95 protein-coding genes and 1 pseudogene (1 of these 96 cut by a window edge) are annotated in these 113,311 nt (G+C 62.3%); 43 read left to right on the top strand and 53 right to left on the bottom strand.

The window, feature by feature from the left end; all coding sequences use genetic code 11:
- Positions 1–187: 187 nt before the first annotated feature.
- Positions 188–865, bottom strand: a complete 678-nt coding sequence (locus AC0L2D_RS05295; protein WP_013530368.1) for an MIP family channel protein — start codon at positions 863–865, stop codon at positions 188–190.
- A gap of 181 nt (positions 866–1,046) precedes the next feature.
- Between AC0L2D_RS05295 and AC0L2D_RS05290 the strand changes: the two genes are divergently transcribed.
- The 5 genes from AC0L2D_RS05290 (at position 1,047) to AC0L2D_RS05270 (ending at position 6,927) form a co-directional block, all read left to right on the top strand.
- Positions 1,047–2,336 (top strand): RsmB/NOP family class I SAM-dependent RNA methyltransferase, encoded by a 1,290-nt coding sequence (locus AC0L2D_RS05290; protein WP_473540531.1) that lies wholly within the window; start codon positions 1,047–1,049, stop codon positions 2,334–2,336.
- 140 nt (positions 2,337–2,476) lie between these two features.
- The gene (locus AC0L2D_RS05285) at positions 2,477–2,935 is read left to right on the top strand and encodes a PaaI family thioesterase (RefSeq protein WP_013530371.1); all 459 of its coding nucleotides are present in this window, start codon (positions 2,477–2,479) and stop codon (positions 2,933–2,935) included.
- A gap of 141 nt (positions 2,936–3,076) precedes the next feature.
- Entirely contained in the window at positions 3,077–3,745 is a 669-nt protein-coding gene (locus AC0L2D_RS05280; protein WP_127366780.1) for a 5'-methylthioadenosine/S-adenosylhomocysteine nucleosidase, read from the top strand.
- Positions 3,746–3,793: 48 nt separating this feature from the next.
- On the top strand, positions 3,794–5,356 hold the full coding sequence (guaA, locus tag AC0L2D_RS05275; protein WP_473540530.1) for a glutamine-hydrolyzing GMP synthase: 1,563 nt from the start codon (positions 3,794–3,796) through the stop codon (positions 5,354–5,356).
- Between the two features lie 317 nt (positions 5,357–5,673).
- Entirely contained in the window at positions 5,674–6,927 is a 1,254-nt protein-coding gene (locus AC0L2D_RS05270) for a tyrosine-type recombinase/integrase (RefSeq protein WP_473540529.1), read from the top strand.
- Here AC0L2D_RS05270 and AC0L2D_RS05265 read toward each other — a convergent pair.
- Entirely contained in the window at positions 6,908–7,270 is a 363-nt protein-coding gene (locus tag AC0L2D_RS05265; RefSeq protein WP_473540584.1) for a helix-turn-helix transcriptional regulator, read from the bottom strand. The two genes, AC0L2D_RS05270 and AC0L2D_RS05265, sit on opposite strands and share 20 nt — an antisense overlap.
- Positions 7,271–7,565: 295 nt before the next feature.
- Here AC0L2D_RS05265 and AC0L2D_RS05260 point away from each other — a divergent pair, with 295 nt between their 5' ends.
- A complete protein-coding gene (locus AC0L2D_RS05260; RefSeq protein WP_473540528.1) occupies positions 7,566–7,763 on the top strand; it encodes a hypothetical protein in 198 nt (65 codons plus the stop codon).
- 396 nt (positions 7,764–8,159) lie between these two features.
- Here AC0L2D_RS05260 and AC0L2D_RS05255 read toward each other — a convergent pair.
- A pseudogene (locus AC0L2D_RS05255) lies at positions 8,160–8,952 on the bottom strand (YggS family pyridoxal phosphate-dependent enzyme).
- A 971-nt stretch (positions 8,953–9,923) separates the two neighbouring features.
- Here AC0L2D_RS05255 and AC0L2D_RS05250 point away from each other — a divergent pair.
- The 5 genes from AC0L2D_RS05250 to AC0L2D_RS05230 all read left to right on the top strand — a co-directional run bounded on the left by AC0L2D_RS05250 (position 9,924) and on the right by AC0L2D_RS05230 (position 18,555).
- Complete coding sequence (locus tag AC0L2D_RS05250; protein ID WP_473540527.1) at positions 9,924–12,434, top strand: ABC-three component system protein; 2,511 nt, start codon at positions 9,924–9,926, stop codon at positions 12,432–12,434.
- A complete protein-coding gene (locus tag AC0L2D_RS05245; protein WP_473540526.1) occupies positions 12,431–13,123 on the top strand; it encodes an ABC-three component system middle component 1 in 693 nt (230 codons plus the stop codon). The genes AC0L2D_RS05250 and AC0L2D_RS05245 overlap by 4 nt, the downstream gene beginning before the upstream one ends.
- On the top strand, positions 13,120–16,251 hold the full coding sequence (locus AC0L2D_RS05240; protein WP_473540525.1) for an AAA family ATPase: 3,132 nt from the start codon (positions 13,120–13,122) through the stop codon (positions 16,249–16,251). Before AC0L2D_RS05245 ends, AC0L2D_RS05240 begins: the two co-directional genes overlap by 4 nt.
- Positions 16,252–16,612: 361 nt before the next feature.
- Positions 16,613–17,101, top strand: a complete 489-nt coding sequence (locus AC0L2D_RS05235; RefSeq protein ID WP_473540524.1) for a hypothetical protein — start codon at positions 16,613–16,615, stop codon at positions 17,099–17,101.
- A complete protein-coding gene (locus AC0L2D_RS05230) occupies positions 17,098–18,555 on the top strand; it encodes a Cap15 family cyclic dinucleotide receptor domain-containing protein (RefSeq protein ID WP_473540523.1) in 1,458 nt (485 codons plus the stop codon). Before AC0L2D_RS05235 ends, AC0L2D_RS05230 begins: the two co-directional genes overlap by 4 nt.
- Positions 18,556–18,852: 297 nt before the next feature.
- Here AC0L2D_RS05230 and AC0L2D_RS05225 read toward each other — a convergent pair whose 3' ends face one another.
- A complete protein-coding gene (locus AC0L2D_RS05225; RefSeq protein WP_473540522.1) occupies positions 18,853–19,740 on the bottom strand; it encodes a bacteriophage abortive infection AbiH family protein in 888 nt (295 codons plus the stop codon).
- Positions 19,741–20,351: 611 nt separating this feature from the next.
- Here AC0L2D_RS05225 and AC0L2D_RS05220 point away from each other — a divergent pair.
- On the top strand, positions 20,352–20,717 hold the full coding sequence (locus AC0L2D_RS05220) for a hypothetical protein (RefSeq protein WP_473540521.1): 366 nt from the start codon (positions 20,352–20,354) through the stop codon (positions 20,715–20,717).
- Positions 20,718–20,810: 93 nt separating this feature from the next.
- Here AC0L2D_RS05220 and AC0L2D_RS05215 read toward each other — a convergent pair whose 3' ends face one another.
- The 18 genes from AC0L2D_RS05215 to AC0L2D_RS05130 form a co-directional block, all read right to left on the bottom strand.
- Positions 20,811–21,623 (bottom strand): NAD-dependent epimerase/dehydratase family protein, encoded by an 813-nt coding sequence (locus AC0L2D_RS05215; RefSeq protein ID WP_473540520.1) that lies wholly within the window; start codon positions 21,621–21,623, stop codon positions 20,811–20,813.
- A gap of 3 nt (positions 21,624–21,626) precedes the next feature.
- Positions 21,627–22,829 carry a pyridoxal phosphate-dependent aminotransferase gene (locus tag AC0L2D_RS05210; protein WP_473540519.1) on the bottom strand — a complete coding sequence of 401 codons (1,203 nt, stop codon included), beginning with the start codon at positions 22,827–22,829 and terminating at the stop codon, positions 21,627–21,629.
- A complete protein-coding gene (locus AC0L2D_RS05205) occupies positions 22,826–24,445 on the bottom strand; it encodes a hydantoinase B/oxoprolinase family protein (RefSeq protein ID WP_473540518.1) in 1,620 nt (539 codons plus the stop codon). The genes AC0L2D_RS05210 and AC0L2D_RS05205 overlap by 4 nt, the downstream gene beginning before the upstream one ends.
- Complete coding sequence (locus AC0L2D_RS05200; protein WP_473540517.1) at positions 24,442–26,538, bottom strand: hydantoinase/oxoprolinase family protein; 2,097 nt, start codon at positions 26,536–26,538, stop codon at positions 24,442–24,444. The genes AC0L2D_RS05205 and AC0L2D_RS05200 overlap by 4 nt, the downstream gene beginning before the upstream one ends.
- On the bottom strand, positions 26,535–28,205 hold the full coding sequence (locus AC0L2D_RS05195; RefSeq protein WP_473540516.1) for a thiamine pyrophosphate-dependent enzyme: 1,671 nt from the start codon (positions 28,203–28,205) through the stop codon (positions 26,535–26,537). The genes AC0L2D_RS05200 and AC0L2D_RS05195 overlap by 4 nt, the downstream gene beginning before the upstream one ends.
- A 98-nt stretch (positions 28,206–28,303) precedes the next feature.
- A complete protein-coding gene (locus AC0L2D_RS05190) occupies positions 28,304–29,728 on the bottom strand; it encodes an FAD-binding oxidoreductase (RefSeq protein WP_064992568.1) in 1,425 nt (474 codons plus the stop codon).
- Between the two features lie 60 nt (positions 29,729–29,788).
- On the bottom strand, positions 29,789–30,547 hold the full coding sequence (locus AC0L2D_RS05185) for an amino acid ABC transporter ATP-binding protein (protein WP_473540515.1): 759 nt from the start codon (positions 30,545–30,547) through the stop codon (positions 29,789–29,791).
- A 12-nt stretch (positions 30,548–30,559) separates the two neighbouring features.
- Positions 30,560–31,639 carry an amino acid ABC transporter permease gene (locus tag AC0L2D_RS05180; protein WP_063168725.1) on the bottom strand — a complete coding sequence of 360 codons (1,080 nt, stop codon included), beginning with the start codon at positions 31,637–31,639 and terminating at the stop codon, positions 30,560–30,562.
- Positions 31,640–31,642: 3 nt separating this feature from the next.
- Positions 31,643–32,806, bottom strand: coding sequence for an ABC transporter permease subunit (locus AC0L2D_RS05175; protein ID WP_013530399.1), 1,164 nt, complete (start codon positions 32,804–32,806; stop codon positions 31,643–31,645).
- Between the two features lie 79 nt (positions 32,807–32,885).
- Positions 32,886–33,920, bottom strand: a complete 1,035-nt coding sequence (locus AC0L2D_RS05170; protein ID WP_013530400.1) for an amino acid ABC transporter substrate-binding protein — start codon at positions 33,918–33,920, stop codon at positions 32,886–32,888.
- A gap of 86 nt (positions 33,921–34,006) precedes the next feature.
- Positions 34,007–34,957: a LysR substrate-binding domain-containing protein gene (locus AC0L2D_RS05165; protein ID WP_013530401.1), complete on the bottom strand. Its 951-nt coding sequence runs from the start codon at positions 34,955–34,957 to the stop codon at positions 34,007–34,009.
- Between the two features lie 69 nt (positions 34,958–35,026).
- On the bottom strand, positions 35,027–35,776 hold the full coding sequence (locus tag AC0L2D_RS05160) for an SDR family NAD(P)-dependent oxidoreductase (protein WP_063168723.1): 750 nt from the start codon (positions 35,774–35,776) through the stop codon (positions 35,027–35,029).
- Between the two features lie 12 nt (positions 35,777–35,788).
- Positions 35,789–36,499, bottom strand: coding sequence for an SDR family oxidoreductase (locus AC0L2D_RS05155; protein ID WP_013530403.1), 711 nt, complete (start codon positions 36,497–36,499; stop codon positions 35,789–35,791).
- Positions 36,500–36,785: 286 nt separating this feature from the next.
- A complete protein-coding gene (locus AC0L2D_RS05150) occupies positions 36,786–37,574 on the bottom strand; it encodes a FadR/GntR family transcriptional regulator (RefSeq protein WP_164753459.1) in 789 nt (262 codons plus the stop codon).
- Positions 37,575–37,624: 50 nt separating this feature from the next.
- Positions 37,625–37,972, bottom strand: a complete 348-nt coding sequence (locus AC0L2D_RS05145) for a RidA family protein (protein WP_473540514.1) — start codon at positions 37,970–37,972, stop codon at positions 37,625–37,627.
- Between the two features lie 68 nt (positions 37,973–38,040).
- Positions 38,041–38,847, bottom strand: coding sequence for an SDR family NAD(P)-dependent oxidoreductase (locus tag AC0L2D_RS05140; protein ID WP_473540513.1), 807 nt, complete (start codon positions 38,845–38,847; stop codon positions 38,041–38,043).
- Positions 38,840–39,652 carry a shikimate dehydrogenase family protein gene (locus tag AC0L2D_RS05135; protein ID WP_024503254.1) on the bottom strand — a complete coding sequence of 271 codons (813 nt, stop codon included), beginning with the start codon at positions 39,650–39,652 and terminating at the stop codon, positions 38,840–38,842. The genes AC0L2D_RS05140 and AC0L2D_RS05135 overlap by 8 nt, the downstream gene beginning before the upstream one ends.
- A 5-nt stretch (positions 39,653–39,657) precedes the next feature.
- On the bottom strand, positions 39,658–40,548 hold the full coding sequence (locus AC0L2D_RS05130) for a 2-hydroxy-3-oxopropionate reductase (protein ID WP_473540512.1): 891 nt from the start codon (positions 40,546–40,548) through the stop codon (positions 39,658–39,660).
- 117 nt (positions 40,549–40,665) lie between these two features.
- Here AC0L2D_RS05130 and AC0L2D_RS05125 point away from each other — a divergent pair, with 117 nt between their 5' ends.
- On the top strand, positions 40,666–41,430 hold the full coding sequence (locus AC0L2D_RS05125) for an HpcH/HpaI aldolase family protein (protein ID WP_473540511.1): 765 nt from the start codon (positions 40,666–40,668) through the stop codon (positions 41,428–41,430).
- A gap of 15 nt (positions 41,431–41,445) precedes the next feature.
- Positions 41,446–42,663 (top strand): NAD(P)/FAD-dependent oxidoreductase, encoded by a 1,218-nt coding sequence (locus AC0L2D_RS05120; RefSeq protein WP_024503251.1) that lies wholly within the window; start codon positions 41,446–41,448, stop codon positions 42,661–42,663.
- A 113-nt stretch (positions 42,664–42,776) separates the two neighbouring features.
- Here the strand turns inward: AC0L2D_RS05120 and AC0L2D_RS05115 are convergent, their stop codons facing one another.
- The 8 genes from AC0L2D_RS05115 to AC0L2D_RS05080 all read right to left on the bottom strand — a co-directional run bounded on the left by AC0L2D_RS05115 (position 42,777) and on the right by AC0L2D_RS05080 (position 52,051).
- Positions 42,777–43,508, bottom strand: a complete 732-nt coding sequence (locus AC0L2D_RS05115; RefSeq protein WP_063173765.1) for an ABC transporter permease — start codon at positions 43,506–43,508, stop codon at positions 42,777–42,779.
- A gap of 5 nt (positions 43,509–43,513) precedes the next feature.
- Positions 43,514–44,221: an ABC transporter permease gene (locus tag AC0L2D_RS05110; RefSeq protein ID WP_063168719.1), complete on the bottom strand. Its 708-nt coding sequence runs from the start codon at positions 44,219–44,221 to the stop codon at positions 43,514–43,516.
- A 77-nt stretch (positions 44,222–44,298) separates the two neighbouring features.
- Complete coding sequence (locus tag AC0L2D_RS05105; protein ID WP_473540510.1) at positions 44,299–45,096, bottom strand: transporter substrate-binding domain-containing protein; 798 nt, start codon at positions 45,094–45,096, stop codon at positions 44,299–44,301.
- A 71-nt stretch (positions 45,097–45,167) separates the two neighbouring features.
- The gene (locus tag AC0L2D_RS05100) at positions 45,168–47,132 is read right to left on the bottom strand and encodes a DUF2817 domain-containing protein (protein ID WP_473540583.1); all 1,965 of its coding nucleotides are present in this window, start codon (positions 47,130–47,132) and stop codon (positions 45,168–45,170) included.
- A gap of 67 nt (positions 47,133–47,199) precedes the next feature.
- Positions 47,200–48,726 carry an FAD-binding oxidoreductase gene (locus AC0L2D_RS05095; protein ID WP_473540509.1) on the bottom strand — a complete coding sequence of 509 codons (1,527 nt, stop codon included), beginning with the start codon at positions 48,724–48,726 and terminating at the stop codon, positions 47,200–47,202.
- Positions 48,723–49,844, bottom strand: a complete 1,122-nt coding sequence (locus tag AC0L2D_RS05090) for an aminotransferase class I/II-fold pyridoxal phosphate-dependent enzyme (protein WP_013530416.1) — start codon at positions 49,842–49,844, stop codon at positions 48,723–48,725. The genes AC0L2D_RS05095 and AC0L2D_RS05090 overlap by 4 nt, the downstream gene beginning before the upstream one ends.
- Before the next feature lie 42 nt (positions 49,845–49,886).
- A complete protein-coding gene (locus tag AC0L2D_RS05085; RefSeq protein WP_473540508.1) occupies positions 49,887–51,014 on the bottom strand; it encodes a 2Fe-2S iron-sulfur cluster-binding protein in 1,128 nt (375 codons plus the stop codon).
- A complete protein-coding gene (locus tag AC0L2D_RS05080) occupies positions 51,011–52,051 on the bottom strand; it encodes an aromatic ring-hydroxylating dioxygenase subunit alpha (protein ID WP_224674942.1) in 1,041 nt (346 codons plus the stop codon). The genes AC0L2D_RS05085 and AC0L2D_RS05080 overlap by 4 nt, the downstream gene beginning before the upstream one ends.
- A 122-nt stretch (positions 52,052–52,173) precedes the next feature.
- On the opposite strand from AC0L2D_RS05080, the gene AC0L2D_RS05075 reads away from it, so the two are divergent.
- Positions 52,174–53,091 (top strand): LysR substrate-binding domain-containing protein, encoded by a 918-nt coding sequence (locus AC0L2D_RS05075; protein ID WP_013530419.1) that lies wholly within the window; start codon positions 52,174–52,176, stop codon positions 53,089–53,091.
- Between the two features lie 400 nt (positions 53,092–53,491).
- Here the strand turns inward: AC0L2D_RS05075 and AC0L2D_RS05070 are convergent, their stop codons facing one another.
- Positions 53,492–54,889 carry a YcaO-like family protein gene (locus AC0L2D_RS05070; RefSeq protein ID WP_224674943.1) on the bottom strand — a complete coding sequence of 466 codons (1,398 nt, stop codon included), beginning with the start codon at positions 54,887–54,889 and terminating at the stop codon, positions 53,492–53,494.
- A 165-nt stretch (positions 54,890–55,054) separates the two neighbouring features.
- On the opposite strand from AC0L2D_RS05070, the gene AC0L2D_RS05065 reads away from it, so the two are divergent.
- The gene (locus tag AC0L2D_RS05065) at positions 55,055–56,965 is read left to right on the top strand and encodes a hypothetical protein (protein ID WP_473540507.1); all 1,911 of its coding nucleotides are present in this window, start codon (positions 55,055–55,057) and stop codon (positions 56,963–56,965) included.
- Positions 56,966–57,000: 35 nt separating this feature from the next.
- Here the strand turns inward: AC0L2D_RS05065 and AC0L2D_RS05060 are convergent, their stop codons facing one another.
- The 5 genes from AC0L2D_RS05060 to AC0L2D_RS05040 all read right to left on the bottom strand — a co-directional run bounded on the left by AC0L2D_RS05060 (position 57,001) and on the right by AC0L2D_RS05040 (position 61,782).
- Positions 57,001–57,402: a hypothetical protein gene (locus tag AC0L2D_RS05060; RefSeq protein WP_013530422.1), complete on the bottom strand. Its 402-nt coding sequence runs from the start codon at positions 57,400–57,402 to the stop codon at positions 57,001–57,003.
- Positions 57,403–57,456: 54 nt separating this feature from the next.
- Positions 57,457–59,124 (bottom strand): peroxidase family protein, encoded by a 1,668-nt coding sequence (locus AC0L2D_RS05055; protein ID WP_473540506.1) that lies wholly within the window; start codon positions 59,122–59,124, stop codon positions 57,457–57,459.
- A gap of 136 nt (positions 59,125–59,260) precedes the next feature.
- Positions 59,261–60,136 carry a DMT family transporter gene (locus tag AC0L2D_RS05050; protein WP_473540505.1) on the bottom strand — a complete coding sequence of 292 codons (876 nt, stop codon included), beginning with the start codon at positions 60,134–60,136 and terminating at the stop codon, positions 59,261–59,263.
- Positions 60,137–60,274: 138 nt separating this feature from the next.
- The gene (locus AC0L2D_RS05045; protein WP_013530425.1) at positions 60,275–60,973 is read right to left on the bottom strand and encodes an LOG family protein; all 699 of its coding nucleotides are present in this window, start codon (positions 60,971–60,973) and stop codon (positions 60,275–60,277) included.
- A 38-nt stretch (positions 60,974–61,011) separates the two neighbouring features.
- Entirely contained in the window at positions 61,012–61,782 is a 771-nt protein-coding gene (locus tag AC0L2D_RS05040) for a hypothetical protein (protein ID WP_473540504.1), read from the bottom strand.
- An 849-nt stretch (positions 61,783–62,631) separates the two neighbouring features.
- On the opposite strand from AC0L2D_RS05040, the gene AC0L2D_RS05035 reads away from it, so the two are divergent.
- Positions 62,632–62,829 (top strand): hypothetical protein, encoded by a 198-nt coding sequence (locus AC0L2D_RS05035; protein WP_473540503.1) that lies wholly within the window; start codon positions 62,632–62,634, stop codon positions 62,827–62,829.
- A gap of 145 nt (positions 62,830–62,974) precedes the next feature.
- Here the strand turns inward: AC0L2D_RS05035 and AC0L2D_RS05030 are convergent, their stop codons facing one another.
- Positions 62,975–63,493: a YciE/YciF ferroxidase family protein gene (locus AC0L2D_RS05030; RefSeq protein ID WP_013530428.1), complete on the bottom strand. Its 519-nt coding sequence runs from the start codon at positions 63,491–63,493 to the stop codon at positions 62,975–62,977.
- Between the two features lie 442 nt (positions 63,494–63,935).
- On the opposite strand from AC0L2D_RS05030, the gene AC0L2D_RS05025 reads away from it, so the two are divergent.
- Positions 63,936–65,498 carry a GMC family oxidoreductase gene (locus tag AC0L2D_RS05025; protein WP_473540502.1) on the top strand — a complete coding sequence of 521 codons (1,563 nt, stop codon included), beginning with the start codon at positions 63,936–63,938 and terminating at the stop codon, positions 65,496–65,498.
- 37 nt (positions 65,499–65,535) lie between these two features.
- Here the strand turns inward: AC0L2D_RS05025 and AC0L2D_RS05020 are convergent, their stop codons facing one another.
- The 8 genes from AC0L2D_RS05020 to AC0L2D_RS04985 form a co-directional block, all read right to left on the bottom strand.
- On the bottom strand, positions 65,536–67,062 hold the full coding sequence (locus AC0L2D_RS05020; RefSeq protein ID WP_473540501.1) for an aldehyde dehydrogenase family protein: 1,527 nt from the start codon (positions 67,060–67,062) through the stop codon (positions 65,536–65,538).
- On the bottom strand, positions 67,062–67,868 hold the full coding sequence (locus AC0L2D_RS05015; protein WP_013530431.1) for a creatininase family protein: 807 nt from the start codon (positions 67,866–67,868) through the stop codon (positions 67,062–67,064). Before AC0L2D_RS05015 ends, AC0L2D_RS05020 begins: the two co-directional genes overlap by 1 nt.
- Complete coding sequence (locus AC0L2D_RS05010; protein ID WP_024503985.1) at positions 67,865–68,839, bottom strand: ABC transporter permease; 975 nt, start codon at positions 68,837–68,839, stop codon at positions 67,865–67,867. Before AC0L2D_RS05010 ends, AC0L2D_RS05015 begins: the two co-directional genes overlap by 4 nt.
- 10 nt (positions 68,840–68,849) lie before the next feature.
- On the bottom strand, positions 68,850–69,872 hold the full coding sequence (locus AC0L2D_RS05005; RefSeq protein WP_013530433.1) for a Gfo/Idh/MocA family protein: 1,023 nt from the start codon (positions 69,870–69,872) through the stop codon (positions 68,850–68,852).
- A 10-nt stretch (positions 69,873–69,882) separates the two neighbouring features.
- Positions 69,883–72,426 carry an ATP-binding cassette domain-containing protein gene (locus AC0L2D_RS05000; protein ID WP_473540500.1) on the bottom strand — a complete coding sequence of 848 codons (2,544 nt, stop codon included), beginning with the start codon at positions 72,424–72,426 and terminating at the stop codon, positions 69,883–69,885.
- A 115-nt stretch (positions 72,427–72,541) separates the two neighbouring features.
- Positions 72,542–73,561 carry a sugar ABC transporter substrate-binding protein gene (locus AC0L2D_RS04995; protein WP_473540499.1) on the bottom strand — a complete coding sequence of 340 codons (1,020 nt, stop codon included), beginning with the start codon at positions 73,559–73,561 and terminating at the stop codon, positions 72,542–72,544.
- Positions 73,562–73,719: 158 nt separating this feature from the next.
- Positions 73,720–74,658 (bottom strand): threonine ammonia-lyase, encoded by a 939-nt coding sequence (locus AC0L2D_RS04990; RefSeq protein WP_013530436.1) that lies wholly within the window; start codon positions 74,656–74,658, stop codon positions 73,720–73,722.
- Positions 74,648–75,715, bottom strand: a complete 1,068-nt coding sequence (locus AC0L2D_RS04985; RefSeq protein ID WP_013530437.1) for a succinylglutamate desuccinylase/aspartoacylase family protein — start codon at positions 75,713–75,715, stop codon at positions 74,648–74,650. Before AC0L2D_RS04985 ends, AC0L2D_RS04990 begins: the two co-directional genes overlap by 11 nt.
- Before the next feature lie 130 nt (positions 75,716–75,845).
- Here AC0L2D_RS04985 and AC0L2D_RS04980 point away from each other — a divergent pair, with 130 nt between their 5' ends.
- The 15 genes from AC0L2D_RS04980 to AC0L2D_RS04910 all read left to right on the top strand — a co-directional run bounded on the left by AC0L2D_RS04980 (position 75,846) and on the right by AC0L2D_RS04910 (position 92,399).
- Positions 75,846–76,631: an IclR family transcriptional regulator gene (locus AC0L2D_RS04980; protein WP_024503981.1), complete on the top strand. Its 786-nt coding sequence runs from the start codon at positions 75,846–75,848 to the stop codon at positions 76,629–76,631.
- A 130-nt stretch (positions 76,632–76,761) separates the two neighbouring features.
- Positions 76,762–77,511, top strand: a complete 750-nt coding sequence (locus AC0L2D_RS04975; RefSeq protein ID WP_473540498.1) for a GntR family transcriptional regulator — start codon at positions 76,762–76,764, stop codon at positions 77,509–77,511.
- Between the two features lie 68 nt (positions 77,512–77,579).
- On the top strand, positions 77,580–79,112 hold the full coding sequence (locus tag AC0L2D_RS04970; RefSeq protein WP_473540497.1) for a putative N-acetylmannosamine-6-phosphate 2-epimerase: 1,533 nt from the start codon (positions 77,580–77,582) through the stop codon (positions 79,110–79,112).
- 82 nt (positions 79,113–79,194) lie between these two features.
- Complete coding sequence (locus AC0L2D_RS04965) at positions 79,195–80,490, top strand: ABC transporter substrate-binding protein (protein WP_245267541.1); 1,296 nt, start codon at positions 79,195–79,197, stop codon at positions 80,488–80,490.
- A 55-nt stretch (positions 80,491–80,545) separates the two neighbouring features.
- Positions 80,546–81,412, top strand: a complete 867-nt coding sequence (locus tag AC0L2D_RS04960) for a carbohydrate ABC transporter permease (RefSeq protein WP_473540496.1) — start codon at positions 80,546–80,548, stop codon at positions 81,410–81,412.
- A 2-nt stretch (positions 81,413–81,414) separates the two neighbouring features.
- The gene (locus AC0L2D_RS04955) at positions 81,415–82,236 is read left to right on the top strand and encodes a carbohydrate ABC transporter permease (RefSeq protein ID WP_473540495.1); all 822 of its coding nucleotides are present in this window, start codon (positions 81,415–81,417) and stop codon (positions 82,234–82,236) included.
- Between the two features lie 458 nt (positions 82,237–82,694).
- Positions 82,695–83,684 carry an ABC transporter substrate-binding protein gene (locus AC0L2D_RS04950; protein ID WP_473540494.1) on the top strand — a complete coding sequence of 330 codons (990 nt, stop codon included), beginning with the start codon at positions 82,695–82,697 and terminating at the stop codon, positions 83,682–83,684.
- A gap of 172 nt (positions 83,685–83,856) precedes the next feature.
- Positions 83,857–84,681: an ABC transporter permease gene (locus AC0L2D_RS04945; RefSeq protein ID WP_245322057.1), complete on the top strand. Its 825-nt coding sequence runs from the start codon at positions 83,857–83,859 to the stop codon at positions 84,679–84,681.
- Positions 84,682–84,694: 13 nt separating this feature from the next.
- Positions 84,695–85,498 (top strand): ABC transporter ATP-binding protein, encoded by an 804-nt coding sequence (locus AC0L2D_RS04940; protein ID WP_013530446.1) that lies wholly within the window; start codon positions 84,695–84,697, stop codon positions 85,496–85,498.
- A 95-nt stretch (positions 85,499–85,593) separates the two neighbouring features.
- Entirely contained in the window at positions 85,594–87,198 is a 1,605-nt protein-coding gene (locus AC0L2D_RS04935; RefSeq protein WP_024503973.1) for a GMC family oxidoreductase, read from the top strand.
- A 153-nt stretch (positions 87,199–87,351) separates the two neighbouring features.
- Positions 87,352–88,626 carry a flavin-containing monooxygenase gene (locus AC0L2D_RS04930; protein ID WP_473540493.1) on the top strand — a complete coding sequence of 425 codons (1,275 nt, stop codon included), beginning with the start codon at positions 87,352–87,354 and terminating at the stop codon, positions 88,624–88,626.
- Positions 88,627–88,682: 56 nt separating this feature from the next.
- Positions 88,683–89,099: a RidA family protein gene (locus AC0L2D_RS04925; protein ID WP_337121563.1), complete on the top strand. Its 417-nt coding sequence runs from the start codon at positions 88,683–88,685 to the stop codon at positions 89,097–89,099.
- Positions 89,100–89,104: 5 nt separating this feature from the next.
- Entirely contained in the window at positions 89,105–89,779 is a 675-nt protein-coding gene (locus AC0L2D_RS04920) for a DUF1028 domain-containing protein (protein ID WP_064992548.1), read from the top strand.
- Between the two features lie 21 nt (positions 89,780–89,800).
- Positions 89,801–91,291 carry an aldehyde dehydrogenase gene (locus AC0L2D_RS04915; RefSeq protein ID WP_473540492.1) on the top strand — a complete coding sequence of 497 codons (1,491 nt, stop codon included), beginning with the start codon at positions 89,801–89,803 and terminating at the stop codon, positions 91,289–91,291.
- Between the two features lie 151 nt (positions 91,292–91,442).
- Complete coding sequence (locus AC0L2D_RS04910) at positions 91,443–92,399, top strand: LysR family transcriptional regulator (protein WP_473540491.1); 957 nt, start codon at positions 91,443–91,445, stop codon at positions 92,397–92,399.
- Between the two features lie 7 nt (positions 92,400–92,406).
- On the opposite strand, the gene argE is transcribed toward AC0L2D_RS04910, so the two are convergent.
- Positions 92,407–93,567: an acetylornithine deacetylase gene (gene argE, locus AC0L2D_RS04905; protein WP_473540490.1), complete on the bottom strand. Its 1,161-nt coding sequence runs from the start codon at positions 93,565–93,567 to the stop codon at positions 92,407–92,409.
- A 276-nt stretch (positions 93,568–93,843) separates the two neighbouring features.
- On the opposite strand from argE, the gene AC0L2D_RS04900 reads away from it, so the two are divergent.
- The 10 genes from AC0L2D_RS04900 (at position 93,844) to AC0L2D_RS04855 (ending at position 107,303) form a co-directional block, all read left to right on the top strand.
- Positions 93,844–95,913 carry an oxidoreductase gene (locus AC0L2D_RS04900; RefSeq protein ID WP_473540489.1) on the top strand — a complete coding sequence of 690 codons (2,070 nt, stop codon included), beginning with the start codon at positions 93,844–93,846 and terminating at the stop codon, positions 95,911–95,913.
- A gap of 83 nt (positions 95,914–95,996) precedes the next feature.
- Positions 95,997–96,599: an ANTAR domain-containing response regulator gene (locus AC0L2D_RS04895; RefSeq protein ID WP_013530455.1), complete on the top strand. Its 603-nt coding sequence runs from the start codon at positions 95,997–95,999 to the stop codon at positions 96,597–96,599.
- A gap of 2 nt (positions 96,600–96,601) precedes the next feature.
- Positions 96,602–97,834: a CmpA/NrtA family ABC transporter substrate-binding protein gene (locus AC0L2D_RS04890; RefSeq protein WP_473540582.1), complete on the top strand. Its 1,233-nt coding sequence runs from the start codon at positions 96,602–96,604 to the stop codon at positions 97,832–97,834.
- 362 nt (positions 97,835–98,196) lie between these two features.
- On the top strand, positions 98,197–99,513 hold the full coding sequence (locus tag AC0L2D_RS04885; protein WP_473540488.1) for a CmpA/NrtA family ABC transporter substrate-binding protein: 1,317 nt from the start codon (positions 98,197–98,199) through the stop codon (positions 99,511–99,513).
- Positions 99,514–99,581: 68 nt separating this feature from the next.
- Entirely contained in the window at positions 99,582–100,472 is an 891-nt protein-coding gene (ntrB, locus tag AC0L2D_RS04880; protein ID WP_013530458.1) for a nitrate ABC transporter permease, read from the top strand.
- Between the two features lie 11 nt (positions 100,473–100,483).
- The gene (locus AC0L2D_RS04875; RefSeq protein WP_013530459.1) at positions 100,484–101,281 is read left to right on the top strand and encodes an ABC transporter ATP-binding protein; all 798 of its coding nucleotides are present in this window, start codon (positions 100,484–100,486) and stop codon (positions 101,279–101,281) included.
- 4 nt (positions 101,282–101,285) lie between these two features.
- On the top strand, positions 101,286–103,736 hold the full coding sequence (gene nirB / locus AC0L2D_RS04870; RefSeq protein WP_473540487.1) for a nitrite reductase large subunit NirB: 2,451 nt from the start codon (positions 101,286–101,288) through the stop codon (positions 103,734–103,736).
- A gap of 5 nt (positions 103,737–103,741) precedes the next feature.
- On the top strand, positions 103,742–104,071 hold the full coding sequence (nirD, locus tag AC0L2D_RS04865) for a nitrite reductase small subunit NirD (protein ID WP_024503964.1): 330 nt from the start codon (positions 103,742–103,744) through the stop codon (positions 104,069–104,071).
- A gap of 4 nt (positions 104,072–104,075) precedes the next feature.
- A complete protein-coding gene (locus tag AC0L2D_RS04860) occupies positions 104,076–106,937 on the top strand; it encodes a nitrate reductase (protein ID WP_473540486.1) in 2,862 nt (953 codons plus the stop codon).
- Between the two features lie 99 nt (positions 106,938–107,036).
- Entirely contained in the window at positions 107,037–107,303 is a 267-nt protein-coding gene (locus AC0L2D_RS04855) for a BrnA antitoxin family protein (RefSeq protein WP_275952521.1), read from the top strand.
- Between the two features lie 17 nt (positions 107,304–107,320).
- Here the strand turns inward: AC0L2D_RS04855 and AC0L2D_RS04850 are convergent, their stop codons facing one another.
- The 7 genes in view from AC0L2D_RS04850 to AC0L2D_RS04820 are tightly spaced (at most 28 nt apart) and all read right to left on the bottom strand, a layout consistent with a single transcriptional unit that may run on beyond the window.
- Positions 107,321–107,677: a cupin domain-containing protein gene (locus AC0L2D_RS04850; protein ID WP_013530464.1), complete on the bottom strand. Its 357-nt coding sequence runs from the start codon at positions 107,675–107,677 to the stop codon at positions 107,321–107,323.
- Between the two features lie 9 nt (positions 107,678–107,686).
- Entirely contained in the window at positions 107,687–109,069 is a 1,383-nt protein-coding gene (locus AC0L2D_RS04845; protein ID WP_473540485.1) for an NAD(P)/FAD-dependent oxidoreductase, read from the bottom strand.
- A gap of 28 nt (positions 109,070–109,097) precedes the next feature.
- Positions 109,098–110,207: an ABC transporter ATP-binding protein gene (locus AC0L2D_RS04840; protein WP_473540484.1), complete on the bottom strand. Its 1,110-nt coding sequence runs from the start codon at positions 110,205–110,207 to the stop codon at positions 109,098–109,100.
- A 1-nt stretch (position 110,208) separates the two neighbouring features.
- Positions 110,209–110,997, bottom strand: a complete 789-nt coding sequence (locus AC0L2D_RS04835; protein ID WP_027160917.1) for an ABC transporter permease — start codon at positions 110,995–110,997, stop codon at positions 110,209–110,211.
- Positions 110,994–111,902: an ABC transporter permease gene (locus AC0L2D_RS04830; protein ID WP_473540483.1), complete on the bottom strand. Its 909-nt coding sequence runs from the start codon at positions 111,900–111,902 to the stop codon at positions 110,994–110,996. Before AC0L2D_RS04830 ends, AC0L2D_RS04835 begins: the two co-directional genes overlap by 4 nt.
- 24 nt (positions 111,903–111,926) lie before the next feature.
- The gene (locus AC0L2D_RS04825) at positions 111,927–113,006 is read right to left on the bottom strand and encodes an extracellular solute-binding protein (protein ID WP_275952525.1); all 1,080 of its coding nucleotides are present in this window, start codon (positions 113,004–113,006) and stop codon (positions 111,927–111,929) included.
- Between the two features lie 3 nt (positions 113,007–113,009).
- Positions 113,010–113,311, bottom strand: partial view of a helix-turn-helix domain-containing protein gene (locus AC0L2D_RS04820; protein ID WP_024503956.1) — the 3' end only. It continues 391 nt past the right edge of the window; the window shows 302 of its 693 coding nt (coding positions 392–693); its start codon lies beyond the right edge, outside the window — the gene reads right to left on this strand; it ends in the stop codon at positions 113,010–113,012.

The following is a 113,311-nucleotide window of genomic DNA, read 5'->3' as shown; positions in this document are numbered from 1 at the left end:
TGCTTCAGGACGTGGCGGACCCACGGGATGTCGGTTCGCTGCCGGCGGTGGCGCCCACCCGGCGCGGCCGCCCCCAGCGCGCCCGGAACGCGAGCCGCGCGGCGCGCGGGGGCGCCGGCGGCGAATACCGCGGCAGCTCCGGGGGGGCCCGGGCCCGCGCCTTCGCATATTCAGCCTTCCAAAGAGCTCAGTCCTTCTCGAAGATGCGCGCCTTGGCGACGACGCCGGCAATGGCGCCGCCGATCAACGGTGCCACGATGAACAGCCAGAGCTGGCCGATCGCCGCAGTTCCCGAAAACAGTGCCGGACCGATCGAGCGGGCCGGGTTGAGCGACGTGCCGGTCACCGGGATGATGGCGAAGTGCAGCCCTGCCAGCGTCAGGCCGATGACCAGTCCGGCGAACGCCGTCGAGTGCTTTTCGGCCGTGACGCCAAGGATCACGGTGACGAAGGTGAAGGTGCCGATCACTTCCCACAGGAAGGCCGAACTGACACCCCATTTCGTCACATCCCAGCCATTGGCGCCGAAGCCGGTGGTGTGTCCGCCAACCTGGCCGGAGACGATGATCCACAACGCCAGTGAAGCAAGGACGCCGCCGATGACCTGCGCGATCCAGTAGGGGATGACGTCCTTGGCCGGCAGCCGGCCGGCAAGGAAGACGCCGAGCGTCACCGCCGGGTTGAGATGCGCGCCCGAAATGGGGCCGATCGCATAGGCCGCGGCGATGAGGCCGATGCCGAACGCCAGACCGATGCCTTCCTGGCCAAGCGGCAGCGCGCCGCCGAAGCCGCCCGTCACCACAGAAGCCGTACCGATGAACACCAATAGAAATGTGCCTAGAACTTCCGCCAGATAAGTCTTCATTGCCCTCTCCTCGTGTCGATCCGCCGGTTCACCTTTTCGCGCCGCGAATCACAATCGGAAGAGTATTCGCAACCAGAAAAGTTGGAAAGCAGAGCGGTTGTGCCGGCCGACCTGCTTGTGCGCGCCGGTTGCGCGCTCTAGAGCAGGGCCGGAATAATTTTCTGCGTGACGGAACAAGACAATGCGACTGGGCGGAAGGCTGGCTGCGGCCATCGAAGTGCTGGAAGACATCGGCCGGCGCCACCGGCCGGTGGCGGACGCGCTGAAGGATTGGGGCCTGTCGCATCGCTTCGCCGGCGGCGGCGACCGTGCGGCCATCGGCAACATCGTCTATGACGCCTTGCGCCACAAGCGTTCCGCGGGCTGGCTGCTGGGGCAGGACACGCCGCGCGCCATTGGCTTCGGCGCCCTGCTGCTCGAATGGGGGCAGACGGCCCAGTCGCTCAACGAGGCGCTGGATGGTGACAAGTTCGCACCGCCGCTGCTGACCGCCGCCGAGCTTCAGGCCATCGCCGACGGTCGGCTCGCCGATGCGCCGGACGCGGTGCGGGCGGATGTTCCCGACTGGTGCGCGCCGCTTTTCGAGCGAGCCTTCGGCCCGAGTTGGGCCGACGAGGGCGCCGCGCTGGCGACGCGCCCGCCGCTCGACCTCAGGGTCAACACCTTGCAGGCCAACCGCGACAAGGTGCTGGCCGAACTGACGGGAACCGGCGCCAAACCCGCGGCAATCGCCCCGCACGGCATCCGCATTCCGCCGATCGACGGCGATGGCCGGCACCCGAATGTGCAGGCCGAACCGGCCTTCCAGAAGGGCTGGTTCGAGGTCCAGGACGAAGGCTCGCAGATCGCGGCCGCCCTTGCCGGGGCCGAAGCCGGCATGCAGGTGCTGGATTTCTGCGCCGGCGCCGGCGGCAAGACGCTGGCACTGTCGGCTTCGATGGAAAATCGTGGCCAGATCTTTGCCCACGATGCGGAGAAAGCACGGCTGGCGCCGATCTTCGACCGCATCCGTCGTTCGGAAAACCGCAATGTGCAGGTGGTCACCAAGCCCACGGAACTCGCGCCGCTCGGCAACCACATGGACATCGTGCTGGTCGACGCGCCCTGCACCGGCAGCGGCACCTGGCGGCGCCGCCCCGACGCCAAATGGCGGCTGACGCAGAGGCAGCTCGATACCCGCAAGGGCGAACAGTCGGCGATCCTCGATGCGGCCAAAGCCTATGTCAAACCGGGCGGCCTGCTGGTCTACATCACCTGCTCGGTGTTTGATGAGGAGAATGGCGAGCAGATCGCGGCCTTTCGGGACCGTAACAGCGGCTTTGTTCCCGTCGACCACCGCCAGCTCTGGGACAGCCGTTTTCCCGGCCATCAGGCAGCCGCGCGTATCGGCATCAAAGGCGATATCTCGCTGTCGCCGGCGCTGAGCGGCACCGACGGGTTTTACTTCTGTGCATTGCGCAGGTCGGCCTGAATCCGATCGGATGTCGCCAATTCCTGGCGGATGCGTGGCGCCAGCCGGCAGGCCAGGCCGATTGTGCAGTGCAGCAAAAGCATTTGCCTGCCGTCCATGCCTCTGCAATAAGCTTATCCGCATAAAGGAAGGCAGCGGCCATGGCAGCAAAGATCGTACCCGCCCCGGACTATGAGGATCGCGTCAGGACCTCCTTCGCGCGCCAGAAGGCGATGGCCACGATCGGCGCCGAACTGACGCTGGTGACGCCCGGCATCATCGAGATCGAGATGCCTTATTCGGCGGCACTCACCCAACAGCACGGCTTCCTCCATGCCGGCGTCATTTCGACGGCGCTGGACTCGGCCTGCGGCTATGCCGCTTTTTCGCTGATGCCGGAAAATTCCGGCGTGCTGACCATCGAGTTCAAGGTCAACCTGCTGGCGCCGGGCAGGGGCGAGCGCTTCCTGTTCCGCGGCTCGGTGACCAAGCCAGGCCGCACCATCATCGTCGCCGACGGCCAGGCCTACGCCTTTGCCGCCGACGGCGAGGCCAAGCTGATCGCCACCATGACCGGAACGATGATGACGGTGGTCGGGCGTGATGGCATAGAAGGGTGAGTGGCCGGTTCGCCGCAGGCGAATTCATCGTGCCGGTGGCACGATGAAAGGCCACGGACGCCGGGAGCTGCCGCAGGCAGCGGGTCCCGGCGAGCGGCGGCGCAGATAAGCAGGTGATCGGGCGGAGAGGAGCAAATCATCATGACCGATAAAATTCGCCGCCTGTCGGGCAAGGACGTCCTCTTCGTCATGGCGGCGCAGGCCGAATACGGTCCGCATCTCAAGCAGTTGTTCACGCCATTGATGACAGGTGTCGGTCCGGTCGAGGCCGGCGTCAGGCTAGGCGCTGAACTCTCCTGGCTGAAGTCGCAAAAAACCCTGCCCGACCTCGTCGTGTCGCTCGGCTCAGCCGGCAGCCGGACGCTGGAGCAGACGGGAATCTACCAGGCGGTTTCGGTCAGCTACCGTGACATCGACGCTTCGCCGCTCGGCTTCGAGAAGGGTGCCACACCCTTCCTCGACCTGCCGGTGACCGTACCATTGCCCTTCAAGATACCTGATATCAAGCAGGCGACGCTATCGACCGGCGGCGCGATCATCACCGGGGCGGCCTATGATGCTGTCAACGCCGACATGGTCGACATGGAGACCTTCGCCTGCCTGCGCGCCTGCCAGTTGTTCGACATTCCGCTGATCGGGCTGCGCGGCATTTCCGACGGGGCGGCGGATCTCAGGCATGTCGGCGACTGGACCGAATATCTTGAAGTCATCGATGAGAAGCTGGCGGAGGCCGTCATGCGGCTCGAACAGGCCATCGGTTTGGGCACGCTTCTGAAAGATTCGCCGCATGAAGACGCCAGACCGCTCTGAAACTCGCAACCCATTGCGTCGACTCATTTCTTTCTCTAAACGCTCGCCATGAAAACAGCCAATCATCCCGACACCGTCCTGATTGTCGATTTCGGCAGCCAGTTCACCCAGCTCATCGCCCGCCGCATCCGCGAGGCCGGCGTGTTTTCCGAGATCGTGCCGTTCCAGTCGGCCGAAGCGGCATTCAAGCGCATCAATCCGAAAGCCGTGATCCTGTCCGGCGGCCCGGCTTCGACCGGCGATATAGGCAGTCCGCGCGCGCCGCAGATCGTCTTCGACGCCGGCGTGCCGGTGCTCGGCATCTGTTATGGCCAGATGGCCATGTGCGTGCAGATGGGCGGCGTCGCCGAAAGCTCCGACCATCGCGAATTCGGCCGCGCCTTCGTCGAGATCCAGAAGGACAGCCCGCTGTTCGAGGGCCTGTGGGCGCCCGGCCAGCGCCACCAGGTGTGGATGAGCCATGGCGACCGCGTCATCTCCTTGCCCAACGGCTTCGAGGTGTTCGGCAAATCGGAGGGCTCGCCCTTCGCCATCTTCGGCAACATCGAGCGCAAGATGTACGGCATCATGTTCCACCCCGAGGTGGTGCATACGCCCGACGGTGCCCGGCTGCTCAGGAACTTCGTCCACAACATCGCCGGCATCGAGGGCGACTGGACCATGCGCGCCTACCGCGAGCACGCGGTCGAGGCGATCCGCAAGCAGGTCGGCAAGGGCAAGGTCATCTGCGCGCTGTCGGGCGGCGTCGATTCCTCCGTTGCCGCGCTGTTGATCCACGAAGCGGTCGGCGACCAGCTGACCTGCATCCTTGTCGACCACGGCCTGATGCGCAAGGACGAGGCCGCGGGCGTGGTGGCGATGTTCCGTGAGCACTACAATTTGCCGCTCATTCTGGTCAACGCGTCGGACCGTTTCATCGACGCCCTCGAGGACGAGTCGGATCCGGAGAAAAAACGCAAGACCATAGGCCGGCTGTTCATCGAGGTGTTCGAGGAAGAGGCCAAGAAACTCGGCGGCGCCGAATTCCTGGCGCAAGGCACGCTCTATCCCGACGTGATCGAAAGCGTCTCCTTCACCGGCGGCCCGTCGGTGACGATCAAGTCGCACCACAATGTCGGCGGCCTGCCGGCGCGCATGAACATGCAACTGGTCGAGCCGCTGCGCGAACTGTTCAAGGACGAGGTCAGGGCGCTAGGCAAGGAGCTTGGCCTGCCCGAAAGCTTCATCGGCCGGCACCCGTTCCCAGGTCCGGGTCTTGCCATCCGCTGCCCCGGCGGCATCACCCGCGAAAAGCTGGAGATCCTGCGCGAAGCCGACGCCATCTATCTCGACGAGATCCGCAAGGCCGGCCTCTACGATGCCATCTGGCAGGCATTCGCCGTGCTGCTGCCGGTGCAGACGGTCGGCGTGATGGGCGACGGCCGCACCTACGAGTTCGTCTGCGCGCTGCGCGCCGTCACCTCGGTCGACGGCATGACGGCGGATTTCTACCACTACGACATGGCCTTCCTGGGGGCTGCTGCCACCCGCATCATCAACGAAGTCCGCGGCATCAACCGCGTCGTCTACGACGTGACGTCGAAGCCGCCTGGAACAATCGAGTGGGAATAAAGCTCGGTCGTTCGCCAGCATTCGGCGACTATCGAGGAAACCTCATTAAGCGTCTGAATTTTATCTGCTTTCGTCTCTACGTCTATCGCTGACTATTGCCCCTAAGCAGAATCATTTGGCGGTAGATTTGACGGCATTCCGTTTCGCGTCATCTTCGTTGCAGACTGATGCCGTCACTGCGCCGGACTCAAAGCAGTTTGGTATCATTCGAGGTAAGGCATTGAATTCAATGGGCTCTCACACAGCCTTGACGGTAAAACGAATGACGGTAAAATTAGGCATTGAACAACCCTAGATGCGCCCCACCGTCTCCTTCTATGCTCACCGACATCGCACTTAAGAAGCTGAAACCAAAAGATAAAATATACAAAGTCACCGATCGTGACGGTATGTATGCGACCGTGGCTCTCACAGGGCAGATATCGTTCCGATACGACTACCGATTGAATGGTCGGCGAGAGACAGTGACGCTGGGCCGCTATGGTGAGGGAGGCATCTCGCTAGCAGAGGCGCGGGACCGCTGTCTTGCCGCGCGAAAAATGGTTGCAGCCGGAAAATCCCCAGCCCAGGAAAAACAGCGTGACAAGCGGCGCCTGTCTGGGACGGCCACGTTCGGCGATGCTGGCAGAGGATGGTTTAAAGAGGCGAAGATGGCGGACAGCACGCGCTCGATGCGCAAGGCCGTCTTCGATCGAGACATCTTGCCGATTTGGGACAAAAGGCTCCTCACAGAAATAACATCGGACGATTTGCGGGCGCTGTGCGCAAAGGTGAGGAACCGTGGCGCACCAGCAACGGCAATTCATGTCCGGGATATCGTTAAGCAGGTCTATGGTTATGCCATTCTGCACGGCGAGAAGATCGCCAATCCGGCGGACGAAGTAGGGCCAGCTTCCATAGCCACCTTTGAGGCGAAAGACCGGGCGTTGTCACCCGTAGAAATTCGACTCATGCTGAAAGAGTTGGAAAACGTGCCGACGGTGCCGACCATTCGGCTGGGCCTAAAGCTGATCCTGCTCACGATGGTTCGGAAAAGTGAGCTTCTGGACGCGACGTGGGATGAGGTAGACTTCGAGAACGCGGTATGGAGCATTCCCAAAGAGCGAATGAAGCGGAAGAAGCCCCACAACGTTTACCTGTCCCGCCAGTCCCTCGACATCATGATTGCACTCAAGACTTGCGCTGCAAACTCTCGATACGTGCTTCCATCTCGCTACGACGCCGACGAGCCTATGTCGCGCGCGACTTTCAATCGGATTACCATGGCGATTGTGGACCGCGCAAAACAACAAGACCTGCCGCTTGCTCCCTTTACGGTGCACGATCTACGGCGGACCGGCTCCACGCTCCTAAACGAGATCGGATTCAATCGCGACTGGATCGAAAAATGCCTTGCCCACGAAGACAGTCGCTCCTCCCGCGGCGTCTATAACAAGGCTGAATACGAACCGCAGCGGCGCCACATGCTGCAGGAATGGGCCGACATGATTGAAGCGTGGGCGGCTGGTAATAAACACGCACCCACACTGCAGCCGATTTCCGGGGCGGCCGTCATCCTCGATCCGATTTGACGGGTCTCGTCTTCCGCGACCGCACGTCTGGTCCCGGGGCCAGTTCGAGCGAACCAGCAGAGGACGCGTTCCGCCGTTCCTGAATCCAGGCTTCGACTTCTCCCAGGTCCCAAACGACGCAGCGGGGGGTCAGATTGAACCGTTGGGGGAACTCGCCTCGTTGTTCCATTTCATAAATGGTCGTGTCCGATAGCGGGACGATTTCTCGCAATTGCGATCGGCGAACAGTTCGCACGACCTGTCGCGCCTCAATGTGCGGTAGAACCGGAAGGGGGCCATCCGCTGGCGCGGCCTCTATGCCCTGGCAGCTTTCGCGTTGAGTTTGCTTCTGCCGTTTGACCATTTGCATACCGAAGGGCTCCTTCGGGCCAATGATCGCGCATCTGCTCCAATCTGAGTATAGCTCTCAACTACGACCACATCGTCTCCTTTTGACCAACCGGCGAGCTTTGCGATGGTCGGCAAGCCTAGGTCTTGCTCACGAGCACACCGACTTCGCGACTGCGTCTCGAAGGCCTTCTGCCTCTTGGGCTGTTTGGACCTGTCCTCTTCGCTCACGGTTAACCCTTTGCATGGCTCCACGTCGGGTGAATTCATGTAGTCCCGGAATCCAGGTCCTCATCGCTCGGATTCTCGGCTTGCCGAATGAACGTGATCGTCTCGGCGAAGTGCGGCGCGTGACGGTCCCGATGATCGGGCCGACGTTGCTCATCTCATACTGCCTCGCCGTGTTCGAGGACGGGATGGAGGACCAGGCCATCCATTGGGTCTTGGATCACGCGCTCGTAGAGCTGGGCCAGGTTCACCTGAAATATCCGAGGGACTTGCTCACCTAGGACGGCCATGGCGTTCGCCAGCTCCAGAGCGGAAACCAGAATCGTTCCAGCAGAGTGCGGCGACATCCATCACGGTGATTGAGCGGACGGCGAACACGCCCTGGACATCGGCGGCGTGCTGTGCTCCGATGGAATTTGAGACCAGCTTGCCCTGATCCTCAATGCAGGTCGTACCATAGGTGCGCGGCGGCCATGTCGAAATCCGCCCAAGTGACTATAAGCTTGCGCGGGACGCTCAGAAAGTCGCTTGCGTCGCACGATTGCGTGGGCTGGCAGACCGCGGGAAGCGACCTCAGCCGCGATCAGCCGGCTGACTCGTTCCCTGACGCGTAAATCTCGACGGCCGGAACGATCGGCTGGGGTAATCGAAAGAGCAGACAGGCCGTTTGCGAAAAATCATGGTTCAATTCCTCGATCGGTGGGGGCGACACCCGGCCAGTAGTGGCCGTCAGGCGTCGGCCGCTTGCCGAAGATGGCCTGACCAACGCGCACGACAGTGGCGCCTTCCTCTATGGCTTCCTCGAAGTCTCCGGTCATGCCCATGGATAGCCCGGTCAGCGCGGCGTTATGCTTCACGGCTTTGTCCCGCAGCCGGCGCAACAGAATGAAGCAAGGCCGCACCTTGGAACAGCGCAAGTGTCATCAACCCGCATGGACGGAGACGGGGAAGCTGATCGAGAGACTTCACGAAGGGCAGCAGTGCGTTCGGATGGAGGCCGAACTTGCTGTGCTCGCCAGACGTGTTGACCGGCACATAGACGTCGAGGAAGCGATCTTCGCGCTCCAGCCGCGTGTTCAGAAGGTCGGCGAGCTGTAGGCTGTCGAGCGCATGAAACTCACGCGCGAAGCGGGGCAGATATTTGGCTTTGTTGGTCTGCAGATGTCCGACGATGCTCCAGTCGATGGCGAGATCGTGAAGCGCCTCGCATTTTGACATTGCCTCCTGGATCTTGTTCTCGCCGAAGGTGCTGATGCCGACGTCGAAGGCATATCGCAGGATTTGGGCCGGCACCGTCTTGGTGATCGGCAGCAACCGCACGGAGGCTCGGTCGCGCCCGACCCGTGCGCAAGCAAGCGTGATGCGCTCTTCAACCAACGCCAGATTGGTGCGGAAGCTGGTAAGGGGATCAGGCCCGAAGCGTTCGACGTCCTCGGGCGAAAGCGGTGCCCATTGTGATCTGCCCTTCACCGCACGGTGACCAGATAGCCGCCGGCTTGCGTGTCCGCACGCGCGCAAAGGCCCAGGATTCGAAGACAATCAAGGTGCGCTGCCGTCCGTAGGCGACCGACCAGTGTCATCATTGGTCAGTATCAAGCCACATTGAAAGACTGAGCACTCCTGCTGACTTTGTCATTTGGCGTTCTCACCAGATGCTACAGTTCCAACAAATTTATGTTTGCTTACCATTCCCAGCGGTTCGGGGGTGCTAAGAGCCAATGAATTTCTTTGAAGAATCTGTTGCAACGCCTGCACGCGGATTGGCGGAGTGCTGATCAGGCAGCGAGACTTGCGAACTGCTTGGGCCAGGAGGTATTCGGACTGGAAGCGTATCTCGATTGTAGCGGCTAGTGCCGTGCCAGAAATTCCCAGCTCCGGGGCGACCTTACTGAGCGGCCTGTCGCAGACCCGTTTATAAGGCTCAAGACGTGTCAGATGCATTATGGAATGGTCTTAATTCAATCGCAGCCGTGTCGCACTGCCGGGAAATGGCAAACAACGCGCTTCCGACGGCAATCTCTGATTATCGCCAGTTTGAAGAGTTTTTAAGAAGCAGCCGGCCGTCACATGCATGCAAGGCCAAACGTGCTCTGCTCGACGACGGCACCCCTCACCGCACGACTGCTTTGCGCCCGAAATCGGAGCTAGTTCCCGAACGCAGTCATTTGAGTTCGGGCGGGCGGCTCGCTTGCGCCAAACGACATCGCGAGCATCGATACGGCGTTGCCTTGGCGTATTTGTTCATGACCGCTTGTAAACTGTTACTAAATCTATAGTTAGCTTGCGTTAGCAAAGCTAAGCTCAATGCAAACAGCGCGAAATGATTGCGTAGCGCGCAGCTTGCGCGCATAGACCGGGGGGCAGATCGTTGGAATTGCAGGGTCGCCGAAGGGGCGTAGCACCAAGGCGCGCGTGGTTGAGTCCCAATATGGCGCTGCAGGTTGGTTGAGCCGTTGCTTCCTCAAGACATCCTCGCCGGTGCAGCTGTTCGCGACAGACCGAACCTGTTCGTGATCGGCTGTTTCGACCGGCGAATAACCTTTTACTCGCAGCAGGTCCGCGCCTTGTCGTTGATCCATGCACTCAAGGAGCAGGGATACCTAAACAGTAACCCAAGAATTGCAGTCATCGGAGGAGGAGCTGCGGGCGTCGCGGCGGCCTCAGCGGCGGCCTTGGTATCATCATCCAGCGTTGTCCTGTTCGAAAGTGCCGCCGAGCTTATGCCGCTTCAGTCGACGACCGGGCGACGACGCCTCGATCCACACATCTATGACTGGCCTGCGCCTGATACCAGCGACCCGATAGCTGACCTCCCAATCCTGGACTGGGAGTCTGGATCCTGCCGCGCGGTTCGCGACGATGTGCTGCTTGGCTTCGAGGATATTGCCGTTCGAATGGGTGGACGCCTCACAAGACGACTCCGGCACGATGTAAAGTCCATCGCCGTTACCGCTGATGGCTATGAGCTCGTCTTCACCAATCTGGATGCACCAATACCTCCTGCCGGCGCCGAGCCTCGCGAGCGCTTCAACATGGTGCTCCTGGCAGTCGGTTTCGGGCTAGAGCCACGAGAAACTATCCCGGGCATCCAGAGCGCCAGCTACTGGTCAGATGCTGGGGTGCCGGTCGCGGAGTTCGAGGGCAGGCCGGCCCCTCGGTTTTTCATAAGCGGCAATGGCGATGGCGGCTTGATCGACTTCGTGGCCGCCGGCGCCGCCAACTTCGATCATGCAGCCATGATCCGGATGATCACGGAACATCCTGGCGCCGCAGAGCTGGGCGATGCTCTTGCAGCGATTGACGCACGCGCACGCGCGGCCGACGCAGCCGGCGAGCGCTTTGACTTCATCGACGCTTATGACAATGAGCTGTTGGCCAAAATGACAGAAAGCGGCCTGATCGCTGCCGTGGCGCAGCAGCTGCGGCTAGGCGTGAAGTTGACGCTACAGACACGGCATCCGGAAATGTTCGAGGTTTCTACCTCCGCGCTCAATCGGCTCGCAGCCTATGCAACCATCAGGGCCTGCGTGGCTGACGTGCAACGCTCCTTCAGACATCTGCAATGTGCGGCTCTGACCCGAACGGAGGCGCCAGATCCTGGCGCGGAGCACGCCGATTTCTGGCTCGATTGCGCTGGGGAGGCCGTCGCGGCAGACGCGGTGATCATCAGGCGTGGACCTCTACGCGCAGTTGTCAGAGGACCATTTGCCGCTCATCTTGCGACCTACGAAGCAACTCACGAGGAGTGGCTAGATCGCCACGGCGATGCCACGATCGTACCAAAGCTGTCTCGGTCGGCCCGGAAGCTGTTTTCGGATGCAGCCCGCAAAGCCGAAATCCCGCACTCGCCGCGGCTGCAGCGCCTGGCGGCCCACCAGTTTCCCATTTCGGTCCAAGTTCGGCGCGAAGCGGACCGAGTTCGGTGGTCTGGCGCCGTTTCCGCACAGCAATTGGTCAGTGCCTGGCGCAATGATCAAGCATTTGAGATCATTTTACCCGACGCGCCGGATGCGCTCGGTGCAGTTACGGACGCAATCCTCCGTGTTGCATGCCATAGTAGGAACGTTCGCCTCCATGCCATGCCAGCGGTTTGGAGCCCATACGTTCGCGCCCTGAGTATCGATTCCCTTCATGCCGAAGGCATGCAGATGCCAGCGATCATCGCCGGCAACCCGGGAGGCGCGGCACAGGATCCGATAGCGTTGGATCCCGCAATCCTTGCCCGGCGAATTCATCGCTCGCTCGATGCATACCTGCTTGAGAAGCTCGATGCCCATCTGCAACCGTATTTTGCCAATCGTGCAGACCCCGGCCGATTGATCGGCCTCGCGATTGCGGACGACCTGCGTGCCGCCATGGCGCAGACTTGGGCCGATTGGCGGGCCACTTTCACTGATGATCTGGAACTGCTCAACCGTTTCTTCCGACTCATGGTCTGCGCCGTCGATGATCCGAACGAACACGACGCTGCGCAGGTGCTGGTTGGACCATTAAAGTGGCCGGCCATCGTTCGCGGCACTGCGGTGGCAGTCGCTATAGCGGCGGCCTGGCAGACGACTGTCCCCAGAGCGAACGGTCCGGGTAATCTCGCCCGCCAACGCGGGGGCGACCCGGAGTGGACCGGTCATGGGTGCGCTGCAGATCTCATCAACGGCAGCGACATGTCGGTGTCTGCAGCCAGCTTCATGTGGCGCACGCACTTCGTCGTTCTGATCGTCAAGGGCCCTGTCGAGGTCGCTAAGATCGCCGAGCGCGCCTTCGCGCAGACCGAAACGGACCAGCCCTCGCTCAGTGAGACAGACGGCGGGGGTCCTGTGCTACTGTCAATCAGCCGCGAGTTCTCGGAGACCGTGGCCGTTGGAATTGCACAGCTGAGGACACTGTTGGCGGCCGTTGAAGCCAAGCACTTTGAGGACTTGAACAGGGCGATCGAGAAGGGCGCGGCGGCATGACTGAAGGATTGACGCTATCACCAGCACTGCAGGATTTTGCTGGCCGACTGCGAAAGGCCGCGGCGGCGCTCAATCTTGAAGTCGAAGATCGGGCCTCGTTGGCGGGCACATCCTTCCAGGGTGGTTCATCGGCGTCGACTTCGTTGAGTCCGACCGACCTGCCGACCGAAAGCCATGCGATCCGGATCGATCGGTTCAACATCATCATGGGCGTATTGCCCGATGTGCCAACTTTGGAATCCGTCCGCGAAACCTTGCGACGGTATCGCAATCAATGCGTCGTGGCGCGCTCCTTCCTTGGCACAAATGAGACGCTCGACCTTCAGTTGATGCTTCTGGGGCCGCGTTCGAGCGAACGGCAGGACGCCTGGCGCGCATTGGCTTTGATGGTCGAGCGGGATGATCGCGTGGCGCGGAAGCTCGCCTGGCTCAGGCCGGAGGATCCGCAACGCGATGACGAGAGCTTCTCGGATTTCTTGAAGCGAACATTCCTCGCGCGCCCCTGGATTCATGACGAAGACGAGTTCGAAGATGCTGCTCTCGATGCCCTGAGCAGTGGCGCAACAACCCCGGGTCTGCCGCGATCGACTGCCGACGGATGGGAGCGCATCGCGCTGGACGAAAGGAAGAGTCCTGACGAGATCGTGGCGGCGCTCGTCAAGACTTGGGAGCGGAGGGGACAGGCATGAAAGAGATCTTCCTTTCGCGGATCACCATCCATGATTTTCGTACCTTTGGCGATTTCGAGGTGGACATCCCCGCAGCCCCGGGCCTTGTGCTGCTGACCGGCACGAACGGCCTTGGAAAGAGCAGTTTCTTCGACGCGATTGAGTGGGGGCTCACCGGCAAGATCCGTCGATTTGAGCCCTACTTGCAAAAGGGCCGGAGGAAACTCACCGAAAAAGACTATTTGACACGTCGCGGCGCTGAGCCGGGAGCGCACCACGTTTCTCTAACCTTCTCAGATGGTAAGCCCATAGTGCGGGGCGCTGCGAGCGCAACATCTATGACTGACATCCTCGCTCAGTTGGCACGGCCTGACCGGCGAGCGATCGACGATCTTGGAGCTTACCTCGCCCTGACCCACTTCTTGGGCCAAGCAGCCCAGCAGCGCTTCACGAGCCGGGATTCGCATGAGCAGTGGGATGCGCTCAAAGGACCAAGCGGCATCGAGCGTCTCGAACGCATCCGCGCCGGTCTGCGCGGAAGAGCCACCGTTTCGGCTTTTACTCGCCGTATTGAAAGCGAACAGGGCGCCATTACGCAACTCGAACGTCAGATCGCGGATTGGCAAGGTTGGATGGGGCGTCTTGAGCGCCTGCTGTCAGGCGCCCGCGCCACCGGTGTGCTGACGTCCGCCGAAATCGCCGAGCGGATAGATGGACTGGAGGCGGACCTCAAGCGGCTTGCAATCGATCCTAGCCAAGTGCTTTCCGGAGAAGAGGTGGGCAGCCGCTTGGCAGGCCTCGCCGATCACATCGGCGAGGCACTGCGTTCGACGGTCGATCGGAAATCTGTTCTGGAGGCGATGGCCTCGCTACCCGCACAGTTTGCCGTGACCAACGGTGACGCACAGTCCGATCATCCCACGCTTGTCCGCCTTCGCAATGACGTGACCGGCGCGCAAGAACGACTGGATCGAGCCATGCCGCTCGCAGAGGCCGCCAGAAAGGTCGTCTCAGCCCAGACCGCTGCCCTCGCGTCGATTGAACAAACCATTGCAACATTTGAGGCGGCTTTAACGGATCTGTCGCGTCGTGCGCAGTTGGCAGAACTCATCGCTACTGCATCCACAGAACACGGCGCATTGACGGATGCCATCGCCGTGCACCGAGCCACTCTCAGGGCCGCGGACATCGCAATAAAACAGCATTCGGACGCGGCTGCTGAGGTGGCACGTCTGCGCAGTCTCGCTGGCTCCGCCAAGACGCTCAACGATTCAGTGCCCGATTACCTCCGCCTCGAGGCGGAATCCGGTATCGCCGCATCGGCTTTGGAAAATGCGCAGACGGCGTCTGAGACGGCCGCCACCGAACTTGAGCCGCTGGAGGCGCAATTTGCCGACCTCGGATCGCAGATTGCCATTGCGATACAGTCGAGGGCCGAGGCGGATCGCCATGCGACAGCCATGAGCGCGGCCTTATCAAAACTCGCCAGCCATATCCACCAAGATGACACCGACTGCCCCGTCTGCCGTACTAAGTTTGACCCCGGCGTGCTGAAGGCGCTTGCCGATGCTGCAGCATCCTCGAGCGATGACCGACTGGCTCGTGCTGACGAGGCTTTAGAAGCGCTGCGGGCAAAGGAGGCGGAGCTGAACGCCCGCATCGTCGCGTTGCGCGCTCTAGTTGCCGCGCCCTTTGAGATGCAAGATGCCGCCACTGCGGCCGGCAACGCCGCGAGCGACGCGAAGTCGGCAATCGCACTGGTTCTCGCTATCCCGCCGGACAGCGACATCGTTGCGATGGCAGCCCAGCGCGCCCGCGACTATGCCTCTGCGCTGATTGCTGCTGAAGCAGGTCTCGAGCCGCTTGCGGCGGGCGCGGCAGCCGCCTTGGACCAGAGGTCTTCCGTTGGTGCCGATCTTGAAGACCTGATCTCACGGGAGAGCCAACTCGCTACACGCCTAGCACAACTTCGCGCCGAAGACGTCGCGTGCACTGAGCGCATCGCGGCCCGAAACCTGTCGGATGTATTGCTGGTCGATCTCAGACGCCAATTGACCGGCCAGCGCCAGCAGTTGGAAACGGCCCGCGAACGACTCGGCCGGCTTTCCGAGGAAGCCACTGTCGCGATCGCGAACACCCAAGGTGAGCAGACCGCCTTTGATGCGGCAACGCGCGCGCTCGCGATCGCCGAAGCAACGAGGGCCAGCGCCGAGCAGTCGGCGCGGCAAATGCAACGGCGCTGGGCACAGGCTGGTCTTGCCGACACCCCGAGCCCCGCCGCATATGAGCGCGGCCTCGCGGCCATGGACGCAACGATCGGGACTTTGACGTCAATTAGTGAGCGTCAGATGGCGCTTGCTAGAGAGAATGAAGACACGCTTCTGCAGCGTGAGATCAACGAGATCGTTTCGTCGATGCATGTGGCTGGGGGATCTGAAGGCGCAGGCGATCCGCCGAAACACCTTGGCGAACTCAATGCTATGCTCACTGATGCGCGCGCTGCGGTCAGGCTTACCAAAGGCGCTCGAGCAGCCGTGAACCGCTACTCCGAAGAACTGCAAGCTCAAGCCGACGACTTCTCGAGCCGCGTGCTCGATCCCCTCAATATCGTCATCGACGACTTCAACGAAGCGATGTTGAGCACGCCAGGCGAGAGTATACAGTTCAAGGCTGACACTCGGGTCGACGCGACGAGCTTCGGCATGGCCCTGCGATACCGAGAGAGGGTCGAGAACGCCATAGAGTCCCAGAAGGGCCTTCCGCCGCAAGTCGTACTAAGCGAGGGACAACTCGCAGCCAACGGGTTCAGCATCCTCTGTGCGGCCAGTACGGCCTATCCATGGTCGCGGTGGCGAGCGCTCTTGCTGGACGATCCCTTGCAGCACAATGACATCATCCACACCGCTGCGTTTATCGATGTCATGCGCAATATGGTCGAGCTCAACGGTTACCAGTTGATCATGTCCAGCCACGACCGCGGGGAGAGCGACTTCATCGCCCGAAAATTCGACGCTGCTGGGCTACCGTGTTCGACCGTCTTGCTGACGGCGCCGTCTGACAACGGCGTGGTTTGGGCTAGCCCAGAGAACAATCAGGCGGCGGAACGTTTCCTCCGTCGCAATGCGCCCAGCAGTGCGGGAAGTGCATAGCCCGCGACGTGAAACGCTGTTCGAAGCTGTGCGCCGCGTACTTTGCGAAGCGACAGGCCCGCTGACACTCGACGAAATCACTGTGCTGACCGAAAGGCGGCTGGGACGTAAGCAACCCCAAGGGTGGAGTTTCCGCTTGCCTTCACTCGGTCGGCGCAACCCATCATCCCACCAATCGTACCTGGGTGCCGTCGATGATTGAGGCAGATCAGGCGGATGAAGACGATTATGCCGCTAAGACAGCTGATGCGATTGGCTCTGAGGAGCCGGAGTGACAGAACATCTAGCTGATACCTCTCTCATGGCGTAGCAATGCCGCCACGTCAGCTACTCAACAAGCGCAGATTCAGGCTTTGGTGCCATGCACAACTGTAATGCTAATGCGGATATGGAAAATGCGGCAAACAGCTGCGCAACGGTCTTGAGCGAAAGGCTCCATGACCTATTGATCGCCGTGCGCGCTGGTGCCAGTTCATCGTTCTCGGGCATCGGCGTGTTGATCAGCTGTGATCCAACGATGCTGCCGATCACCCCGCTGCGTTCGGTCGAGGCCCCAGATCTTGAGGGTAATACGCTCGACACTCTAATTGCAATTTCCGACCTCACCAGCGAGTTTCATGACGGCTTTCACGTGCTTTCGCCTGATCTTCGACTCTTCCGCACCTCGCAGTATTTTTCACCGCCGATCGTCTTGGGTATCGGGGGAGATCCACAACGGCGCGTTGGTGGACGATATATGGCGGCGCTGTTCGGCTCGGCGCTCCCCGGCGTGCTCGCCTCAGGAGTAGTTAGTTCCACATACGGCATTGCCGTCTTCGAGCGCGGGCGAGAAATCAGGGGAGAATCATGAGTGACGGCAATCAGAATGCCTCGGACGAACTGTCTGAGCCGAAGCCGTTCCCGCACGTCAACGGCGCGTGGGACATGGCAATCCACTGGACGCGTGATGGCAAGGTTGACGTCCTCGTTGCCGATGCGGAAATCCGCCAAAACGGATCAGAGTTCAGCATGATTGTGCGGTCCGATCGGTCGGACTCGCATACTATTCTTGTCCAGCCGGCTTGGAGTGCGGTCGGTGATGCCGTTCTCTATTACATGTATGAAGTCGAACCCCGGCCCGCGCTTGCGGAGGCGTCAGCGTCATACAAAGGGGCGGCAATCCTCCGCTACTATGCAGAAGGTCCAGAACTCAGTGGTACCTACTGGACCAGCCGGCGCAGCACGGGAACGTTCAGGCTGACACGCAAATCCCGTCCAATTCCGAATTCATTGCGCAATGCCACTGACGTTCTGCTGATAACGGCGCTAAAGGAGGAGTTCGAAGCGGCGGAACTAGCATTTAGCGCGGCTCCATTGGGTGGTGACGGTGTCCAGCAGTGGGTTGACCTCGCGCTTCCGGCGGCGAAGGCCTGCAGGCGTGGGGTGTTTCAGCGCGATGGCGTGCCATTGTTCACGGTGGTATTGGCCAGACCGCAGCGAATGGGGGGAATTGAAACCGGACAGCTGGCAGCGGTGCTGGCCGTCACGTTGAAACCTGGCTGTCTCGTCATGTGCGGCGTCTGCGCGGGAAATCCGAAAGAAGTAGCTCTCGGGGACGTAGTTGTGTCGGAATTCGCTTACCAACATGACGAGGGCAAACAGGAAACGGAGGCCTTCGTCGGGGACCACCGCCACCGCGCTATCTCAAAATCCTGGCAGGATGCTGCCGAGGCACTGGAGGCCCGATCACTACCTAGCTTCGTTACCCCTTCGCCGCGTGATGTGCGGTCTTGGTTTTTAGCACGCCTGTATGCCGGCGATGACCCACAGGCACATCCAGCGAAGGACAGGTACTTCGCACATGGCGAGTGGAAGACCCTCGTGGAAGCTCTTGTAGCTCAGTGCGTCATTGCAAGAGCCGGGACGTCGTTTAGGCTCCTGGATGCGGGGCGGGATGAGGTCGAGCGCTCGATTACAACCGAAATTGATCCGCCGGACCGACTACCGTTCGCCATCAAAGTTGGCCCGATGGCGAGCGGAAACATGGTGGTGAAGAACAGTGTGACTTGGGACAATCTGAAACACATGGGCGTTCGGAGCGTTGTCGGCCTCGAGATGGAGGCGGCAGCGCTTGCTTTAGCGGCCCGCAGCCTGGACGTTCCGGAATGGATAGTCATGAAGGGGGTCATGGATCACGGAGATCCAAAGAAGGATGACCGCTTCAAGCCTTTTGCCGCCCGCGCGTCCGCCGAAACGCTGCGCGCTTTCCTTGTCGAACGCTATTCGGCTGGCGCGAAGTCTAAGTCGGCCCGCAAGCCCGGGTAACGTGGTCCACGGTGTCCTATCGTCAGATAAAAGTTGGTGCTCATCACTAGACTAGCGACACGCATGGTAGCTTATTCTCTTCCAATACCGCAAACCTGCCGGTCCACAATCGCCTCGAAGGCTGCCGAACCGTAATGCGCCGCATTTCGCCGTTCAGGCAGCGTCGTCTACTGAAATCCGAGGTAGTCCCTGAAGACATCCCGAGACTTAAGGACCATATCGGGCGTCGATCGCGTCCGTACTTCGTGAGCTGACCTGATCGCAGTGGTCGACCTCCGCGTTGACGCGGCTTGGACCTTATAAGGTCGACAATGGTGCAAAACGGACCAGTTCTGCATTCACTCCGTAGCCGGAAAACCGATTTCGCTCTGTCTCTGGTGTGTTGTAGCAGCTTATCGTCCACCGTGCCGTCACAGGCACTTTGTTCGCGATCTCGGCGATATAAAGCGCGTCAACATCGGCGAGGGAGTGACCTAAGATAAAGACATCGCTTACGCCCACAAGACCGTCGAAGAAGGCCTGGTTTTGGGCAAGGATTTTTTCAGTTGGTTTGAAGGTGCCGGCGAAATAGTCGTCAATGAGGCGGTAGCCTCCAACAATGCGAGTGTCGGTGTCTTCATCCACCTGCCTTAACAGCATTTCGTCCGCCTGCCTTTCCCATCCATGCCCGAGCACAATCAAGGAATCGGGATCAACCGCGCTGCCGTGAATATGCAGCATTTGGCCAGGGTGAACGCCGTAGAGCGACTGCAATGTGGGCGTGTAATTAAAGTTTAGGAACTTAGCGCGCCGTTCGATGCAATTGATCAATGGGACCGTACCTGGCAACGGAATTGGCAGCCCTCTTATCCAATCTGCGAAGTGCTTGCGCATTGTTCGAGAAAGGCCATCCACGATCTGCTCGATCTCATATTCGAAGTTGTGATGGTCGGCATCGCTCCAGTCCTCTGCACCGTAGGAGACGAGAAAGTTCTCCGCATAGTCGATGACGTGGTCCGAGTCGAAGGTTGCCAAGCGCTCTTCGAAACAATTCCAGAAATCCTTATCGACGAACAGATAGTCGCGGATCAGCTCAGAAACCTTCCGGTCGATGTCCTCAACGTAGCGCCCGAAGTCGCTGTAACGGGAAGGTATCCCATGATGCAAATCAAAGCCGTTGCCTATAACGAAGAGCTGATCAGCCACAGTGTCCCCCTAAGCCAATGTTGCTACGCCTGGGCGGGAGCGCAGCACTCGATAATCGTCCAGCCGCGAGCCGCAAGTGTCTCGACGGCCCTCGCCGAATACACCTTGCGCATCGCCGGACACAGCAGTGGGTCGGGCGGGTCAGTGCGACATTGTGGAGCTTGAGGCGCCCAAGCATGCGGGGGTCTTCGAAGACTTGCCTGCCCCTGAGATTTTTCGAAGATCCGCCGGTTCCGTCCCTAGCAATCACGGCTTGAAGCTCGCTCAGGTGGTGGTTGTAGGGAGCACGAAGGCCTGATCACCTGCCCCAAATAAGGGAAAGTTGTCGATCCGAATCTCTGCGATGTACACGGCATCCCCCGCCCCGAGGACAACAGTTAGAGCGAGGGCGATAAACCAGCTTCTGCACATCACCGGAGCCACATCTACCATGGCGGAGCAAAGGTCCGTTATTTGGGTGAGGTCACCTGAAAGCCGTCGTTCCGTGGCGTTCCTCGGCCCCAATGCGGTCATTCTGAAGCATGGCTCTGAACCTTCGCAGACTTGGTTAGTTAAAGTAAACCATATGGCCTCACGGGAGTATACGGAACCATACGGGAGGATTTTTGGTTTTGGCCCACGAAAAACTCAGTGAAATCAACGATTTTGATACATCCTCCGGGCCCACCATTGCCTATCTTTTATTATATTGTGTAATTATCGCCCTTTTATCCAGAAACGCACACCTGGAGCGGGCGACGTATCTATGGCGCAAAGACTCGGGATTCTTCTTCCAGATGCGAATCCCTGCCAGGAACCTGGGGCTTCATTGCGGCCGAGACGATCCTGCATCAGAACAGGTGATCGCGGAAGCCTACATGGCAGACGTCACCGAACCCCAGAAGCACATCGGAGGCATGGGGGTGATCGCCGGAGCCTACGGTCTTGCACGATCGCCGGTGTCGCCCTGGCCTGAACGTCCCGGAAGCGCTTCATGATCATTATTCGGCTGTCGCCGTGAATTGCAGGGAGCCGTAGGGGTGTTGGTGGATGTTTCGTCTTCGCCATCTAACGGATTGGTTTTTTGATAGTTACGCCCGCTTGTCGTCCGGATGGCCAAGCTCGCAGAACCACCCGCCCAGATACTTCACCGATGGCGCCTTGGGATCCGGAATCTGCATCTTCGCCTCGACCGCTGCGCGGAATGGCTCGGCGCTGTCTTGCGGGATGAACCCCAGATGGTTGGCGCCGCTGTTGTCGACCATTTTCAGCTTGTTGTCGGATATGCCGAACGAGATTGTGTGCCCGACGCGCGGCGCCGTCAGTGCTGCTTCGACCAGACGCACGCAGTCGGCGAAGGAAAGATACGACCACAGCATGCGTCGGTCGGCCGGTTCGGGAAAGGACGAGAAGATACGCAGGCAAGCCGTCTCAATGCCGAACTTGTCCCAGTAGAGCCGGCTCAGGCTTTCGACGAAATTCTTCGACACGCCGTAGAGGCTGTCGGGGCGCACCGGCGCATCGACGCCGATATGGGCTTCGACTTCATGATAGCCGATGGCATGCACCGAGGAAGCATAGATAATCCGCTTCACGCCGTGTTTCCGGGCGCCTTCGTAGATGTGGTAGGATCCGCGAATGCTGGAATCCAGGATCGTTTGCCATTCGCATTCAAGCGGCGCACCGCCGAAATGCACGATCGCGTCGCAGTCCTTGGTGGCCGCGATTGTCGCCTCCATGTCGGCGAGATCGAAGACCGCTTCTTCCTCGTGAGGAGCAAGATCGCCGAACGGTTCGCGACCCGCAAGGCGGATCGTTTTTGCCAGCGGCACCAGCCCCTTTCGCAGTTCCGAGCCAAGCCGGCCGGCGGCGCCGGTGATCAGGATGCGTTCGTAATGCGGCATGGTCTACTCCACTTGCGCGACGGCGGCGTTGATCCGCGCGATCGCCTCGGCAAGCACCTCCTCGCTGATGGCGGTGGAGATACGAAAATAAGGTGAAAGTCCGTAGGCAGTGCCCGGCACCGAGGCCACGCGGCCTTCGTTCAGAAGATAGGTCGCCACCGCCGTATCGTCCTCCAGCATGACGCCTTTTGGGGTCCTGCGGCCGATCAGGCTGGCGCAACCGATATAGGCATAGAAAGCGCCTTCCGGCGGCGGCAGCGTCAGGCCGTTGATGCGCCTTATGCCATCGACGACCAGGTTCCTGCGCGCCTCGAATGCATCGCGGAAACGAGCCACCTCGTCCTGCGGGCCGTTCAGTGCGGCGACCGTCGCCGCCTGGGCAATCGAGCAGACCGAAGTGACCGACTGGCTCTGGATGATCGACATCGCCTTGACGAGTGGTGCCGGGCCGGCTGCATAACCGACACGCCAGCCGGTCATCGCATAGGCCTTGGCCACACCGTTGACGATGAGGCTTCGGTCCTTGAGGTCAGGGCAGGCCTTGCCGAAGGATACGAATTCGCGGTTATCGAAGATGATGTGCTCATAGATCTCGTCCGACAGGATGAGCACCTGCGGATGCCTGGCAAGGACAGCGCCAAGCGCCTTGAGATCGTCGCCCGAGTAGACCGCTCCGGATGGATTGCCGGGCATGTTCAGGAACAGCCACTTGGTTCTCGGCCCGATCGCCTTTTCCAAGAGTTCGGGCGTCAGCCTGAAGCCGCCGCTTTCCCTGCATTCGACCGTGACGGGCGTGCCGCCTAGCAGCTTCACCATCTCAGGATAGGAGACGAAATAGGGCGCGGGCAGGATGGCCTCGTCGCCGGGTTCCAGCGTCGCCATCAGCGCGTTGAAGATGATCTGCTTGGCGCCGTTGGCCACGACGATGTCGTCGGCCGTGTAGTCCAGTCCGTTCTCGCGCCTGAACTTCCCGGCCACGGCCTCGCGCACTTCCGGCGAGCCGGCTGCGGCGGTGTAGAGGGTCTGGCCCGCTTTGGCGGCTGCATAGGCCGCTTCGATGATGTGGGCAGGCGTCGGAAAATCAGGTTCGCCAAGGCCAAGGTCGATGACGTCGACGCCTTTGGCCCGTAGCGCCTTGGCCGCCTGCGAGGCGGCCATCGAAGCCGACGGCTTGACCACGGACAGGCGCGAGGAAATGTAGCTCATCGGCTTTTCTCCGAAATATAGCCCCTGGACACGTCCTGTGCCCGCGCCTCCGTACTGCGCCTGGAGGGATCGCCATAGCCGCCACCGCCAGGAAGTTCCAGCACCAGGCGACGCCCTTCCGGAACGTGCTGCCAGCCCTTGGGGCGCATCAGCGTGCCATCGTCGAGCCTGACGATGCCGGCGGTTCCGTCCTTGCCGCCATCGCGCCCCTTGGCTGGATGCCTGACCCGGTCGAACATGGCGGAAAAATCGAACTCGTGGCCTTCAGTGGCCGCGATTTCGAGGATCTGGCCGAGGCCGCCGCGAAATTCCCCGTCGCCGCCGGAATCGGGACGCAGTTCCTTGCGCCAGATGACGATCGGCCCGGTGTGCTCGGTCGCCTCGATCGGCATGGTATGGACACCGGACGGAAAGGCGGTGGCGGACAGCCCGTCCAACGTCGGGCGGGCCCCCATGCCGCCGGAATTGAACATCAGCACCTCGGCGCGGCGTCCATCGCTCCCGGCGACCGGCCTGACCGAGATGTGGATGTTCCACAGTGCCGCCGCCCCTTCGGCAAGGATCTGGCCCGGCAGCGCCTTGGCCAGCGCGCCCAGCACCAGATCGGGCACCATATGGCCGATGACGTGCCGCAGGGAGACCGGCGCCGGCCGCGGGGCGTTCAGGATGTTGGTCGGCGACGATATAGTGAACAGAGCAAGCGAGGCCGCATTGTTCGGGATCTCCGGCGCCACGACGCATTTCAGGGCGTAGCAGGCATAGGCCTTGCTGTAGATGATCGGAACGTTGATGCCCCATCGGCTTGTCGGATCGGTGCCGGAGAAATCGACATTCAAATGGTCGTCCTCAATCGAGACAGCTGCCACCAGCTTGACCGGCGTATCGTAGCCGTCGGTCACCAACTCGTTCGACCAGGTGCCTTTCGGCAGCGCCTTGATGCGCTCCAGCGTCGCGTCATGCGTGCGCGTGAAGATGAACTCTCCCAGCCTGTCCAGCGATGCCAGGCCGATCTCCTGCATCATGTCGACCAGGCGGCGATGGCCGACCTCGTTGCAGGCGGCCAGCGAATAGAAGTCGCCGACGACCTGGTTCGGCTCGCGCACATTGGCGCGCAGGATCTTCACCAGATCGAGGTTCACCTTGCCGCGCTCGGCGAACTTCATGATCGGGATCTGGATCCCTTCCTCGTAGACTGACTTGCCGTCGGCGCCGAAGCCACGTCCGCCAACATCGACCACGTGCGCGGTGCAGGCGAAGAATGCCACCAGTTCGCCGTTCAGGAACGAGGGCGAGACCATGGTGATGTCATGGAGATGGCCGGTGCCTTTCCAGGGATCGTTGGTGACATAGGTGTCGCCCTCGTACATCTCCTCGCGCGGGATCTCGTTCATGAACTGCAGCACGGCCTCGGCCATGGTGTTCACATGCCCTGGCGTACCGGTCACGGCCTGCGCCAGCATCTCGCCGCGCGGATTGAACACGCCGGCCGACAGATCGCCCGATTCACGCACCGACGTGGAGAAGGCCGTACGCAACAGGGTCAGCGCCTGCTCCTCGACCACCGAAATCAGGCGATTCCACATCACCTGCATGCGGATTTCCAAGATGTCGCTCATGCCTGGACCCCTTTGCGGATCAGGAGGATCGAACCGTCGCTCTGTAGCGCGGCATCGAAGAGAGTGGTGACGACCGTCGACGTCTCACGCTCGACGATCACCGCCGGACCGCTGATGCGATCCCCTGGCGAAAGGTCGGCGCGTTCGATGATGGCTGAAACCTGCACGGTTCCGGTCGCCGGATCGAAAACCTCGCGCGTTTGCGAAGCGGCGACGGTCCTGGTCCCCATGGTGATCTCGTGCCTTGCGGGCGCCGGCCGCACGTCCTGCGCCTTGACCGACCAGGTGACGATCTCGATTTCCAATCCGTCGAGGCCATCAATGGCACGGCCGAAGAAGCGCGCATAATTGTCCCGGAAGGCGTCCTTGAGGCTCACCTCGTCGCCGGGCTTGAACGCCCTGTCGGGCAGCGGCACCGGGATTTCCCAACCCTGGCCGGCATAGCGCATGAAGGCGGTGATCTCGCGGGTGATGGCATTGTTAGTGCCGGCTCGCACGAAGCTCTCGGCAGTCGTCTTCAGCCCGTCGAGCAGCGCATTCACCTCGCATGCATCGAAGCGCGACAGCCGCATCAGCTTGGAAGCCAGCGCCTCGTAGCCGAACGGCGCCTTGAGGAAACCGATGGCCGAGCCGACGCCGGCGCCTTGCGGGACAAGGCACTGTTCGACGCCAAGCTTCTCGCACAGCCGCGCCGCATGCAGGGGCGCTGCACCGCCAAAGGCGATCATGACATTGTCGGAGATGTTCTTGCCGTTTTCCACCGCGTGGACGCGGGCGGCATTGGCCATATTCTCGTCGACGACCTCGCAGATGCCGAAAGCGGCGGAAACGGAATTGAGCGAAAGCCGGGTGCCGACATCGCGGGTGATCGCCTGCTCGGAAGCCTGCGTGTCGAGCCTGATGGCGCCGCCGGCGAAATTGTCGGGATCGAGCTTGCCCAGCACCAGGTCGGCATCGGTGATGGCTGGGCGGCTGCCGCCACGCCCGTAGCAGGCGGGACCGGGTTCGGACCCGGCACTTTCCGGGCCGGTCTGGATGCGGCCCATGGCGTCGACCCAGGCGATCGAGCCGCCGCCGGCGCCGATCTCGATCATCTCGATGACCGGGATCGAGATCGGCATGCCGGAGCCTTTGCAGAAGCGATAGGTGCGGGCGACCTCGAAGGTCCGCGCCGTGCGCGGCGAATAGTCCTCGATCAGGCAGATCTTCGCGGTCGTTCCGCCCATGTCGTAGGAGACGACGGAGTCCAGGTCGAAGCGCCGCGCCACGTCGGCCGCAAAAATGGCACCGCCGGCCGGACCGGACTCGACCAGGCGCACCGGAAATTCGGACGCGGTTTCCACCGAGATCAGTCCGCCGCCCGAGTGGATCATGAACACCGGACAGTTCGCCCCCATCTCCTTCAGCCGCACCTGGAGGCGCACCAGATAGTCGGCCATCTGCGGCCGGACATAGGCATTGGCGCAAACCGTGTTGAAGCGTTCGAACTCGCGCATCTGCGGCGAGACCTCGGCGCTGACGGAAATCGGTATGTCCAGCTTTCTGGCGAGGATCGCGCGTGCCCGCTGCTCATGCACCGGGTTCATGTAGGAATGGATGAAGCCGATGGCGACGGCGCCGAAGCCGCCCGCGGCGATGCTGCCGGCGATCTCGTCGAGCGCTGCTTCGTCCAGCGGCTGCAATTCCTTTCCGTCCGCGCCGATGCGCCCCTTGACCGTATAGCGATGCTCGCGCGGGATCAGCGGCGGCGGCAGCTTCAGGTTCAGATCATACTGTTCGAACCGGTTTTCCGTGCGCATCTCGATGACATCGCGAAACCCTTCGGTGGTGACCAATGCCGTCTTGGCGCCACGCCGTTCGATGAGCGCGTTGGTCGCCAGCGTGGTGCCGTGAATGACGATGTCGAGGTCCGCCAGCGTGATGCCGGCGTCGCGCACGACGATCTCGATCCCGTCGAGGATAGCCTGTTCGGGGGCGGCATAGTTGGTCAGGATCTTGGTCGAAAAGATCGTGCCGCGCACATCGACCACAATATCGGTGAACGTGCCGCCGATATCCGCGCCGAGACGGATGTCATTTGCCGTACTGGTCATGCGTTGGCCTTATGCGAAGCGAGCGCTGCGTCGCGCATTTGGGAAAGGGTTTGACGCGGCGTGATCGCCTCCGGGGAAATATCCAGCTCCAGGACCGCGCCGGTCGCGGATGCCAGCGCCCTGCCGAAAGCGCCGGCGAAATCGCAGGTCGCGCCGACCCGCTCGGCGTGGAAGCCATAGGCCCGGGCGATGCCGACGAAATCCGGGTTCTCGATGTTCGTTCCCGACACGCGCGCCGGATAGTGCCGCTCCTGATGCGCGCGGATAGTCCCGTAGATGCCGTTGTTCAGGATGAGGACGATCGGCTGCGCCCCGGCCTGCATCGCCGTCCCCAACTCCTGGCAGTTCATCTGGAAATCGCCGTCACCGGCAAAGCAGACCACCGTGCGTGAGGGAAAGGCCACTTTGGCCGCGATGGCCGCCGGCAGGCCGTAGCCCATGGCGCCGGATTGCGGTGCAAGCAGCCGCGCCTTTGGCCCGAACTTGAAGAACTTGTTTGGCCACACGGTGAAATTGCCGGCGCCGTTGGTCAGGATGACGTCGTCGGGCAGCGTTTCGCGCAGCCAGCGGCTGACTTCGACCATGTCGACCGGGCCCAGCTGGGCAGGCGCGGTGAACGTGCCCTCATAGCTTTGGCGTGCCTGCGACCGCCACGCGCCCCAGTCGCCCTTGACCGGCGAGAGCGCCTTGGCGAAGGCGTTCGGCCCGGCATGGATGCCAAGCGCCGGCACATAGATCTTGCCGATCTCGCGATCCGAACCGTGGACATGGATCAGCTTCTGCTTCGGCTGGGGCACGGACAGCAGCGTGTAGCCATCCGTGGTCATCTCGCCGAAGCGCACATTGATCGCCAGGATCACATCGGCGTCCCGGATCAGCTTCTTGACATGCGGGACCATGCCGACACCGGCCTCGCCGACGAAGACCGGTGAGCCATTGTCGAACTGATCCTGGAAGCGGAACGCCGCGACCACCGGAATGTCGGAGGTTTCGGCGAAAGCCTGGAGCACGGCACGCCCGTCAGCTGACCAGTTGGCACCGCCGATCAGGATGACCGGTCTGCTGGAGGCGGCCAGCATGGACCGGGCCTCGGCCAGCGCATCGGCATCGGCCGCGGCCTCGAACACCCTGGCAGGCCCGCTGAGCGCCGCGACATCGGTCGGCGTGGTCAGCATGTTCTCGGGCAGGGCGATCACCACCGGGCCGGGCCGCCCGGTGAGCGCCGTGGTCCAGGCCCGGGCAATGATTTCCGGCAGGCGCTCGACAGCGTCGATCTCCACCGCCCATTTCGCCATCGTGCCGAACACCGCGCGGTAGTCGATTTCCTGAAACGCTTCGCGGCCGCGCATGTCGGTGCCGACCTGGCCGACGAACAGGATCATCGGCGAACTGTCCTGCATCGCCGTGTGCACGCCGATGGACGCATTGGCGACACCCGGTCCGCGCGTCACGAAGCAGATGCCCGGCGAACCCGTCAGCTTGCCATAGGCCGAGGCCATGAATGCCGCGCCGCCCTCGTTGCGGCACAGCACGTAGTCCAGCTTTCCACGAGTGTCGTGCAGCGCGTCCAGCACGGCCAGATAGCTTTCGCCCGGCACACCGAAACTCTTGGTCGCGCCGAGCGCGATCAGGCATTCGACAAGAAGGCGACCGCCATTGCGGATCATGCTGCGACATCCTTCATTCAGGCGGCAAGCGGATCGAGCCTGCCTTTCGGATTCATACGTGCACGCTGGCGCATCGAGACGAAACCAAGAAATGCCGTCTATTCGAAAGTTTTTCTTTCCCGAGAGGCGCGCACCAGGACGTCCGGGTTCATCGTGCCCAGCGGATCGAACGCGCCTTTGAGCCGCGCCATGAGCTCTCGCTCCACCAGGCCGCGATTGCGGTCGGCCATGACCACCTTTGCCCGGCCAAGCCCATGCTCGGCGGCAAAGCTGCCGCCCATCTGAGTGGCAAGAGATGACAGCGCCTCTGCGAACAGCTCGGCCTTGCCGTCGAAATCGGCACGACCTTCCGGCGGAGACAAATTGTAATGGATGTTTCCGTCGCCGAGGTGCCCGAACGGGTTTATCCGCACACCGGGAAGAATGCCGCCGCAGATCTTCGCGCCAGCCTCGACGAAACGGGCGATTGCACCTGGAGGGACGGAGATGTCGTGCTTGAGTTGCTCGCCTTCCAGCCTTTGTCCCTCCGGTTGCTCCTCGCGCAGCCGCCAGAATTGTGCCCGATGCGCACCTGTCGCCGCCAGCGCGCCGTCGCTAACCAGGCTCTGTTCCATGCCCCATTCCAGAGCCGAAGCCAGGATCTCGTCCAGGGGAACGCGTGACGACCCCGATGCCAGTTCGACCAGCAGATAGACGTCGCCCCGTGTCTCCAGTTGGTAGGCAAGGTCGGGCACGTGCTTGAGCGCCAATCGCAGGCCCACATCGGAGAAGAACTCGAGGCCAGTCAGGAATTCCCCGGCCTCGCCGCGCAGGAAGGCGCCGAACGAAACGGCGGCTGCAAAGCCGGGCAGGACCAGAAGGGCGCTCGCTTGCTGCCGAGGCTTGGGGTAGAGCCGCAGGATCGCGCGCGTGACGATGCCGAGCGTGCCCTCAGCGCCACAGAACAGCTTGCGCAGTTGATAGCCGGCATTGTCCTTCTGCACCGCGCGCAGTCCGTCCCAAATCCCGCCATCAGGCGTCACGACTTCGAGACCCAGGGCGAGATCCTGCATCATGCCGTATCGGAAAGCCTGGCTGCCGCCCGCATTGGTGCCGATCAGGCCGCCGATCCTGGCGCTGCCTTCTGCGCCCAGACGCATTGGAAACATCAGGCCATTCGGTTCCAGCGCCTCGTGCAGCGTTGCCAGCACGACACCCGCCTCGACGACGATAGATCCGCTGTCCAGATCCGGCTTCCCGATCGCCGTCATGCGTGACAGCGAGACGATCACCGCATTCGGCTGCTCGGCGACGGCGGCGCCGCAAAGCCCGGTGTTCCCGCCCTGTGGCACCACCGCCAGCCCTGCCTCGCGACATAGCTTGACGACACTGGCAACCTCCGGCGTATTCGCGGGCCTGGCAACGCCAAGAGGTGCGACGCCGTAGCGATTGAGCCAATCGCGCCGGTAGGGCTCGGCATCCCGGCCCGAAAGCCAGCCTTTCGGCCCGAGAACCTCGTGCAGCGCGGTGGCGGGATCGGTCATTGATTTACCCGAGTTAGCTGAGGGCGTGCCGTCCGACACGTCCCGGATCGTTGCTTCCAATCAATGACCCAGCACCTGCGACAGGAATTGTCGAGTGCGCTCGTTGCGGGAAGAGGTGAAGAACTCGTCCGGAGGCGCTTCTTCGAGGATCTCGCCGCCGTCCATGAAAAGCACCCGGTCCGCCACGCGACGCGCAAAGCCCATCTCATGCGTCACGCAGATCATCGTCATGCCTTCCGAGGCAAGCGTGACCATGACGTCAAGCACTTCGGAAACCATTTCCGGATCGAGCGCCGAGGTCGGTTCGTCGAACAGCATGATCTGCGGCTGCATGCAAAGAGCGCGTGCAATGGCGACGCGCTGCTGCTGACCGCCGGACAATTGGCTGGGATATTTCATGGCCTGCTCGGGAATGCGCACCTTCTCCAGGTAGTGGCGGGCGGTTGCCTCGGCTTGCGCCCGCGGCTGCTTGCGCACGATCATCGGGGAGATCATGCAGTTCTCCAGCACCGTCATGTGCGGGAACAGGTTGAAGTGCTGGAACACCATGCCGACTTCACGCCTGATCTCGTCGATATTGCCGACATCGTCGTTGAGCTCGGTCCCGAGCACCGCGATGCGGCCGCCATTGTGCTGTTCGAGGCGGTTGATGCAGCGGATCATCGTCGATTTGCCGGAGCCGGAGGGTCCGCAGACGACGATTTTTTCGCCCCGTTGTACGGAAAGGTTTATCCCGCGCAGTACTTGGAACGTGCCGTAGTATTTGTCGAGGTTTTCGATGCGGAGCGCTGGCTCACCGGTCGAATTGGTTGAGATCACCTGCACGCCTCCTTACCGTTCGCTGACCGACATGCGGCGCTCGAGAAAGGCGCCATAGCGGGATAGGCTGAAGACGAAGATGAAGTAGATGAAGGCGATGAAGGCATAGACTTCGACATAGGCGAAGCGCCATTCGCCGGTGCCATAGGCGGCATTGCCGGAAGCCAGGATCTCGAAGAAACCGACGATGACCACCAGCGAGGTCTCCTTGAACGAGATGACGAACTGGTTGATCGTGGCCGGCATCGCGTTGCGCATTGCCTGAGGCAGGAGGATGCGGCTGATGCGTTGCCAGTAGCGCATGCCGAGCGCCATGGCAGCCTCCTCCTGTCCTGTCGCAACGCCCTGCATGCCGCCTCTCACGATCTCAGCCTGATAGGCGGAGAAGAACAGAGCGGAGCCGAGGATCACGCGGTAAAGCTTGTCGCCCTGCAGCCATTGCGGCAGCGCGAACGGCAGAACCACTGCAAAGGTGAAGAGGATCGATATCAGCGGAAGCGACCGGACCCCGTCGATGATGAGGCCGGTGGTCCGCGAAATCCAGGGCAGCTCCGACCGGCGCAGCAAGGCCAGGCAGATCGCCAAGGGGAAACCGATCAGGCAGGTGGTCACGAAGATGAACAGGGTCAGCGCCAGCCCGCCCCAGGCTTCCTCGCCGACATGGGCAAGGCCAAGCACGCCGCCTTTCATCAATAGGTAGAAAAGGCCTGTTCCGGCTCCCCATACCAGCGCGATCCGGCGGCCCGTCCAGAACGCCGGGATACAGCTCAGCACCGTCATCACCACAACGGCGACGCAGGCCAGCGCCGAGCGCCATTGTTCCTCGTAGGGATAGAGGCCGAAGAAGATGATCCGCCATCTCGCTGCGATGACCGACCAGCAGGCTCCCGCTGTCGCCTGGCAGGCTTCCGGCCCGCCGCTGGTGGTGAAGACAGCCGAGAAAACCGCCCAATTCAGCAGCTTCCAGACCAGGAAGACCATGATCGTCAGACAGGCCAGCGACACCACCGCCTGAAGCGGCGTCGCGAAGAAGCGTCGCCTCAGATCCTCAAGCCTGCCGGGAGCGGGTGGAGCGACAATGACCATCTCCATCTCTCAGCCCCTCAGTTGATTGCCCTTGAGGGCAATTGCCTTGTTGATGCGGTTGAAGACGGCGGCAAGGCTGAGGTTGATGGCGAGGAAGCCTGCCATCAGGATGCCGATCGCTTCGAGGGTTTGCCCGGAATGGTTGATCGTCAGCGCCACAATCATGAAGAAGTCGGTGAAGCCCACGGCGATGCCCATCGTCGTCGCCTTCATCAGCCAGACATACTGATTGGCAAGGATCGGCAGCATGGCACGCAGCGCCAGCGGCAGCCGCACCAGCGTGAAGACCCGCCAGGGACTAAGGCCCAAGGAAAGGGCTGCCTCGACCTGGCCGGTGCCGACAGATTTGAAGCCTCCGCGCACGATCTCCGCAATGTAGGAGCCGCCATAGATGGCGATGGCGATGGCGAGGGTGGCGAACTCCGGAGGGATACGCAGGCCGCCTCTCAGATTGAGGCCTTGCAGGGCAGGGAAGTCCAGCAGCGGCGTATCCGGCAGACGTCCGAGAGCCAGAATGATGGTCGCGCAGGCCAGTGCCGCTGCGGCGGCGGCAAACTGGATCGTGCGCCGCTGGCCGATCGGCTGGGCAAGGAGCGACGTCCTGCCCAGCCAGGCCGGCAGCACGATGGCCGCGATCACAGCCACTGTGGCTGCGGCAAACGCGGCACTGCCGACGTTCGGGAATGGGATGTAGAGTCCTCGGCTGGTGAGCAGGAAGCCCCAGGCTTCGTGCGCGCTGCGCGGCGTCGGCAGGTGCGTGATGATCGCATACCAGAAGAAAACCTGGAGGATCAGCGGAATGTTGCGGAAGATGTCCACATAGGTACGGCCGAGCAGCCGCGCCAAATCGTTCGAAGACGTCCGCGCCAGACCGACGATCGTTCCCACGATCGTCGCCAGTATCAGGCCGACGCTCCCCAGGAACAGCGTGTTGATGATGCCGATGAGGAAGTACCACCAATAGGGATCATTGGCCGTGGCGGGCAGCAGCGAGAAATTCACATCCCAACCCGTCGACTTGAACAGAAAGTCGAATCCGGAGGTGATCCCCTGATCAGCCAGGTTGCGGCGGGCGATCACGATGCCGGCAAGTACCATCGCGGCGATCGAGCCGACATAGAGGACCTGCAACAGCGCGTTGCGGACCTTTTGATTTCTCAGCAGGCTGACCATCCAAAGATCCTTGCCGAATTGTCGCCGACCCCGCCCGGCTGTGCCGGGCGGGGCCTGGAGCGGGTGAGTTAAGGACGGATCAGTCGATCACCAGCGGGAACAGGACACCGCCATTGTTCCAAAGGTTGGTCAACTCGCGGTCCATCTTGTAGGGCGAGTCCTTGCCGAGGTCGCGCTCGAAGATTTCGCCGTAATTGCCGACGTTCTTGATCACCTTGTAGGCCCAGTCATCATCGAGACCGAGACCCTTGCCCATGCCTGGCGTGACGCCGAGGAACTTGGCGACTTGCGGCGAGGTCGGCTTGGCCTTGACCTCGTCGACGTTCTTGGAGGTGATGCCTTCCTGCTCGGCGAAGATCAGCGTGCTCAGCGTCCAGTTGGCGATGTCAACCCAATTGTCGTCGCCTTGGCGCATGATCATGACTTCAGGCTCGACGGCGAGCACGTCGGGCAGGATGACATGGTCGTCGACCTTGCTCTTGGCGATGCGCGCAATGGCGAGCGTCGGGCCCCACTGCGCATAGAGATCGCAGCGTCCGGAGAAATAGGCCTGCTCGAGCTCCTCGGTCTTTTCGATGAGCACGGGTTCGAGCTTGATGCCAAGCTTGGCCGTATAGGCCGCGACCTGCTGTTCCTGCGACGTGCCGGCGGGAATGCAGATCGTGCCGCCGGCCGCATCCTTGAGCGACTTGAGGTTTAGCTCCTTGTGCGCCATCACCTTGGTCGTTCCGAGGTAATAGGACATGGAAAATTGCAGCCCGAGCTCGGTGTCGCGGCTGAGCGTGCCGCCCGACGCCTTGATGATGATGTCGACATCGCCCGATTGCAGGGACGGCCAGCGCTGCGCCCAGCTGATCGGAACGACCTTCAGTTTTGCCGGGTCGCCGAGCACGGCCGTGGCCACCGCCCGGCAGAGATCGATGTCCATGCCCTTCCAGTTGCCCTTGTCGTCGACTTCGGCGAAGCCGAGATAAGACCCGTCATGGCCGGTGCAGTTGAGCACGCCGCGCGCCTTGACGGCTTCCAGCGTCTTGCCGCCGGCGGCTTCTGCCGGCGCTGCAAAATGCACAAGTCCAAGGGCCATGGCTGCGGCCCCCCATTTCATCGTCTTCATGTTCCGTCTCCACTGTTGAGGTTGTTTGGTTTCTTGTTGTTGGAGGCCCAAAAGTTCTTTTTCGGAGCTCTGTCTCAAAGCCGCTCCTAATCGGAAAGCGGGGTCGGTTTCGGCACGGAGGAAATCTTCAGATCGCTGCCCCAGTCCTGCTGGGCGAGCCATCGATGAAGGGCGGCGACCGCCTTCACGCGCAGGTGCCCGCGCGGGACGATCAGGTAGAACCCAGGAACTTCTTCCGGCCGCATATCGGCAAGGGCGTCGCGCCCGACTGGAGCGACCAGCGCCCCCGACCTCAAATCTTCCTCGGCGTCGATGACGGAGACGAGACCGACGCCGATGCCTTGCAGGGTTGCACGGCGCATGGTCGCGGCATCGTCGAAGCTGATGCTTCGGTTGCCGTCCGTCTGCTCGATGGCAAGGTGGCGTAAAATGTCTGGCCAAAGGCGCTTCGACTTGACGGTGTCCAGCAACGTGAACAACGTCAGGTCCTGCGCCGACTTGATGCTCTCGCCGATGGCCGGAGTGCAGCAGATGACCTTCGGATCAGGCACCAGCAGTATGGTCTCGTAGTCCGGCCAATTGCCGTAGCCCCACTGGACGGTCATATCGATGTCGTCGCGTCCGAAATCGGGCAGATCGACCATCGTCGTCAGGCGCAGATCCGCACCGGGCAATATCTCCCGGAACAGAGATAGGCGAGGCAGCAAATAGTGGGTCGCGAAATAGGGGCTCGCATTCAGGTTGATGCGGTCCCGGTAATTCGACTTGGTGACGCGGCGAACACCTTCGGAAAACTCGTCGAACCCAGCTTTGACATAGTGCGAGAGAAGGATGGCAGACTCGGTCAATTCGACCGACCGCCCCTTGCGTTCGAACAGTGTCACCTGAAGCGTGTCCTCCAGTAGCTTGATCTGCTGTCCGACGGCCTGCGGCGTGACCAGCAATTCATCCGCCGCCTGCCGAAAGCTCTTGTGCTGCGCGACGGCGTGGAAGACGCGAAGCGCATTCAGCGAGGGAAGGCGAAGCTTGCCGGTCATCGTCTATTCCACCTCCTTTCGCTTGCGTTCCTGTTGGACAATTCAGCGCCGCCGGCGCGCGAAAATAGTTCAGGCGTATATATAACCACCTGAAACAATTACATTTTCTCCCGTCATGTAGGTATTCTTGGGGCCGCCGGTCATGAGAACCCACTCGGCAATCTCCGCAGGCTCGGCGCCACGACCCAGCGGGCTCGCCTTGGCCAGTTCCTCGAGGAAGCCGAGGGCTTTGGCCCGCTCCGTGGCCATGCCTGCGGGGGCCACCGAATTGACCAGGATCCCGTGTTTTGCGACGTCATGGGCAAAGGAGCGCGTCAGGCTGACCACGGCGGCCTTGGTTGCCGCATAGTGGGCGTTCTGCGGATGCGCCTTGAAGGCATCGACAGAGGTCAGGTTGACGATCCGGCCACGCACATGGCTCTTCGGCTCCTGCGATTGCATGTGGCGAACGGCTGCCACCATCATGTGATAAGTGCCCTTGATGTTGATGCCATTGGAGGCATCCCAATCGGCGTCGCTGATCTCGAGGAGCGGGCGGCGAGGGTAGATCGCGGCGCAATTGATCAGCGTGTCGATACGCCCGAGCTTCGAAACGATGGCGTCGAAGGCGGCGTGGCACTGAGGGCCGACCTGGATGTCGCACAGGGCGGCCGCGGTCGGCAGGCCGTTGGCCTTTGCCGGTGCGAGAGCGGCTTCGGCGGCGTCCTGGTTGATGTCGATGATGCCGATCTTTGCAGCCCCGGCCTCTACAGCCATCCTGGCCAAAAGCGCGCCGAGGCCAGCGCCGCCGCCTACGATCAGAACGGAAAGATCCTTCATTCCAGTTTTTCCTTACTTGGTGCCGCTTGGCGAGGTTGGCCATGTCGGCATGATGTCGAAACGGGTAACGTCGGCCCATGCGGGCAGGCCGAGTACCGCGACCACCATTCTGGCCACGTCATCCGGCTGCACCACTTTGCTGGCGTACATGGCCGCGCGCGCCTTTGCGTCGAGGATGTCCTGGTAGAGCTGCGTCTCGACACGGCCGGCGACGATCTCGGTGACACGGACGCCTGATGGGGAGAGGTCGGCGCGCAACGCGGCGGCAAAGCCTGATATCGCCGCCTTGGTGGCCGAATAGACGGCAATGTTGGAATATGCCGCGTGGCCCGCGGTGGAGCCGGTGAACAGGATGTGGCCAGCCTGCCGCTCGCGCATCTGCGGAACGACGAGGCGGGTAAGCAGGATTGCCGCGCTGAGGTTGACCTCCAGCGTGGTGTCGATGTCGGAGATTTTCATGTCGGCGAAATTGCCCAACGGTGGCATGATCCCGGCATTATTGATCAGCACGTCGATGGTCAGATCCGCCAGAACAGCTTCCAGCGCCTCGCGATCGGTCACGTCGACGGCGATGGGCACGATGCCGGATCGCTCGGCCTGCAACGCCTTGAGCGCGGCCTGGCTGCGCCCGACCGCATAGACATCGTAGCCGGCGTCGCTCAGTGCGATCGCCATGGCCCGCCCTATGCCGCTTGTTGCACCTGTGATGAAGGCTGTCGTCACGTTGGCTTCCCTGATTGCCTGATTCAGTCTGCGGCCTGGGCCGATGCCGCGAAACCAAGAAAACCAGCAAAAAGGAAAGATAAACTTTCGAATTCTCTTCTCCCGCCCGAAACCTGGACAGGTGGTGACCTCGGCGCCGAGGCTGAAAACCGAAGGAAACGACGGGAAAACGATGTTCTCAGCCTGTGGGAAACGGTTCAGGTCAGCTGGCGGAGCAAAAACATGGCTTTCGCAATACGTGGCTAATTTGAGTGAGTGCGAATGCCTGGGTGATCGAAGCCGGGGCCTATCCGCCGGTCGAAACAGGTCTTTTCATATCGGTAAAGAGCGAGGCCGCAGCCGCCTGCTGCTCTGCCTCTGTCGCCGCGACGCCCGAAGCCCGTGCCAAAGCGCGCACACGCCCGAGGCTGTTGTGCAGATGCTTGCGCATGGCCTGGCGAGCGGCACGACCGTCCTGCCTTTCGATGGCATCCACGATGGTTTTGTGCTCGTTGTGAATGCGTGCGTAATAGCTGTCCTTGAGCGCCGGCGTGACCACGTAGCCCAGTTGAAAGCGTGGAACGATCATCGGCCTGAGATAGCTCAGGAAGCCGTGGATGAATTCGTTGCGCGCGGCTTTGGCGATCGCCAGATGGAAATCATAGTCGTAGTGGATCTGGACGACAGCGGGATCCGCTTGCTGGGCGTCGACCTGTTCCATCAGGGCTCGGATTCCACTCGCCTCCGCATCGGTGCGCCGTTCCGCGCATAGCCCGGCGGACTCCACCTCGACACTCAATCTCAGTTCGAGCAGGGCAATGGTTTCCGGCAAGGTCCTCAGCGCCTCGTCCGGTATCGAGAAATTGCGCGGCGCCGGCGTTTCGCTGACGAACATGCCGCGGCCCTGCTGCGGCACCACCATCCCTTCGGAGCGCAATCGCGCCACCGCTTCCCGCACCACCGTCCGGCTGACGTCGTACTCGGCACAAAGCTCCGCCTCGGTCGGCAATTGCGCGCCGGGAAGCAGAGATCCGGAACGGATCTTTTCGGACAGACTCTCCGCCACGACAGTGGAAAGCGGTTTGCGCTTCGTCATCAGTCTCCCCTTAGCCAGATTCGCGATGATGCCCGAACCGGCAAGGCCATTCAAACCGCCGCGGTGACGATCAGCTCGACCAGCATTCCAGGCTTGGCCATCCGTCCTTCGCCGGAAGAGCGCGCGGGTGCATGCTCCTTCGGCATCCATCCGTCCCAGACCGTGTTGACCTCGTCGAAATCCCTGATGTCGTCCAGCCACATCTGCACGTGAAGGATGCGTGTCTTGTCCGTACCGACCTTGGCAAGCAGGACGTCGACCTTGCCAAGCGCCTCGCGCATCTGGTCGGCTGCGGACTGACCCGGCTTTGCGACCTGGCCGGTGAGGTAGAGGGTGCCATTGTGGATGACCCCGTGGTGGATGCGGGTGTCGAAGTCGAAGCGCTTGATGTCACTCATTGGATTGTCCTTGTCAGATTTCCGGCCTCCGCCGGATGGGTCAGATTTCCGGCCTCCGCCGGATGGGGTCAGATTGCCGGCGTCTGGCGGATGGGGTTTCCCTGCAGATATTGTGCGTAGGGCGCCTGAATGAGCCAGCCGGCGTCGACGGGCAGGGTGACGCCGGTTATCGATGCGGCCCGGTCGGAGCAGAGGAACAGTGCGGCCTCGGCAACGTCGCGCGGCTCGACGAAGCGGCGCAGCGCGGTGGTCGCCTGGATGGCTTCGGGGTTGCGCTCACCCTTGGCGATCCTGGCTTTCAGCCCGTCCGAAAGCGTGTAGCCGGGTGCCACCGCATTGACGCGTACGCCGTGCGGACCGAGCTCGGCGGCCAGGATCTGGGTCAAGGCCAGGACGGCATGCTTTCCGGGCGTGTAGGCGGGCAGGGACAGCGGCGCGAAGGAGGCAAGCGAGCCGACGTTCAGGATCGCGCCTCGCCCGGCAGCCGACATCAGCCGACCGAACACCTGGCAACCCAGCAAGGTGCCGCGATAGTTCACTCGCCACATCCTCTCGTCTTCGTCCAGATCCTCGTCGAGGACGTGCTTGCCACTCTGCAGGATGCCGGCGCAATTGACGACGACGTGCGGGGCACCGAACGCGTCGCAGACGGCCTGCGCCAGCGCTTCCACCGAGCCGGATTCGGAGACATCGGTCTGGACAAACAGCGCGCGCGGTGCGCCGACCGCCGCGCAGGCGCCAACCGCCTCATCGCCCCGTGCCGCATCCCTGCCGGCGACCACCAGATGGTAGCCGTCCTCGGCGAAGCGCAGCGCTATCGCGCGTCCGATGCCGGAAGTGCCGCCGATGACGACGGCCGTCAATGTCTCAGCCATTGCCGCGACCTTTGCCTTCGATGTCGAAGAATTCGGACATGGCCCGGACCTGGAAATCCATCATCGGGCGCCCCGGCTGAATGCGGCAGCCAATCTCTTTCGCCGCCTTTAGCAGGGGGGTCTCGGCGGGCTCCATGATGATGTCGACGACCGTCATGTCCGGGGTCAGCCGGCTCACATCCAGCGGCAGCGGGTCGCCGGCGTGCATGCCGACCGGCGTGGCGTTGATCGCCATATGCATGCCGGAAGGCTCGGCCTCTCCAACCTGGATGCGGCATTTCGGGAAGACCTGCGCAACCAGCGCCGCCAGTTTTTCGGCGCGACCGGTATCGATGTCGGCGAGGCGGATTTCTTCGGCGCCGGCTTCCGCAAGACAATAGGCCAGGGACGCGCCGGCACCGCCGGCTCCAACTTGGAGAATGCGGCGGCCGGCAATCTGATGCCCGCCTGCCTTGAGGCCATCGATAAAGCCGACGCCGTCGAAATTGTCGGCGTACCAGCTGCCATCGGGCAGCCGGCGCACGGAATTGGCGCTCTGCACCCTCGCGGCGCGGTCGTGGGCGGCGGTGCATTTGTGATAGACCGCAACCTTGTACGGCACCGAGATGATCACGCCCCTGATATTCTCGGCTGCCGTAATGCCGGCCCAGAAGGCCTCGAAATCCTCCGGGCGGCAGCTCAAGGGCACCATGAGGCTGTCGAGGCCCTTCTGCTCGAAGATCTCGTTGAATATGCCGGGGCTCTTGGCATGGGCCACGGGATGGGCCAGCATCACGAAGATCTCGGCCTTGCCGGTTCCGCGCATCGGTTTTACTCCTTTTCTTTTGACAGTTCGTGGCCGCTGAGGATCTCCAGCGCCTGGACGAGGGACGAGTGGTCGGCCTCCGCGCCGCCTGGTCGGGCTGAGCAGGCGCTCATCAGTTGTTGCGCCATCGCGGTGTTCGGCAGCGAGACGCCAAGCGCGCGGGCGCTTTCGAGCGCGAGGTTGAGATCCTTCTGGTGAAGCCGCATGCGAAAGCCCGGGGCGAAGGCCCGGGCGATCATGCGCTCGCCGTGCACCTCCAGCACGCGGGACGAGGCAAAGCCGCCCATCAGCGCGGCGCGCACCTTTGCCGGGTCGCAACCGGCCTTGCTGGCAAAGACGAGCGCTTCCGCCACGGCCTCTATGTTGAGCGCGACGATGATCTGATTTGCGATCTTGCAGGTCTGGCCGGCGCCATTGTGCTCGCCGATCAAGGTGATGTTCTTGCCCAGCGTCCGAAAGATCGGCAGCGCGCGCTCGAACTCTGCGGTCGGCCCGCCGACCATGATGGTGAGGCTCGCCGCCTTGGCGCCGACCTCACCGCCCGAGACCGGGGCGTCGAGGTAGCCGGCTCCCGCTTGCCGCAGTTTCGCTGCGAATTCCGCAGTGGCGATAGGGCTGATCGAGCTCATGTCGATGACCAGCTTATCGGCCGACAGCCCCTCCAGGACGCCGTTTCCTCCAAGCAGGACACGCTCCACATCTGGCGTGTCGGGCAGCATGGTCACGATGATCTCGGACATCCGCGCCACATCGCCAGGAGAGGCGACGACCGATGCCCTAAGGTCCTTCGGCAGAGGGGAGCGGTTCAGGACCGTGAAGATCTCATGTCCCGCGCCGACGAGATGGTGCGCCATCGGTGCTCCCATCACACCGAGCCCGATGAACCCGATCTTCATTCTTGAACCCCGTACGAAGGTTGGTGCGTATTGCATCTTGCAGCAAATTATTGCCGTATGATATAGGACATCATACAAATTTCAATGTCCTATCGCTCATCGGAGACTGACCGCAAAATGCAAGAGCGCCTCAACACGCTGAAGGCTGCCGTGTCGGCCGGCCGGGCCCGTATCGGCATCTGGTGCTCGCTGGCTTCCGCCCTGACGACGGAAATTGTCGCGGGCTCCGGCGCCGGCTGGCTGCTGATCGATGGCGAGCATAGCCCCAATCATCTGCGCAGCATCATGGCCCAGTTGCAGGTCATGGGCGGCTTCGACAGCGAGGCCGTCGTCAGGCTGCCTTCCGACGATCCCAATCTGATCAAGCAGGCCCTGGATATCGGTGCGCGCAGCCTGATGATCCCCAATGTGCGGACGGCCGATCAGGCCCGCGCCATTGTCGCGGCCATGACATATGCGCCTGGTGGATTTCGCGGCTTCTCGGTCGGTCACCGTGCCAACGGCTTCGGTCGCATCGCCGGTTACCACGGCAAGGCGCGTGAGCAGCAGCTTCTCGCGGTACAGATCGAGGATGAATTGGGCGTCGCCAATGCCGCGGAAATTGCGGCAGTGGAAGGCGTCGACGTTCTGTTCGTCGGGCCCGGCGACCTTTCCACCAACATGGGTGCGATGGGCAATCCCGGGGCCGCACACGTTCAAGAAGCGATCGCCTCGGTGCGCAAGGCAGCAACGGCGGCAGGCAAGGCCAGCGGGATCCTGGCTCCCGCAAAGACCGATGCCGACCGCTACATCGCCGACGGCTTCACCATGGTTGCCGTTGGTTCCGACCTCGGCCTGCTGGCGCGGGGCTCGGATGCCCTGGTCGCTTCGTTCACTCAGTAGACCGGAGATACAGCCATGCCGATCCCCCGGTACAAAGCGCCGTCACGGACCGCCTACGACATCGTCATCGTCGGCGGCGCCGTCATCGGTTCGTCCACGGCCTACTGGCTGAGCCAGGCGCTGGGCAGCGGCGCCTCGATCCTCGTGGTCGAACGCGACTCGAGCTACGAATTCTCGTCGACGGCGCTCTCCACCAGTGCGATCCGGCAGCAATATTCCAATCCGATCAATGTGAAGATCAGCCAGTTCGGCATCGAGGTCATCCGCGGATTTCAGGAGCGCATGGCACCTTTCTACAAGGACGAACCGGCGCCCGACCTCGGCTTCAAGGAGCATGGGTATCTTTACTGCTGTTCACCCGACGGCGTCAAAGCGGCCCGCGAGCGCGTCGATCTGCAGCGCAGTTTTGGGGCCCACACGGTGTTTCTTGAGCCGGGCCCGCTGAAGGATCGCTTCCCCTGGCTCAATGTGGAGGATCTCGGTGGCGGTTCCTGGGGGGCCAGGGAAGAGGGCTGGTTCGATTCCGTGGGGCTGATGAACGGTTTCCGCCGCGCAGCCCGCGCCAGCGGCGTCGAGTATATCGACAATGCCGTGACAGGGCTGGATATCGCCGATGGGCGGGTCATCTCGGTGCGCCTCGCGACCGGACAGACGGTTGCCTGCGGAACATTGGTCAACGCCGCGGGCCCGCGCGCTCAGCAGGTGGCCGCCATGGCCGGCCTGTCGATCCCGGTCGCGCCCTACAAGCGCTACAGCTTCGTCTTCGCCAGCGCCAACCCGATCCCCGGCCGGATGCCCAATGTCATCGACCTTTCCGGAACATTCGTGCGTCCCGAAGGCGAGCTTTTTCTCACCGGCAACACGCCGCAAGGCGACGGACCGGCCGGCTACGACGACTTTGAAATGCACCATGAAGAGTTCGACGACTACATCTGGCCGGCACTCTGGCACCGCATTCCGTCTTTCGACGCACTCAAGGTCCAGACCAGTTGGACCGGCCACTACGAGTACAACATGCTCGACCACAACGGCATCGTCGGCTTCCACCCGCAGGTGACCAATTTCATGTTTGCCAACGGCTTCTCGGGGCACGGGCTGCAACAGTCGCCAGCCGTGGGCCGGGCCGTTTCAGAACTTATCGTTCACGGGGCTTTCCAGACGCTCGATCTTTCGCCGTTCTGTTACGAGCGCATAGATCGCAACGAGCCGTTTCTCGAGGAAGCAGTGATTTAAAGCGAGACGATCGGTCACCCATTTTATCTCGGGCATTCAGCGTCCAATGAAATTGCATTTTAGTCAGAGACGTCGTGAAAACTACTCGCTCGGATCGCTCTATAGCAGGAGCGTCACGAACCCACGGTCGATCGATTTGGTTGCGGCGCTGCCAGATCTCGGCCAGAGGAGGCCTCGTGACGCATGAGAAAACGCTCTATGGCGCGGATGATGGCGATCAACAGCAGATTGATCACAAGGTAGAGCACGCCGGCAATGGCGAAGATCTCGAAGATTGCGAAGGTCTGGCTCATCAGCCGCTTGGCGTAGCCGGTGATTTCGAGCACCGTGATCGTCGAGGCAAGGCTGGTCCCCTTGACGACCAGGATGAGCTCATTGCCATAGGCCGGCAGCGCCTGGCGGATGGCGAGCGGAAACTCGATGCGCCGGAACCGCAGCATGCGCGACATGCCGCATGCCTGCGCCGCTTCGACGAGGCCAACCGGAACCGACATCAATCCGCCGCGCAGGATCTCCGACGTGTAAGCAGCCGTGTTCAGCGCAAGCGCCAGCACGGCGCAGCGCGCGCCGTCGCTGATCAACCACCACAAAGCTGCGTTGTCCTTGATCAGGGAAAGTTGGCCAAGCCCGTAATAGAACAGGAAAATCTGCACCAGCAGTGGCGTCCCGCGAAAGACATTGGAATAATATTTGGCAAAGCCTGACAGGAAGCGGTTCGACGACAGCCGCATCAGCGCCAAACCGAGGCCCAGATTGAAGCCGATCAGCACCGAGACGAACGTTAGTGCCGCTGTGACCCACAGGCCCTTGAGCAGGACGGGAACCGCTAGCTGGATGAGATCCATCATAACTACTTTCTCGTCCTCACCCTGAGTAGGCGTTCGATGCCGTCGAACCCGGCCTGGCTGACGAGCGTAATGGCCAGATAAACCACAGCCGCGATCAGGTAGAAGATGAACGGGTGGCGGGTGGAATTGGCGCCAATGAAAGAAATGCGCATCAGCTCCTGAAGGCCGACCACCGAGACCAGGGCCGTGTCCTTGATCGTGGTCTGCCAGACGTTGTTGATTCCGGGAACCGCGATGCGCAGCATCTGCGGCGCGATGATGCGGCGAAAGATCCGGCCGCCCGATAGCCCGAGCGCGCGAGCGGCCTCGATATGCCCATTGGGGATCGCCCCCAGGGCCCCGCGCACGACCTCGGTCGAATAGGCGCCGGAGATCGCGCCGATGGCGATGACCGCGATGACGAACGCATAGCCGCTCTCCGCGACCCCGGCATAGCCGAAAGCGGTCACGACCTTGGTCACGAATTCAACCGAACTGAAAAACAGGAGGTAGATGATGAGCAGCTCGGGCACGCCGCGCACCAGCGAGGTATAGGCATCAACGAGCAGCGAGAGCGGAAATATCCGGGCCCATTTGATCAAGCCGCAGACAATGCCGATCACCAGCCCGGCCGCCATGCTGACGAGACCCACCAGGATCGTTATCGACGCGCCACGCAGGATGGCGGTCACCCAACCCGCTTCCCAAACCTGCCAGAGACCGAATTCCATCTGAGTTGCCCTAGTCTTGTCGTGCCAGCGAAGCGCATGCGCCCGGCGCTCCGGGCGCATGCGAGGGTTCCAAGGCGTTATTTGCAGGGCCGGGAAATGTCCGTCTTGAACCATTTCTCGCTTGCCGTGCCGACCGAGCCGTCCGCGATCAGCTCGCAAAGCGCCTTGTCGATCTTGGCCTTGAGTTCGGTGTTGTCCTGCGCGATACCGACGCCGATGCCTTCGCCAAGCGTCGGGTCGTATGTGCTCTTGATCTCAACACCGACCAGTTGGAAGTTCTTGCCGTCAGGCTTGTCCAGAAAATCCTGCAAGGCGGATTGATCGGCGAAAGCCGTGTCGATACGGCCGCTCGCCAGGTCGATCTGCATCTGGTCAAGCGTGTCGTAGGTTTTCAGGTCGGCATTCGGTGCACGCTTCTCGAGGAAATGCGCGTGGGTCGTGCCAGCCTGCACGCCGACCTTCTTGCCGTCGAGCGACTTCAGCAGCGTGTCGACGTCGGTGATCGCGGCCAGATCAGAACCCTTGGCCGCTACGAACATGTTGGCCAGTTCGGCATAGCCGACGCTGAAATTGATCTCCTTCTTGCGATCGGCGGTGATCGACATGCCCGAGATGATGACGTCGAAGCGCTTGGCCTTCAGCGCCGGGATCAACCCGTCGAACGCCTGCACGACAAAATGGCAGGTCACCGCGAGTTTGGTGCAAAGCAACGCGCCGACATCGGCGTCGAAACCGGTGACGTTGCCATTGGCGTCGGACATGCTCCATGGCGGGTAGGCGCCTTCCGTTCCGATGGACAACTCGCCTTCGGCCGCCAATGCGCTTCCCATGCTTCCCGCGAGACATGCGAGCAGCGTCAAGATTTTCAGTTTCATATCAGTTCCCCTTGTTGTTGGTCTTCATTGCCGTTGTCCGGTGCGAACCGGACGCTTCGAGAATGCTTCCCTCACAGTGTCCGAGCCAGGAATTGGCGCAGACGCTCCGAGCGCGGGCTGCCGAACAGCTCCGCGGGCGCACCCTCTTCCTCCACCTTTCCCTGGTGGAGAAACAGAACCTTGTGGGAGACCTCGCGCGCGAACTGCATCTCGTGCGTTACGAGGATCATGGTGTTGCCTTCCTCCGCCAGTTGACGGATCACGCGCAGCACCTCGCCGACCAACTCGGGATCGAGCGCCGATGTCGGTTCGTCGAAGAGGATGACTTTGGGACGCATCGCGAGCGTTCGGGCGATCGCGGCGCGTTGCTGCTGGCCGCCTGATAACTGGCCCGGATAATGAGCGTGCTTGTCGGCGAGCCCGACCTTCTTCAACAAAGCGTGTGCATGTTCGATGGCCTTCTCGCGGGGCTCCTTCAAGACGTGCCGGGGCGCTTCGATGATGTTCTCCGCCACAGTCATGTGCGGCCACAGATTGAAGTTCTGGAACACCATGCCGACGCGGGCGCGGATGCGTTCGACCTGCGCCATATCGGCTGGCCCAAGACGGCCGCTCGACAGCGGCTTCATCTTGATCACCTCGCCATCGATGGCGACCTTGCCGCCATCCGGCTGCTCCAGAAGATTGATGCAACGCAGGAACGTGCTCTTGCCCGAGCCCGACGAGCCGATCATGGAAATGACCTCACCGGCATGGGCGGTGAGATTGACGCCCTTCAACACCAAAAGCGAGCCGAAGCTCTTGTGAAGCTCGTCGATCTGCACGGCCGGCGTGGTGATCTTTGCCTTGTCAGCGGGCGCCGGATCGGCCGCGACGGCAGGAAGGGTTGGCGGCGTCTGTTCGCTGCTGGTGTCCTGGGTTATCTCGACGGTTCGCAGGTCCGCCAGCGCACGATCGAAATAGCGCAGGCTGCTGGACAGGCACGTGCGTTGCCAGTCTGGGTCATCCGGGATGAAGGCGCAACGCAGAGTGTCGCGGATCCGCTTGCCCAACGGCGAATCGAGCTTGCCGAACAGATGCAGCCAGTTGTCGGCCTGGACCGCTTCCATGACAGCCGGCCCGTCCAACGTGCCGCATTCAACGACAAGCGGCAGCACGCGCGCGTTCGGCATCGCCTTGCGGACGGCATCGGAGACATAGCCGGTCGCCGTTGCCGTGATGCCGGTATCGGTCTTGGCGCCCTGGCCTGTCAGGACTGTCGCCAGCGCCGGCCCGAAGATGGATTTGCCCCAGGCAAGGCCGTCATGCTCGGAACTCGCCACAGAAAGCAGAGCCGGATAACCGTAAGGCCCGGCGCCGGTATGCAGGTCGAAGACGATGGCCTGGCGCGCCGCGCCGGCAAAGGTCTTCAGAATTTCGTTCAAGGTGCGGTTCGACCAGACCGGGCCGCCACCGCCGTAGAACATGCCGTCGGCGAACTCATACTGGCCGGCTTCGACGATCGCCGCAAGCCCGGCATGCCCAAGCCTTTTGCGCGCCACGGCGAGCTTCTCGTCGGCCGCTATGCGGTCCGGTCCCTCCCACTCGCGATACGCCATGGCGTCGTGCAGGCCGGCATAACCGTTGTTGACGGGAGCACTTGAAGACCAGTCGATGAAGTTGCGGTTGAGGTCGACATTGTCCTCGTTGACGCGCCGCGACCAAGCCGTACCCCAGGGATTGATGAGGTGAATGGCAAGGATGGCTGTGTCGCCGGGCAGACGCCGCAGGTTCTTCCGGCCGAGCCAGGCGGTCTGGCAAGTCGAGCCGAACGGGCCCTCGACACCATGCGTACCGGAGATGAGCACGATCAGTTTGCGCGCATCGCGGCGGCCAAGCAGCGCCACATCCGTCGCCAGCGTCTCGCCATCGGGGCCGTTCAGCGGATGAACATATTCAGACAGTTCCGCGCCGGCCCGCTCGGCGGCTTCGCGAAATCTCCTGCGAAGGACGGCGAAATCACGGGCATAGGCGGGGGCTGGCTCATCATGGCGCATGGTCGATCCCACCGGATCGCTGGCGGTTGCGGTCAATCCGTTCATTCCCTGTCGTTCCACCGTGGGGCTATTCATCGTTGTGATCGCTCGTGTTCTGAGGTGGCAATCGGCCCTCATTGCCGGAAAGGAGCGGTCTGGAGGACCGGACAAACCAGGCGTCGGAGGGAAGCACCTTGTCGGGGTTCATGATCGACTGATCGTCCAGCGCTCGTTTCACCCGCTCCATCGCGGCGAGCTTCGTCGGGTCAACCGTCGCCAGCAGCGAATGGATGCGCTTGGACCCAACACCGTGCTCGGCGGAAAAAGAACCGCCAATCTCCCGCAGTTGTTGGTACAGGACGCTCTCGGCAGCCTCCGCTACGTCAGGCGCCAGCGGACCCTGACGGTTGAGGATGATATGCAGGTTTCCATCGGCCAGGTGACCGAAGACATAGGGCGCCAGACCCGGTTCGATCGCTGCGAGCCGGGGCAGGATTCTGTCGAGATAGGCCGGAATTTCCGACAGAGGCACCGACACGTCGAAGGAAGGCGCTTGGGGATGAGCGCGATAGAGCACGCCGGTGTCCTCGCGCAACCGCCACAGGTCTTCCTCTTGCCGCCGCGAGCCGGCAATGATGCCGGTGGCTTCAGGATAGCGCTCCATCACTTCCGAATAGATCCGCTCGAAATCTTCGCGCAGCGCCTCTTCGCGCGCGCCGCCAAGCGACAGCAGCAGGAACAGTGTCTGGTCGAGCGGCACGCTCGGTTCGGACCATTCATGCGCGGCTGCGGCCAGGCCGAAATACGAGGTCCACATCGCCTCCGCCGCGCGCAAATGTCCCGCATCCGATTCAAGCGCCAGACGAATGATTTGCAGCGCCGCTTCGACAGACGGCAGCCCGAAAAGCGCGGTGGCGGTGGCTCGGGGCGAAGGGTCGAGCTTGACGACCACGCGGGTCACGATGCCAAGCGTGCCCTCCGCACCGATGAAGAGATGCTTCAGATCGTAGCCGGCGGAATTCTTCACCACCCGCGTCAGATCGGAATAGACCGATCCATCGGCCAGCACGGCCTCCAGGCCAAGGACGCGGTGGCGCATGACCCCGTTGCGAAAGGCCATCACGCCACCCGCATTCGTGGACACCATGCCGCCGATCGTCGCCGAACCGCGCGCGGCAAGATCGATACCGGGCTCCAGCCGGTGCTCAAATGCGGCAGACTGCAAAGCTTCGAGGGTAACACCGGCACCGACGATCGCCACGCGCTCGACCGGATCGAGCCGCTCGATCCGGTTCATACGTGCCAGGGAAAGAACGATCTCGCCCGGCCGCGAGACACTTCCGCCGACCAGGCCGGTCCGCCCGCCCTGCGGCACGATCGGAATCTCATTTTGACTGCAGATGCGCACCACCGCCGCGACCTCACCGGTCGATGAAGGCGCAACGACGATGCCGGCGGCGCAATCCGTCCCGTTCGAACCAAGGTCGATCGCCCCGGTATCATCACTGGTCCGCACATTCGAGGCGCCAACGACACGGCGGATCGCGTCGACAACCGACAACGGCACCGCTTGCTCGATCCAGTTCGTTTGCCTGGGAGACGCGTGGCCGCTCATCGCCCCGCCAATCCCTGAAGCGCCGTGATCAGCCGGTCGTTGTCGGCCGGCAAGCCGATGGTGGCGCGCAGATAGTGCTCGTAGCCGGTTTCGCGCCACGCCTTGACGATGATCCCCTGCTTCAGGAGACCGGCGGCAACGCTGGAGCTGTCGCCCTTGCAGTCGAAGAACAGGAAGTTTGTCTGCGACTGGGCAACCCGGAAACCAAGGCCCTTAAGTGCGGCGGCGGTGCGCACGCGCTCGGCTCTGACGCGGCCCGCCGACGCCTTCATCCAGCTTTCGTCGGCCAGTGCCGCAATAGCGGCGACCTGTGCTGCCGCATTGACGTTGAACGGCGTCTTGGCGGCCGCGATCACTCTTGCCAGTTCGAAGCCCGAACAAACGGCATAGCCAACGCGCAGCCCCGCCAGGCCATAGGCCTTCGAAAATGTGCGCAGCACGACATGGTCGATGCTGCTGTTGCGCAGGACCTCGATGCCGTCGGGCGCGCCGGGATCGGCGAATTCGAAATAGGCCTCGTCCAGGACAAGAAGCGTGCCGGGCCGCACGGCGCCGATCAGCCGTCGCAGGCCAGCGTGGTCGAGACCGGGCCCGACCGGATTCCACGGCGAGGATATGAAAACGATCCGTGGCCCGACGGCGATCGCCGCTTCGAGCGCGGCAAGATCGAACCCCATCTCGGGTGTCATCGCAATCTTGACGACATCGGCACCGGCAGCCAGCGGCTCTATCTCATGCAGCCCGAAGCTCGGCACCGTGGTGACGACCGAGGCGCCCGGCACCAGGACGGCGCGCGAGATGGCGGCGATCATCTCCTCGGAACCATTGCCGGCAACGATCATGCCAGGATCGATCGCCAGTTTTTCGCCAAGCGCCGCCCGCAGCGCCGTGCAGGCCGGATCGGCATAGCGCCATGGCTCGAAGGATGAGGAGGCCAATGCGGCCATGACGGCGGGAGAACACCCATCCGGGTTCTCGTTGCTGGCCAGCCGGGCGACATCGTTGCGGCCACTCAGCGCCCGCGCCATCGAGATGTTCATGCCGGCATTGTAGGGCGGCAAGGCGGCGATATGCGGATTGAGCGGCAGGCTCGACGCTGGTTTGACCGACTGTTCCAAATCCCGACTTCCGTTTCCCCGCGCCCACGCGCGGCAATCTTGTCAAATATCGAGGACGACTGATCCGCGCGGCTTGGAGCAGCACAACAGCACTTCGCCGCTTCCAAGCTCGTCCAGCGGTTCTTCGAAATAGGCGATGTCGCCCGAGATCAGCCGCGACTTGCATGTGCCGCAGATGCCGGCCCGGCAGCTGAATTCCGGCAACAGACCTTGGTTCTCGGCGAAGTCGAGCAACGATACGGCCGAGCCATCCCAGACGGCCGTCAGGCCCGACTTCCGAAATTCTACGGTTGTCGCTTCCCCGGCCGGCTCGATCCTTGCCGGCTGCGCTGGAACCGCGGGAACTCGCACTGCATCGGGCTCAAGCACCGTCGCCGGGCCGAAGAATTCGTAGGCAATGCGATAGCTTGGCGCGCCAAGCTCGCGCAGCATGACGTAGATCGCCTGCATGAACGGCGGCGGGCCACAGAGGTAGAAATCATAGTCATCGATCGGCAGCAGACGCTGCAGCACGTCCCGCGAAATCATGCCTTCGCTATGGAAGCGCTGCTCGGCCTTGTCGCGCTCGGACGGGTGCCGGTAGCAGAAGTGTGCGGTCAGGCCGGGACGGGTCGAGACCAGGCCGGTCACCTCATCGCGCAAGGCATGCACATCGCCGTTGTCGCAGGCGTGAATGAAGACGGCACGGCGGTCCGGCAACGAAGCCAACGCATGCAGCATCGACACCATCGGCGTCAGCCCGACGCCGCCGCTGAGCAGCACGACTGCACGGTTGCTGGCCTTGTCGAGCATGAAATCGCCGCGCGGCCCTTCCGCCTGAAGCACATCACCGAGGTCGATACGGTCATGCAGGAAGCACGAGCTTATCCCATCGGGAAGCCCCGGCCCGGGTGCTGCCTCACGCTTCACGCTGATCCGATAGGAAGCGCTGTCTGGGGAACAGGAGATACTGTAGTTGCGCAGCACATATCCCCTTTCGCCGGCGGCCTCCCGCGCTACCGGAATCCGGAACACTAGGAACTGGCCCGGCTGGAAGTCGCGCCAGTCCTGTGGATCGACCGGCTCGAGATGGAATGAAGTGATGAGGGCGCTTTCGCGCACCTTCGCGACCACTTTCAGGTCGCGAAATCCGCTTCTTGCGATGGTGTCGCGAGCGGTGAATGCATTCATTCGGCAGCTGCCAATTGCTGGCTCTCGCTGGCGATCAGCTTGGCCAGGTTCCGGCGAAAGCGTAGCGGTCCGACATCTATCTTCAGATCGAGATTGGGCGTGCGCTTGTTTGCCATGCCCTTGTGCACGGCATTGAGCACGGTGCGGTCCTCGTCGAAGGCGCCGCGCACAGAGGTGGCGAACTGGCGGGAAACCTCCAAATCGTCGGGGGCGAAATTGCGCATCTGGAACCAGTAATATTTCGTCTGGTTCTCATCGACCGGCGTCATGAAGTTGTAGGAGTCCATGAGGAACACGTCCTCGTGCAGCGGCTTGCCCTCGCCGCCGGTGCGGGCCGGCACGAAGATCGCCTTGATGATGGCGTTGGAGGGGTAGCGCACTTCGTAGTGCTGCTTGCGGTCGCAATTGCCTGAGAATTTGAGGAAAGGCGCATAGAAGGGCGCCGGCGCGGCATCGACCACCCAGCGCCACACGGTCACGCCGTCCGCGCCTACGGTGGTTTCGAGTGGCGCATCCTCCATCGCCTGAACTCCGCCGAAGGAGGACTGGTGGACCCAAGACACATGCGAGGGGTCGAGCAGGTTGTCGGTCATGTAGAGGTAGTTGCAATCGAGCGCCATGGACTCGCCGCGATTGACGCCCCATGCCGGATCGCCCCAGTGGTCGACCGCGAAAATCAGCGCGGGGTCGGCCTTTGCCGTTTCGCCCATCCATATCCACAGCAGCCCGTAACGTTCGGCGATCGGATAGGAACGAACGCATGCCACATGCGGTATCTTTTCAGCACCGGGCACGCGCGTACAGGTTCCGGTGCTGTCGAAGGTCAGCCCGTGATAGCCGCATTCGACAGTGTCGCCCTTGATGCGGCCCATGGACAGCGGCAGCTTGCGGTGGGGACAGGCATCCTCGAGCGCCGCCACCACGCCATCGGTCCGGCGGTAGAGGACAATATCCTCGCCAAGTATCCGGGTCGGCACCAGCCTGTCGGCGACCTCATGGTCCCATGCGGCAACGTACCAGCAGTTTCGAAGAAACATGGCGTCCTCCCGAGCTTGTGACGCCTAAACGAATATCTTGCGGGCCTGGGACGACATAGGGCTTGCATCTGCGTTCTATTTTAGAAAAACTAAATCAAGCTGACCCCAGGATCGTTGCCCAGGTGAAGAAGACGCCCCCACTGCGTGCGATACAGGCCTTCGAGGCTTTCGGGAGGCGTGGCAGTGTGACGGCGGCCGCCAACGAACTCGGCGTCTCCGTCGGCGCGGTCAGCCAGCAGATCCGCAAGGCCGAAGACGCCCTGGAGGCGCGGCTTTTGGAACGGCGCGGCAGGAGTGTCGCCCTTACCGCGCTGGGCCGCGTTTACCACGCAGCGGTTGCCGTCGGCTTCGAACACATTCGCGACGCCCAGGATCTCATCGAACAGGCCCGGTCCGCGGACACTTTGACCATCTCCTGCCTGCCGTCGTTGGCCAGCAAATGGATCGGCCCGCAGCTCCTGGATTGGCAGGTCGACCACCCCGGCGCGACCGTGCGGCTGGTGGGCGCCGAGACGGAGCCAAGGCTGGGCGCCGAACAAGTTGACTTCCGTATTTCGTACGGCACGAAATATCGTGATTTCGAGCACTACACCGAACTGTTCACCGACTGGGTGGTGCCGGCCTGCTCGCCGACGCTGCTGGCGAAACATCCGGTCGGCAAGCCCGCCGATATTCTCGATCTGCCGCTTCTCAGCATCGAATGGGCCCGCGATCACCGCTCGCCGCCGACATGGGCGGAATGGGCCGCAAGCATCGGCGCGGTGCACCGCAGAACATCCGGCGAAGTGGCCTTTTCCCTGTCGAGCGCGGCGATCGATGCGGCGGCCAACGGAAGGGGCTTTGTGCTGGCGCAACTGTCGATGGCTGCCGACGATATCGCGTCGGGCAGGCTCGTCGCCCCGTTCGACAAGCGGATCAGGCTGCCGGAACCTTATTTTTTGGCTTGGGATCGGGCCATTCTTGAGAAGCCTTTTGGTCCTGAGCTGCGAGCCTGGATTGTTTCGATTTCCAAGCGACTGGGCGCAACCTTAGCCGGATAGTCGAACACCGATCTGGAGACACAAGTTTGCATCTGCCGAGTTCGCGCGCACCAGCGTCTTAAGAGATCCAGACATTGGTCGGCGGTGTGCGGTCCCACGGATTGCTTCGGTTTGCCCTAGATATCTCGACAAAAGTCCGCTTTTTTCGCCCTTCTTGCACCGCTAGCCGTCGGGCGGCTTTGCGACCCAAAACAGCAGCGTTCGCGCCCTCAAGTCAACAGGGGTTCACTCAACTTCCCTGCTGTACGAGATCCCGGCGAACTCGGAGCCCCTGCTTGAGCAAATCCCGACGTACACGAAGTCCTGGCCCCGCCCACAATCGTAACGCCGGCTTCCTCATCAGCGTCCTGTAACCGGCGACGGGTCTCCAACGTGACCGTGTCGTCATTGCCTGTAACAATTAGATCAAAAGTTTTCTGGCCTGCGAGAGGCGGCCTGCTGTTTTGCTCGAATCACTTGCGATGGAAGGTGCGGCGTTTCGGTGGCAGCCCCAGCGCGCTTTGAAATGGGATAATCCCTCGCAGATCGCCTTTGCAACGGGGATACCAATCTCGGATCGCGAAAGATCGGCGAACCAGACCTGCGAACCACAAACTTCGCCGATTTCATTCAGCAGGTCGGTGACGTTGCTTTCGCCAGCGCTTTCCAGGCCGTCGGCAGGCCTGCCGATGGCGAAACGAAAGTTGCGCACGTCAGCGAAACGCTTCCAGCGGGTCATCCGACAATCGTCATCGCTCATCGTTTTATTACGGGGCCGTTCTGCCCTTTCGGCATGGGCCTGCATCGCAGCTTCGGATTGTATCAATTCCAAAAACGCGGACCGGGCGGCAGCAACCATATCGAAGCTGCACCCGAAACCCACCGCCATATGCTCGCCACTGTCTTCGCAGCTGATCGCCGCCGTCACGATGGCCGTGCGGAAGGACGAGATATCGAGAAGCCAGAGCCTGCGTCCCGTTTCTTGGCGATGCTGCTGGATGTGAGACGCCAAGCCTTGGTCATCAAGCCGCGCGATATCCAGCCGCTTTCTCAGGGAGCCTCGGTGCCACCATATCCCTGTGGCGTCTCGTTCGACGAGTTCAAGCAAGGCGCGGGTTCTTGCATCGGCCCGCGTTGTGCCAGCGGCGCAACCATTGGTGTCGACGTTCAAGCTGCAATCGCCATATGCGACGTCACCAAAGCGGCCATAGCAGAGAAACGCCGGACAAAGCGCGACCCTATCGTCATGGAAGCTGCGAACGGACGCCCATAGCTGAGGATTGTTCAGATGATCCGTTGAAGGGATACTGTCCCAGCCACGCCACACTCTGTTGAGCCGATCGCGATGTCGGATCTGTTCCAGCGAAAAGCCCAATACCTGAATCGCATCGATCCTCATTCCATCGCCTGGAGAGCCGATGCGTGCTGACGCCGTGACGTCTTCGGCTCTGCAGGCCCAGCTGGAAATCTCCGCGGCCTCTCCGAGGCAAGACAGCACGGCCGTGCCGGCATCAAAGCCTTTGCCACTTGCTGTGAATCGTTTCTCATTCCCTTCGAATGGAGCAATGTTGGACATAGCCAGGAATCCACCCGGAACATCGAACACTTCAACGCCAATGTCGTAGCGTGTCGCGAAGTGCAAAAGGGGCAGCCCATTCTCGGGCGCAGCGACAAGGGTCGCAGCCAGATTCTCCAAAACATCCAAATCATCTTCACTCGACTGGCGGTCCCAGGTCGGGTCGTCTTGGTTCACCGTCATCGGCCGGCCGTGATGCATCAGCAGAGCAAGCGTTGTCCAATGCGACCCGCGCAACAGCATGTTGGCTCTTTCAATATCTTGGCTTCTGCTGTTTACGTAGGGTAAGCGGTGGGCGCCCGTTGGCGACCGAGACGATAGCCGGCGGAGTTGACAATTTCCACAGACGGTCTGGCGATTAGGCTAATCGGCGGTTTCGAGCTTCGCAAGGGCTCGGAGACGTTCTCGTTGGGCAAGCGGAAGGCCTGCGCGATTCTCGCCTATCTGTTACTGAGCGGCAGGTCACGCGAGACGCGCGGGCGACTGGCGGCATTGCTTTGGAGCGAGCAGGACGAGGAGCATGCGCGCGGATCACTGCGCCAGTGCATAAAGGATCTCCGACGCCTGGCAAGCGAGACCAGGCTTAATTACCTCGCGGTCGACAAGCTCGTCCTGGGAATCGATCCGACTGCAATCCGTTCCGACATCGATGAGCTTGAACGTGCGCTCGACGACCGCAATTATGACGGTGCGCTGCTCCTGCTGGCCAAAGCCAGGGATGGACTTTGCGCCGGGTTGGACGATTGCGATCCTGTCTTCGACAACTGGCTGAGAATGCAGTCGACGATGATAACCGACAGGCTGGTGACACGGCTCGCAGCCCGGCTGGCGGCCGAGACAGACCCGAGACAGCGCAAATCCATCGCTGCGTGCATCCTGCAACTTGATCCGTTTTTCGACGATGCCGTGGTGGAGACCATTCGGAGGGTCTGTGAGGAAAGCGGTTATGCCCGCGCCCTAGCGTTCTTCGACCGCTACGCGGCCGAACTCAAAGCGGACATGGATCTGCGACCACCGGCAGAAATCCTCCACCTTCTAGAGGCGCTCAAGCCGGGCAACGACGGTGAAAAGCGGGCGGCTGACCCCGACCTTGCGCAAAGCGATCACGACAGCCGCATCCCAGGGAAGCCGACAATCGCCATCATCATTGCCAGGCGCGAAGCAGAGAACGAACACCTGCAATTTGCCTTGGCGACAGAGCTTCTGGCTTCGATTTCCCGATTTAGGCATTGGACAGCCGTGTCAACGGAGTTGCAAGCCGGTGAATTCTCACTGGATCAGATGCATCAGGCGGCAGGCGAACACGTGGATATCGGCGTCCTCATCCGTCTGATCGACACGGATGGACCAGCAGTGTTCCAAATTACCTGCTATGACTTCCTGCAAGAAGGAGAAGCCTTCGTTCTCACCGTTCCGTCGGATCCGTCTTCCTGGCGCTCGGCCTTCAATGAAGTTTGCGCACGCTTTTCCGCGCGCCTGCAGATTGCCTTGTCCAGTGCCAGGCTGCATCGCATATCGCAAGCTTCCCCGAACCATTTCTCGGCCTATGATTGCTGGCTGGACGGACAGCGGCTTTCGATCATGTGGCGAAAGGACACCGAAGAAGCTGCCATCGCCCGCTACGAGGAAGCCATCCGGCTTGATCCCGATCTGTCCTGCGCCTATTCCAGCCTCGCTGCGGTGCTCAACTCGCGTTGGATCGTCGTTCCGGGTGCATCGTCGATCGAGCAGGATCTAAAGCGCGCATTCGAACTGGCCAAGCGTTCGGTTCTGCTCGACCCATTCGACCACCGCAACCAGGTAAATCTGGCCTGGAGCCACCTTCTGGCGCGACGCTGGGAGCTGGCCGATTTTCACTTCAGCCTTGCACATGAGCAAAATGCCGGGAACCCCGCGACGTTGATTGCCTACGCGCTGGCCAGCTCCTTCATGGGTGATCATCAACGGGCATCGGAGCTTTCGAAGCGCAGTTTCGACCTCAATCCCATGCCCGACGCTCACTATCATGGCTACCAGGCGACCATTGCCTTTCTCGCCAATGATCTGGAGGGGTGCGTGGCCGCTGCGGTCAAGAGCGATCAACTGTTCGCCGACATCCACGGCTGGTCGGCGGCGGCACTTGCGTTGCTGAAACGCAACCGCGAGGCCGGGGATGAGTTCAGACGTTTTCTACGCAACCTAACGGCGGCGTGGCAAGGGCCGGGTAGGCTTGACCGCGCTGTCGCCGTGGAGTGGTTCAAGACCGCTTTTCCGATCCGGTTACCAGTCGATCAGGAGAAGCTGGCCCGTGGCATCGAATTGGCAGCCCAGTCGGGCTGACACGGCCGAACCGTTGCTCGCAATTGCGCCGGGTTTCACTTGCAGCGTGACATCACGTAGTCGCCGAGGCGCTTATGATATGCGCTCAAACGGTTTTTCTTTATTTGATCGGGCGGGCCGGCGTTCGGGTCGAGATTGTAGTGATCGGGAAATGTATAGTCCTCACCGGGTCCATCCGCCGGCGCAATGGTGGCGATCGTTTGCTCGACGTCGCCGGTGAAGGGAAAGGCGATGTTCACGATCAGGTCTTGGTCGAAGTATGGTTGGATGGTGATCTCCTCCCAGGTTTTGTCCCTGGGCGTCATGAACCCACGCAGCAGGTCCTTCATCGCCTCCTGATCTCCACTTCTGAAGATCGCTTGCTTGGCCGGATCCTTGATCAGGTCTCGGATGAATTCGCCAAGCGCCTCGAACTGCACATCTTTGAACTTCACCATGTCCACTTTCCCCGCTAAACCAGATTGAGCACTGTAGCGCTGCCGTTATCAGCGCTATTGAAAACCCTGACTGCCGAGCAGGCCGCCAAGCACTTCATCCGATACCTTCGCAGTATCATTGAGATCGAGCAGTCCTGCCAGCGTTTTTGGCTCTACGTCCGGAATGAGCCTGCGAGAGGTGATATCCGTATCGGCAGCCTTGAACAGTGCGGATGCGATCGTGGCGGCCACCACATAGGAGCCAACTGGGCCAAGATGGCTGCCGTCATTACCAAGAACGGACGCCTCCTGGATGATATAGTAGGAGAGAGGTGTTTGCCTCAGGAACTCCGGGTACCGTTGCAAAGCGGCCCGAAGTCGGCCGGCGTTGTAGACGTAACGTTTGGCGCAGGCGGCCGTGGGAAGCATGTCATTGCCCGTCAGGACCGGCACATCGATACTGTTGTCGCCCAGGGCGGTCTTCACCGCACCGGCCACGTCCTGCCCGGATGGCAAACCAAGGTCGTAACAGCGCCAGCAATCCATGAAGGCAACCGGCCGGACTGTGCCGTTCAATTCCGCACTCAGGCCGGCAATCGTCAGTTCTTTCGACAGGAATGGTCCTATGCGCCGGGCACTTTGAGCTTTCGACGGGGTGTCGGCTGAGGCAAACCGGTTCCAGTCGACAATCCAGTTCTCGGGTATTGGAATCTCCCCACCCGGGCGCAGGCTGGAAAAGGACAGCATTTTGCGCAGATTGGCTGGTTCTTCGACCGACCTGTCGTTCACGACATAGAACTGCCGGACCATGGCGTGGGCAAAGCGCGACGCACCGAAGGTGAATTCCAAAGGCAGCGCATTGAAAGTTTCAAGTGCCGAGACTCCGGCGCCAAGAAAATCGTCACTGGCGAAAAAATGGTCCCATATTTCCGGAGCCAGAACTTTTCTCAGATAGTCGTTGATGATCACAGTGCGGTAAACCGAGGTCAGATAGATCCTGGCACGCTTGTAAGCTTCTGCTGGGTCGGTGCCGATGCCAAGCAGTAGATCCACGATCCTGTTGTGGATGCCCATGAGTGTGCAGAGCAGTTGCGACAGGACAAGATTGTCGTCGTTTCGCGGATCCGCCACCAAGGGCCGATAAGGCGATCGCCGACCCTCGACACTGATAAACTTGCCCGAGAAGTCGATGCGCGGCAAATCACGGCCTTGCATGGTCTTACCGTCGACCGGAAGCATACTGCCTTTCATGCAAGGCAAGCCGATCGGAAAGCGGCAAGCCGACAGGTCCGCCCCATCCGCAACATCGTAGAGATGGGCGTCGACGATTGGCCCCCGCCCATAGAGCCCCGAAAGGTCAAGGCCTTGCGAGGACGCGTTCTTCAAATGATGGGTTTTGCCTGGCGGCTTGGGCAATCCGAATATTTGGCTGAAGACGATGTCATGGAACACGAATTGACCGAAATAGGTAAAGCCGGCTGGTGTAGGGCTGAGATCACTGCCTTCAAGTCCATCGGTCGGGCCGACCATTTCCGCCGTGATGTCCAGCAAGCCCGCCTTGGTGCGGTCGATGGCGCTCTCGTCTTCGGTTGCGTCAAACAAGGCGATCGGCACGTCCGCCAGGGATGGGAAGAGCCTGATGCCTCGCAAGGTCGGCTTGTCGTTGAGGCCGTCGTCTGAATTCTGGTTTGACCGGTTCGGTATGTTGGCGGCTTCGAAGGAGGACGTTTCGCCGTGGAGCATCGAAGTAGACCTCGTTTTCCAGAAGGATGAATGCGGCCAGGCGAGTAGCTTGGCATGAATCCGGGAGTAGAAACAGACTTGCCCGTCGGTGGTCTGAATGGCGCGGCCCCAGAGCAGAGCGACATTGCCGAGGCGATCATGACACTGACGGATCGAGCTTCGGGCCCGCCGAGACGGCGGTGAACAGCACACAGGACAGAATGACGCCCGCACCCAGAAGGCCGTCGGGCGAAAGCCGTTCACCAAGCAGAGCGGCAGCGGAAATGGCGGCGAACACACCCTCTCCGCTGCAAATCACCGCCGCATGGGACGAAGTGGTGTAGCGCTGTGCAGAAGTCTGCAGGCAAAAGCCGACAGCGGTCGAGAACACACCAAGCATGATGAGTTCTGGCCATGCTGCCATAATTGCCTGAAATGTCATTGTGCCCTGCAGGGCGAAAGGTAGCGTGGCAACGGCCGTGCCGATGAACTGTGCGGCCGCCGTCGCGAAGGGGTGGCCATGTGCCTGCACATGCCGCCCGAGTTCGACCGTCCACACTGCAAAACAGATTGCAGTCAGGACGGCGAAAGCGTCGCCGGCGGTTGCCGAACCATTGAAGCCGCCCGCCAGGAGAGCCGATCCCACGACCGTCAGAATTGCGACGAATAGGATCAGTGCACTTGGACGCTCCCTTATGATCAGCCACGCGGCGATCGGCGTGATAACAGTGGAAGCGCTGATAAGGAGGCTCGAGTTCGTCACCGTCGTGCTGACATAGGACAATTGCTGGACCACACAGCCGAGGGCAAAAAGCAGAACCACTCTCGCCACACTTGGAAACCAGCCGGTGTTGGTTTCGGGGGCGCGCTCCCGCACCGCGAATGGCAACGTCACCAGTCCGGCGATCACGCTGGTCAGGAAAACAACCGCCATGGGATCGAGGTGGGCCAGTATGGTCTTGTGGGACACATTGCCCACTCCCCAAATGAGCGCAGCAAGCATTAGCAAGGAATTTGCCTTGAATCTGGACATGATTGATCGCACCACCACAGCGGGCAATGGCTCCAACGGTTTGTGATCGGGTTTGAAAGCGATGATCGGGGCCGACGGACCCCGTCATCGTCGAGGTGGCTGGTGTTGCGCGGAAGAACGCGTCTTTTGGTTCGCGATCTATCCGGGGCCAGCACTCGATATATGTGATCTGCGCAAGACGGGGATGGTGGGCAGCAGGACGGGCGTTGGCGGTTCGTTCTGCTCGAAACTGACGCTGCGCTGAAGAAGCGGAAGGATGGCCTCCGGGGTTGCCGAAACCATTTGCGTGCATCGGGTTGACGAGTTCATGAAGCCAGCCTCAGACATGCTCTCGAAGACGCCGAGAAGTGGTGACCAGAAGCCTTTGAAATTCGCCAGGACCAGCGGCTTGCAGTGCCTTTCCAGCTTGCGAAGCGTCATGACCTCGGTCAGTTCCTCAACGGTTCCGATGCCGCCAGGCAAGGCTACAAATGCATCCGCGTAGTCGAACATGAGCTGTTTGCGGATACTCATGTCGGGAACTGAAATCGTCTGGCATCCCGATAATAGCATTCTCATCCGCTCGATCAGGAACTGCGGGGTGATCGCGATCACGGTTCCACCCCCTTCTGCTGCGGCAATAGCCACCTGGCCCATCAGGCCATCACAGCCACCGCCATAGACCAGGCGAATACCTGCTGCGGCTATCGTCTCGCCAAGGATGGTGGCGCAACGGGCGTGGTCGGGATCGTTGCCAAGCATGGCGCCGCCGAAAACGCAGATCGTGCCGATGCGTCGCTGCAAGGGATAGGAGCGGCCGATCTGTTCTGCGGAATTGTCGGATGATGATCCAAACATGGTGTCTCTCCAAATGAGGTTGGAATAGCGAAGCTTGATCAGCCGGCGGAATGATCGCGGGCTGCGCGAGGTTGGCTCGATCGGAACAGAAGCAGGTCAGCCCAGGACCAGAGCAGGTAACAAACGAGAAGGCTGGCGGGCGTAGACCAATGCTGTGGCTGTTCGACTTCGAATTTGAACAGCGATGCACAGAGTTCTGTCCCGGCGGCGATGAGGGCCGGCAGCCGGCTGAGAAGGACCATGACGCGAAACGGGTCGGGGCCGTATTCCGACAAGTTGAGGATCCGGACACCGGGTCGGTGGCAAGCACTGCCGAATTTTCCAACGGAATGAAGCAGGCCCGATGTCAACGCCAGCAACGGATGGCCAAGTTCAAACAGGGCCAGGCCAAGGCAAACGGCACCAACGCCGGACAGGAAATCACCCAGGCGGTTGAGATTTTCCCTAGGCTTGAGACGCCCGTTCCAGGCGCGATGGTAGATCTCGCCGCTGGCGAAGAAGATCGCCGTCGCCGAGGTCATTGCGATCGCAGCGAAATTGCCCGTCAAATAATGGCTGATGGCGGCCGGCGCGCCTGTCCAGAGGAGTTGGTTCAGATCGCCGGATACGAGAATCTGCGCCGTAATCCCCTGACAAAGACCAATGAGGTTGCCGACATTGTAGGCTCCCCCAGGGCCAGACATCCGTGCCGTTAACGCGCTGCGCCAAGCAAGGAGGCGCGGAGACCGAACCGCGAAGGATGAGGCTGTTTCGCGAGCTGAAATTTCGACTGGGGCTACACGCAGCGGCTTATTGATGTTGAGCGTCATGTCGGGTTCCTCCCTTATGACGCATGCTTTGCAGTGCTCCGCGTGATCTCAACGTGAATTGCGGTGGAATGGGTCCGTCCAGGCTAACAGGCAGATCGCATTGGCGGTTCCTGCAAGGTGACGGTTGATCTACTTCTCTCAATTGCCTCGGCCAGCCTTATCCCGCGGCGAGCTTCTGTGTCGGCGGGGCCTTGCAGCCCTGGCCGACGACATTGCCTAAGCGGGTCGCCTGCCGAGCCTCCATTGACAGCCATCCGGATGCACGGGCCGCGAAGACCGGAAATCATCTCTCGACGATCATGCGAAGACACCGGGGAACGATGATCGTTATTTCACGCTGAATTACGCTGAGTTGCCCAACATCACAGCCGCAACGCCAGACTGACATCCGCAAAAGGCTGAGCGGTCGAACCTGAACCTCAACTGAATCCAAGGATGGAATTCGATCATGCTACGCAGCTTGACGAAAACATTCACCGCCATCTCGACAATCGCCGTTCTCATGCACCTCTGATGACTCCCAATGCGGCCTACGCGAACAGCACCACCGTTCCGCGCAAATGCATAAACGGCGTTTGCGGTTCGATGAAATATTATGGTGGCAAGGTGCGCATCTCGCTATCCAGCAAGCTTTCGAGACCACCCATTTCAATTCAGCGGGGCAGTGCAACGCACCTTACTCCCGAGGTTGGCGCAACGCTCTCCGGGTCGGCATCCATCTCAAGCTCCTTCGAACGCCCGGCTTGTCTGAGGGTCTTCACAAAATGTTACGTAAGGGAACGTTCGCGCCTGACTCTTCTTAGGCAATCGAGGCGGTCGTCGCCTCGTGCATTGTGAAGGAGAAGAAGAATGCCCAATCAAGGTGGTAGCCACGAACAGCATGTGAAGGCAGGCCAGCAGAGCCACAAGAATGCCGACAATAAAAACCGTCAGCAACAGCAGGCCGCTGGTGGTGGTCAACGGCAGCAGGGCGATGGATCCGGCATGCGTGGTGGAACCCACGAACAGCACGTGAAAGCTGGCGGACAAAGTCACAAAAACCGCTGATCGCGGGTGATTTCAGCAGACCCACCCCGAAGTATCGGGGTGGGTCCGATTGCATCTGAAAGAGGTGCTATCGACGACGCCGCGGTTGGGGTTGCGAAAGTCGCCCCGGCGGCTTTGCCGGGGCGACATCAGTCAGGACGCCCAGTCAGGCAGCTTGCTCCAGGGCGCGCTCATTGACACCGCCTTCGCCCAGCCCGGAAAGCGCTTCGTCCGTCGCGACCTCCTCTTTCAATGTCTCGTTGAGGAGCTTGACCACGTCGCTCTTGCCAAGCTGTTCAGCCCACGCGACCAACGTGCCGTAGCGCGCGATTTCATAATGTTCGACGGCCTGTGCCGCGCCGACCAGCCCAGCATCCAGGGCTGGGTCGCCCTTGTATTCGTCGAGAATTTCCGACCCTTCCTCAAGAATGCCGTCGATCGCCGGACAGGTTTTGCCGCGCGCCGGTTTGTCCATAAGTTCGAACACTTGCTCGAGCCGATCGACCTGGCCTTCGGTTTCCATGCGATGTTTCTCGAAGGCCGCAGCCACCTCCTCGGATTCGGCGCCCTTTGCCATCTTCGGCAAGGCCTTGAGTATCTTCTTTTCAGCGTAGTAGATGTCCTTCAGCCCATCGAGGAACAAAGCCTCCAGTCCCTTGGTCGTCGCTCTTTTTGCAGTCGCCATGATTTGTCTCCCTTGGATTGTCGTGAAAGCTCACCGGCGGTGTAGCCATGGACTAACTTTCCATGGAAGCAGTTGTTCCCTGGGGGCGACGTGGAAGGGCAGCGCGTCGAACACCGCTTTTATCGAGGGCCGATCGACATCAAAAGGCGATGGACGATGACGGTGTGAGAACCGCCGGCAGGGGGGACGGAAAGCACCGGGGCTCGTCGCGCCGTATGGAGTAGATGGTGAAAAGAGATACTTCCGATGGGTTTATATACGAAATCATATTTACATATAAAACAAATCATGATGATCTTGCTGTCGTGCAACGGCGGCTAAGGTGGCCGGTTCCGGCGTCCGTCGCCGAGCCTGAATGCCAGCAGATGATCGCGCACAATGAAATCAAAGATGATGTCGCGGTCGAGTGAGCCGTGCATTGGTCGGATGTAGGGAGTGCGGCATGCCCTTTGATGTCATCGTTGTCGGAGCCGGCGCAGCCGGGGCTGTCCTTGCCGCCCGGCTCACCGAAGATGCGGCCACGAACGTGCTTTTGCTGGAAGCGGGGCCGGACTACCGGAGCGGCGAGCAACCTGCCGAGATGGCGAGTCCAAATCCCTTCAACCTGCTGCTTCCCGATCATTTTCAGCAACAATATATGTACCCCGACCTGATGGCTCGCCGCACCAAGCGGCAGGAGCATCGGGTCTACTGGCGCGGCAAGGGGCTTGGCGGTTCGACGGCCGTCAATGGGCAGATTGCCATTCGCGGCGTGCTCCATGCCTTCGACCGCTGGGAGGAAGTCGGATGCAAGGGCTGGTCGGGAGCCGACGTGCTGCCCTTCTTCTGCCGGCTGGAGGATGACCCGATCGCGGCTAATTTTCACGGCAGCGATGGCCCGATTCCGATCTACCGCGCGCCTGTCGAAAGCTGGGGAAGCGTCGACAAGGCCATGCGCCAAAGCGCGATGGCCCTCGGCCATCCCTGGCATGACGATCTCAATGCTCCGGATGCCGAAGGGGCTTGCACCTATCCCATCAACAGTCGAGCCGGCAAGCGCGTGTCGGTCAATGACGGCTATCTGGAAGCTGCCCGCGACCGGCCGAACCTCACCATCATCGGGCAGGCGACGGTGGACAAGGTGCTTTTCGATGGCAAGAAAGCGATCGGCGTTTTGGCCATCGTGGCCGGTCAGGTTCGCAAATTCGAGGCGCCGCTGGTCATCGTCTCGGCCGGCGCCATCCACTCTCCAGTCATCCTGCAGCGCTCGGGCATCGGTCCGGCGGCTCTCTTGAATCGAAAGGACATCGAGGTGCTTGCCGATCTGCCGGTCGGCGAAGGTTTCTTCGACCATCCTTATTGCCGCATCGAACTGAAGCTGAAGCCGGAATTCAAGGCGACCGATGTCGACGCGCGGCATACCAACTGCTGTGTGCGGATGAGTTCCGGTGTGCCGGGTGCCGAGCGCGACGACATCCTCTACGTCGCCATGAACCATGGCGGTATCGGCGTGGAGTCCGACAGCGCCCAGTTCGGCGAGGCCATGGTCAATCTGATCCTGATGGAGGCCAAGAGCCGGGGCACCGTGCAGTTGCGTTCCGCCAATCCCTTCGACCAGCCGATCGTGGAAGAGAACATGCTGGACGATCCAATGGATCTTCAGCGCATGCGTATCGCCTATCGCCACCTTGGCGAGATTGCCCGGCAGGCGCCGATCCAGGCGATCGCCGAGCGCGTCCTGCTGGGGGATTCCGATCTGCCTTTGTCATGGCTCGAAACGGCAAGCGACGAGGAGGTCGACAATTTCCTGCTGGCGCAGTCTTCCGATGCGCAGCATGGGATCGGCGGCTGTTGCATGGGTAGGCCCGGTGAGGCCGTGGTCGATCCGGAATGCCGGGTCTACGGTTTTGAAGGGCTGCGGGTTATCGATGCGTCGATCATGCCGCTCGATTGCCAGGCAAACACCAACCTGACCTCGATCATGATTGGCGAGAAAATGGCCGACAGCCTGCGCCGGTCCATCTGACAGCTCGAAGGCAAGCCCGCGCACTAGGCCTTGGATGTCAGCGGGTGATATCCACCGTAATCGTCTTCAAATCGCACATTTCCATCAGCGTGTGCCGCCCCCCGGTGCGGCCGAGGCCGCTCTGCGTCCCGGCGGCGCCGCCGGCAGGAATATGCGGTTCCCAATAGCAGCTCATCTCATTGATGTTGACGATGCCGACCCTCAGGCTTTCAGCAAAGGCAAAGGCGTTCTTGATGGTGCTGGTGAAGACCGCGGCCGACAGGCCGTAAGGGCTGGACGCCGCAAGTTCCATCGCCTCCTCGTCGGTCTCGAAGGTCAGCACGGGTGCAATCGGCCCGAAGGATTCCTCGACGTTGAGCAGGCTTTCCCGGGTCAGTCCTGTGACGATCGACGGCTCGAAATAGAGATTGGTGGCAAAACCCGACGCCACATTGCCGCCGGTGACGATCTCGGCGCCACGAGCGCGGGCGTCCGCAATGTGGCTGAGCACCTTGTCGACGGCGACCGCATTGTTGATCGGCCCCATCGTCGTCGCGGGATCGAAAGGGTCGCCCATTTTCACCTTCGCGGCCGCTTTCACCAGACCTTCGATAAACCGGTCATGGATGGATTTATGCACCAGCACGCGTTCGGTGGCCGTGCAGATCTGCCCGGCATTGGCAAAGCAGCCGGCCCCCACCTGGGCGGCGGCCATGTCGATATCGGCATCGGCTAGCACGATGGTCGGACCGTTGCCGCCCATTTCGAGCAGAAGCGGCTTGCCCGCGCCACGCCGGGCGATCAACGCGCCGGTGGCGGAACTGCCGGTGAAGCCGATGGCATGGGTGCCCGGATGAACGACGGCCTCGTCGCCCACCTCCGCACCATCTCCCAGAACGAGATTGATGGCGCCGTCCGGCAAGCCCGCCTCGATGAAGCATTCGACAAGTGCCGTGGCAATCAGCGATGTCGTCGGCGCCGGCACCCAGACAACGGTGTTGCCCGTTGCGACGGCCGGTCCGAGATAGTAGAGGCAGGGCAGGGCGAGCGGGAAATTCCACGGCGTGATGATGGCAAAGATGCCCTTCGGCTGCAGGAAGCTGAAGGCGCGCTTGTTGGCATCGGCCAGGGGAAACGCCGCCGTCTCCAGCCACTTCATCTGCTCTGCCGCATTGCGGAAACCGAGAGCTGCCGCCGATGCTTCGGCCTTTGCCTCGCTGTGGAAGGGCTTACCCTGTTCCAGGCAGAGCAGGTGGGCAAGCTCTTCGGCGCGCCTGTCGATCGCGTCGGCGATGCGCATGCACAATTGAGCGCGTGCGAAGGTTCCCATCTTGCGCATGGTCTCGCGTGCGCCTTCGGCGGCTTTCACCGCGCGACCGACATCGGCGCGGGTGGAAAGGGAGAGATAGCCGAGATGCTCGCCCGTCGAAGGACTATCGATTTTCAGGAATTTGCCCGAGCTGCCGGCAATCCACTCGCCGCCGATGCGGTTGATGCCGATGCGGGCGGCTGCTTCCGGCTCCGAGACGATCGCCATGCCACGCAGGTTGGGGCCTTCGAGAGAAGATTTGAAATGGACTGTCATCATGCGTTCCTTTGGCCGAATTCGGATTGGATGTTCAAAATGGCGGCGCGGCTGCGTTCCACGGCTGCGATGAAAAGTCTGCTGCCGGCCTCCGCGCTTGCCTGCGATGGCGTGCCGATGACGCCGTTGTCGCGGATGGCTTCGAAACGGCGCCAGACGGTGACGGCCGGCGCGGCGTAAAGGTGAGGATCCGGCCAGGATGGCGGAGTGCCGCCTGGCGGGATGAGATCGCGGCGAACGCTGTCGCCAAGCACATGCATCATCAACGACGTTTCAAGCGCGCAAGCGTGACCGGTGCCTGTGGCGGCATCGGGCAGGGCCTGCGCCGCCACGTCGGCGATGAGATCGAAATACGAGAAACCCGCGGTGACGATGCCACGCTTGCCAAGGGTGGTGATCGCCACCTGGATGGCGGCGCGGTTTCCGCCATGGCCGTTCAGCATGACCGGCAGGAAGCCGTCTTCGGCAAGGCAGGTGCAGAGATCGACGAGAACGGCGATGAAGATCTGCGGGCTGAGGCTCATGGTGCCGGAGAAGGAGCGATGATGCTCGGACGAGCCATAGGCGAAAGGTTCGGCGACACGGATGGAGGCCTGTCCTTCCGCCGCGGCGAGCGCAACCGCTTCCGCAAGCCAGCAATCGACGCCGAGCGGCAGATGCGGGCCATGTTGCTCGACAGCGCCGAGCGGTAGAATGACGACGGGTTTATGCACGCCGGCTGTCGCGTGTCTTTCCGTATCCGGGGAGGTCATCAGCGCAAAGCTGGATCCAGGCGGGATCGGCAAGGCCGGAGCTGGCTCGTTCATCGTGCTGCCTCGACAAGCCGGGCCTTGGCGTAGGTCATGCCGGAATCGGCCAGGAGAGCGACCATGATGATTGCTCCCTTGTAGAGTTCGAGGCTGGACGGGTCCGTGCCGAACACCCGAAGCGCCGTCGTCAGCAGGCTGACGATCAGCGCGCCGACGACCGCGCCCCACACCGTTCCCCTGCCGCCGAAAATACTGGTGCCGCCAAGTACGGCCGCGGCGATCGCGTCCAGAAGCAGCGAGGTCCCGCCGATGTTGGGCGTCACGACCGGCACCCGGCTGATCATGATCACGGCTGTCAGGAAGACGAAGATACTGGAGGCGCAATAGACGAGGATCGTGTGTTTCGTCACCGGGATGCCGGCAAGTTCCGCGGCTCCGGCATCCGATCCGAGCGCATAGGTACGCAGCCCGAAACGGCTGTGCCGCATCAGGATTGCTGCTACGGCGACGATCAGCAGCGTTGCGAAAATGACATTGGGAATGCCGAAGCTGCGTTCGATGCCGACCGCGCGAAGCGTCGGATCCTTCAGCATCAGGACGCCTTTGGAGGCAACGGCAAGCGTTGCGCCCTGCAGCGCGACCATTGTGGCCAATGTCGTCACGAAGGGCGGTATCTTCAACAGTGCGATAACGGCGCCGTTCGCGAGGCCGATCACCACCATCACGGCAAAGCCGACGAGCAAGGCAAGCGGCAGGCTGGCGCCGCCGTCGATCAGGCTGGCGATGAAGACGGCACAGAAGGCGACGCCGACGCCGGCGGACAGGTCGATGCCTGCCGTCAGCAGAACGATCAGGGCGCCAAGCGCCAGTATGGCGATCGGGGTCGCCTGGGCGACGATGTTGATGAGGCTGGCGGTTGAAACGATGCGGGCGTCGATGAGCGCGAAGATCGCCAGCAGGATGACCAGCAGGATCAACGGCGAGAGGTCGAGAAAGCGCCTGCACCAAATGTTCTGTTGGCGGGTCATGAGGGTTCTCTCATCGGATGTGCCAATCTTCGACCGGTTCGCGCAGGCCTGATTTGACGCTGCGCAGGATTGCATCATTGACGGCGACGGCGCGCAGGGCGTCGTCGAGCGGCATCACGAAAGGGGTTTCGTCGCGAACCGCGGAAATGAAATGGTGGACCTCCTCGAAGAGATCCCCCGTGATGCGGCCATTGACGGTCGGCCAGTGCAAGGCGTCGGGCTGCGACCACTGTCCATGCGATAGGATACGTAGACCGTGGTCGCGCACGTCGAGGTCGATCATGCCTTCAGTGCCGATGATTTCGGTGCGCGCCCAGATGCCGGTCGGAACGGTCGGTGGCAGCGTCCAGCCGAAGTAGAGCTGTCCGCTCATTCCGTTCGACAGCTCGACGGTGGAGAAGATCGCGTCTTCGGAGCGAACTCCGAGCGAAGGCATGAGCTTGGCGACCGATCGGGAGTAGACGGCGATGATGTCTGAACCTGAGATCCATTGCAGCGCATCCACGTCGTGCACGCCGAGGTAGAAGCAGACGCTCGAGTTTCCGTTCATGCGAAGACCGACTTCGCGATTGGTGAAACGGCCGCTGCTGCCGTGGATCGGCTCGCCGATCCGCCCGGATTTCACCGCTGCCGCGGCTTCGCAATAGCGCGGGTCGAACCGCAGGATGTGGCCGACCAACAGACGCGCGCCGTTTCTCTCCGCCGCTTTCGCAATCGCCTTGGCAGCGGAAAGATCATGAGCCATCGGTTTTTCGAGCAGCACCGGCTTGCCGGCATCGAGCAGAGTGCGGCAGACGTCTTCATGCAGCGTATCGGGTGCCGCCACTATGTAGGCGTCGGCGGCATTGGCAGTCAGCGCGGCGGCGGCATCGGTGAAATGCCGGACGCCGAAATCGGACGCGGCCTTGCTTCCCGAGGCAGCGTTCGGATCAACGAATGCCGATAGTTCCGCGACAGGGCTCTCGGCAACCACCTGCGCATGCAGGAGACCCATGTAGCCGGCACCGACGATGGCGATCTTCAATTTGCTCAAAGGGTCCTCCTTACAGGCATGGTGCAAGGTTGGATGCTGGCCGGGGTGCGCAGGCTGGTGGTGTGATCGTGCGATCACCGAAGGCCAGCGTCATCACATCTTCTTCCGTCGCCCCACGCGCCAGCGTGCCGACAGAGTGGCCTTCGCGCATGACGACGATGCGGTCGGCAACGCCGAGGACCTCGGGCAACTCGCTCGACACCATGAGGATCGCCGCGCCCTCGGCCTTCAATCTTGCGATCAGGTGATGGAGTTCGGACTTTGCGCCGACGTCAACGCCGCGTGTCGGCTCGTCGAGCAGGATGATCTTCGGCTTGGTGGCAAGCCATTTGCCGATGACGACCTTCTGCTGATTGCCGCCCGAGAGTTCGATGGCCATCTTGTCGGGCTGGGCCGGCCGCACGCCGAGTGAGCCGATGAGATCGCGCGCGAGAGCCAGGATGTGGCGAGGTCTCAGCAGGCCGAAGTGACTGTTGTCGCGAATCCAGGCGAGGGACAGGTTATCCCTGATCGACATCGTGCCGACAAAGCCTTCCAGATGCCGGTCTTCCGGTATGTAGACGATGCCGGCGCGATTGGCGGTCTTGGTGTCGCCGCCGGTCTGCTGCCCGCCGAAAATTCTGAGGGTGCCGCCATGCATGGGATCGAGGCCGGCAATCAGCCTGAGCACTTCGGAGCGGCCGCTGCCCATCAGGCCGGCGAGCGCGACGATTTCGCCCCTGCACACGCTGAGCGTCGCAGACTTCAAGAGCTTGCCATCGGAGATGTTGCTGATCTCGATCGCGGTCTCGCCGACTTGCGCTTCGAGATAGGGGAAGATGTCGCCGACATCGCGCCCGACCATCATGGAGACGATCTCGGCCTCGCTGGTCAGGCGGGTCTGGCGCTCGCCGATGAAGCGCCCGTCACGCAGAACGACGACGCGGTCGCACTGGCTGAAGATCTCTTCCATCTTGTGCGAGATGTAGAGGATGCCGGCGCCGCGAGCTCTCAGCCTGTCGATCAGGTCATAGAGCTGGTCGCGCTCGCGGTTGGAGAGCGCGCTGGTCGGCTCGTCCATGATGAAGAACCAGGCATCGGACAGAACGGCACGGGCGATTTCCACCATCTGCCGGTGCCCGACGGAAAGCGTTCGCAGTTCCGCGCCAATGTCGATATCGAGCGACAGCTCGTCCATGATGGCTTTCGCATCGCGCCGCATCCGGGCCCGGTCGAGAAATCCCAGGCGGGTGTGCGGTTCGCGGCCGATGAAGAGATTCTCCGCCACGGTCAGGTCCGGCGAAAGGCTGAAATGCTGATGGATGACGCTGATGCCCTTGGCGTCGCTGGGGGAGTGGAACTGGACGGCGTTGCCGTCGATGACGATCTCACCCTCGTCCGGGCGATGTAGACCGGAAATGCACTTCACCAGCGTCGATTTCCCGGCCCCGTTCTCGCCGGCAAGTCCCACCACCTCGCCGGCCGAGACGGCAAAGCTGACACCGTCGAGTGCCTTGACGCCCGGAAAAGACTTGCCGAGCCCGCGCAAGGCGATGCTATGTTTGCCGACCGGTGTCGCGGCGGTGTTGCGGGGCGACGGGGTGGACTTGCGGCCACCGGCCTTGAGCAAGGCGGCGACACTCTCCGGCTGGCTGGTGAGAACGGCCACCAGAATGAGGCTCGCGGTGACGAAATAGATCAGGATCTGCGGCACCTGCAGGAACGACAGGCCGGTGTTGATGACGCCCAGCAGCAGCGCCCCGATCGCCGTTCCCCAGATGGAGCCTTGGCCGCCGGACAGTTTCGTGCCGCCGATGATGGCGGCTGTGATGGCTGTAAATTCGAGGCCGGTGCCGGCAAGCGGCTGTGCCGAACCAAGGCGGCCGATGGTGAGGATCGCGCCGAGCCCGGCCGTCGCACCGGCAATCACGTAGACGGAGATGCGCACGAGGTCGACGGGGACCAGTGAGGCCCGCGCCGCGCCCGCATTGCCGCCGATCGCATAGATCCAGCGCCCGTATACCGTTCGATTGAGCACGAACCACCAGAGGCCCAGGCAGATGGCGGCGATGATGACGGAGACCGGCAGCAGGCCGATCGTCTCGCGTCCCGCGAAAAGCAGGACCGGATCGGCGACCGCGATGCTGGATGCGCCGGAGAGACTGAGCGCCAGGCCGCGCGCAAACGCCATGGAGGCGAGCGTTGCGATGAAAGGGGAGATGCCGGCAAAGCCGATCAGCGCTCCATTGAGCAGACCTATCGCGGCACCGCCACCGATCGCGGCGAGAAGGCTCAGGCTCGCCGACCCGGTTGCCGTGTAGGCAAGACCCGCGGCGATGCCGGAACAGGCGAGGTTGCTGCCGACGGAAATATCAATGCCGCGCGCGATGATCACGGCCGTCATGGCAAAAGAGATGAGGGCGATGACCGCACTCTGCTGCGCGATGCTGACAAGATTGCCGGTCGACAGAAAACGCGGATCGATCCAGCCGAAGACGGCGATGGCGACCAGCAGCACCGCGATGAGAACCGGTTCGTTGCGCCGCAGTAACGGAGAGGTCCAGGACTGGAACATGGGTCGGTCCTCTTATCGAGCATCATGCGCGGTCACCACGGAGCGGCGACGGCGATCATCAGGAAAAGGGGACGCCGGATGACATGTCATCCGGCGCTTGAGCCGCTTTAGGCTGTTACTTTGCCAGGGTCATGGCGGTCGCCGGAACCTTGGGACCGAGTTGCTCGGTATGGTTCTTGGCTTCCACCGCCTCCTTGTCGGTGTTGATGTATTCGAAGGTGAGGCCATCCGCCTTGAGCTTCGCCGCCGTCGCATCCGAGGTCACGAAATAGGTCGGCATGTAGAGATCCTGCGGCAGCTTTTCGCCGTTGGCCAGGCGAGCGGCAACGGCGATGTTCCAGTAGCCGACACGATAGGCGCCGGTCAGCACGTCCATCACCATCTTGCCGTCGTCGATCAGCGGCTTCATCTCGGCGTCGCCGTCATAGCCGCCGTAGAGCAGCTGGGTTCCCATCGAACTGGCAACGGAATCGGCTGCCAGGCAAAGGCTGTCGGAGATGCAGCCGATGGCCTTCAGGTCCGGATAGGTGGTGAGCCATGTCTGGGCGGCATTCGTTGCCTTGGCTGCGTCCCAGCCGGTCGGCTCGATGCCGACGACCTTGATGTCCGGAAACTCCTTTTTCAGGGTTTCGACAAAGCCTTTTTCGCGCGTGTCGGACACGAAGTTGCCACGCGAACCGACGAGCAGGGCGACTTCGCCCTTGCCGCCAAGCGACTTGCCGAGCGCGCGGGCAACCATCGACATGTTGTCGTAGTCCGGATAGAGCGTCGAATAGTTCGAGCCTGCCTCGACCTTGTTGCCCATGGTGATCACCGGAATGCCGGCGGCGGTGGCTTTCTGGATCACCGGAATGACCGCGTTCTTGTCGATCGGATCGATCAGGATCGCGCTGACGCCCTGATTGATGAAATTCTCGATGATGCTGACCTGTTTTTCCAGGCTACCCTCGGCGCTCTGCCAGGTGGATTTCACCCCATAGTCGGCGGCAGCCACGTCGCCGGCTTCCTTCATGCGGACAAAGAAGGAGTTCTGCAAGTCGATTGCCGCAAGTCCAAGAACCTTTTCCGCGGCAAGCGAGGGCGTTGCGATGGCGAGTGCAAGCAGAGCAATGGATGCTTTCAGGGAAATGCGCATGTTTCAGTTCTCCTCTTGTTGCGACAGGACGATTCTTCGCCTCTTTTTCATGTCCCGCACGACGACCGTCCCAGCGACAGGCATTCCGGCGGTATTCCGCGGCACTCGTGCCGTATCCATGTCGGGCCGCGTCTTGCGTGGACCGGCCTTTCTCGACCTCAGCCGTTCAGGCCTTCGACACCGGCGCCGCAGACAAGCCCGGCGATGCGGGCGCCGCGCGGTGGCTTGAAAGCTCCGCTCATCAACGCGGCCAGCGATGCCGCGCCGCTGAGGTCGGCGGCGATGCCGAATTCGAACCAGAGCAATTCAGCGGCTTTCTGCATGTCCGCATCCTCGACAAGGACGATGTCGTCGACGTGCTTGGCGACGATCTCGTAGATACTTTCGTCCGTGCGGCCGCAGGCCATGGTCGCCACCTTCGTCGTTATCTCGGGCAAGCGAACGACACGGCCGGCAGTCAGGGAGGCGTGAAGGGTCGGTGAACCGGTCGGCTCGACACCAACGATCCTGGCGTCGGGTTTGACGTGCTTCAGGACTTCGGACATACCACTGATGAGGCCGCCTCCGCCGATCGCGACGATGTAGATGTCGGCATCGGGAATCTGGTCGACCATCTCCAGCGCCACGGTTCCCTGGCCGGACACGATCTGCGCATCGGCGAAGGGATGCATGTAGAAGGCGCCGCGCGCTTTTGCCTCGGCCAATGCAGCCTCATGCGCTTCATCCCAGACCTTGCCTTCGAAGCGAACGTCAGCGCCCCATTTGCGCAGCTTTTCCGCCTTCAGCGGGCTTGCATTGTTCGGCAGGTAGATGGTGGCGGGAGCGCCGGCCCGGGCAGCCACATAGGCGGTGGCCAGGCCGTGATTGCCGCCGGATGCGGCGACCAGTCCGTTTTCGATCCGGCCCGGCTCGAGCGTTTTCACCCGGTTCGTGGCGCCCCGGATCTTGAAGGAGCCGCTCACCTGGAGGCATTCGAGTTTCAAATAGACATCATTTTGGAGGTTCGCGCCCGTGGCATGGTCGAGCTTGACGACCGGGGTGCGCCGTATGAAGGGGGCAATGCGCCGGGCAGCCGCCATGATGTCTTCATGGCTCATCGGTCAGTGCCTCCGGATATTCGTTGGCCAGCACGAAACAGCAATTCCCCGGGCGCACGCGGCCGGGTTGACGCTTGGCGAAAACGATGCCGTCGATCGGGTGAAGGAGATCGATGGGCGCGCGCGACGGCGTGTGGAGGAAGTGAATGCGTCCGGCAAGGTCGCCTTTGCTGACGGCACTGCCGAGCGGGCTCAAGGGTTCGAAGACACCGTCCTCCTCGGAAAGCAGATAGCCTTCGCTTCCGGGCACCTTGAGCACGCGTGCGTTGGCGCCAGGGGCAATGTCAGGCGCGCCCTTCAGGACGCCTGCATGTTTCAGCACATTGCGGATGCCCCTGCGGCAGATGGCCAACGCATCCGGACTGACAAGGCCGCCGCCGGCCATCTCGCTGCCGATGACGATCAGCCCCTGGTGATTGGCGGACGCGGTCGAGGTCCGGGTTTCACCGAGATTGTCGACCATGACAACGGTCGGCGCCCCGAAGGCGAGCGTCGCCTTGATGTTCTTGCGATGCCCCTGCGCGGTCGGGGAGGGCTCGATAATCGCGCTCGGCAGGATCATCAGGGACGAACCGCCGGAGTGGAGATCCAGGAAGTAGTCGGCCTTCGGAAACAGGATGTCATGCACATAGGCCGCTATCTGGCTTGTCAGCGTGCCGTTGAAATCGCCTGGAAAACTGCGGTTGAAATTCAACCCGTCGACCGGGGAGGTGCGGGTGCCGGCCTCGACGGCCCGAATGTTGATGGCCGGAATCGCGATGATGCGACCGGCTATATCCCGTGGATCGATCTCGCGCAGAAGCTCGCCGAGCGCGATCGGCCCCTCATATTCGTCGCCATGGTTGCCGCCCTCGATCAGGACCGTCGGACCGTCGCCGTTCTTGATGACGGCGAGCGGAACGCGGACCGTGCCCCAGGCATCGTCGTGCGGCGATTGGGGCACATGGAAGAAGCCGATCTGCTTGCCCTCGCGATCGAAATCGACCGACGTGTAAACACTGTTGTTCCGGGGCGTGATGGTCGCGCGGACAGTGTTTGCTGGTCTCTGTACGGTCATTGGTCGGCCTCGAAATTCATTGTCCCCGTCATCATGTCAGTTTTATATATGGTGTCAAGTTTGGATATAAAACCAATGGCAATTCCGATTTCTTGTCTCTATCGTGCGTGGACCACCGGGGATTCTTCGAATGGCAGATGACGCAAAAGAGAGTGGCAAACCGACCTATTCGGCCCCGGCGCTGACGAAGGGTCTGGATGTCCTGGAGCTGCTGGCGGAGGCGCGGGCGCCCTTGACGATGAAGGAGATCGCGGAAGGCCTCGGTCGTTCGAAGAATGAGATTTTCCGGATGCTGATCGCGCTCCAGGAGCGTCAATATATCGAGCGCAACGCCGAGACCGACGCCTATTCGTTGACCGACAAGCTTTTCAAGCTGGGGCTGCACACGCCGAGCGCTCAGGATCTCATGTCCGCCGCAATGCCCGAGCTGACGCGGATTGCCGGGGACTCAAATCAGTCGCCGCACCTGGTCGTCTTCAATCATGGCTTGACTGTCGTGACCGCGGCCGTTCCCGGCGGCGAGGACATGGCGTTCACGCTGCGCCTCGGCTACGGCCGCCTGGCCACCGACGCGACCTCCGGCCATGTGATCCTTGCCTTCCAGCCGCCAAAGGTCGCGACGCGGATGATCGACGAATGTGCGGCACATTCGCCGGCGCCGCTGGATCGAGAGGCGCTGGAAAAGCAGCTTCGTACCATCCGCGCGGACGGTTACTGGATGCGCGAGAGCCGTGATTTCGTCGGCATCACCGATATCTGCTGTCCGGTCATCGGACCGGACGGCAGCGCCGTCGCCTCCATTATCGTCGCCTATATCAATCGCCATACGCGTGAAAGCCGCCATGCCTTTACTCTGGAGGTCCTGCGTGCTGCCTGCGATCGCATCTCCATGAAGCTGTCACCGAAGGTTCGCTGAGGGGTCGTGGTGCGCTGACGGCGCGGACGAGGCACCGCCCGCGGGACGTTTGCACCGGATTGATAATACCAGTATGGGTCCAGTCAGGAATGTTTTGATCCTGGGTGCTTCTCGCGCGGGAGGAAGAGCAATGACAACCGTGAACCTGATCGGGCTTGTCAGTCGGGAGATGGAAGCGACAGCCTCCGATGTGCCGCTTTACCGACGGTTGAAATCGGCGATCGAGGCAGCGATCCGTTCCAACGCTTTGAAGGCCGGCGCGGTTCTGCCGGGCGAGCGGGTTCTGGCGGAAGCCCTGTCGATCTCGCGTGTCACTGTGAGAAAAGCTCTGGCGTTGCTCGAAGAGGAAGGGCAGCTCAATCGCCGGCATGGTTCCAAAACCGAGATCGGGTCGCGGGTCGAAAAATCGCTTTCGACGCTGACGAGCTTTTCGGAGGACATTCTGGCGCGCGGCCTGAAGCCTGGATGCCTATGGCTTTCCAAACAGATAAGCCGTCCATCGCCAGCCGAAATGATGGCTTTGGGTATTGCCGCAAACACCAATGTAATCCGCATGCGCCGCGTGCGGACGGCCGATGGCGCGCCGATCGCCGTCGAGGTCTCGGCCGTGCCGGTTCGCTTCCTTCCTTCGCCCGAGATCGTTCAGGACTCCCTCTATGAAGCGCTAGATGCACGCGGCTTCCTGCCTCAGAGGGCAATCCAGCGCATGCGCTCGCGCGGCGCATCGCTGGAGGATGCAAGACACCTTCATTGCGAGATGGGCGCACCGCTGCTGATGACCGAGCGCCGCTGCTTTCTCGCCGACGGACAGATCGTGGAATACTGCGAGACACGCTACAAGGGAGACGTCTACGACTTCGTCTTCGAGCTGCAAAGATAATACCAGTTATGAACTGGTTGTAATCTGGTATTTTCCATTTATCGTGATGGCGACAGGGGAGTGCCGACGTGCAGCGGGAAGACATCGCCAACAGTCTCATCGTGTCCTGCCAGCCGGTTCCCGGCGGCCCGATGGACAGTGCGCAATTCGTGACGGGCTTTGCCAGGGCCGCTCTTGAAGCCGGAGCCAAGGCCCTGCGCATCGAATCCGTGCCCTATGTCGCGGCCGCCCGCCTGGCCGTCCGCGAGCCGATCATCGGTATCGTCAAGCGCGATCTGACCGACAGCCCCGTGCGCATCACGCCCTATCTGGCCGATGTCGAGGCGCTGGCCGAGGCGGGCGCCGATATCATCGCTTTCGATGCGACGGACCGTGTCCGTCCCGTTCCTGTCGAAGCGCTTGTGAAAGCCGTCAAGTCCAGGAACAAGCTGACCATGGCCGATTGCTCTTGCCTTGACGATGCGCGCCGGGCCCTTGCCGCGGGTGTCGATTTCGTCGGCACGACGCTTTCCGGCTATGTCGGCGGGCCGGAGCCGGAGGATCCGGACATTGCCCTCATCGCTCAAATGCGAACCCTGACCCCCTACGTCATCGCCGAAGGGCGTATCCGGTCGCCGGAGCAGGCGGCCGCCGCCGCGCGCGCCGGCGCCTGTGCCGTGGTTGTCGGATCGGCGATCACCCGTACCGAGCACGTCACCTCGTGGTTCCACCAGGCGATTTCCGAGGCCTATGCGGCAAGAGGCACGCAAACCGTGCTTGGCCCAACCGTGCTGGGCATCGACATCGGCGGAACCAAGACCATGGCCGCGCTGGTCAGCGGCGGCAAGGTGATCGAGGACATGATCGTGCCGACGGCGCGAGAGGCTGGACCCGACGCCTGGCTGGCATCCCTTGCGCAAAGCACGTCAGCCTGGTCAAGCCGCTTCAGTCGTATCGGTATTGCGGTGACGGGGCTGGTGCACGATGGACGCTGGTCGGCGTTGAATCCGGCGACGCTTGGCATTCCCGACGGCTACCCGCTGGTCGAAAGGGCATCCGCTGTTTTCGGCAAGCCCGTCTGTGCGTTCAACGATGCCCAGGCAGCCGCCTGGGGCGAATACAAATTCGGCGCCGGGCAAGGTCGCGACATCGTCTTTCTGACCATCTCGACCGGAATTGGCGGCGGCATCGTTTGCAACGGCCGATTGCTGTCCGGTCTTGCCGGTCACTTCGGTCTGATCCGTGGTTTGTCTGCAGACCATGCCCCACTCGAAGACAGCACCTCCGGCCGCTGGATCGCTTCGCAGGCCCTCAAGGCCGGCTTCAAGGCCGATGCCGCCGATGTGTTCGGGCGTGCGCTGAAGGGCGAGGCCTGGGCCGACGCCATCGTCTCGCGGAGCGCCTCGCGGGTCGCGACGCTGTGCCGGGACATTCAGATGATGTTCGATCCGAAATCGATCGTCATCGGCGGCAGCATCGGTCTTGCCGATGGCTATCTCGACCGGGTGCGCGCGCTTCTGGGCGAGGTTCCACCGCGCCTTTCCTCCAATCTCGTTGCGGCGAAGCTCGCGGGCCACGCCGGCGTCATCGGTGTTGCCGATCTTGCCGAATGGGCAAGGTAGCGGCGCCGCCGGTCATGCCATGCAAAAATCATCAAAAAAGAAGGGAACGATCATGAAATTGAGCAGGACGTCTTTTGCGCTTATGGCCACCCTCCTCGCGGGGACAGCTTTGCCGACCTTTGCCAACGCAACCGTGACCGTGCTCGGCTGGCCTGGCGGGTCCGAGGAAACCGCACTGCGGGCAACCGTGGAAACCTACAACAAGCAGGCAAGCGATGCCGACAAGGTGGAGCTGCTGTTCTTCAACCGCGAAGGCTTTTACGACAAGCTGCAGGCCGACATGGCGGCCGGATCCAACGCCTTCGACGTGAACCTCGTCGCCACCTACTCGCTCGGTCGCTACGCGCCCTATATGGAGCCGGTCGATCTTGGCGCGGATGCGGCCAAGGTTTTCGGCGAATCCGTTCTCAAGACGATGCAGTTCGACGGCAAGCAATACGGCGTGCCGACAGACCTTTCGCTGCACTTCATGTACTACCGCAAGGATCTGGTCGACGCCTTGAACAGGGATGACGCCGCCAAGAAGACCTATGGTGAAATCGCCCAGAAATATCTCGGCAAGCCGCTGCAGCCGAAGGACCCGGACAGCTGGACCTGGGACGACTGGGCGGCCACCGCCCTCTATTTCACCAAGCAGGTGAACCCGGACAGCCCGGTGCGCTACGGCACGGTCCTGCAGATGAAGAACCTGCTGTTCAACATGATGGTCTTCCAGTCGCTGCCGCGCTCCTACGGCGGCGACTGGATGGACAAGGACGGCAATGTCACGGTGGATTCGGATGCCTACAAGACCGGCCTCGAGCTCTACAAGAAACTCTATGATGCCGGGTCATCGCCCAAGGATTCGCTGAGCTACGAATATGCGGAAACCAACGCGGCCTTCGCATCCGGTCAGGCCGCGACGGCACTGCAGTGGAATGCCGCGGCGGCGGATCTGACCAGCACCGAAAAATCTCCGGCGGTCGCCGAGGTGACCGGGATCGTCGCGCCGCCGGCAGGTCCCGACGGACGCGCCGATCATATCCACGGCCTTGGTTTGGGCCTCAACAAGAACGCCAAGAACAAGGAAGGCGCCGTCAAGTTCCTGAAGTGGCTCGCCACCGAGGATGCGGCCTTGCTCTATGCGCGCAGCGGCGGTTCGCCGGCATTGTCTCCCGATGTCGTCGCCAAGGTTGCGAAGGAACGTCCCGATCTCGTCAAGCTCGGCGAATTCGCCAGCAAGTACGGCTATGTCATGACCGGAGCGACGTCTGCGAGTGCGCTCCCGGTCTATGAGCTGCAGGCAAAGGAGTTTACCGGCTACTGGTCCGGCCAGCAGAGCCTCGAGGATGCGCTCGCCCACACCAAGGCGGGCATGCAGGACCTTCTCAAGAAATGAACCATTTGCCGGACGCCGGGTCGAGCTCGGTGTCCGGCACGTTTGGCGGATCGACATGGCCCTTGTGACACGTGCCGAAGGCAGGATGTATCTGACGCCGCTGGTCGGCTTCCTGCTGCTGTTCCTCGGCTTTCCGGCGATCGTCAATCTGATCTATTCCATTTCGACCGTCACATTCGAGACGCTGCGCAGTCCGGTGTTGAGCGGTTTCAGCAACTATGTCGCGGTGTTGAACGACCGCGAATTCTGGAGCTCGGCCTGGTTCTCTCTGCGCTTCGGTATTCTTACCGCATCAGCGGAATGTCTGATCGGTCTTTTCCTTGCCATCTTCCTGGCACCGCTTCTGAGCAAGCGACCAGTCCTGATGGCGCCGTTGATGCTGCCGCTGATGGTCGCGCCGGCCATGGTCGGTCTCATGTACCGGCTGGTGCTGCATGAATTTGCGGGCCCCGTCCCCTACTATCTCTTCGAATGGTTCGGTGACAGCCCGGCCTTCCTCGACATCAACAATGCCTTCCGCACCCTTGTCGTCGTGGAGACGCTGCAATGGACGCCTTTCGCCTTCCTGCTCTTCTACATGGCCTATTCGGCCGTACCGCTCGACGTGCGCGAAGCCTCCTCGCTCGATGGCGCATCACCGTTTGAGATCGTCCGGTGGATCGACCTGCCATTGATGAAGCCGACGCTGGTCATCGCGTTTTTCATCCGTTTCATCGACGGTTTCCGGGTGTTCGACAATGTCTATGCATTGACCGGCAGTGGTGCAGGAGGTTCAACGACGTCCTTGTCGATCTACATCTACCAAGCCTTCTTCAAGGAAGGGGCTATTGGCAAGGCGGTCGCCGCCTCGGTTGTCCTGTTCATGGCGTCGTTCATCGTTCTCCACTGCCTTAACCGGCTTGCCGGCCGCAGGAAGCGTTGACGATGGCCGGGGCACTGCGCTGGATCGTTTTTGCCATCGCCGTGCTGGCGATGAATTTCCCCATTATCGTGACGCTGATCACATCGCTCAAAAGCCAGCGCGAGCTTTCGACGAACCCCGGTTTGTGGATCAGCCAGCCGACGCTCGACAACTATCTGGAGGTCCTGACGCAGACCAGCCGCTTCAACATCTATGCCTATCTGCTGAACAGCACCGTGGCGGCGCTGATCGGAACCGGCCTTGCAATCGTGCTCGCGTTCCCGGCTGCCTATGCGATCGCGCGCAGCGAGGCGGGAAAGCGCTTGGTCCTGCCGATCGTCATCAATCTTCGCGCCGTGCCGCTGATCATCTTCGCGATCCCGCTTTACATGATGTACCAGTGGCTGGGCCTGCTCGATACGCGGATCGGGCTCGGGCTCATCCTGACCATCGTCAACGCGCCGCTTGCACTCGTCATCCTGGTGAACGCGATTTCAGATGTACCAGTCGAACTCGACGAGGCGGCGAAAGTCGATGGCGCAAATTCCTTGCAGGTGATGATGATGATCATCCGGCCCGTCATCCGACCGGCGCTCGTCACAACCTTCATCTTCGGCTTCATCACCGCCTGGAACGAATTCCTCTTCGGCCTCATGCTGACAACCAGTCGTGCCGTGCCGATGACGGTCGGCGCATCCTTCTTCTTCGCCGCGAGCGGCGGTGGCGTAAAATGGGGAACCGCTTCCGCCGTCATGATGCTGGGCGCCTTGCCGCCGGCACTGCTGGGTCTTGTGATGTATCGGCAGATATCGGGATCCATGACCGCTGGGGCGGTCAAGGGCTAAAGCAAGAAGAAGTTCGTCTTTCCGACAAATTGGACAACCCAATCCGACAGCGCCAGCGCACTTGTCAGGCCAGGTGACTCGATTCCGAAAAGACGGATCAGCCGTCCGGACGGATCTGCCAGAATGTCGAAATCGCCGAACTGCAACCCGTTCGTTAGGCCGTAGCCCACAATAGCTCGGCTCCAGTTCCCCCTCTCTCAGCCCCGGCCAGGAAGAAATGGTGCAGCTTGCTGATGGCGAAATCGCGATGGCGCAGACGCAACGCAGTCTGGTTAGGTCCAGCCTAAGCCGAACTACTGAAAATCATAATTTGTGCAGCGCACCCAACGTGCTTTGCTCCGCCATCGGCTGAAAGAAAACAAGAAAAGAATGTCAGGCGACAGGCTTCGGCGATGCCTCCGGAGCGGGTTTCGTTCGGGCCGGGATAACGCCCGACTTCAGAAAAACAGGGGAACGTGATGACGACAATAATCTCGAAGTTTCGCCGGGCCGCGCTGGTGGCCGGCATTGCGCTCAGCGCCATATCGGTGAGCCTCCACGCCGAAGCTGGCAGCTTGAAACTGGGCATGACGACCTGGGTGGGGTACGGACCGCTCTTCCTTGCCCGTGACATGGGCTACTTCAAGGAAGGTGGGCTCGATGTCTCGCTTGAAATCATCGAGGAAGCATCGCTGTATATGGCGGCTGTTGCCGCCGGCGAGCTCGACGGCAGCGCCTCGACCGTCGACGAGATCATGAAGTATCGTTCGAAGGATGTTTGCTTCAAGTCGGTCTATGCGCTGGATGACAGCCATGGCGGCGATGGCGTGCTCGCGCCCAGCGGGGTCAAGAGCATCGCCGACCTCAAAGGCATGGACGTAGCGCTGAACGAGGGTTCAGTGTCGCAGTTCTGGTTCAATATCCTGCTCAAGCAGGCCGGTCTCACCCAGGCCGATGTGAAGATCACCAACATGACGGCAGACGATGCCGCTGCCGCCTTCATGGCCGACCGCATTCCCGTTGCCGTCACCTGGGAACCGCATCTGACGCTGGCCAAGAAGGAAAACAAGGGACAGGTGCTGATCGACTCCTCCAAGACACCCGGCTTGATCGTCGATGTGGTGGCGCTCAACTGCGACTACATCACGAAGAACCCCGGAGATGTCGAGGCGCTGGTGAAGGGCCTCTACAAGGCCAACGAGTTCATCAAGGAGAATCCTGAGAAGGCGTATGAGGTGATGGCCAAAGGCGTCGGCGGCTGGCTGAAGGATCCGAAGGACTTCGCTTCCTCGGCCGCTGGCGTGAACTTCTACGGTAAGCAGCGCAATGCCGAATTCTTCGCCGGTAGCGAGACTGGCGAAGCCGGCAAGCTGATCAAGCTGGGCGGCGATATCTGGGGCGGCTTCGGCAAGCTCAAAATGGACGTCAAGTATGACGACCTCGTCGATACATCCTTCCTTGGGAAGTAGCTTGGCCTTGGAAGTAGCTTGGCCTTGGAAAGTAGCTTGGCCTGCGAAGTAATTTGACCTTGCAAAGTGATTTGGCTGAACCGGAGGCGGACCTCGCGCCTCCGGTCCAAGCGGCCCAAAAGGGTATCCCGTGACACTAGCACCGAACACGAGCTCTCTGGTCAGCAATGGCGTGACCGCGAGAGTTGAAGAAGGTCAGGCCGGTCGATCCGTCCTGAAAGTCATCGCCACACCGTTTCGGGCTGTGCCGCGCTCTCTCTCCATTACGCTCGGCTTCATGGTCTGGATCGCCGTCATCGGCGGCTGGTTCGCGCTGACCTATTCCGGAGCGGTCAAGGAAATGTTCCTGCCTCGCCCCGAATCCGTGTTGTCCACCACCATCAGCATGGCGCTTGACGGGTCGTTGTGGGAGCATGTTTTCGCCAGCGTCCAGGTGGTGTTGATCGGCTTCGTCCTTTCGAGCATCGTTGCGGTGCCGCTTGGATTGACGATGGGCACCTATCGCATCGTCCAGGCCGTTCTCGAACCGTTGGTCAATTTCATACGCTATCTGCCGGTGACGTCCTTCGTGCCGCTTTTCATCCTGTGGATCGGCATCGGCATCGAGCAGCGCGTTGCCGTCATCGTCTTCGGCGTCTTCTTCCAGCAGCTCGTCATGATCGCCGACAGCGCTCGCAGCGTCCAGCGCGACCTTGTCAACGCAGCCTATACGCTCGGCACGAAACGAGGCGACACGGTCTTCCACATCGTCTTTCCGGCCACGCTTCCGAGCGTGCTGGATGTGCTGCGCGTCACCATGGGCTGGGCCTGGACCTATCTCGTCGTGGCCGAACTCGTCGCCGCCCGCAGCGGACTTGGCTACATCTCGCTCAAAGCCATGCGCGGCTTTCAGGTCGACGTGATCTTCATGGCCATCGCCATGATCGGCATCCTTGGTCTTTGCACCGACCAATTGTTCCGGGGCATCCGCCGCCTCGTCGCTCCCTGGGCCAATTGAGGAACACGCACACATGGACGCCCTGAATCTTACGACGAAACCAAAGAGTTCCGACATAGGCATCGACAATGTGGTCCTGCGCTACGGCAAGGGTGACAATGCGGTGCTGGCGCTGGATGGCATTTCCTTTCACGTCGTGCCCAACGAATTCTGTGTGATCGTCGGCCCATCCGGCTGCGGCAAGTCGAGCCTGCTTTATCTCGTCGCCGGTCTTGAGGAGCGGACCGGCGGCATGATCGTAGTCGGCGGCAAGCCTGTTACCGAGCCGGGCCCGGATCGCGGCATGGTGTTTCAGGCATATACGCTGTTTCCCTGGCTTACGGTGGCGCAGAACGTCGAATATGGCCCGAAGCGGAAGGGCATTGCGCCGGCCGAGCGCAGGGTCATTGTCGAGCATTTTCTCCACGAGGTCGGTCTGGCAAAGTTCGCCAACCATTACCCGTCTCAGCTGTCGGGCGGCATGAAGCAGCGCGTTGCGATTGCGCGCGCGCTCGCCAATGATCCGGACGTGCTGCTGATGGATGAGCCTTTTGGAGCGCTCGACAGCCAAACCCGTCACAGCATGCAGAAGCTTTTGCTGAGGATCTGGGATCATTCCAAGAAGACGGTCCTATTCGTTACCCATGACATCGACGAAGCGATCCTGCTGGCGGACAGGGTGCTCGTCATGTCCGGCCGGCCCGGTCAGATCAAGAAGGAAATCCGCGTAGGCCTCCCGCGTCCACGCAGCATGGATCTGGTCATGGAGCCGAACTTCATCGCCATGAAGCGGGAGATCCTCGAGCTCCTGAAGAACGACGAAGACGACGAGCACTAATGCATGTCGCTCAAAAGTGACCTCGGTTTTGGGCAGACGACATGCATGAAACAGACATCGGCAGTCTTCGGTGTGGATGACGAAACGGGCAAGGCATGAGCATCGAGGCGGCGGAATTTGACTATATCGTCATTGGCGCGGGCTCGGCCGGCTGTGTCTTGGCAAACAGGCTGAGCGCAGACCCGGCAGTTCGTGTCTGCCTGATCGAGGCGGGCGGCAGCGACGACCGCACCAGGGTGCGCGTGCCGGCCGGCATTCTCTCGCTCTACGGCAATCCGAACTTCGACTACGGCTACAAGGGCGTGCCGCAGCCGCTGCTCAACAACCGCCGCATACCGGTCAACCGCGGCAAGGTTCTTGGCGGGTCGAGTTCGATCAACTCGATGGTCTATATTCGTGGCGCCGCGCAGGACTACGATGAATGGGCAGCGCTTGGCTGCGCCGGGTGGTCCTATGCCGATGTCCTGCCGGTCTTCAAGAAATTGGAGCGGAACTGCCTGTTGCAGAGCCCCGCCTATCATGGATTCGACGGCGAATTGCTGGTCGACAATCCGCGCGATCCCAACGTGGTATCCAGCCTGTGGGTTGAGGCGGGCAGAGGCGTAGGCCTGCCCGAGAACCGCGACTTCAATGCCGGTGGCCAACTCGGCCTCGGCATCTACAACGTCACCCAGAACAGAGGCGAGCGCTTCTCGGCCTACAGCGCCTTTGTCCGGCCGATTCTCGGCCGCTCGAATCTACGGATATTGTCAGGCGTCGAGGTTCTTGATCTGGCGATTGAGCGTGAGCGCGTCACCGGCGTCAACGTGATCAGGGAAGGCGCAACCCAACGGTTGGGGTGCCGAGCGGAGGTCGTCCTCAGCGCGGGTGCGATCGGATCGCCGCGCATTCTGCTTGCTTCCGGCGTCGGCCCGGCCGGGGAGCTGAAAGCAGCGGGGATTAAACCGGTCGCGAACCTGCCAGGCGTCGGTAAGAACTTGCGCGACCATGTCGATGGCATGATCACGGTGCGATCGAACAGCCGCAAGACGCTCGGCCTTTCACTTGCCAATCTTCCGGCGATGCTGGCGGCGCCGTTCCAGTATTTCGCCCGGCGCAAAGGCATGCTGACGACCAACTATGTCGAAGCCGGCGGCTTTGCCAGGACGAAGTATGCCGGGAGCATACCCGACATTCAGTTCCACTTCGTGCCGGGCTATCGCAGCCATCGCGGTCGGCTCGTCGAATATGGCCACGGCTATGCCGTGCACACCTGTGTGTTGAGACCCGGGAGCGTCGGCGAAATCACGCTTCAACGCGACGGCACCCGCCGCAATATGCTCATAGACCATCGCTTCTTCAGTGACGAACAGGATGCCCTGACCCTCGTCGAGGGCATAAAGGTCGCGCGTTCGATCCTGGCTTCGCCGGTTTTTGGCGGCATCCGCGGACCGGAAATCCTGCCTGGGCCCGACGTGAACACCGATGACGAGATTCTCGCCTATCTGCGTGCCGAGGCTCTTACCGTCTATCATCCGGTTGGCACGGCCAGGATGGGCAACGACGCCATGGCGGTGGTTGATCCCGCCAGTCTCAAGGTGCGCGGTTTCGACAATCTGCGCGTCGCTGATGCCTCCGTCATGCCGACATTGATCGGTGGCAACACCAATGCGCCATCCATGATGATTGGCGAAAAGGCGGCTATGGCAATACTGGCGTAGCCGTCTGCGCGCGGCCAATTCAGCATTTAGGAACAAGCTAACCACTGCCACATGAAATCGTAATTTTCGCTGCCCGGTCCCTCCAGTAAACCAACGATCAGACCTCCGCCGCATGCGCAGAAACTCTCGGGGAGAGCCAGAAAGGGCCGCTGAATGCCAGTCGAAACAGTAGACACGCTTGTTGTTGGCGGCGGCCAGGCGGGGCTGGCGATGAGCGAGCATCTGAGCAAGTGCGGCGTGCCCCATCTCGTCCTAGAGCGGGACCGCATCGCCGAACGCTGGCGTAGCGAAAGATGGGACTCGCTGGTTGCCAATGGTCCCGCCTGGCATGACCGTTTTCCCGGCATGGAATTTCCCAATGCCGGTCCGGATGCCTTTATCGGCAAGGAGAAGGTCGCCGACTATTTTGTCGCTTACGCCGACATGATCGCTGCCCCCATCCGCTGCGGCGTGGAGGTCAGGAAAGTGGAAAGGCTTGTCGGCCGTCCCGGCTTCCGGATCGAAACCTCGGATGGCGTGATCGAAGCCAGGAGCGTGGTTGCCGCCACCGGCGCTTTCCAGCATCCGGTCATCCCGGCCGTCATTCCCGGGGACGCCGGACCTATGCAGATACATTCCAGCGCCTATCGCAATCCCGGCCAACTACCCAAAGGCGCGGTGCTGGTGGTCGGCTCCGGGTCTTCGGGGGTGCAGATCGCCGACGAACTCCAGCGTGCGGGACGGCGGGTTTATCTCTCGGTCGGGCCGCACGATCGGCCGCCGCGGGCCTATCGCGAACGTGACTTCTGCTGGTGGCTGGGGGTTTTGGGCAAGTGGGACGCGCAGGCGCCTGCGCCCGGCACCGAACATGTCACCATCGCGGTCAGCGGCGCGCGTGGCGGCCAGACGATCGACTTCCGGCGCCTTGCCGCGCAAGGGATGACGCTGGTTGGCCGGACCGAATCCTACAGGCACGGTGTGATGACCTTCGCACCCGATCTGGCCAAGAATATCGCGCGCGGCGATGCGAATTACATGTCGGTTCTGGACGAGGCAGATGCCTATGTCGCCCGCAACGGCCTCGACCTTCCCCCAGAGCCCGAGGCCCGCAAGATCGGCCCGGACCCGCGATGCATGACCGATCCCATTCTCGAGCTGAACCTGTCGGAAGCCGGGATAGGTTCGATCATCTGGGCGACGGGATTCACCGTCGACTACAACTGGCTGAAGGTCGATGTGTTCGACGAAAGGGGCAAGCCGAAGCACCAGCGCGGTGTGTCGACCGAGCCCGGCATCTATTTCCTCGGACTGCCTTGGCAATCGCGCAGGGGGTCGAGCTTCATCTGGGGCGTCTGGCACGACGCGCAGCATGTGGCCGACCATATTTCCACGCAGCGCAAATACCTGGCCTACCATGCGTCCGCGAAGCGCCAGACCAAGGTGGCATAGACACGGCACCTCAAACGGGATGCCCCGACCTCGAGCCTGATCCGACGGAGACCAAGATGGCGCATACAAGAATTCGAAAGTTCAACACCAAGGACACTTATCCCGAGCAGAAGCTCGACAATGATCTGTGCCAGGCGGTCGTTACGCGGGGCGGCAGGACCGTCTATCTGCGCGGCCAATGTCCGCAGGACCTCGACACGGCCAAGAACATCGACAGCCATGATCCGGTCGAGCAGACACACAAGGTCATGCAGAACATCCGCCAGCTGATCGAGGAGTGCGGCGGCACCATGGAGCACCTGGTCAAGGTGGTGGTCTACATCACCGATGTGCGCCATCGTGAGGCGGTCTACCGTACCATGGGCGCGTATATCAAAGGCGTGCATCCCGTCTCGACCGGCCTTGTCGTGCAGGCCCTGGCGCGGCCGGACTGGCTGGTCGAGATCGACGGCACCGCCGTCATTCCGGACTGATTGCGATGACCTTTTCCATTGTCGCGCGGTGCGGCCGCACCGGCATGTTCGGGGTCGCGGTGTCCTCCTCGTCGCCTGCTGTTGCGGCGCGCTGCGCCTATGCGCAGGCGGGCGCCGGGGCCATTGCCAGCCAGAACGTCACCGATCCTACGCTTGGACTGCGCGGTCTCGAATTGCTGGCGCGCGGCGCGTCCGCGGCGGAGGCGATTGCCATATTGAAGCGCACCGGTGCTTATCCCGAATACCGGCAGGTGCTGGCTGTCGACGCCGCTGGAGCGACCGCGATCCATTCGGGTCCCAAAGCTCTTGGCATCTGGGCGGAGGCGCGTGCGGAAAATGTCGCCTGCGGCGGCAACATGCTGGCCCATGATGGCGTGCCGCAAGCGATGGTCGAGGCCTTCCTGGCGTCGGAGGGGCATCTCGGCGACCGCCTCATCGCGACTATGCGCGCGGCGCTGACAGCCGGCGGCGAGGCTGGCCCTGTCCATTCCGCCGGCATGAAGCTGGTGCGTGAGGTGGCGTGGCCGGTCGCCGACCTGCGCTGCGACTGGACCGACGATTGTCCTATCGAGCAACTGGCGGCGCTGTGGCAACTCTACAAGCCACAGCTCGATGCCTATGTGACCCGCGCGATCAACCCATCCGATGCGCCGAGCTACGGCGTGCCGGGCGACGAATAGTCAAGACAGGGGTCACCTGCGATGAGTGAACTCAGCCACAAGGACTGGATCGGCAAGGCGTCCGCGATCCGTTTTCGTGACAAGGCGTTCATCGACGGCAAGACGGTCGCGGCGCGTTCGGGCCGGACCTTTGCCAGCGTCAATCCGGCAACGGGCGAGGTGCTGGCCGAAGTGGCGTCCTGCGGCGAGGAAGACATCGATCTGGCGGTTGCCGCCGCTAGGCGCAGCTTCAACGCCGGCGTCTGGTCGCGCACCAGCCCGGCGCACCGCAAGGAGGTGTTGCTGCGGCTGGCGCAGCTGCTGCGCGACAACCTGCATGAACTGGCCCTGCTTGAATCGCTGGACATGGGCAAACTGGTCAGGGATGCGGCCTCGGTCGACGTCCCCGGTTCGGCGGCGATCTTCCAATGGTATGGCGAGGCCATCGACAAGATCTATGGCGAGGTGGCGCCGACCGGCGAAGGCGATCTGGTGCTGGTGCGGCGCGAGCCGCTTGGCGTGGTCGGCGCGGTGGTGCCGTGGAACTTCCCGCTCGACATGGCGACCTGGAAGTGCGCGCCGGCGCTGGCGGCGGGCAATTCGGTGGTGCTGAAACCCGCCGAGCAGTCGCCTCTGTCGGCCCTGCTCCTGGCGGAGCTGGCGATGGAGGCGGGCCTGCCTGCCGGCGTGCTCAATGTCGTGCCCGGCCTTGGCGAAACCGCCGGCCAGGCGCTTGGCCGCCATATGGATGTGGATTGCCTCGCCTTCACCGGTTCGACCGCGGTGGGCAAGATGTTCCTGCAATATTCCGGGCAGTCGAACATGAAGCAGGTCTGGCTGGAGACCGGCGGCAAGTGCCCCAACCTCGTCTTTGCCGACTGCGGGGATCTCGATGTGGTGGCCGATATGGCGGCCTTCGGCATCTTCTTCAACCAGGGCGAGGTCTGTTCCGCCAATTCACGCCTGCTCGTCCAGCGCGGCATCAAGGATGCCCTGGTGGAGAAACTGGTGCAGCGTGCGGCGGCCACGCAGCCCGGCGATCCGCTCGATCCGACTTCGAAAATGGGCGCGATGGTCGATAGTCGCCACGCCGCCAATGTCATGCGCTTCGTCGAGGCCGGTAAAAAGACCGCGCGCCTGGTCGCGGGCGGCGACCTGGTCACGGTCAATGGGCGCGGCAGCTTTGTCCAGCCCACCATTTTCGACGATGTCGCGCCTGCCGATCCGATTGCCCGCGACGAGATCTTCGGGCCGGTGCTTTCGGTCATTGCCTTCGATGACGAGGCCGACGCGATCCGCATCGCTAATGACAGCCCCTACGGGCTCGCCGCATCGCTGTGGACCGACAGCCTGTCGCGCGCGCACCGCATCGCCGGGCGGCTGCAGGCCGGCACGGTTTCCGTCAACACGGTCGACGCTCTGAGCCCGATGACGCCGTTCGGTGGTTTCAAGCAATCCGGCTTCGGCCGCGACCTGTCGCTGCATGCGCTCGACAAGTACACCGCGCTGAAAACGACATGGATCAAATACTGATGGGCGCCTAAAGCGCATCGCGATCGAACGGATTCAAGCGATGCGCTTTAGGCCTTTGCTCCATGCATGTCGTTTGCGCAAAACCGGGGCCACTTTTGCGCGACATGCATTAGGCTTGATCGAAGCCCTCAAACCGGCAACATAGCCAGCCATGCCGCTACGCTTCACGCTCAGACAGCTGGAATATTTCGTTGCCGTGGGCGAAGCCGGCTCCATCGCCAAGGCGGCCGAGCAGGTCAATGTGTCGCCGCCATCGATTTCGGCCTCGATCGCGCAGCTGGAAACCGAGTTCGGTGTCCAGCTTTTTGTCCGCAAGCATTCGCACGGCCTCTCGCTCACCGCCGGTGGCCGCATCTTCCTCAAGGAAGCCGCCCGGCTGCTCAACGATGCCGATGCCTTGCATGACGTCGCCGGCGATTTTGCCGAGAAGGTGCGCGGCCCGCTGGCGGTGGGATGCCTGCTGACCTTTGCGCAGATCGTGCTGCCGGCGCTGCGCATGCGGTTCGAGCGCGCTTATCCCGATGTGCGCGTGCGCCAGTTCGAGCGCAATCAGGGGCAATTGCTTGAGATGCTGCAGCGCGGTGAAATCGACCTCGCCCTGACCTACGATCTCGAACTGTCGCAGGACATGACCTTCGAGCCGCTGATGCTGGTGCCGGCCTATGTCATGCTGCCGGCGGGCCATCGTTTCGCGACCAAGGCATCGATCACGACGGAGGAACTGGCCGACGAGCCGATGGTGCTGCTCGACCTGCCGTACAGCCGCGAATATTTCCTGTCGGCATTCCACCAGCGAGGGATCCGGCCCAACATTGCCGAGCGCACCGGCGACATTGCGGTCATGCGCTCCATGGTGGCCAACGGCTTCGGCTACGGCATCGCCAACATGCGGCCGCTCAACACGCTGGCGCCGGACGGCAAGCCGCTGGTCTTCGTGCCGTTGGACGGTGACCTCCGGCCGCTGACCATGGGCGTCGCCTTGCCCAATTCCGAACATCGTACGCAATCCGCCCAGGCGTTCATCGACCACTGCCGGCATTTTGTCGTCGAGCAAGGTGTGTTCGGCGCCGAGCGGGCCGTCGGCCAGGCAGGGCTTCCGCAGAAGTAGCGCCCGGTTACGGCAGTTGCTGGTCGGCAAGCCGCTTAAGCAATTTTTCCAGCATGTCGTCGCAGCGGCGCATCTGCTCGACGCTGACGAATTCGTCCGGCTTGTGCCCTTGCGCCATCGACCCCGGTCCGCACACGACCGTCGGCGTGCCGAGATCGCGGCTGAACAGGCCGCCTTCCGTGCCGAAGGCCATCTTGATGGTATTGTTGACGCCGGTCAGCGATTTGACGAAGGCGACGGCTTGCGAACTGGCTGGCGTGTCCAGGCCGGGATAGGTGTTGGTGATGTCGATGTCGATTGCTGCCTCGGGCGCGATAGTCGAGGCTTCGGAAGCAATATGAGCAGCCTCCTTGCGCAGGCGGTCGAGAATCTCGTGCGGGTCGTCGGCCGCGACATTGCGGATCTCGAAGTCGACCTGGCAAAGGTTCGGCACGATGTTCAGCGCCACGCCGGCGTTGATCTTGCCGACATGGACGGTCGTGTATGATATGTCGTAGTCGCCGTCGCGGGCGCCATCGCGCACCAGCCGGTCCTGTTCGCGGCGCAAGGCGGCGACGAAGTCGCAGCCGAGATGGATGGCGTTGAGCGCCAGCGGGGCCAGCGCCGAATGGCCTTCGCGCCCCTTGCAAAGCGCGCGTGCGGCAAGCTTGCCCTTGTGCCCCGTCGCCACCTGCATATCGGTCGGCTCGCCGACAATGCATAGCAGCGGCCGATGCGGGGCCGCTTGCAGCATGTCGACCAGGCTGCGCACACCGATGCAGCCGATCTCCTCGTCGTAGGAGAGTGCCAAATGCAGAGGCGTCTTCAGCGTCATTTTCGCGGCCTTGAGGCACGCGGCGAGCGCGCAGGCCACAAAACCCTTCATGTCGGCCGCGCCGCGTCCGTAAAGCTTGCCGTCACGGTTCGTCATCTCGAAGGGCGGCAGCGTCCAGGCCTGGCCGTCGACGGGAACGACGTCGGTGTGACCGGACAGCATGATGCCGGAAGCATCAGTCGGTCCGATGGTGGCAAAGAGGTTGGCCTTGTGGCCGTCCTCGCTGTGGATGATCTGGCTGGCAGTGCCGTGCGCGTCTAGCAGGTCCGCCACGTAGCCGACGAGGGCGAGGTTCGAGTCGCGGCTCACCGTCGGGAATGCGAGCAGCTTTTCAAGGATCTGGATGCTGTCCATGCGTCTTGTGTCTCATTGGCCGTCGGTACTTCTAGCATCGCGTGGCCGGGGCCTTGAAGTCGCATTTGGCTCAGTCGGGATTCAGCGGATGCTAATCCGGATGTGTGCGATTAGGCGCGGCCTAACCGGCACAGAAGAAATCTGTTGTTTTCCGGCGCTTGCCGCAACTTATGAATGGTCTCACGGCATCAACCCACTGGGCTGGCCGGCTTGCGTCACGCCTCGAAACCATGATCGGGCGTGCTGCAGGGCGACGCTGGCAGGAAGGCACGTTCCATGCGCGATCCGCGCTATGATATTTTGTTCGAGCCCGTGAAGATCGGTCCGGTGACCGCCAAGAACCGCTTCTATCAGGTGCCGCATTGCAATGGCGGCGGCTATCGCGACCCTTCGGCCGCGGCCGAGATGCGCCGCATCAAGTCGGAAGGCGGCTGGGGCGTCATCTTCACCGAGCAAACCGAGATGCACCACACATCGGAGATCACGCCCTTCATCGAGCTCAGGCTGTGGGACGATGCCGATATTCCGGCGCTGGCGAAGATGGCCAAGGCCATGCACCAGCATGGCGCGCTGGCCGGCATCCAGCTGGCCTACTCAGGCATCAACGGGCCGAACCTCTACACCAAGGAAGTGCCGCGCGGGCCGTCGGCCCTGCCGATCCGCACCTTCACCAACGATCCGGTGCAGGCGCGCGCCATGGACAAGCAGGATATTCGCGACCTGCGCCGCTGGCACCGCAATGCCTTCAAACGGGCGAGGCTCGCGGGCTTCGATTTGGTGTGCCTCTACGGCGCGCATGGCTTCGGCATCATCCAGCACTTCCTGTCCACGGCCACCAACCAGCGCAGCGACGAATATGGCGGCTCGCTGGAGAACCGCTCGCGGCTGATGCGTGAGCTGATCGAAGAGGGCAGGGACGCTATCGGCGACACGTGCGGCCTGACGCTGCGGCTGTCGCTGGACGAGATGATCGGTGAGCTCGGCTTTGCCAATTCCGAAGTGCGCGACATGATCGAGATGCATGCCGATCTGCCCGACCTCTGGGACCTGGCGCATGGCGCCTGGGAGGACTGCTCCGGGCCGTCGCGGTTCAAGGAGGAGGGCGCGCAGGAGAGCCTGGTGTCCGGCATCAAGAAACTGACCTCGAAGCCGGTCGTAGGCGTCGGTCGCTTCACCTCGCCGGATGTGATGGTGAAGATGATCAAGTCCGGCACGCTGGATTTCATCGGCTGCGCGCGCCCATCGATTGCCGATCCCTTCCTGCCGAAGAAGGTGGAGGAGGGGCGCATCGAGGACATTCGCGAATGCATCGGCTGCAACATCTGCATCACCGGCGACATGACCATGTCGATCTCGCGCTGCACGCAGAACCCGACCTTCATGGAGGAATGGCGCAAGGGCTGGCATCCCGAACGCATGCAGGCCAAGGGCGATAGCGACAGCGTGCTGATCGTCGGCGCCGGCCCGGCCGGGCTGGAGGCGGCGCGTGCGCTCGGCCTGCGCGGCTATCAGGTGGCCATCGCCGAGGCCGGCACCGAACTTGGCGGCCGCGTGGCGCGCGAGTGCCGCTTGCCTGGTCTCTCGGCATGGGGACGCGTGCGCGACTACCGCCAGTACCAGATCAGCCAGATGTCCAATGTCGACGTCTATTTCGAAAGCCGATTGTCGGCGCAGGAGATACTGGACTTCGGCTTTCAGAACATTGCGCTTGCCACCGGCTCGACATGGCGCCGAGACGGCGTGGCGCGCGCGCATGTCGTGCCGATGCCGATCGACCCGGCCATGCCGGTCTACACGCCGGACGATCTGATGGCCGGCACTGTGCCGACCGGCAGTGTCGTGCTGTTCGACGACGACCACTACTACATGGGTGGCGTTCTGGCCGAGCTGATGGCGCGCCAGGGCGCGAAGGTGACGCTGGTGACGCCGTCGGCCTATGTATCCGACTGGACCCGCAACACGCTGGAGCAGGGCGCCGTCCATCGCCGGCTGGCCGAACTCGGCGTCGAGATCGTGCTGAACCGGACTGTGACGCGCATCGTGCCGGGCGGTGTTGCCACGGCGTGCGCCTATACGGGCAGCCAATTTGACATCGCCGCGGACGCCGTGGTGCTGGTCACGTCACGCCACCAGGACGATAGTGTCTGGCAGGAATTGAAGGCGCGGCGGGACGAATGGGCCGACAGCGGAATCCGCTCGATCAAAATCATCGGCGACGCCGAGGCGCCGGGTCCGATCGCCTGGGCAACCTATGCCGGCCACCGCTTCGCGCGCGAGCTGGATGAAGCCGACATCGGCGACGCACTGCCCTTCCGCCGCGAGGTCACGGCGTTGGCCGCGGAATAGGGCGCCTGCGGCGCGGTCAGCGAATATCGGATTGTTCAACCATACCGCATTGCACAATTCCTTCGCTTGGTCACAATGCAGGCATGGTTCGAACCGCACTCGCCGTCCTGGTGATCGATGAAAACCGCATCCGCGCCGCGATCATCGAGGCGGGGTTGCGCGAGGCCGGCCATGAGCGGGTCACTGTCATCCATGATGTGACCGGCATTGCGCGGCGGATCGCCGAGATCGAGCCCGATGTCATCGTCATCGATCTCGAAAACCCGAATCGCGACATGCTGGAAAACATGTTCCAGCTGTCGCGTGCCGTAAAACGGCCGATCGCCATGTTCGTCGACCGCTCCGACCAGGCCTCGATCGAGGCGGCGGTCGATGCCGGCGTTTCGGCCTATGTCGTCGACGGTCTGCGGCAAGAGCGCGTCAAGCCGATCCTCGACATGGCGGTCAGTCGCTTCAACGCCTTTTCGCGCATGGCACGCGAACTGGAAGAGGTTCGCGGCGAGCTCGAGAGCCGCAAGGTGATCGACCGTGCCAAGGGCATCCTGATGAAATCGCGCGGCCTCTCCGAAGAGGCGGCCTACACGCTGCTGCGCAAGACGGCGATGAACCAGAACCGCAAGATCGGCGACATCGCCCAAAGCCTGGTGACTGCCGCGGGGCTGCTGGGACCGGCGGAGGACGAATGAGCATGACTGCCGAGCACCAGATCACCGCCGGCTTCATGCCGCTTTTCGACAGCGCCGTGCTGGTCGCGGCCGGCGAGCTTGGCTTCGCCGCGCAAGAAGGCATCGATCTGAAGCTGCACCGCGAGACATCCTGGGCCAACATCCGCGACCGCATCGCCATCGGCCACTTCCATCTCGCGCATATGCTGGGACCGATGCCGCTCGCCTGCAATCTCGGGCTGACGCCGCTGGCCTCGGAAACCATCGTGCCGTTCTCGCTCGGCCTCGGCGGCAATTGCGTCACCATCTCCAATGCCGTTTGGGCCGGTATGGCGGCACACGGCGCCGAGGCCGACCTAGACCCGGCGCGCGCCGGTGCCGCACTTGGCGCGCTCATTCGCGAGCGCGCTGCGGCCGGTAGCGATCCGCTGCGCTTTGCCGTGGTGCATCCGCATTCCGGGCACAATTACGAATTGCGCTATTGGCTCGCCGCCTGCGGCATCGATCCGAGCCAAGAGATTGAGATCGTCATCGTGCCGCCGCCCTTCATGGCCGATGCGCTGGCCGCCGGCCGCATCGACGGCTACTGCGTCGGCGAACCCTGGAACAGCGCTGCGGTGGCCGCCGGCACCGGCCACATCGTCACCGTCAAGGCGCGGATATGGCGCAACAGCCCGGAGAAGGTGATCGGCGTGCGCAAGGCTTGGGCAGACGAAAACCCCGAGGCCTTGGCGGCGCTGCTGCGCGCGCTGCATCACTCGGCGCGCTGGTGCCAGGATCCGGCCAACCATGGCGAACTGGCCGGGGTGATGGCGCAGGCCGGCTTCCTCGGCCTGCCGCCGACCGTGCAGATGCCGATCCTGACCGGCCATCTCCAACTGGGCGGCGGTGCGGAGCGGACCATCGACGACTTCTTCCTCCCCTTCGATAAGGCGGCGAACTTTCCGTGGAAGAGCCATGCGCTGTGGTTCTACACGCAGATGGTGCGCTGGGGGCACGTGGCGTACACGCCTGAAAGCCTTGCCATCGCTCGCGACTGCTACCGTCCCGACCTCTACCGTTCGGCACTGAAGCCGCTTGGCGTCGCACTTCCAGGCGCCAATTCGAAAGTCGAGGGTGCGCTCCAAATTGCCACCGCGGTCGGCGCGACAGGCGCCGGCCTTGTGCTCGGTCCGGACGGTTTCTTCGACGGTCAGATCTTCGATCCTGACGAGATCGATGCGTACATTACCGGCCAGAAATCTGCCGAGATTTAGGCCTGATCATTTCCGCGCCATCCTTGTGCATTGCACAAAAATTGTGCGCGCGATTGCCCTAATGAACAATCTTTGGCCTTCCGGCCATAGGGTTCGATGCGCCGGCGATCAGCGCGGGCTGCTGATTTCATTGGCCTTTTTCACCTCTCTCAAAACTGGCACGGTTCCTGCTTTGAAATAGACAGGCCCTTCGCGGGTCACGGAACAGGCGTCCAATGGCGGGCGCCACAGGCAAAGCTGCCGCTCAGGTTAAAGCGCGCTCCCGGTCACCCGGACGCGAAGACCTGGCTGGCGGCTTTTTTGTTTTGATCAACACGCAATCGACGACGCGGATCCCAAGCCGCGCCCAACCGGAGACGACGATGACGAAACGGATCAGGACTGGAACGACCCTCAAAGACATGACGCGCCGCGATTTTCTGGTCAGCAGCGCGATGACGGCCGGCCTGTTCGTGGCGGTCCGCAAGCTCTTCCCTTCCGGCGCCTATGCCGCGACCGCCACTCCGGAGGTCACCGGCGCCAAGCTCGGCTTCATTGCCCTCACCGATGCGGCCCCGCTGATGATCGCCAAGGAGAAGGGGCTGTTCGCCAAGTTCGGCATGCCCGATGTCGAGGTGCTCAAGCAGGCCTCCTGGGGTGCGACACGCGACAATCTGATGCTCGGCGGCGCGGCCAACGGCATCGACGGCGCTCATATCCTGACACCGCTGCCTTACCTCATGCACACCGGCAAGGTGACGCAGAACAACCAGCCGATGCCGATGGCGATCGTGGCTCGGCTCAACTACGACTGCCAGGGCATTTCGGTCGCCCAGGAATATGCCGGCACCGGTGTCGGCCTCGACGCCTCGAAGCTGAAAGACGCCTTCGCTGCCAAGAAGGCGACCGGCAAGGAAATCAAGGCCGCCATGACCTTCCCGGGCGGTACGCATGATCTGTGGCTGCGCTATTGGCTGGCCGCCGGCGGCATCGATCCCGACAAGGACGTCTCGACCATTGTCGTGCCGCCGCCGCAGATGGTGGCCAACATGAAGGTCGGCAATATGGACGTGTTCTGCGTCGGCGAGCCGTGGAACGAGCAACTCGTCCATCAGGGCGTCGGCTTCACCGCCGCCACGACAGGCGAATTGTGGAAGGGCCATCCCGAAAAGGCGCTCGGCCTGCGCGCCGAATTCATCGAGAAATATCCGAAGGCCACCAAGGCGATCCTGATGGCCGTCATGGAAGCGCAGCAATGGTGCGAGGCCACCGAGAACAAGGACGAGATGGCCGCCATCATCGGCAAGCGGCAATGGATGAACGTGCCCGTCGCCGACATCATCGGCCGCCTCAAGGGCGACATCAACTATGGCAATGGCCGCGTCGCCAACGGCACCGATCTCTCCATGAAGTTCTGGAAGGGCGGCGTCTCCTATCCGTTCAAGAGCCATGATGCGTGGTTCCTTGCCGAGAACATCCGCTGGGGCAAGTTGGCGCCGACCACCGACATCAACGCGCTGGTCGACCAGGTCAACCGCGAGGATCTGTGGCGCGAGGCGGCCAAGGATCTCGGCGTCGCGGCAGCCGACGTTCCGGCGTCGTCGTCGCGCGGCGTCGAGACCTTCTTCGACGGCAAGATTTTCGATCCGGCCAACCCGTCCGCCTATCTCGACAGCCTGAAGATCAAGGCATCGGCGTAGCCTGATCGCAAGCGGCGCGCATGCGCCGCTTGCGATCACTACCTGCCCCCAAGGAGTTTTCCCCAGACATGTCGATCCAGACTATCGAGGACACCAAGGTGAAGGCCTTTCCCGCCAAGCCGGCGGAGGTCATCGCCTTCACTGCCAAGGCACGGCGCCGCTTCGAGCCGCTCGCCATCGCCGGCAAACTGGCGAGCGCGCTGGTGCCGCCCATCATCGTCATCGCGCTGATGCTGGTCGTCTGGCAGATCGCCTGTTCGTCGCCGACATCGAGCCTGCCGCCGCCGACCCAGGTGTGGAACGAGGCCTACGACCTGATAGCGCATCCGTTCTTCGACAATGGCCCGCAGGATATAGGTCTGGCCTGGCGCGTGCTGATCTCGCTGCAGCGCGTCGCCGTCGGCTTCGGCCTGGCGGCGGTCGTCGGCGTCGCGCTCGGTGCGCTGGTCGGCCAGTCGATCTGGGCGATGCGCGGCCTCGACCCGGTGTTCCAGATCCTGCGCACGGTGCCGCCGCTGGCCTGGCTGCCGCTGTCGCTGGCGGCGTTCCGTGATTCCAGCCCGTCGGCGATCTTCGTCATCTTCATCACCTCGATCTGGCCAATCATCATCAACACCGCGGTCGGCGTGCGCAACATTCCCGAGGACTACCGCAACGTCTCGCGCATCCTGCGGCTCAACCAGTTCGAATTCTTCGTCAAGATCATGGTGCCGGCCGCCGCGCCTTACATCTTCACCGGCTTGAGGATCGGCATCGGCCTGTCCTGGCTCGCCATCGTCGCGGCTGAAATGCTGACTGGCGGCGTCGGCATCGGCTTCTTCATCTGGGATGCGTGGAACTCGTCGCGGCTGCCCGACATCATCGTCGCGCTCGCCTATATCGGCGTCACCGGCTTCTGCCTCGACCGGCTGGTCGCGGCGGTCGGCGCCTTCGTCACCCGCGGCACAACAGCAAAGTGAGGAGAGGGGCGATGACGGCCTATCTGAAGCTCGACCATATCGACAAATCCTTCACGCGTGGTGCCCAGGTCAGCGAGGTGTTGAAGGACATCAGGCTGACCATCGACAAGGGCGAATTCGTCTCCATCATCGGCCATTCCGGCTGCGGCAAGTCGACCCTGCTCAATCTGATCGCCGGGCTGACCAAGGTGTCGGCCGGCGCCGTGCTGCTCGAGGACAAGGAGGTCGACAGCCCTGGACCGGAACGCGCCGTGGTGTTCCAGAACCACTCGCTGCTGCCGTGGCTGACCGTCTACGAAAACATCAACCTGGCGGTGTCGAAGGTCTTCGGCCGTTCGAAGAGCAAAGTCGAGCGGCATGACTGGATCATGCGCAATCTCGACCTCGTGCAGATGGCGCATGCCAAGGACAAGCGCCCGGCGGAAATCTCCGGGGGCATGAAGCAGCGCGTCGGCATCGCCCGGGCGCTGGCGATGGAGCCGAAGATCCTGCTGCTCGACGAGCCGTTCGGCGCGCTCGATGCGCTGACGCGGGCCCATCTGCAGGACGCGGTGATGGACATCCATTCCAGGCTCGGCTCGACGACGATCATGATCACCCATGACGTCGACGAGGCGGTGCTGCTCTCCGACCGCATCGTCATGATGACCAACGGTCCGGCGGCGACCATCGGCGAAGTGCTTGCCGTGCCGCTGGCGCGGCCGCGCCGGCGCGTCGAACTCTCTTCCGACCGGACCTTCCTGCGCTGCCGCGAGGCGGTTCTGAAGTTCCTCTACGAACGCCACCGCTTCGTCGAAGCCGCGGAGTAGCACCATGAGCGAAAGACTTGTCATCATCGGCAATGGCATGGCCCCCGGGCGCATGCTGGAGCACCTGCTGGAACAGGCTCCGGGCCGCTACACCGTCACCATCTTCAACGCCGAGCCGCGCGTCAATTACGACCGCATCATGCTGTCGCCGGTGCTGTCGGGCGAGAAGGCCTATGAGGAGATCATCATCCATGGCGACGGCTGGTACATCGCCAACAACATCACCCTCTACAAGGGCCATAAGATCGTTGCCATCGACCGGACGGCGAAGACCGTCACCTCGGATCACGGCGTCACCGAGCCCTACGACAAGCTCGTCATCGCCACCGGCTCGGTACCGTTCATCATTCCGGTGCCGGGCCATGACCTGCCGGGCGTGCTGACCTATCGCGATCTCGACGACGTGCAGGCGATGATGCTCGCTGCCCAGTCGCGCGCCAAGGCGGTGGTCATCGGCGGCGGCCTGCTGGGTCTGGAAGCGGCGGCGGGCCTCAACGCGCAAGGCATGGACGTCACCGTGCTGCATGTCATGCCGACCTTGATGGAGCGCCAGCTCGATCCGGCCGCCGGCTATCTCTTGCAGCGCGCGGTGGAGCAGCGCGGCATCAAGGTCATCACCAAGGCTAACACCCAGGCGATCACCGGCAACGGCAAGGTCGGGCAGGTGGAACTTGCTGACGGCACCATTATCCCAGCAACGCTTGTGGTGATGGCCGTCGGCATCAGGCCGAATTCGGCGCTGGCCAAACAGGCCGGCATCGCCGTCAACAGGGGCATCGTCGTCGATGCCGGCATGCGCAGCAACGATCCCGACATCTACGCGCTCGGCGAATGTGCCGAGGTCAACGGCCAGGTCTATGGTCTCGTCGCGCCGCTCTACGAGATGGCGCGCGTCACAGCCAGCCAGCTTGCCGGCAACGAAGCGGCGGCCTTCGTCCATATGGACACGCCGACCAAGCTCAAGGTCACCGGCATCGACCTGTTCTCGCTCGGCGACTTCGCCGATGGTGACGACCGCCAGGAGATCGTGCTGCGCGATGCTTCGGCCGGCGTCTACAAGCGGCTGGTGCTGAAGGACGACCGCATCATCGGCACCGTGCTCTATGGCGAGACGGCCGACGGCGCCTGGTTCAACGACCTGAAGAAGAAGCAGACCGACATATCGGAGATGCGCGATACGCTTATCTTCGGCCAGTCCTACCAGGGGGGTGCCCCGCTGGACCCTATGGCGGCCGTTGCAGCCTTGCCGGATGATGCGGAGATCTGCGGCTGCAACGGCGTTTGCAAGGGGAAGATCACCGGCGCGATCACGGCCAAGGGCCTGACCTCGCTCGACGACGTGCGCGCCCACACCAAGGCGTCGGCCTCCTGCGGCTCCTGCACCGGGCTGGTCGAGAAGCTGATGGTGCTGACCATCGGCGACAAATACAATCCAGCGGCGGTGCAGCCGATGTGCGGCTGCACGACGCTCGGCCATGACGAGGTCCGCCGGCTGATCATCGCCAAGCGCCTGAAGACCATTCCCGCCGTCATGCAGGAACTGGAATGGACGACCTCCTGCGGCTGCGCCAAATGCCGGCCGGCGCTCAATTACTATCTCGTCTGCGACTGGCCGGACGACTACGCCGACGACTACCAGTCGCGCTTCATCAACGAGCGCGTCCACGCCAACATCCAGAAGGATGGCACCTATTCGGTGGTGCCGCGCATGTGGGGCGGGGTGACCAATGCCGCTGAACTGCGCGCCATCGCCGACGTTGTCGACAAGTTTGAAATCCCGATGGTCAAGGTCACCGGCGGCCAGCGCATCGACATGCTCGGCATCCGCAAGGAAGACCTGCCGGCGGTGTGGGCCGATCTCGGCCAGGCCGGCTTCGTCTCCGGCCACGCCTATGCCAAGGGGTTGCGCACGGTGAAGACCTGCGTCGGCTCGGACTGGTGCCGCTTCGGCACGCAGGATTCGACGGGCCTCGGCATCCGCATCGAAAAATTCATGTGGGGCTCGTGGACGCCGGCCAAGGTCAAGATGGCGGTGTCGGGTTGCCCCAGGAATTGCGCCGAGGCGACCTGCAAGGATGTCGGCGTCATCTGCGTCGACTCCGGCTACGAGATCCATTTTGCCGGCGCGGCCGGCCTCGACATCAAGGGCACCGAAGTACTCGGCCTGGTCAGAACCGAGGACGAGGCGCTGGAGCATATCGTGGCGCTGACGCAGATGTACCGCGAGCAGGGCCGCTACCTCGAGCGCATCTACAAATGGGCCAAGCGCATCGGCATCCCCGAGATCAAGCGCCAGATCATGGACGATGGCGACAAGCGCAAGGCCTATTACGAGCGCTTCGTCTTCAGCCAGAAATTCGCCCAGGTCGACCCGTGGTCCGAACGCGTTTCCGGCAAGGACAAGCACGAATTCCGGCCAATGGCCTCGGTCGGTTTTGCGCAGGCGGCGGAGTGAGCGTCATGAACTGGATATCGATAGGCTCTCTCTCCGACATCCCTCGCCGCGGCGCGCGCTGCGTCGCCACGCCGGAAGGAAAAATCGCGGTCTTCCGCACCCAGGACGATCAGGTCTACGCCATCGACGACCATTGCCCGCACAGAGGCGGACCGCTCAGCCAGGGCATCGTGCACGGCACGGCGGTGACCTGTCCCTTGCACAATTGGGTGATTTCGCTGGAAACGGGCAAGGCGCTCGGCGCCGACGAGGGCGCGGTGCGCACCATTCCGGTGCGGATCGAAGGCGAGCATCTGTTCATTGCGCTGGAAGCGCTGGCCAGCCGCGCGGCCTGACCCCATGGAGATCGATGAAGCGCGCGAGGTGAGGACCACCTGCCCCTATTGCGGGGTGGGCTGCGGCGTGCTGGCGAAGGTCGCCGCGGACGGGCAAGTGTCCGTGCGCGGCGATCCCGACCACCCGGCCAATTTCGGCCGGCTCTGCTCCAAGGGCTCGGCACTGGCCGAGACCATCGATCTCGACGGCAGGCTGCTTCATCCGGAGATCCACGGCCGCCGCGCCGGCTGGGACGAGGCGCTCGACCTCGTCGCCTCGACCTTCTCGCAAACCATTGCCGAGCACGGGCCCGATGCGGTCGCCTTCTATGTCTCCGGCCAGTTGCTGACCGAGGACTACTACGTCGCCAACAAGCTGATGAAGGGCTTTGTCGGCTCCGCCAACATCGACACCAATTCGCGCCTGTGCATGGCCTCTTCGGTCGCCGGCCACCGCCGCGCTTTCGGCTCCGACACCGTGCCCGGAACCTATGATGATCTGGAGCTTGCCGACCTGATCGTGCTGGTCGGCTCCAATCTCGCCTGGTGCCATCCGGTGCTCTACCAGCGCATCGCGGCTGCCCGGGAAAAGCGGCCGGAGATGAAGATCGTGCTGGTCGACCCGCGTCGCACCATGACCGCTGACATTGCCGATATGCATCTGGCGATCGCGCCGGATGGCGACATCGCTTTGTTCACTGGCCTGCTCGCCTATCTCGGCCAGCACAATGCGCTCGACCGCACCTATATCACGACGCACACGACGGGCTTCGGGCAAGCGCTTTTCGCCGCCTCGGCGCTCGACCTGGTCGGCGTCGCCGCCGCCACGGGCCTGAGCGAGGACGAGCTTGACCGGTTCTACAGCCTGTTCGCGGCGACCTCCAAGACCGTGACCGTCTACAGCCAAGGGGTGAACCAGTCGTCTTCGGGCACCGACAAGGTCAACGCCATCATCAACTGTCATCTCGCCACCGGCCGCATCGGCAAGCCCGGCGCAGGGCCGTTTTCGGTGACCGGCCAGCCCAACGCCATGGGCGGGCGCGAGGTCGGCGGCATGGCCAACATGCTGGCCGCCCATATGGAGATCGAAAACCCCGATCATCGCGACCGCGTGCAGCGCTTCTGGAACGCGCCGGCCGTTGCCGGAAAGCCCGGCCTGAAGGCAGTCGAGATGTTCAAGGCGGTTGCCGACGGGCACATCAAAGCGCTGTGGATCATGGCCACCAACCCGGTCGATTCGATGCCGGACGCCGATGCCGTCGAAGCGGCGATCAAGGCGTGCCCGTTCGTGGTGGTGTCGGACGTGCTGGCCCGCACCGATACCGTCCGCCACGCCCATGTCCGGCTGCCCGCCGCCGCCTGGGGCGAGAAGGATGGCACCGTCACCAATTCCGAACGCCGTGTGTCGCGCCAGCGCGCGTTTTTGCGCGTGCCCGGAGATGCGCTGCCTGACTGGCGGATTGTTGCCGAGGTGGGCAAACGGATGGGGTTTGGTGAGGCGTTTTCCTACGCGTCGCCGGCGGAGGTGTTTGCCGAGCATGCCGCGCTGTCGGGGTTCGAGAATGATGGTGCGCGGGATTTCGACATCGGGGCTTATGCCGGGGTTGATGCGGAGGGATATAAGGCGCTTGAGCCGTTCCAATGGCCAGCGCCGAGCCAAGGCGCCCCCCTCTGGCCTGCCGGCCATCTCCCCCTCAAGGGGGAAGATCGGCTGTCATGGCCGTCCTCGCCAATTCACAACGTCGCAAAGCGAAAGCAGTCGGCGAAGCTGCCAATCTCCCCCCTTGAGGGGGAGATGGCCGGCAGGCCAGAGGGGGGCGCTCAAGCTGGAGGTTGGCCAGAAGGGGTCGGCACGACTGGGCTCCAGGCTCGCTTCTTCGCCAACGGCAACTTCTTCACACCCGACCGCAAGGCGCGCTTCATCGCCATCCGTCCCACCACGGAAATCCGCACCAGCCCCGATTATCCGCTGATCCTCAACACCGGCCGCATCCGCGACCATTGGCACACCATGACGCGGACGGGGAAAAGCCCGCGGCTTTCGCAGCACATCGCCGAGCCCTTCGTCGAAATCCACCCGGCGGATGCGCAGCGCTTCGGCATCGGTGACGCCGACATAGCGCGCGTTTCCAGCCCGCGCGGTGATGTGCTGGTGCGCGCGCTGGTGACGGCGCGCCAGCGCCAGGGCAGCCTGTTTGCGCCGATGCACTGGACCGATCAGTTCTCGGCAAAGGGCCGGCTCGACACGCTGACCGCGCCGCTGACCGATCCCATTTCCGGTCAGCCGGCGCTGAAACATGTCGCCGTCCGCATCGAGAAATTCGCGGCAAAGGCCTTTGGCTTTGCGGTGGCCCGGCAGCGGCCGGAGCCTAATACTACGCCCTACTGGGCCGTGGCCAAGTGCAAGGGCGGCTGGCGGGTCGAGCTTGCCTTTGCCGATGACGACATCGACTGGGCGGGCTTTGCCGGGTCGCTGTTCGGTACGTCATTGGGTGCCGAAATATCAGCTTATCACGACCGCGACGCCGGCCAGCACCGCATCGCCGCCTTCGACGACGACCAACTGTCAGGCGCCTTGTTCGTCGCGCCCGGCCCGGTCGCCGTGTCGCGCGGCTGGGCGGCGGAACAACTGAGCGCCGATCATGTTGATCGGCGCAGCAGGCTGGCGATCGTGGCCGGGCGGCCGGGCGGGATCGACGTCGATCGCGGCGCCATCGTCTGCTCCTGCTTCGGCGTTGGCGCCAACCAGATCGCGGAAGCGGTACGCCGCGGCTGCGGCAGCGTCGCGGCAATCGGCGCGGCCCTGAATGCCGGCACGAATTGCGGCTCCTGCCGCGCCGAGATCAGGGTCATCATCGACGCACAGAGCCTCCAAGCAGCCGAGTGATCGTCCTGACCAAAGGGGCCTGCGCGACGGTGCTGGTTGGGCTATGGTGGCTCAGGCGTGCTACGTCGCGCACGAATCATCCTCAGTCAGGGTCATCCAATGGCAAATCCTCCGCGCCGACCGACAAATCCGATGACGGCCGCCGAAGCGGCTTTCAAGCCAATCAAGAAGCCGGTTGCTCCTATTCGTGAGCCGTTGGCCGCTCCAGGCGTCAGGGAACTTGTTTCGATCCGGATCGACCGCGCCGTGCTGGACCATTTCCAGGAGGACGGTCCCGGCTGGCAGGACCGCATCAACGACGCCTTGCGGCGTGTGATAGAAGGCAAGCCGATCGTTACCGGGGGTGATCGTTCAGACGACGAGTAGCGGCTGTTCCAGCCGGCTCACGCTTCGAAGTGCAGGATATAGAGCTTGCGCGTTTTCTCGTGGATCGTCCATTCGCCTTTCCAGCCTTTCGGCAGCACCAGCATTTCGCCCGGACCGACGTCCTCGCTGCGGCCATCGGGACCATGCAGCGAGACCCGGCCTGACACGATGTGGCAGGTTTCGGAATTGGTCTCGCGCGAGGCCGTGAAGCGGCCCGGCGTGCACTCCCAGACGCCGACTTCCAGTGCGCCATCCGGCGAGGTCCACAGCGTCGTCGAGGCTTCGAACTGATCGCCGCTGATCGAGGTCGGCTTGGGCTCAGGCTCGCCGAGGTCGATGGAGGCGAGGTGGGCGAAGGTCTGGAAGTCGGTCATGGCAGTCTCTCAATGTCCTGTGATGCGGTCGGCGATCGCGGCCAGTTTCGACGTGTGCTGGAGGCCCGCTTCCTCGCGCTCGTCGGCAACGCGATAGAGCTGATACATCGAGTGGACGCCGAGCCAGCGCATCGGCTCGGGCTCCCATTTGCTGACCTTTCGGTTGACCCAGGGCAGGCGGGTCAGTTCGGTGTCGCGGCGCAGGATAAGGTCGCGCAGCGTGCGGCCCGAAAGGTTGGAACTCGAGACGCCGAGCCCGACATAACCGCCGGCCCAGCCGATGCCGGTTTCAAGATCGAGCCCTGCCGTCGTGCACCAGTCGCGCGGCACGCCCAGCACGCCGCACCAGGCGTGGTCGATGCGAAGCTTCGCAGTCTGCGGCAGCAGCCGGGTGAGGATCGCGTGCAGGCTTTCGATCGTCGCCTGCTGCGTTTGGCCGCGCACATCCGTTTGCGAGCCGTAACGATAGGGTACGCCGCGTCCGCCCATGGTGATGCGGCCTTCCCTGGTGCGCTGCGCATAGCAATAGGCGTGCGCGGAGTCGCCCAGAAGCTCATGGCCCTCCCAGCCGATCTCGTCCCACAGTGATTGCGGCAGCGGCTCGGTGATGATCTGTGCGCTGTTGAGCGGCAGCCAGAGCCGTTCATTGCCTGGTATGCCGGCCGTGAACCCTTCCGTGGCACGGATGATGATCGGCGCGCGCACGGTGCCGCGGTTCGTCGTGACCTTGCCCTTCTCGATGCCGGTCACGGTGGTCTGCTCGTAGATCGGCACACCGAGCCGCTCGACGGCTTCGGACAGGCCGCGCACCAGCTTGGCCGGCTGCACACGCGCGGTGCCGTGGTGGATATAACCGCCAAGCACATTCCTGATGTTGATGCGGGCCTTGGCCTCTGCCTGGCCGATCAGGCTGACACGCTCGCTCGGCACGCTCCAGCCGATCGCATCGGCATAGGCGGCGTTGATCCGTTCGAGCTGCGGCGGGTTGGTCGCCACCGTCAGATTGTCGACGCGACGGATGTCGGCATCGATGCCTTCGGCTTCGGTCACCTTGATCACTTCGTCGACCGTGCCATGCATGGCCGTTTCCATGTCGATGACAGCGCCGCGCGTCGAGGTCTGCAGATATTTCTCGCGCGACCAGCTGAAGCCGCCGGACAGCCAGCCGCCATTGCGGCCCGACGCGCCGAAGCCGGCGAACTCCCGCTCGACGATGGCGATGCGGATCGATGGATCGGCCTTCTTCAGGTAATAAGCCGTCCACAGGCCGGTGTAGCCGGCGCCGACGATGCAGACATCGGCTTCGAGATCGCCCGGAAGCGGCGCGCGATAGGCCGGCAGGCCGATGTCGGCATACCAGAACGAGACGTTGCCGTTGACTTTGGCGTCCATGTCTAAAAATCCTGCGGGGAAAGAGCGGTCAGGTCATCGTCATGTCGGCGCGATCGTCGTCGGCAAGAAGTTTTGCATCGACGACCGACCAGCGCAGATCGACCGTGTCACCAATCGAGAACGGTGTGGCTTCCAGCGACGAGCGTACGATGGCGACCGAGCCGTCGCGCAACGTCACCTGGTATTTCGAGCCGGAGCCCAGATAGATCGCCTCGCTGACTTGACCGGTGAGGCTGTTCTGCCCGGCGGCGGGAGGCGTGTTGGTGCCGGCAAGCGAAAGCTTCTCCGGCCGCAGCAGGACCACCGGTTTGCTGCCGCTGGCGAGCTTGCCGTTGGCCACGATCTTCTGGCCGGCGATCGTCAGGCTGGTTTCGCTTCCGGACGTCAGGGCGGTGCCACGCAAACTGGTCGATTCGCCGATGAACTTGGCCACGAACAGGGTCGTCGGCTCGTCGTAGAGCTGGCGGCCGGTTCCGACCTGTTCGATGCGGCCCTGATTGAAGACGGCGATGCGGTCGGACAGGACCAGCGCCTCTTCCTGGTCGTGCGTCACATAGACGAAGGTGGTGCCGAGTTCGCGATGGATGCGCTTGATCTCCAGTTGCAGCCATTCGCGCAGTTTCTTGTCGAGCGCGCCGAGCGGTTCGTCCATCAACAGCAGCGGCGGATCGAAGACGATGGCGCGCGCCAGCGCCACGCGCTGCTGCTGGCCGCCGGAAAGTTCGGAGGGATAGCGATGCGCGAAGTCGGCCATCTTGACCATGTCCAGCGCGCGCACGACGAGACGGTCGCGCGCCTGCTTGTCCATGCCGCGCAAGGTGAGGGGATAGGCGACGTTCTTGCCGACCGTCATATGCGGAAACAGCGCGTAGTGCTGGAAGACAACGCCGATGTTGCGCTTGTGGGCCGGCAGGGCGACGATGCTTTTGCCGCCGACGGCGAGGTCGCCGGAGGTGAGGTCGGTGAAGCCCGCCACGACGTTGAGCGTCGTGGTCTTGCCCGAGCCGCTGGGGCCGAGCAGCGTCATGAACTCGCCCGGCTCGATATGCAGGCTGACATCGTCGAGTGCGGTGAAATTGCCGTAGCGCTTGGTTGCGCCCCTGATGTCGATGGCCGCGCCGCGTTTCCTCGCAGTCATCTCAACTCCTCGTCGATTTCGAGCTGATGATCAGCCCGGCGCTGATAATCAGCGTCGTGGCAATGAAGATGATGGTTCCGACGGCCGTCACCGTCGGATCGGCGTCGCGGGTGATGCTGGTGAAGATCTGCACCGGCAAGGTCTTCAGGTAGGGACTGGTGATGAACAGCGCGACGATGATCTCATCGAAGGAGGTGACGAAGGCAAACAAAAGCCCGGACAGGATGCCGGGCGCGATCAGCGGCAAGGTCACGGTGCGGAATGTGGTGAAGCGGTTGGCGCCGAGGCTTGCCGCCGCCGTCTCCAGCCGCGCGTCGAAGACTTCGAGGCTTGCCGACACGGCGATGATGACGAAGGGGATCGCCAGCATCGTATGTGCGATTACGAAGCCGGTGGTGGTGCCGACGAGCTGGTAATCAAGGTAAACGGCATAGATGCCGATCGCCAACACCACGCCGGGCACGATCATCGGCGTGATCAGGATGGCGCGCAGCAGGCCGGCGCCGGAATGTTTCATGCGGCTGAGGCCGAGCGACGCCAGCGTGCCGATCAGCGTGGCGGCGACGGCGACGAGGCCCGCGACCCTCAGCGAATTGAAGAAGCTCGACAGCCAATCGGGGTTGGTGAAGAAATTCTCGTACCATTGCCAGGAGAAACCGGAGGGCGGGAAAGCGAGCGACTTCTTCTCGTTGAATGACATCGGGATGATGACCAGCGTCGGCATCACCAGCCAGACGGCGACCAGCAGGCAGAACAGACCGAGCAGAAGGCGGGATGGTGCCAGTCTCATGATCTGGACGCCTGCTTGTGGCGCTGGCGCATCAGCGGGGCGGCGAGCGCCAGAAGCACGAAGGTCGCGACCAGCAGCACGACGCCCATGGCGCCGCCGCGGCCCCAGTTGAGCAGGCTGAGCACCTGGCTCTGCACCAGCGTCGACAGCATGGTGCTGCGCGGGCCGCCGAGCAGGGCAGGCGTGATGTAGAAGCCGAGCGACAGGATGAAGACGATGATGGCGCCGGCGAAAACGCCGGGCAGCGACAGCGGCAGATAGATTTGCAGGAAGGCGCGTGTCGGGCGCGCACCAAGGCTGCGCGCCGCCTGCACGAGGCGCAGATCGATGCCTCGCATGACCGAATAGAGCGGCAGGATCATGAACGGCAGCAGCACCTGCGCCATGCCGATGACGACGCCAGTCTGCGTGCGGATCAGCTTCACGCCGTCAAAGCCGAGCAGCCTGATGACCGAATTGATGATGCCGGAATCCTGCAGCAGGATGACCCAGGCCAGGGTGCGCACCACGCCGCTGACCCAGAACGGCACCAAAACGCACAGGATGAGGACCAGCCGCAGGCGCGGTCCGACCGCCGTCATGAGATAGGCATAGGGGTAGGCGGCGATGACGCAAACGATGGTGACCCAGGCTGCGATGGAAAAGGTGCGCCACAGGACGGTGACGTTCACCGGGGTGGAAAAGAACCAGACATAGTTCTGCAAGCCCCAAGATGGGTCCGAGAAGCTGCGCAGCGTGACGGTCAGCAAGGGATAGCCCATCGCGGCGATGAGCAAAGCCAAGGCGGGCATCGCCAGCAGCGAAGGATAGGCAGCAAGGTGCGGGCGCCGCTGCGGCGCCCGCACGGCACCTGGCGGCCGAGGATGATCACCCCCGGCCGTCGGCGTATGCGATGTCTGGCTCACGCCGTCACCTCAGCGGTAGCCGGCTCAGTTGCCGGCCATCAGCGCTGTCCACTTGTCGGACGCGGCGGCGAAGTTGGCGACCCAGAACTTGATGTTCTGCTGATAGCCGAGCTTGGCGTGGTCCGGCGTGTTGGTCAGAAAGGCGGCGACGGATGCGTCGACCTTCGGCTGTGCCTCGTTGTTGATCGGCGAGTAGGAGGTCTGCTCGGTCAGGATCTCCTGCGACTTCTTGCCGAGATAGGCGTTGATCAGCGCGTAGGAAGCGTCGGTATCCTTGGCGCCGACCGGGATGGTCAGCTGGTCCATGACGACCAGCCAGTCCTTCCACACCGGCGTGTAGGCAGCGCCGTTCTTGACCGCCGTCATGGCGCGGCCGGTCCACATGATGATCATGTCGGCCTCGCCGGATTCGGCGAGCTGCTGGGATTCTGCGCCCGTCTTCCAGAAGATGGTGTCGGGACCGATCGCCTTGATCTTGGCGATGCCCTTGTCGATGTCGGCCGGCGTCATGGCGTCGACCTTGCCGCCGTCTGCCAGGATGGCCTGTTCGATCAGACCGCCGAGCGGGCTGCCGCTGCCGTCGATGGCGCGGGTGCCGGGAAATTTCGCGGCGTCGAAGAAGTCCTTCCAGTCCTTCGGCGGATTGTCCTTGTACGTGTCGTTCTTGTACATCAGGACCATGCCGTAGTTCATCGCCGGCACGCTGCACTCGCCGACCTGTCCGGGCGGGATGTGCGAGATGTCGAGCTTGGTCAAATCCAGCTTCTGGAACAGTTTTCCGCAATGCACGAAGGGCGGAAAATCGTCCGTATCGACGACATCCCAGGTCACATTGCCTGATTCGACCTGCGCCTGGAGCTTGGCGATTTCGGTCGGCCCGTCGTTCAAAAGCTTGACGCCGCTCTTGTCGACGAATTCCTTGAGGGCGGCGACCTGGCCGTCCTGGTAGATGCCGCCATAGGAGACGAAGGTCAGCGTCTTTCCCTTCAGCGAGCCGTCCACCACGGTCCCGGCCGGCGGTGCGTTCTGCGCGTGAGCGGCGGCCGCAAGCAAGGCCAGTGCGGCGGCGCCGACGAACCCGGCCAATCTTGATCTGCTTCCCATTTTCTAACCCTCCGATGGCTCGCTGTTTGATTTTGGTAGGCCGGGCGCGAGCGTTTTCCGGGCTACATATTGGTCGAGGTCGACGGCGCCGCTGGTCGGCGGCGCAATGATCCACAGCACTTCGGCCACCGTATCGCCGACATTGATCGTCCGGTGGGGCGTCGAGGTCGAATATTCGATGCTATCGCCCTCTTCGAGGGTGAAGCTCTCCTCGCCGAGCGTCAGTTGCACGCGTCCGCGCAGCACGAGGAACATCTCGCTCGCGTTGCCGTGCGTGTAGGGCACGTCGCCGGTCGAGCCGCCGA

Source organism: Mesorhizobium sp. WSM4833, from assembly GCF_055811095.1.
This window is presented reverse-complemented; position numbering and strand designations above follow the sequence as displayed.

Coding starts and splice junctions, on each gene's coding strand:
- AC0L2D_RS05280 (WP_127366780.1), top strand. CDS start 3,077: ATGACCGATAAAATTCGCCGCCTGTCGGGCAAGGACGTCCTCTTCGTC.
- AC0L2D_RS05135 (WP_024503254.1), bottom strand. CDS start 39,652: ATGCGCGGAACCGGCAAGGCCGAGATCTTCGTGATGCTGGCCCATCCC.
- AC0L2D_RS05190 (WP_064992568.1), bottom strand. CDS start 29,728: ATGACCGATCCCGCCACCGCGCTGCACGAGGTTCTCGGGCCGAAAGGC.
- AC0L2D_RS04885 (WP_473540488.1), top strand. CDS start 98,197: ATGACGAAACGGATCAGGACTGGAACGACCCTCAAAGACATGACGCGC.
- AC0L2D_RS04850 (WP_013530464.1), bottom strand. CDS start 107,677: ATGACCGACTTCCAGACCTTCGCCCACCTCGCCTCCATCGACCTCGGC.
- AC0L2D_RS04935 (WP_024503973.1), top strand. CDS start 85,594: ATGAGCATCGAGGCGGCGGAATTTGACTATATCGTCATTGGCGCGGGC.
- AC0L2D_RS05120 (WP_024503251.1), top strand. CDS start 41,446: ATGCCGATCCCCCGGTACAAAGCGCCGTCACGGACCGCCTACGACATC.
- AC0L2D_RS05240 (WP_473540525.1), top strand. CDS start 13,120: ATGAAAGAGATCTTCCTTTCGCGGATCACCATCCATGATTTTCGTACC.
- AC0L2D_RS05230 (WP_473540523.1), top strand. CDS start 17,098: ATGAGTGACGGCAATCAGAATGCCTCGGACGAACTGTCTGAGCCGAAG.
- AC0L2D_RS04950 (WP_473540494.1), top strand. CDS start 82,695: ATGACGACAATAATCTCGAAGTTTCGCCGGGCCGCGCTGGTGGCCGGC.
- AC0L2D_RS05115 (WP_063173765.1), bottom strand. CDS start 43,508: ATGGATCTCATCCAGCTAGCGGTTCCCGTCCTGCTCAAGGGCCTGTGG.
- AC0L2D_RS05285 (WP_013530371.1), top strand. CDS start 2,477: ATGGCAGCAAAGATCGTACCCGCCCCGGACTATGAGGATCGCGTCAGG.
- AC0L2D_RS04975 (WP_473540498.1), top strand. CDS start 76,762: ATGACAACCGTGAACCTGATCGGGCTTGTCAGTCGGGAGATGGAAGCG.
- AC0L2D_RS05060 (WP_013530422.1), bottom strand. CDS start 57,402: ATGGTGAAGTTCAAAGATGTGCAGTTCGAGGCGCTTGGCGAATTCATC.
- AC0L2D_RS05035 (WP_473540503.1), top strand. CDS start 62,632: ATGCCCAATCAAGGTGGTAGCCACGAACAGCATGTGAAGGCAGGCCAG.
- nirB (WP_473540487.1), top strand. CDS start 101,286: ATGAGCGAAAGACTTGTCATCATCGGCAATGGCATGGCCCCCGGGCGC.
- AC0L2D_RS05180 (WP_063168725.1), bottom strand. CDS start 31,639: ATGGAGATGGTCATTGTCGCTCCACCCGCTCCCGGCAGGCTTGAGGAT.
- AC0L2D_RS05265 (WP_473540584.1), bottom strand. CDS start 7,270: ATGGTCAAACGGCAGAAGCAAACTCAACGCGAAAGCTGCCAGGGCATA.
- AC0L2D_RS05105 (WP_473540510.1), bottom strand. CDS start 45,096: ATGAAACTGAAAATCTTGACGCTGCTCGCATGTCTCGCGGGAAGCATG.
- AC0L2D_RS05205 (WP_473540518.1), bottom strand. CDS start 24,445: ATGAGCGACATCTTGGAAATCCGCATGCAGGTGATGTGGAATCGCCTG.
- AC0L2D_RS04955 (WP_473540495.1), top strand. CDS start 81,415: ATGGCCGGGGCACTGCGCTGGATCGTTTTTGCCATCGCCGTGCTGGCG.
- AC0L2D_RS04895 (WP_013530455.1), top strand. CDS start 95,997: ATGGTTCGAACCGCACTCGCCGTCCTGGTGATCGATGAAAACCGCATC.
- AC0L2D_RS04845 (WP_473540485.1), bottom strand. CDS start 109,069: ATGGACGCCAAAGTCAACGGCAACGTCTCGTTCTGGTATGCCGACATC.
- AC0L2D_RS04835 (WP_027160917.1), bottom strand. CDS start 110,997: ATGAGACTGGCACCATCCCGCCTTCTGCTCGGTCTGTTCTGCCTGCTG.
- AC0L2D_RS04860 (WP_473540486.1), top strand. CDS start 104,076: ATGGAGATCGATGAAGCGCGCGAGGTGAGGACCACCTGCCCCTATTGC.
- AC0L2D_RS05000 (WP_473540500.1), bottom strand. CDS start 72,426: ATGTTCCAGTCCTGGACCTCTCCGTTACTGCGGCGCAACGAACCGGTT.
- AC0L2D_RS05030 (WP_013530428.1), bottom strand. CDS start 63,493: ATGGCGACTGCAAAAAGAGCGACGACCAAGGGACTGGAGGCTTTGTTC.
- AC0L2D_RS05020 (WP_473540501.1), bottom strand. CDS start 67,062: ATGACAGTCCATTTCAAATCTTCTCTCGAAGGCCCCAACCTGCGTGGC.
- AC0L2D_RS05175 (WP_013530399.1), bottom strand. CDS start 32,806: ATGGTCAGCCTGCTGAGAAATCAAAAGGTCCGCAACGCGCTGTTGCAG.
- AC0L2D_RS04875 (WP_013530459.1), top strand. CDS start 100,484: ATGACGGCCTATCTGAAGCTCGACCATATCGACAAATCCTTCACGCGT.
- AC0L2D_RS05125 (WP_473540511.1), top strand. CDS start 40,666: ATGCAAGAGCGCCTCAACACGCTGAAGGCTGCCGTGTCGGCCGGCCGG.
- AC0L2D_RS05025 (WP_473540502.1), top strand. CDS start 63,936: ATGCCCTTTGATGTCATCGTTGTCGGAGCCGGCGCAGCCGGGGCTGTC.
- AC0L2D_RS05110 (WP_063168719.1), bottom strand. CDS start 44,221: ATGGAATTCGGTCTCTGGCAGGTTTGGGAAGCGGGTTGGGTGACCGCC.
- nirD (WP_024503964.1), top strand. CDS start 103,742: ATGAACTGGATATCGATAGGCTCTCTCTCCGACATCCCTCGCCGCGGC.
- AC0L2D_RS04940 (WP_013530446.1), top strand. CDS start 84,695: ATGGACGCCCTGAATCTTACGACGAAACCAAAGAGTTCCGACATAGGC.
- AC0L2D_RS05290 (WP_473540531.1), top strand. CDS start 1,047: ATGCGACTGGGCGGAAGGCTGGCTGCGGCCATCGAAGTGCTGGAAGAC.
- AC0L2D_RS05010 (WP_024503985.1), bottom strand. CDS start 68,839: ATGACCCGCCAACAGAACATTTGGTGCAGGCGCTTTCTCGACCTCTCG.
- AC0L2D_RS04930 (WP_473540493.1), top strand. CDS start 87,352: ATGCCAGTCGAAACAGTAGACACGCTTGTTGTTGGCGGCGGCCAGGCG.
- AC0L2D_RS04995 (WP_473540499.1), bottom strand. CDS start 73,561: ATGCGCATTTCCCTGAAAGCATCCATTGCTCTGCTTGCACTCGCCATC.
- AC0L2D_RS04855 (WP_275952521.1), top strand. CDS start 107,037: ATGGCAAATCCTCCGCGCCGACCGACAAATCCGATGACGGCCGCCGAA.
- AC0L2D_RS04925 (WP_337121563.1), top strand. CDS start 88,683: ATGGCGCATACAAGAATTCGAAAGTTCAACACCAAGGACACTTATCCC.
- AC0L2D_RS05165 (WP_013530401.1), bottom strand. CDS start 34,957: ATGACCGGCAAGCTTCGCCTTCCCTCGCTGAATGCGCTTCGCGTCTTC.
- AC0L2D_RS05050 (WP_473540505.1), bottom strand. CDS start 60,136: ATGTCCAGATTCAAGGCAAATTCCTTGCTAATGCTTGCTGCGCTCATT.
- AC0L2D_RS05145 (WP_473540514.1), bottom strand. CDS start 37,972: ATGAGTGACATCAAGCGCTTCGACTTCGACACCCGCATCCACCACGGG.
- AC0L2D_RS05150 (WP_164753459.1), bottom strand. CDS start 37,574: ATGACGAAGCGCAAACCGCTTTCCACTGTCGTGGCGGAGAGTCTGTCC.
- AC0L2D_RS04960 (WP_473540496.1), top strand. CDS start 80,546: ATGGCCCTTGTGACACGTGCCGAAGGCAGGATGTATCTGACGCCGCTG.
- AC0L2D_RS05080 (WP_224674942.1), bottom strand. CDS start 52,051: ATGTTTCTTCGAAACTGCTGGTACGTTGCCGCATGGGACCATGAGGTC.
- AC0L2D_RS05170 (WP_013530400.1), bottom strand. CDS start 33,920: ATGAAGACGATGAAATGGGGGGCCGCAGCCATGGCCCTTGGACTTGTG.
- AC0L2D_RS05130 (WP_473540512.1), bottom strand. CDS start 40,548: ATGAAGATCGGGTTCATCGGGCTCGGTGTGATGGGAGCACCGATGGCG.
- AC0L2D_RS04915 (WP_473540492.1), top strand. CDS start 89,801: ATGAGTGAACTCAGCCACAAGGACTGGATCGGCAAGGCGTCCGCGATC.
- AC0L2D_RS05085 (WP_473540508.1), bottom strand. CDS start 51,014: ATGAATGCATTCACCGCTCGCGACACCATCGCAAGAAGCGGATTTCGC.
- AC0L2D_RS04990 (WP_013530436.1), bottom strand. CDS start 74,658: ATGAGCCATGAAGACATCATGGCGGCTGCCCGGCGCATTGCCCCCTTC.
- AC0L2D_RS05235 (WP_473540524.1), top strand. CDS start 16,613: ATGCACAACTGTAATGCTAATGCGGATATGGAAAATGCGGCAAACAGC.
- AC0L2D_RS05210 (WP_473540519.1), bottom strand. CDS start 22,829: ATGAGCTACATTTCCTCGCGCCTGTCCGTGGTCAAGCCGTCGGCTTCG.
- AC0L2D_RS05160 (WP_063168723.1), bottom strand. CDS start 35,776: ATGAAGGATCTTTCCGTTCTGATCGTAGGCGGCGGCGCTGGCCTCGGC.
- AC0L2D_RS04985 (WP_013530437.1), bottom strand. CDS start 75,715: ATGACCGTACAGAGACCAGCAAACACTGTCCGCGCGACCATCACGCCC.
- AC0L2D_RS05140 (WP_473540513.1), bottom strand. CDS start 38,847: ATGGCTGAGACATTGACGGCCGTCGTCATCGGCGGCACTTCCGGCATC.
- AC0L2D_RS05200 (WP_473540517.1), bottom strand. CDS start 26,538: ATGACCAGTACGGCAAATGACATCCGTCTCGGCGCGGATATCGGCGGC.
- AC0L2D_RS04900 (WP_473540489.1), top strand. CDS start 93,844: ATGCGCGATCCGCGCTATGATATTTTGTTCGAGCCCGTGAAGATCGGT.
- guaA (WP_473540530.1), top strand. CDS start 3,794: ATGAAAACAGCCAATCATCCCGACACCGTCCTGATTGTCGATTTCGGC.
- AC0L2D_RS05245 (WP_473540526.1), top strand. CDS start 12,431: ATGACTGAAGGATTGACGCTATCACCAGCACTGCAGGATTTTGCTGGC.
- argE (WP_473540490.1), bottom strand. CDS start 93,567: ATGGACAGCATCCAGATCCTTGAAAAGCTGCTCGCATTCCCGACGGTG.
- AC0L2D_RS04890 (WP_473540582.1), top strand. CDS start 96,602: ATGACTGCCGAGCACCAGATCACCGCCGGCTTCATGCCGCTTTTCGAC.
- AC0L2D_RS04825 (WP_275952525.1), bottom strand. CDS start 113,006: ATGGGAAGCAGATCAAGATTGGCCGGGTTCGTCGGCGCCGCCGCACTG.
- AC0L2D_RS05045 (WP_013530425.1), bottom strand. CDS start 60,973: ATGTTTGGATCATCATCCGACAATTCCGCAGAACAGATCGGCCGCTCC.
- AC0L2D_RS04910 (WP_473540491.1), top strand. CDS start 91,443: ATGCCGCTACGCTTCACGCTCAGACAGCTGGAATATTTCGTTGCCGTG.
- AC0L2D_RS05070 (WP_224674943.1), bottom strand. CDS start 54,889: ATGCTGTTGCGCGGGTCGCATTGGACAACGCTTGCTCTGCTGATGCAT.
- AC0L2D_RS05100 (WP_473540583.1), bottom strand. CDS start 47,132: ATGCGCCATGATGAGCCAGCCCCCGCCTATGCCCGTGATTTCGCCGTC.
- AC0L2D_RS04980 (WP_024503981.1), top strand. CDS start 75,846: ATGGCAGATGACGCAAAAGAGAGTGGCAAACCGACCTATTCGGCCCCG.
- AC0L2D_RS05095 (WP_473540509.1), bottom strand. CDS start 48,726: ATGAGCGGCCACGCGTCTCCCAGGCAAACGAACTGGATCGAGCAAGCG.
- AC0L2D_RS05040 (WP_473540504.1), bottom strand. CDS start 61,782: ATGACGCTCAACATCAATAAGCCGCTGCGTGTAGCCCCAGTCGAAATT.
- AC0L2D_RS04920 (WP_064992548.1), top strand. CDS start 89,105: ATGACCTTTTCCATTGTCGCGCGGTGCGGCCGCACCGGCATGTTCGGG.
- AC0L2D_RS05015 (WP_013530431.1), bottom strand. CDS start 67,868: ATGAACGAGCCAGCTCCGGCCTTGCCGATCCCGCCTGGATCCAGCTTT.
- AC0L2D_RS05215 (WP_473540520.1), bottom strand. CDS start 21,623: ATGCCGCATTACGAACGCATCCTGATCACCGGCGCCGCCGGCCGGCTT.
- AC0L2D_RS05195 (WP_473540516.1), bottom strand. CDS start 28,205: ATGATCCGCAATGGCGGTCGCCTTCTTGTCGAATGCCTGATCGCGCTC.
- ntrB (WP_013530458.1), top strand. CDS start 99,582: ATGTCGATCCAGACTATCGAGGACACCAAGGTGAAGGCCTTTCCCGCC.
- AC0L2D_RS05270 (WP_473540529.1), top strand. CDS start 5,674: ATGCTCACCGACATCGCACTTAAGAAGCTGAAACCAAAAGATAAAATA.
- AC0L2D_RS05295 (WP_013530368.1), bottom strand. CDS start 865: ATGAAGACTTATCTGGCGGAAGTTCTAGGCACATTTCTATTGGTGTTC.
- AC0L2D_RS05055 (WP_473540506.1), bottom strand. CDS start 59,124: ATGCTCCACGGCGAAACGTCCTCCTTCGAAGCCGCCAACATACCGAAC.
- AC0L2D_RS04965 (WP_245267541.1), top strand. CDS start 79,195: ATGGCCACCCTCCTCGCGGGGACAGCTTTGCCGACCTTTGCCAACGCA.
- AC0L2D_RS04840 (WP_473540484.1), bottom strand. CDS start 110,207: ATGACTGCGAGGAAACGCGGCGCGGCCATCGACATCAGGGGCGCAACC.